Source organism: Microbacterium oryzae, assembly GCF_030406385.1.
GTDB lineage: Bacteria > Actinomycetota > Actinomycetes > Actinomycetales > Microbacteriaceae > Microbacterium > Microbacterium oryzae_A.
This window is the reverse complement of the sequence record NZ_JAUEPM010000006.1, coordinates 112,782-221,694: the sequence shown is the minus strand read 5'-3', so window position 1 is coordinate 221,694 and position 108,913 is coordinate 112,782. Positions and strand designations below refer to the sequence as shown.

Annotated in this window: 99 protein-coding genes and 1 tRNA gene (1 of these 100 running past the window's edge); 44 read left to right on the top strand and 56 right to left on the bottom strand. The window is 71.0% G+C overall.

Annotated elements, in window-relative coordinates; all coding sequences use genetic code 11:
• Both QWJ90_RS10970 and recQ read right to left on the bottom strand, forming a co-directional pair.
• The coding region (locus QWJ90_RS10970) for a choice-of-anchor G family protein (RefSeq protein WP_290107869.1) at window positions 1-1,824 on the bottom strand (1,824 nt) is incomplete at its 3' end.
• 133 nt (window positions 1,825-1,957) lie between these two features.
• Window positions 1,958-3,949: a DNA helicase RecQ gene (gene recQ / locus QWJ90_RS10965; protein WP_290107868.1), complete on the bottom strand. Its 1,992-nt coding sequence runs from the start codon at window positions 3,947-3,949 to the stop codon at window positions 1,958-1,960.
• An 83-nt stretch (window positions 3,950-4,032) separates the two neighbouring features.
• On the opposite strand from recQ, the gene QWJ90_RS10960 reads away from it, so the two are divergent.
• A complete protein-coding gene (locus tag QWJ90_RS10960) occupies window positions 4,033-4,371 on the top strand; it encodes a GNAT family N-acetyltransferase (RefSeq protein WP_290107867.1) in 339 nt (112 codons plus the stop codon).
• Window positions 4,368-5,354 (top strand): pirin family protein, encoded by a 987-nt coding sequence (locus QWJ90_RS10955; RefSeq protein WP_290107866.1) that lies wholly within the window; start codon window positions 4,368-4,370, stop codon window positions 5,352-5,354. Before QWJ90_RS10960 ends, QWJ90_RS10955 begins: the two co-directional genes overlap by 4 nt.
• A 30-nt stretch (window positions 5,355-5,384) precedes the next feature.
• Here QWJ90_RS10955 and QWJ90_RS10950 read toward each other — a convergent pair whose 3' ends face one another.
• Window positions 5,385-6,311, bottom strand: a complete 927-nt coding sequence (locus QWJ90_RS10950) for a M15 family metallopeptidase (RefSeq protein WP_290107865.1) — start codon at window positions 6,309-6,311, stop codon at window positions 5,385-5,387.
• A gap of 99 nt (window positions 6,312-6,410) precedes the next feature.
• On the opposite strand from QWJ90_RS10950, the gene QWJ90_RS10945 reads away from it, so the two are divergent.
• Entirely contained in the window at window positions 6,411-7,463 is a 1,053-nt protein-coding gene (locus QWJ90_RS10945) for an Rv2578c family radical SAM protein (RefSeq protein WP_290107864.1), read from the top strand.
• Window positions 7,464-7,472: 9 nt separating this feature from the next.
• On the opposite strand, the gene QWJ90_RS10940 is transcribed toward QWJ90_RS10945, so the two are convergent.
• Window positions 7,473-8,387, bottom strand: coding sequence for an aldose 1-epimerase family protein (locus QWJ90_RS10940; RefSeq protein ID WP_290107863.1), 915 nt, complete (start codon window positions 8,385-8,387; stop codon window positions 7,473-7,475).
• 118 nt (window positions 8,388-8,505) lie between these two features.
• Here QWJ90_RS10940 and QWJ90_RS10935 point away from each other — a divergent pair, with 118 nt between their 5' ends.
• Window positions 8,506-10,716, top strand: a complete 2,211-nt coding sequence (locus tag QWJ90_RS10935; RefSeq protein WP_290107862.1) for an MMPL family transporter — start codon at window positions 8,506-8,508, stop codon at window positions 10,714-10,716.
• 76 nt (window positions 10,717-10,792) lie between these two features.
• On the opposite strand, the gene QWJ90_RS10930 is transcribed toward QWJ90_RS10935, so the two are convergent.
• From QWJ90_RS10930 to QWJ90_RS10910, 5 genes are all read right to left on the bottom strand, one after another.
• Window positions 10,793-12,850, bottom strand: a complete 2,058-nt coding sequence (locus tag QWJ90_RS10930) for a DEAD/DEAH box helicase (protein ID WP_290107861.1) — start codon at window positions 12,848-12,850, stop codon at window positions 10,793-10,795.
• A 457-nt stretch (window positions 12,851-13,307) separates the two neighbouring features.
• Window positions 13,308-16,529, bottom strand: coding sequence for an efflux RND transporter permease subunit (locus QWJ90_RS10925; protein ID WP_290107860.1), 3,222 nt, complete (start codon window positions 16,527-16,529; stop codon window positions 13,308-13,310).
• Window positions 16,530-16,649: 120 nt separating this feature from the next.
• Window positions 16,650-17,012 (bottom strand): fluoride efflux transporter FluC, encoded by a 363-nt coding sequence (locus QWJ90_RS10920; protein WP_290107859.1) that lies wholly within the window; start codon window positions 17,010-17,012, stop codon window positions 16,650-16,652.
• On the bottom strand, window positions 17,009-17,404 hold the full coding sequence (locus QWJ90_RS10915; RefSeq protein ID WP_290107858.1) for a fluoride efflux transporter FluC: 396 nt from the start codon (window positions 17,402-17,404) through the stop codon (window positions 17,009-17,011). Before QWJ90_RS10915 ends, QWJ90_RS10920 begins: the two co-directional genes overlap by 4 nt.
• Window positions 17,405-17,481: 77 nt before the next feature.
• Window positions 17,482-17,670 (bottom strand): DUF3073 domain-containing protein, encoded by a 189-nt coding sequence (locus tag QWJ90_RS10910; RefSeq protein WP_156242374.1) that lies wholly within the window; start codon window positions 17,668-17,670, stop codon window positions 17,482-17,484.
• Between the two features lie 155 nt (window positions 17,671-17,825).
• Between QWJ90_RS10910 and QWJ90_RS10905 the strand changes: the two genes are divergently transcribed.
• On the top strand, window positions 17,826-18,377 hold the full coding sequence (locus QWJ90_RS10905) for a universal stress protein (protein ID WP_290107855.1): 552 nt from the start codon (window positions 17,826-17,828) through the stop codon (window positions 18,375-18,377).
• Between the two features lie 11 nt (window positions 18,378-18,388).
• Here the strand turns inward: QWJ90_RS10905 and QWJ90_RS10900 are convergent, their stop codons facing one another.
• On the bottom strand, window positions 18,389-18,997 hold the full coding sequence (locus tag QWJ90_RS10900) for a PadR family transcriptional regulator (protein ID WP_290107854.1): 609 nt from the start codon (window positions 18,995-18,997) through the stop codon (window positions 18,389-18,391).
• Window positions 18,997-19,899 (bottom strand): DUF4097 family beta strand repeat-containing protein, encoded by a 903-nt coding sequence (locus QWJ90_RS10895; protein WP_290107853.1) that lies wholly within the window; start codon window positions 19,897-19,899, stop codon window positions 18,997-18,999. The genes QWJ90_RS10900 and QWJ90_RS10895 overlap by 1 nt, the downstream gene beginning before the upstream one ends.
• 173 nt (window positions 19,900-20,072) lie before the next feature.
• Here QWJ90_RS10895 and QWJ90_RS10890 point away from each other — a divergent pair, with 173 nt between their 5' ends.
• A complete protein-coding gene (locus tag QWJ90_RS10890; protein ID WP_290107852.1) occupies window positions 20,073-20,831 on the top strand; it encodes a MerR family transcriptional regulator in 759 nt (252 codons plus the stop codon).
• 113 nt (window positions 20,832-20,944) lie between these two features.
• Entirely contained in the window at window positions 20,945-21,520 is a 576-nt protein-coding gene (locus QWJ90_RS10885) for an HdeD family acid-resistance protein (RefSeq protein ID WP_290107851.1), read from the top strand.
• Window positions 21,521-21,529: 9 nt separating this feature from the next.
• Here the strand turns inward: QWJ90_RS10885 and purF are convergent, their stop codons facing one another.
• The 4 genes from purF to QWJ90_RS10865 all read right to left on the bottom strand — a co-directional run bounded on the left by purF (window position 21,530) and on the right by QWJ90_RS10865 (window position 24,938).
• Complete coding sequence (purF, locus tag QWJ90_RS10880; protein WP_290107849.1) at window positions 21,530-23,002, bottom strand: amidophosphoribosyltransferase; 1,473 nt, start codon at window positions 23,000-23,002, stop codon at window positions 21,530-21,532.
• Window positions 23,003-23,008: 6 nt separating this feature from the next.
• Window positions 23,009-24,148: a phosphoribosylformylglycinamidine cyclo-ligase gene (purM, locus tag QWJ90_RS10875; RefSeq protein WP_290107847.1), complete on the bottom strand. Its 1,140-nt coding sequence runs from the start codon at window positions 24,146-24,148 to the stop codon at window positions 23,009-23,011.
• A 35-nt stretch (window positions 24,149-24,183) separates the two neighbouring features.
• Complete coding sequence (locus QWJ90_RS10870) at window positions 24,184-24,507, bottom strand: potassium transporter Trk (protein WP_290107845.1); 324 nt, start codon at window positions 24,505-24,507, stop codon at window positions 24,184-24,186.
• A gap of 62 nt (window positions 24,508-24,569) precedes the next feature.
• Window positions 24,570-24,938 carry a sterol carrier family protein gene (locus QWJ90_RS10865; RefSeq protein ID WP_290107844.1) on the bottom strand — a complete coding sequence of 123 codons (369 nt, stop codon included), beginning with the start codon at window positions 24,936-24,938 and terminating at the stop codon, window positions 24,570-24,572.
• 63 nt (window positions 24,939-25,001) lie between these two features.
• On the opposite strand from QWJ90_RS10865, the gene purD reads away from it, so the two are divergent.
• Window positions 25,002-26,270 (top strand): phosphoribosylamine--glycine ligase, encoded by a 1,269-nt coding sequence (gene purD, locus QWJ90_RS10860; protein ID WP_290107843.1) that lies wholly within the window; start codon window positions 25,002-25,004, stop codon window positions 26,268-26,270.
• On the opposite strand, the gene QWJ90_RS10855 is transcribed toward purD, so the two are convergent.
• The gene (locus tag QWJ90_RS10855) at window positions 26,255-27,337 is read right to left on the bottom strand and encodes a DUF998 domain-containing protein (RefSeq protein WP_290107842.1); all 1,083 of its coding nucleotides are present in this window, start codon (window positions 27,335-27,337) and stop codon (window positions 26,255-26,257) included. The two genes, purD and QWJ90_RS10855, sit on opposite strands and share 16 nt — an antisense overlap.
• Before the next feature lie 79 nt (window positions 27,338-27,416).
• The gene (locus tag QWJ90_RS10850; protein WP_290107841.1) at window positions 27,417-29,264 is read right to left on the bottom strand and encodes a DEAD/DEAH box helicase; all 1,848 of its coding nucleotides are present in this window, start codon (window positions 29,262-29,264) and stop codon (window positions 27,417-27,419) included.
• A gap of 131 nt (window positions 29,265-29,395) precedes the next feature.
• Here QWJ90_RS10850 and QWJ90_RS10845 point away from each other — a divergent pair, with 131 nt between their 5' ends.
• The 3 genes from QWJ90_RS10845 (at window position 29,396) to QWJ90_RS10835 (ending at window position 32,241) form a co-directional block, all read left to right on the top strand.
• On the top strand, window positions 29,396-30,289 hold the full coding sequence (locus QWJ90_RS10845; protein ID WP_290107840.1) for a phosphoribosylaminoimidazolesuccinocarboxamide synthase: 894 nt from the start codon (window positions 29,396-29,398) through the stop codon (window positions 30,287-30,289).
• 112 nt (window positions 30,290-30,401) lie between these two features.
• Window positions 30,402-31,757: a uracil-xanthine permease family protein gene (locus QWJ90_RS10840; protein WP_290107839.1), complete on the top strand. Its 1,356-nt coding sequence runs from the start codon at window positions 30,402-30,404 to the stop codon at window positions 31,755-31,757.
• 7 nt (window positions 31,758-31,764) lie between these two features.
• Window positions 31,765-32,241 carry a hemerythrin domain-containing protein gene (locus QWJ90_RS10835; protein ID WP_290107838.1) on the top strand — a complete coding sequence of 159 codons (477 nt, stop codon included), beginning with the start codon at window positions 31,765-31,767 and terminating at the stop codon, window positions 32,239-32,241.
• An 18-nt stretch (window positions 32,242-32,259) separates the two neighbouring features.
• On the opposite strand, the gene QWJ90_RS10830 is transcribed toward QWJ90_RS10835, so the two are convergent.
• The 6 genes from QWJ90_RS10830 to QWJ90_RS10805 all read right to left on the bottom strand — a co-directional run bounded on the left by QWJ90_RS10830 (window position 32,260) and on the right by QWJ90_RS10805 (window position 38,863).
• Window positions 32,260-32,835 (bottom strand): GNAT family N-acetyltransferase, encoded by a 576-nt coding sequence (locus tag QWJ90_RS10830; RefSeq protein WP_290107837.1) that lies wholly within the window; start codon window positions 32,833-32,835, stop codon window positions 32,260-32,262.
• A 6-nt stretch (window positions 32,836-32,841) separates the two neighbouring features.
• A complete protein-coding gene (locus QWJ90_RS10825) occupies window positions 32,842-33,873 on the bottom strand; it encodes a LacI family DNA-binding transcriptional regulator (protein ID WP_290107836.1) in 1,032 nt (343 codons plus the stop codon).
• 190 nt (window positions 33,874-34,063) lie between these two features.
• Window positions 34,064-35,542 (bottom strand): GH1 family beta-glucosidase, encoded by a 1,479-nt coding sequence (locus QWJ90_RS10820; RefSeq protein ID WP_290107835.1) that lies wholly within the window; start codon window positions 35,540-35,542, stop codon window positions 34,064-34,066.
• A 5-nt stretch (window positions 35,543-35,547) separates the two neighbouring features.
• On the bottom strand, window positions 35,548-36,414 hold the full coding sequence (locus QWJ90_RS10815; protein ID WP_290107876.1) for a carbohydrate ABC transporter permease: 867 nt from the start codon (window positions 36,412-36,414) through the stop codon (window positions 35,548-35,550).
• 20 nt (window positions 36,415-36,434) lie between these two features.
• On the bottom strand, window positions 36,435-37,469 hold the full coding sequence (locus QWJ90_RS10810) for a carbohydrate ABC transporter permease (RefSeq protein ID WP_290107834.1): 1,035 nt from the start codon (window positions 37,467-37,469) through the stop codon (window positions 36,435-36,437).
• 122 nt (window positions 37,470-37,591) lie between these two features.
• Window positions 37,592-38,863 carry an ABC transporter substrate-binding protein gene (locus tag QWJ90_RS10805; protein ID WP_290107833.1) on the bottom strand — a complete coding sequence of 424 codons (1,272 nt, stop codon included), beginning with the start codon at window positions 38,861-38,863 and terminating at the stop codon, window positions 37,592-37,594.
• 193 nt (window positions 38,864-39,056) lie between these two features.
• Here QWJ90_RS10805 and purS point away from each other — a divergent pair, with 193 nt between their 5' ends.
• From purS to QWJ90_RS10790, 3 genes are read left to right on the top strand one after another with little or no spacing between them, the layout of a single operon-like run.
• Complete coding sequence (gene purS, locus QWJ90_RS10800) at window positions 39,057-39,305, top strand: phosphoribosylformylglycinamidine synthase subunit PurS (protein WP_290107832.1); 249 nt, start codon at window positions 39,057-39,059, stop codon at window positions 39,303-39,305.
• Window positions 39,302-40,009, top strand: a complete 708-nt coding sequence (gene purQ / locus QWJ90_RS10795) for a phosphoribosylformylglycinamidine synthase subunit PurQ (RefSeq protein ID WP_290107831.1) — start codon at window positions 39,302-39,304, stop codon at window positions 40,007-40,009. Before purS ends, purQ begins: the two co-directional genes overlap by 4 nt.
• 22 nt (window positions 40,010-40,031) lie before the next feature.
• Entirely contained in the window at window positions 40,032-40,964 is a 933-nt protein-coding gene (locus QWJ90_RS10790) for a 2-hydroxyacid dehydrogenase (RefSeq protein WP_290107830.1), read from the top strand.
• Between the two features lie 21 nt (window positions 40,965-40,985).
• Here the strand turns inward: QWJ90_RS10790 and QWJ90_RS10785 are convergent, their stop codons facing one another.
• Window positions 40,986-41,375 carry a RidA family protein gene (locus QWJ90_RS10785; RefSeq protein WP_290107829.1) on the bottom strand — a complete coding sequence of 130 codons (390 nt, stop codon included), beginning with the start codon at window positions 41,373-41,375 and terminating at the stop codon, window positions 40,986-40,988.
• A gap of 109 nt (window positions 41,376-41,484) precedes the next feature.
• A complete protein-coding gene (locus tag QWJ90_RS10780) occupies window positions 41,485-42,240 on the bottom strand; it encodes an SDR family NAD(P)-dependent oxidoreductase (RefSeq protein ID WP_290107827.1) in 756 nt (251 codons plus the stop codon).
• Between the two features lie 166 nt (window positions 42,241-42,406).
• On the opposite strand from QWJ90_RS10780, the gene QWJ90_RS10775 reads away from it, so the two are divergent.
• Window positions 42,407-43,843, top strand: a complete 1,437-nt coding sequence (locus QWJ90_RS10775; protein ID WP_290107826.1) for an NCS2 family permease — start codon at window positions 42,407-42,409, stop codon at window positions 43,841-43,843.
• A 64-nt stretch (window positions 43,844-43,907) separates the two neighbouring features.
• Here QWJ90_RS10775 and QWJ90_RS10770 read toward each other — a convergent pair whose 3' ends face one another.
• Window positions 43,908-44,435, bottom strand: coding sequence for an adenine phosphoribosyltransferase (locus QWJ90_RS10770; RefSeq protein ID WP_290107825.1), 528 nt, complete (start codon window positions 44,433-44,435; stop codon window positions 43,908-43,910).
• Window positions 44,436-44,487: 52 nt separating this feature from the next.
• Between QWJ90_RS10770 and QWJ90_RS10765 the strand changes: the two genes are divergently transcribed.
• The 3 genes from QWJ90_RS10765 to QWJ90_RS10755 all read left to right on the top strand — a co-directional run bounded on the left by QWJ90_RS10765 (window position 44,488) and on the right by QWJ90_RS10755 (window position 46,316).
• Window positions 44,488-45,066 (top strand): hypothetical protein, encoded by a 579-nt coding sequence (locus QWJ90_RS10765; protein ID WP_290107824.1) that lies wholly within the window; start codon window positions 44,488-44,490, stop codon window positions 45,064-45,066.
• Window positions 45,066-45,929 carry an endo alpha-1,4 polygalactosaminidase gene (locus QWJ90_RS10760; protein ID WP_290107823.1) on the top strand — a complete coding sequence of 288 codons (864 nt, stop codon included), beginning with the start codon at window positions 45,066-45,068 and terminating at the stop codon, window positions 45,927-45,929. Before QWJ90_RS10765 ends, QWJ90_RS10760 begins: the two co-directional genes overlap by 1 nt.
• Window positions 45,930-46,046: 117 nt before the next feature.
• The gene (locus QWJ90_RS10755) at window positions 46,047-46,316 is read left to right on the top strand and encodes a GlsB/YeaQ/YmgE family stress response membrane protein (RefSeq protein WP_290107822.1); all 270 of its coding nucleotides are present in this window, start codon (window positions 46,047-46,049) and stop codon (window positions 46,314-46,316) included.
• Between the two features lie 68 nt (window positions 46,317-46,384).
• On the opposite strand, the gene QWJ90_RS10750 is transcribed toward QWJ90_RS10755, so the two are convergent.
• The gene (locus QWJ90_RS10750) at window positions 46,385-47,548 is read right to left on the bottom strand and encodes an ROK family protein (protein WP_290107821.1); all 1,164 of its coding nucleotides are present in this window, start codon (window positions 47,546-47,548) and stop codon (window positions 46,385-46,387) included.
• Between the two features lie 115 nt (window positions 47,549-47,663).
• On the opposite strand from QWJ90_RS10750, the gene QWJ90_RS10745 reads away from it, so the two are divergent.
• From QWJ90_RS10745 to QWJ90_RS10725, 5 genes are all read left to right on the top strand, one after another.
• Window positions 47,664-48,962: an ABC transporter substrate-binding protein gene (locus QWJ90_RS10745; RefSeq protein ID WP_290107820.1), complete on the top strand. Its 1,299-nt coding sequence runs from the start codon at window positions 47,664-47,666 to the stop codon at window positions 48,960-48,962.
• Complete coding sequence (locus tag QWJ90_RS10740; protein WP_290107819.1) at window positions 48,959-49,870, top strand: carbohydrate ABC transporter permease; 912 nt, start codon at window positions 48,959-48,961, stop codon at window positions 49,868-49,870. The genes QWJ90_RS10745 and QWJ90_RS10740 overlap by 4 nt, the downstream gene beginning before the upstream one ends.
• A gap of 83 nt (window positions 49,871-49,953) precedes the next feature.
• Window positions 49,954-50,775: a carbohydrate ABC transporter permease gene (locus tag QWJ90_RS10735; protein WP_290107875.1), complete on the top strand. Its 822-nt coding sequence runs from the start codon at window positions 49,954-49,956 to the stop codon at window positions 50,773-50,775.
• Window positions 50,776-50,809: 34 nt separating this feature from the next.
• Entirely contained in the window at window positions 50,810-52,486 is a 1,677-nt protein-coding gene (locus QWJ90_RS10730; RefSeq protein WP_290107818.1) for a glycoside hydrolase family 13 protein, read from the top strand.
• Between the two features lie 35 nt (window positions 52,487-52,521).
• Window positions 52,522-54,207 carry a glycoside hydrolase family 13 protein gene (locus QWJ90_RS10725; protein ID WP_290107816.1) on the top strand — a complete coding sequence of 562 codons (1,686 nt, stop codon included), beginning with the start codon at window positions 52,522-52,524 and terminating at the stop codon, window positions 54,205-54,207.
• A gap of 528 nt (window positions 54,208-54,735) precedes the next feature.
• Here QWJ90_RS10725 and glgB read toward each other — a convergent pair.
• The 15 genes from glgB to QWJ90_RS10650 all read right to left on the bottom strand — a co-directional run bounded on the left by glgB (window position 54,736) and on the right by QWJ90_RS10650 (window position 73,682).
• On the bottom strand, window positions 54,736-56,955 hold the full coding sequence (gene glgB, locus QWJ90_RS10720) for a 1,4-alpha-glucan branching protein GlgB (protein WP_436836699.1): 2,220 nt from the start codon (window positions 56,953-56,955) through the stop codon (window positions 54,736-54,738).
• The gene (locus QWJ90_RS10715; RefSeq protein WP_290107815.1) at window positions 56,952-58,952 is read right to left on the bottom strand and encodes an alpha-1,4-glucan--maltose-1-phosphate maltosyltransferase; all 2,001 of its coding nucleotides are present in this window, start codon (window positions 58,950-58,952) and stop codon (window positions 56,952-56,954) included. The genes glgB and QWJ90_RS10715 overlap by 4 nt, the downstream gene beginning before the upstream one ends.
• 67 nt (window positions 58,953-59,019) lie before the next feature.
• On the bottom strand, window positions 59,020-61,173 hold the full coding sequence (gene glgX / locus QWJ90_RS10710; protein ID WP_290107814.1) for a glycogen debranching protein GlgX: 2,154 nt from the start codon (window positions 61,171-61,173) through the stop codon (window positions 59,020-59,022).
• 68 nt (window positions 61,174-61,241) lie between these two features.
• Window positions 61,242-62,138, bottom strand: a complete 897-nt coding sequence (locus QWJ90_RS10705) for a ribokinase (protein ID WP_290107812.1) — start codon at window positions 62,136-62,138, stop codon at window positions 61,242-61,244.
• Between the two features lie 47 nt (window positions 62,139-62,185).
• Window positions 62,186-63,817 (bottom strand): fucose isomerase, encoded by a 1,632-nt coding sequence (locus tag QWJ90_RS10700; protein WP_290107811.1) that lies wholly within the window; start codon window positions 63,815-63,817, stop codon window positions 62,186-62,188.
• Between the two features lie 15 nt (window positions 63,818-63,832).
• Window positions 63,833-64,702, bottom strand: a complete 870-nt coding sequence (locus QWJ90_RS10695) for a dihydrodipicolinate synthase family protein (RefSeq protein WP_290107809.1) — start codon at window positions 64,700-64,702, stop codon at window positions 63,833-63,835.
• On the bottom strand, window positions 64,699-66,348 hold the full coding sequence (locus QWJ90_RS10690; protein ID WP_290107807.1) for a tripartite tricarboxylate transporter permease: 1,650 nt from the start codon (window positions 66,346-66,348) through the stop codon (window positions 64,699-64,701). Before QWJ90_RS10690 ends, QWJ90_RS10695 begins: the two co-directional genes overlap by 4 nt.
• Entirely contained in the window at window positions 66,345-66,863 is a 519-nt protein-coding gene (locus QWJ90_RS10685; protein ID WP_290107806.1) for a tripartite tricarboxylate transporter TctB family protein, read from the bottom strand. The genes QWJ90_RS10690 and QWJ90_RS10685 overlap by 4 nt, the downstream gene beginning before the upstream one ends.
• On the bottom strand, window positions 66,863-67,822 hold the full coding sequence (locus tag QWJ90_RS10680; protein ID WP_290107805.1) for a Bug family tripartite tricarboxylate transporter substrate binding protein: 960 nt from the start codon (window positions 67,820-67,822) through the stop codon (window positions 66,863-66,865). The genes QWJ90_RS10685 and QWJ90_RS10680 overlap by 1 nt, the downstream gene beginning before the upstream one ends.
• Window positions 67,823-67,917: 95 nt before the next feature.
• Window positions 67,918-68,580 carry a GntR family transcriptional regulator gene (locus tag QWJ90_RS10675; RefSeq protein ID WP_290107804.1) on the bottom strand — a complete coding sequence of 221 codons (663 nt, stop codon included), beginning with the start codon at window positions 68,578-68,580 and terminating at the stop codon, window positions 67,918-67,920.
• 74 nt (window positions 68,581-68,654) lie between these two features.
• Window positions 68,655-69,098 (bottom strand): heat shock protein transcriptional repressor HspR, encoded by a 444-nt coding sequence (locus QWJ90_RS10670; protein WP_290107803.1) that lies wholly within the window; start codon window positions 69,096-69,098, stop codon window positions 68,655-68,657.
• 19 nt (window positions 69,099-69,117) lie between these two features.
• Window positions 69,118-70,098: a DnaJ C-terminal domain-containing protein gene (locus QWJ90_RS10665; protein ID WP_290107802.1), complete on the bottom strand. Its 981-nt coding sequence runs from the start codon at window positions 70,096-70,098 to the stop codon at window positions 69,118-69,120.
• Between the two features lie 75 nt (window positions 70,099-70,173).
• Window positions 70,174-70,791, bottom strand: coding sequence for a nucleotide exchange factor GrpE (locus QWJ90_RS10660; RefSeq protein WP_290107801.1), 618 nt, complete (start codon window positions 70,789-70,791; stop codon window positions 70,174-70,176).
• Entirely contained in the window at window positions 70,791-72,650 is a 1,860-nt protein-coding gene (dnaK, locus tag QWJ90_RS10655; RefSeq protein WP_290107800.1) for a molecular chaperone DnaK, read from the bottom strand. Before dnaK ends, QWJ90_RS10660 begins: the two co-directional genes overlap by 1 nt.
• 120 nt (window positions 72,651-72,770) lie before the next feature.
• The gene (locus QWJ90_RS10650; RefSeq protein WP_290107798.1) at window positions 72,771-73,682 is read right to left on the bottom strand and encodes a LysR family transcriptional regulator; all 912 of its coding nucleotides are present in this window, start codon (window positions 73,680-73,682) and stop codon (window positions 72,771-72,773) included.
• A gap of 124 nt (window positions 73,683-73,806) precedes the next feature.
• Here QWJ90_RS10650 and QWJ90_RS10645 point away from each other — a divergent pair, with 124 nt between their 5' ends.
• Window positions 73,807-75,204: an MFS transporter gene (locus tag QWJ90_RS10645; RefSeq protein WP_290107797.1), complete on the top strand. Its 1,398-nt coding sequence runs from the start codon at window positions 73,807-73,809 to the stop codon at window positions 75,202-75,204.
• On the top strand, window positions 75,201-76,040 hold the full coding sequence (locus QWJ90_RS10640) for an HAD family hydrolase (protein ID WP_290107795.1): 840 nt from the start codon (window positions 75,201-75,203) through the stop codon (window positions 76,038-76,040). The genes QWJ90_RS10645 and QWJ90_RS10640 overlap by 4 nt, the downstream gene beginning before the upstream one ends.
• Before the next feature lie 43 nt (window positions 76,041-76,083).
• Here the strand turns inward: QWJ90_RS10640 and QWJ90_RS10635 are convergent, their stop codons facing one another.
• Window positions 76,084-76,665 (bottom strand): MarR family winged helix-turn-helix transcriptional regulator, encoded by a 582-nt coding sequence (locus tag QWJ90_RS10635; RefSeq protein WP_290107794.1) that lies wholly within the window; start codon window positions 76,663-76,665, stop codon window positions 76,084-76,086.
• Window positions 76,666-76,778: 113 nt separating this feature from the next.
• Here QWJ90_RS10635 and QWJ90_RS10630 point away from each other — a divergent pair, with 113 nt between their 5' ends.
• Together QWJ90_RS10630 and QWJ90_RS10625 are read left to right on the top strand one after the other, a co-directional pair.
• Window positions 76,779-77,339 (top strand): hypothetical protein, encoded by a 561-nt coding sequence (locus tag QWJ90_RS10630; RefSeq protein WP_290107793.1) that lies wholly within the window; start codon window positions 76,779-76,781, stop codon window positions 77,337-77,339.
• A complete protein-coding gene (locus tag QWJ90_RS10625) occupies window positions 77,336-77,701 on the top strand; it encodes a YchJ family protein (protein ID WP_290107791.1) in 366 nt (121 codons plus the stop codon). The genes QWJ90_RS10630 and QWJ90_RS10625 overlap by 4 nt, the downstream gene beginning before the upstream one ends.
• Window positions 77,702-77,704: 3 nt before the next feature.
• Here the strand turns inward: QWJ90_RS10625 and QWJ90_RS10620 are convergent, their stop codons facing one another.
• Window positions 77,705-78,430, bottom strand: coding sequence for a lytic murein transglycosylase (locus tag QWJ90_RS10620; protein WP_290107790.1), 726 nt, complete (start codon window positions 78,428-78,430; stop codon window positions 77,705-77,707).
• A gap of 74 nt (window positions 78,431-78,504) precedes the next feature.
• Here QWJ90_RS10620 and QWJ90_RS10615 point away from each other — a divergent pair, with 74 nt between their 5' ends.
• A complete protein-coding gene (locus tag QWJ90_RS10615; RefSeq protein WP_290107788.1) occupies window positions 78,505-79,044 on the top strand; it encodes an NUDIX domain-containing protein in 540 nt (179 codons plus the stop codon).
• 6 nt (window positions 79,045-79,050) lie between these two features.
• On the opposite strand, the gene dcd is transcribed toward QWJ90_RS10615, so the two are convergent.
• Complete coding sequence (gene dcd / locus QWJ90_RS10610; RefSeq protein WP_290107787.1) at window positions 79,051-79,656, bottom strand: dCTP deaminase; 606 nt, start codon at window positions 79,654-79,656, stop codon at window positions 79,051-79,053.
• A gap of 68 nt (window positions 79,657-79,724) precedes the next feature.
• Here dcd and QWJ90_RS10605 point away from each other — a divergent pair.
• The 3 genes from QWJ90_RS10605 to QWJ90_RS10595 all read left to right on the top strand — a co-directional run bounded on the left by QWJ90_RS10605 (window position 79,725) and on the right by QWJ90_RS10595 (window position 82,214).
• A tRNA-Gly gene (locus QWJ90_RS10605) sits at window positions 79,725-79,795 on the top strand.
• 141 nt (window positions 79,796-79,936) lie between these two features.
• A complete protein-coding gene (locus QWJ90_RS10600; protein ID WP_290107786.1) occupies window positions 79,937-80,830 on the top strand; it encodes an alpha/beta hydrolase in 894 nt (297 codons plus the stop codon).
• A complete protein-coding gene (locus tag QWJ90_RS10595; RefSeq protein WP_290107785.1) occupies window positions 80,823-82,214 on the top strand; it encodes a DUF2254 domain-containing protein in 1,392 nt (463 codons plus the stop codon). The genes QWJ90_RS10600 and QWJ90_RS10595 overlap by 8 nt, the downstream gene beginning before the upstream one ends.
• 7 nt (window positions 82,215-82,221) lie before the next feature.
• On the opposite strand, the gene QWJ90_RS10590 is transcribed toward QWJ90_RS10595, so the two are convergent.
• Window positions 82,222-84,273: a SpoIIE family protein phosphatase gene (locus QWJ90_RS10590; protein ID WP_290107784.1), complete on the bottom strand. Its 2,052-nt coding sequence runs from the start codon at window positions 84,271-84,273 to the stop codon at window positions 82,222-82,224.
• Window positions 84,274-84,508: 235 nt separating this feature from the next.
• On the opposite strand from QWJ90_RS10590, the gene QWJ90_RS10585 reads away from it, so the two are divergent.
• On the top strand, window positions 84,509-85,807 hold the full coding sequence (locus QWJ90_RS10585; protein WP_290107783.1) for a cation:proton antiporter: 1,299 nt from the start codon (window positions 84,509-84,511) through the stop codon (window positions 85,805-85,807).
• 95 nt (window positions 85,808-85,902) lie between these two features.
• Window positions 85,903-86,598, top strand: coding sequence for a hypothetical protein (locus QWJ90_RS10580; RefSeq protein WP_290107782.1), 696 nt, complete (start codon window positions 85,903-85,905; stop codon window positions 86,596-86,598).
• Window positions 86,599-86,600: 2 nt separating this feature from the next.
• Here the strand turns inward: QWJ90_RS10580 and QWJ90_RS10575 are convergent, their stop codons facing one another.
• The gene (locus tag QWJ90_RS10575) at window positions 86,601-87,359 is read right to left on the bottom strand and encodes an MBL fold metallo-hydrolase (RefSeq protein WP_290107781.1); all 759 of its coding nucleotides are present in this window, start codon (window positions 87,357-87,359) and stop codon (window positions 86,601-86,603) included.
• Window positions 87,360-87,550: 191 nt separating this feature from the next.
• On the opposite strand from QWJ90_RS10575, the gene QWJ90_RS10570 reads away from it, so the two are divergent.
• Together QWJ90_RS10570 and QWJ90_RS10565 are read left to right on the top strand one after the other, a co-directional pair.
• A complete protein-coding gene (locus QWJ90_RS10570; RefSeq protein ID WP_290107780.1) occupies window positions 87,551-88,480 on the top strand; it encodes an SDR family NAD(P)-dependent oxidoreductase in 930 nt (309 codons plus the stop codon).
• Between the two features lie 77 nt (window positions 88,481-88,557).
• A complete protein-coding gene (locus QWJ90_RS10565) occupies window positions 88,558-88,992 on the top strand; it encodes an SRPBCC family protein (RefSeq protein WP_290107779.1) in 435 nt (144 codons plus the stop codon).
• 29 nt (window positions 88,993-89,021) lie between these two features.
• Here QWJ90_RS10565 and QWJ90_RS10560 read toward each other — a convergent pair whose 3' ends face one another.
• On the bottom strand, window positions 89,022-89,813 hold the full coding sequence (locus QWJ90_RS10560; RefSeq protein ID WP_290107778.1) for a helix-turn-helix domain-containing protein: 792 nt from the start codon (window positions 89,811-89,813) through the stop codon (window positions 89,022-89,024).
• Window positions 89,814-89,886: 73 nt separating this feature from the next.
• Here QWJ90_RS10560 and ilvD point away from each other — a divergent pair, with 73 nt between their 5' ends.
• Window positions 89,887-91,743 carry a dihydroxy-acid dehydratase gene (gene ilvD / locus QWJ90_RS10555; RefSeq protein ID WP_290107777.1) on the top strand — a complete coding sequence of 619 codons (1,857 nt, stop codon included), beginning with the start codon at window positions 89,887-89,889 and terminating at the stop codon, window positions 91,741-91,743.
• A 16-nt stretch (window positions 91,744-91,759) separates the two neighbouring features.
• A complete protein-coding gene (locus tag QWJ90_RS10550) occupies window positions 91,760-92,314 on the top strand; it encodes a GNAT family N-acetyltransferase (protein ID WP_290107776.1) in 555 nt (184 codons plus the stop codon).
• 237 nt (window positions 92,315-92,551) lie between these two features.
• Here QWJ90_RS10550 and QWJ90_RS10545 read toward each other — a convergent pair whose 3' ends face one another.
• The 5 genes from QWJ90_RS10545 to QWJ90_RS10525 all read right to left on the bottom strand — a co-directional run bounded on the left by QWJ90_RS10545 (window position 92,552) and on the right by QWJ90_RS10525 (window position 96,609).
• The gene (locus QWJ90_RS10545; protein ID WP_290107775.1) at window positions 92,552-92,722 is read right to left on the bottom strand and encodes a CsbD family protein; all 171 of its coding nucleotides are present in this window, start codon (window positions 92,720-92,722) and stop codon (window positions 92,552-92,554) included.
• Window positions 92,723-92,823: 101 nt separating this feature from the next.
• Window positions 92,824-93,138, bottom strand: coding sequence for a DUF7882 family protein (locus QWJ90_RS10540; RefSeq protein WP_290107774.1), 315 nt, complete (start codon window positions 93,136-93,138; stop codon window positions 92,824-92,826).
• A gap of 16 nt (window positions 93,139-93,154) precedes the next feature.
• Window positions 93,155-93,604 carry an SRPBCC family protein gene (locus QWJ90_RS10535; RefSeq protein ID WP_290107772.1) on the bottom strand — a complete coding sequence of 150 codons (450 nt, stop codon included), beginning with the start codon at window positions 93,602-93,604 and terminating at the stop codon, window positions 93,155-93,157.
• A 108-nt stretch (window positions 93,605-93,712) separates the two neighbouring features.
• Window positions 93,713-95,356: a RecQ family ATP-dependent DNA helicase gene (locus QWJ90_RS10530; RefSeq protein WP_290107771.1), complete on the bottom strand. Its 1,644-nt coding sequence runs from the start codon at window positions 95,354-95,356 to the stop codon at window positions 93,713-93,715.
• Window positions 95,353-96,609, bottom strand: a complete 1,257-nt coding sequence (locus QWJ90_RS10525; RefSeq protein WP_290107770.1) for a cytochrome P450 — start codon at window positions 96,607-96,609, stop codon at window positions 95,353-95,355. Before QWJ90_RS10525 ends, QWJ90_RS10530 begins: the two co-directional genes overlap by 4 nt.
• Window positions 96,610-96,807: 198 nt before the next feature.
• Here QWJ90_RS10525 and QWJ90_RS10520 point away from each other — a divergent pair, with 198 nt between their 5' ends.
• The gene (locus QWJ90_RS10520) at window positions 96,808-97,065 is read left to right on the top strand and encodes a hypothetical protein (RefSeq protein WP_290107769.1); all 258 of its coding nucleotides are present in this window, start codon (window positions 96,808-96,810) and stop codon (window positions 97,063-97,065) included.
• Here the strand turns inward: QWJ90_RS10520 and QWJ90_RS10515 are convergent.
• Entirely contained in the window at window positions 97,062-98,159 is a 1,098-nt protein-coding gene (locus QWJ90_RS10515) for a carboxylate-amine ligase (RefSeq protein WP_290107767.1), read from the bottom strand. The genes QWJ90_RS10520 and QWJ90_RS10515 overlap by 4 nt on opposite strands.
• A gap of 124 nt (window positions 98,160-98,283) precedes the next feature.
• Between QWJ90_RS10515 and QWJ90_RS10510 the strand changes: the two genes are divergently transcribed.
• From QWJ90_RS10510 to QWJ90_RS10490, 5 genes are all read left to right on the top strand, one after another.
• On the top strand, window positions 98,284-98,994 hold the full coding sequence (locus QWJ90_RS10510) for a cupin domain-containing protein (RefSeq protein WP_290107766.1): 711 nt from the start codon (window positions 98,284-98,286) through the stop codon (window positions 98,992-98,994).
• A 105-nt stretch (window positions 98,995-99,099) separates the two neighbouring features.
• A complete protein-coding gene (locus QWJ90_RS10505; protein WP_290107765.1) occupies window positions 99,100-100,587 on the top strand; it encodes a DUF3375 domain-containing protein in 1,488 nt (495 codons plus the stop codon).
• Window positions 100,574-101,335, top strand: a complete 762-nt coding sequence (locus tag QWJ90_RS10500) for a DUF4194 domain-containing protein (protein WP_290107763.1) — start codon at window positions 100,574-100,576, stop codon at window positions 101,333-101,335. The genes QWJ90_RS10505 and QWJ90_RS10500 overlap by 14 nt, the downstream gene beginning before the upstream one ends.
• Window positions 101,332-104,652, top strand: a complete 3,321-nt coding sequence (locus tag QWJ90_RS10495; protein WP_290107762.1) for an ATP-binding protein — start codon at window positions 101,332-101,334, stop codon at window positions 104,650-104,652. The genes QWJ90_RS10500 and QWJ90_RS10495 overlap by 4 nt, the downstream gene beginning before the upstream one ends.
• Entirely contained in the window at window positions 104,652-105,716 is a 1,065-nt protein-coding gene (locus QWJ90_RS10490) for an FUSC family protein (RefSeq protein ID WP_290107761.1), read from the top strand. Before QWJ90_RS10495 ends, QWJ90_RS10490 begins: the two co-directional genes overlap by 1 nt.
• 6 nt (window positions 105,717-105,722) lie before the next feature.
• Here the strand turns inward: QWJ90_RS10490 and QWJ90_RS10485 are convergent, their stop codons facing one another.
• Together QWJ90_RS10485 and QWJ90_RS10480 are read right to left on the bottom strand one after the other, a co-directional pair.
• Window positions 105,723-106,988 carry a serine hydrolase domain-containing protein gene (locus tag QWJ90_RS10485; protein ID WP_290107760.1) on the bottom strand — a complete coding sequence of 422 codons (1,266 nt, stop codon included), beginning with the start codon at window positions 106,986-106,988 and terminating at the stop codon, window positions 105,723-105,725.
• Between the two features lie 186 nt (window positions 106,989-107,174).
• Window positions 107,175-108,551, bottom strand: a complete 1,377-nt coding sequence (locus tag QWJ90_RS10480; protein WP_290107759.1) for an ATP-dependent DNA helicase — start codon at window positions 108,549-108,551, stop codon at window positions 107,175-107,177.
• Between the two features lie 108 nt (window positions 108,552-108,659).
• Here QWJ90_RS10480 and QWJ90_RS10475 point away from each other — a divergent pair, with 108 nt between their 5' ends.
• Window positions 108,660-108,913: the 5' end (the start) of a hypothetical protein gene (locus QWJ90_RS10475; protein WP_290107758.1), read on the top strand. Its footprint extends 865 nt past the window's final position; 254 of the gene's 1,119 nt are visible here — the first part of the coding sequence; the start codon lies at window positions 108,660-108,662; the stop codon falls past the right edge of the window.

Sequence of the window (108,913 nt, the reverse complement as noted above, 5' to 3'; positions counted from 1 at the left end):
ACCAGCCATGACATTGCCCTCTTCGTCCTCGAGGGTCACCGTCACCGTCGAGCCGGCCGGCCAGCCGTCACCCGAGATCGGCAGGTCGAGCCCCGCGTAGGCAGGGTCCGTTCCGACGACCGACTGATCGAGTGCGCGAACGGTGGAAGAACCCAGCTCGACATCGACCGAGCCCTCACCCAGAAGCGGCAGCAGCTCGACGCTCAGGGCGCGGACGGTGAAGCTCCCGTCGCCGAGGTCACCCACCTCCGGCTGCTCGTTGATCGTGAGCGCTGCGACCTGCGTGAGGACGGGCTGGAGAGCCACGTTGAGCAGATTGGCAACGATCGGATCGAGTACGCCGTTCACCGTCGGTTGCAGGTTCGCGAGGACACCGTCCACCGCCGGGGACAGGAGATCGCCGAGCTGGCCCACGACCGGGTTCAGGATGTCCGTGACCGTCCCGAGCAATCCGCCGAGCAGGCCGGGGTCGTCGATCTCGAGCTCTGCGGGCAGGTAGCCATCGACGCCGAGGAGGCCGCCGAGGGTGGCCGCGGTGCCGTCGGTGGACTGAAGCGTGACAGAGGCGTCGGTGACGGGCAGACCCAGCAGCCCGACACCGAGATCGATGTCGAGGTCGACGGCGACGCCGTAGATTCCCTCGGTGATGAGGTCGACGGCCTTGGTCGTCAACGAGTTCGGCCCGGTGCCGGTGACAGCGCTCGTCACGCCGGCGGTGATGGCGTTGACGACGTCGCCGGTGAGCACGTCGGTGTTCGCCGGCAGGCTGTTCAGGTCGAGACCGGCGTATGCGGCGTCCGACTCGAGAAGCACCTGCGCCAGGTCGACCGTGATGGTGCCGTCGCTCAGATCGACCGAGACCGAGGCCGGCGCGTCGGCGGTCGAGTTGTCAATCGGCTCCTCGAGCAGTCCGTTGCGAACGGACTCGGTCAGCGTCGCCGTGTCGAGACCGAGGCCGTTCAGTGAGGCGTCCACGCCACCGACGATCGGGATGCTCACGGCATCGAGCGTCGTCACCAGAGCGCTGACAAGCTGGAAGATCGCTCCAGGTTCCGTCTCCGCGTCACCCGGTGCGAGCAGGCCCTCGACGGGAGCGAGCGCGCCGCCGACGATATCGTCGGTGACCGCGGTGGCGTCGCCGAGCGCCGGGCTCGTGAGGTCGGCCTGGAGGTCGGCCAGACGATAGGTCGAGGTGATCTCCGGACCGTCCTTCTCGATCTGCGAGCCGACGGCCCCGATCGTGATCGAGGCACCGGTCAGCAGCTCATCGGCTACCGCATCGCCGATGATCTGACGCACCAGCGCGCTGAGGTCAAGCTGTGCGGGGTCGCCGACACCGCCCTGGTAGGCGTCCGTGTTCAGCGCGCCCTCCTCAGTGAGAAGGCCGGTCGCCGCGAACGCGTTGTTCGCGGTGGGCGACGAGGCATAGCTCTCCGCCGCGCCGAGCGCGCCGAGATCCAGCAGGCCGGGCCCTTCCTCTCCCGCCGGCTTGATGAGCGGCAGGTCGAGGCCGTTCAGCCCGAGCTGCACGGCGTCGAGCAGCTCCAGGTTGAGAGCGGCGTTGTCGGATTCGTTCGGACCGGGCGGCGAGAACTCGGTGGTGGCGCGGCCTGCACCCGCGACGTCGAGTCCCACTCCGTCCACCCACAGGAGGTGAGCGTGAGCCGCGGAATCGGCTTCGGTCTCGACCTCGTCGGCATTCGCCGCAGTACCGATGCCGACAGCCCCGCTGACGACGAGGCTTGCAGTGGCAAGGCTCGCGAGAGGAGCGAGTCTGCCCTTTCTGGTGCGGGCGACCGGAACGCCCGCATCTGATTTCTTCATGGGTCTCCTGGTTCTGGGGACAGGGAGACACCTGCGCAAACGCCCCCGGCGCCACGCGCGGGCGTCGGATGCGAGCATTGCGGGATACTGGCGAGATTTCTAGGGCTTCTCACAGGAACCACGTTCGGTTAGGCTACCCGCCTGCCACCACGGCCAGCACCGCCTCCCCATAGGCGTCGCGCTTCTTCGCGCCGATCCCAGGGATGCCGTTCAGGTCGGCGAGACTCGCGGGTCGATGTTCCGCGAGCGCGCGCAGCGTCGCATCGCCGAACACGATGTACGCGGGGACCCCCTGTTCGCGCGCCTGCTCCGCGCGCCACGCGCGCAGCGCCTCGAAGAGCCCTCGGTCCTCCGGGGCGAGCGCGTCGGACGCACTGGCCTTGCGCTGCGGAACGCGCGCCACGCGCCCGATCACGTCCTTGCGGAGCGGCACCGGAGTCTCGCCCCGCAGCACGCCGCTGGAGGCGGGGCTCAGCGCGAGCGTGCCGTACTCCCCTTCCGCGGCGAGCAGCCCCTGCGCGAGGAGCTGCCGGATGACGCTGCGCCAGTCCTGCTCGGACAGGTCCTGCCCGATCCCATACGTCGCCAGCTGGTCGTGCTGGAACTTCCGCATGCGCTCGCTGGAGGCGCCCCGGAGGATGTCGATGAGGTGTCCCGCGCCGAAGGACTGATTCCGCTCCCGCTTCAGCCGCACGACCGTCGAGAGCAGCTTCTGCGCGGCGATCTGGCCATCCCACACCTCCGGCGGCTCGAGGCAGGTGTCGCAGTTGCCACACGGCCCGGACTCCTGCCCGAAGTACCCGAGGAGGTTCTGCCGGCGGCAGGAGACGGTCTCGCAGAGGGCGAGCATCGCGTCGAGGTGCTGCGACCGCCGCTGCTGGATGGCGCGGCCTCCGTCGCCCTGCTGGATCATGCGCCGCTGCTGGACGACGTCGCCGAGACCGTAGGCCATCCATGCGACGGACGGCTCGCCATCCCGGCCTGCGCGCCCGGTCTCCTGGTAGTAGCCCTCGACCGACTTCGGCAGGTCGACGTGCGCGACGAAGCGCACATCGGGCTTGTCGATGCCCATGCCGAACGCGATGGTCGCGACCACGACCACGCCGTCCTCGCGCAGGAAGCGAGACTGGTGCGCAGCCCGCACGCGCGCGTCGAGACCCGCGTGATACGGGATGGCGTCGATCCCCTGCTGCGCGAGGAACGCCGCGACCTGCTCCACCGACTTGCGGCTGAGCGCGTAGACGATGCCCGCCGACCCCTCCGGCTGCGAGCGGATGAACTGCAGCAGCTGCTTGCGCGCATCCGTCTTCGGCTCGATTCGATACCGGATGTTCGGTCGATCGAAGCTCGCGACGAAGTGCTCGGCATCCGGCAGACGCAGGCGCTCGCTGATCTCGCGGTGCGTCTCGCGCGTGGCCGTGGCGGTGAGCGCCATCCGCGGCACGCCGGGGAACCGCTCCGCCAGGGCGCCCAGGGCGAGGTAGTCCGGCCGGAAGTCATGGCCCCACTGGCTGACGCAGTGCGCCTCGTCGATCGCGATGACGCTGAGTGCGCCGCGTTCAAGCATCCGCAGCGTCTGCTCGCCGTTCAGCCGCTCGGGCGCGACGTAGAGCAGGTCGAGCTCACCCGCGACATACGCCCGCTCGACCGCACCACGCTCGTCGGGCGTCTGCGTGGAGTTGAGGTACGCCGCGCGCACGCCGTTGGCCCGCAGGGCGTCGACCTGGTCGTGCATGAGGGCGATGAGAGGCGAGACGACGAGCCCCGTCCCCTCGCGCACGAGCGCCGGGATCTGATAGCAGACGCTCTTGCCGCCACCGGTCGGCATGAGCACGACCGCGTCGCCGCCCCCGATGACCTGCTCGACGATCGCCTCCTGATCGCCGCGGAACGACTCGTACCCGTAGACGGTGCGGAGCGCGTCGCGCGCGGACGCGAAACGGGATGGCGCGGGCCGGGAGTGCAGGGAGCCGCCGCTCGACGACGTGACCGGCTCGACGGGCGCCCACCCTTCGGGCGGCCCCTCGTCGTACGGCTCCTCAGGCGGAACCCAGCTGTCGTCGTCGGGGATGCGCGCGACCATCCACGGATCGCCCTGGGGGTCGTTCTGCAGATGCGCGGGCATATTCCGAGTCTACGGAGCACGTCTGACACCGCCCTCGGTGCGTCGTATTGGCTTAGCGTGGGAGCCGACGAGAGGAGCCGATCATGAGCGACCACACGGTCACCAGGAACGACGAGCTGAGCCGCTACGAGCTGCACGACGCGGAGACGGACAAGGTCGCCGGCTACGCGGAGTTCGAGCAGGGAGAGGGGCGAGTGCGCTTCACGCACACCGTGGTCGACCCGGAGTTCCGCGGACGCGGGTACGGCAACGCGCTGGTCTCCGACGCGCTGGCGGACGTCGCCCGACGCGGCGACGTCATCATCCCCGAGTGCCCGTTCGTCGCCGACCACCTCAAGCAGAACGAGGTCGCAGGCGCGATCGTCGAGTGGCCCGAAGGCACGCCGATCGACGCGGCCACCCCGGGAGAGCAGTCGTCGTGACCCGGTACGACGCCGACGTCGAGACCGACGGCGGCGCGACCACCTGCGACGGGCCACGCGCCCTCCTCCTCCCTGCCCGCGAGGTGCCGCTCGGCGGCATCCGGGCGATGGACGTCCGGCGCTCCCTGCCCCAGCGAGAGCTCCCCACCGTCGGCGCGTGGTGCTTCCTCGACCGGTTCGGCCCGCAGGCGGCCGTGATGCGCGTCGACCCGCACCCGCACATCGGGCTGCAGACCGTCACCTGGCCGCTCGTCGGCGAGATCCGCCATCGCGACAGCCTCGGCAACGACGTCGTCGTGCGGCGCGGATCGCTCAACATCATGACCGCGGGCGCCGGCATCTCCCACTCCGAATACTCCATGGGAGACGACGCGATCGCCCTCGATGCGCTGCAGCTGTGGGTCGCCCTGCCCGAGGAGCGCCGGCACGGCGCGCCGGACTTCGAGCGACACGATGACCTCCCGCAGCTCTCGCTTCCGACGCTCGACGGCGATTGCGCGGTGGCCACGGTCGTCGTCGGCGAACTCGGCTCGGTCACGTCGCCGGCCACCATGCACACCCCGATCGTCGGCGCCGAGATCGCCCTCCCCGCCCGCTCCCGCGTGCGCGTGCCCCTTCGCTCGGACTGGGAGCACGCGATCGTGCGCGTGGAGGGCGACCTCCGCGTGGTCGCCGACGAGAACGACGGCATCGCGGTGCAGGGCCAGGACCTGCTCTACCTGGGCGTGCAGCGCGATGAGATCGAAGTCGCGTCAGACGAGGGCGCGCTCGTCTTCCTTCTGGGCGGGGAGCCGTTCCCCGACGACATCGTCATGTGGTGGAACTTCGTCGGACGCAGCCACGAGGAGGTCGTCGAAGCGCGCGAGGAGTGGGAGCGCGGAGACCCGCGATACGGAGCGGTCGCGGGGCACCCGACGGACCAGAGAGTCGCCAGCCCGCCGTTGCCCAGCGTGCGCCTCACGACGAGGCGCCGCCGGCTCTGAGCGCGGCCGCGCACCGGATGCGGTGCGGCATCATCGCTCCGCGTAGTCCGCGGCGGCCGGGAGCCCGAAGAACTCCTCGAGGGTGTGGAACCCGCCGTCGTGATAGCTCCGGGCCAATGCGACGCCGACGAAGCGCAGATGCCAGGGTTCGGGGTCGTACCCCGAGGTCGGCGTCTGCCCCTCCTCGTAGCGGACGATCCATCCCTGCCGCCAGGCGTTCTCGGCGAGCCAGTCGCCCTGCGGCGTGCCGGCGATCTCGTAGATCGTGCCGCACCTCCCGCTCGTGCAGGCGACGACGTCGGCCGCGAGGCCCAGCTGATGCTCGCTGAAGCCGGGCCGTGCGGAGATCGCCTCCGCGCCCTCCTCTCCCAACGCTCCGAGCTGGCCGGCGAACGTGCTCACCTGCGTCGCGTATGAGCGGTACCCGCTCTGCAGCGCGATCTCCCCCGCCCCCGCCTCGAGCGCGTCAGCAGCCAGCGCATCGAGCGCGGTAGCAGCATCAGGACGCAGGCCTCCGCCGACGAGGCTGCGCGTGGCCGATGGCGTCTGCACGTCGGGCGCATAGTCGATCGGCTCCAGAGGGCGCCGCTTGTTGACGACCGCCCAGGTCGTCGACGGATCGTCCAGTGCCACGCAGCCCGCGGCTGCCGCACGGCGGAACTCCTTCACGCCCGTCTGCGTGGACAGCAGCTCGGAGATCGCCTCGGCGTCGTCGAGGTCTTCGCCACGCTCGCAGGGCTCTTCCACGACGACTTCGAAGCTCGGAACCGGCAGTGCTTCGACGGATCCGGGCTGCGGGTCCGTCGGCTGCCTCGTGACCACCGTGGCGATCTCGGTCGGCCGGCCTTCGTGGGAAATCGCCCACGCGACACCGAGCGTGCACGCGGCCACGATCCCCGCCGCGCTCGCGAGCGCGATCACCGCGCGCGGAAGGGATGCCCTCGAGGTCCGAGCCATGTCCTCATTGTCGCCCCTTCTCGGCCACACACAACGGCCACCCGCACTTTTGTACGAGGTGATCTTGACTTCTTCTTCGTAGCTGTGTTCGATGGAGGGATGAGGTGGCAGGGGCAGCAGGTGGGAGCGGTGGACGAAGCAGCTCTTCCCGGCCTCGATCAGGTAGGCGCCGGCGTGCGCACGGTCACCACCCCCGAGTTCGCCGGGATCACCTTCCACGAGGTGGTCGCCAAGTCAGCCTTGAACCACGTGCCCGGCCCGAGCTCGATGCCCTTCGACTGGACCGTGAATCCCTATCGGGGATGCAGTCACGCCTGCACTTACTGCTTCGCTCGCGGCACGCACGAGTACCTCGACCTCGACGCCGGACGCGACTTCGACTCGCAGATCGTCGTCAAGGTCAATGTCGCCGACGTGCTGCGACGAGAGCTCGGACGATCGACCTGGCAGCGGGAGCAGGTCGCCCTCGGCACGAACACCGACCCGTACCAGCGTGCCGAGGGGCGATACCGCCTCATGCCGGGAATCATCGACGCGCTCGCCGACTCGGGCACGCCGTTCTCGATCCTGACCAAGGGCACGCTCCTGCGGCGCGATCTTCCGCAGCTCGCACGGCGACGAGCGGATGTCGACATCTCCCTCGCGATGTCGATCGCGGTCTACGACGACGCGCTGCAGCACGCCATCGAGCCGGGCACTCCCACCGCCCAGGCGCGGCTCGACACCGTCCGGGCCGCCGCGGACCTCGGCTTCCGCGTGCAGGTCTTCCTCATGCCGATCGTGCCGCACTTGAGCGACTCGGTCGAAGCACTCGATGCGGCGCTCGGGCGCATCAAGGCAGCCGGTGCGAGTCGCGTCATCTACGGCGCGATGCACCTGCGGCCCGGAGTGAAGCCCTGGTTCTTCCAGTGGCTGCAGCGCGAGCACCCGGATCTCGTCCCGGCGTACCGCGGGCTCTATCCCGGGGCCTCGGTCGAGGCGCCGAAGGGCTACCGCACCTGGCTCGCACAGCGGGTTCGTCCGCTGATCCGTGCACACGGCCTGAACGGGTACGCGGAGGACGACCAGCCCGCACGCTCCCGCCCGCGGACGCCGCGTGCGGCCCCGCGGATCATCGAGACCGGGCCGGAGGCCGCTCCCACGCTGTTCTGACCGTGCGGCTCAGCCCGAGTAGGAGACCCCCCAGCGCAGCACCCATTCCTCGTCGGGCGCCAGCCAGCGGAGGCCCCGACCGGAGTTGAAGGCGTCGGCCGGAGCGGTCATGGGCTCGACCGCCACGGCCAGGTCGCGACCCGGATACTGCGTGGTCGTGAAGACGACGCCGAACTCGAAGCTCTCGTCCTGCCAGACGGTGAGGGTCCTTCCATCGGGAGCGGCGAGAACGGTCCGCGCCAGCCCGTCGCCATCGCGGGCGAGCCCGCCGTACGCGCGGTCGAGGGAGACATCGCCCAGGCGCACCCCTGAGCGGAGATCGGTCGACGCATCCACCTCGTGCTCGGCGACGGGGAGCATGCGCTCGTCTGTCTCGAACCAGATGGCGCCGGGCGCGGTGATCGTGAGATCGGCGACATCGACATCGCCGATGCAGAAGAACGGATGGGCGCCCACGGCGACGGGGGCGTCCTCCGCGCCCGCATTGACGATGCGGTGGGTGACCTCGATGCCGTCCTCGACGAGCGCATAGGTCACGCTCGTCGAGAGAGTGAAGGGATAGCCCGTCTGCGGGTGGATCACTGCGGAGAGCGTCGCCTCCGCACCCGCCGCCTCGATGCCGTACGGCGCGTACCGGAGCAGGCCATGGCTGGCGTTGCCGTACTTCGGCTCGGAGATCGCCAGCTGCTCGGTGCGTCCGCGCTGCGTCCACCGGCCGTCGCGGATGCGATTGGGCCACGGAACGAGGACGATCCCGGACGCCGACGGCGTCCGGGATCCTTTCGGGTAGCGAGCGACGAGGTCTACTCCGCCCACCGTGAGCGCGCGCAGCGACGCGCCCACCTGCGCGATCTGGGCGGTCACCTCGCCACGGCCGCCCTCCGCTCGAAGAAGAACCTGCTCACCCGTGGGATCGATCCGCATCATCGCCCTCTCTGCCGCTTCGCTCGTCCGGTCTACGGCCTCAGTATCGCCCGCCGCGCACATGGAAGCCTTTCTATTTGCTAGCTTAGCTAGAGACATTGATCGACGAGGAGCAGGCATGGCGGAACGCCGCAGGACCGACGACCTTCCGGAGGCGCCCCGCGTGCAGACGGTGCGACCGGAGAGGCGAGTCGTCGCGCGAACGCCACGATGGCTGCGCATCCTGCTCCCCGCTCTCCTCATCCTCGTGTGGCTGACGGCGGCCTCCATCGGCGGGCCCTACTTCGGCAAGGTCGACGAGGTGTCGTCGAACGACCAGACGACCTACCTCCCGGAGAGCGCCGACGCGACGGCGGTTCAGAAGCGCTTGTCGGACTTCACGGATGGCGACGCTATCCCCGCCGTGGTCGTGTTCTCGTCGGCCGAGACGCTGTCGGACGATGACCGCGCCGCAGTCGACGAGCGGCTGGCGGCGGCAGCCGACCTCGCGGGGATCGACGAGATCTCCCCGGCCATCCCCTCGGAAGACGACCTGGCCATCCAAGCGTTCGTTCCGATCTCCTCCGATGCGGAGCTGGCCGACGCCGTTGCCGCACTGGGCGACACCCTGCGCGACGGGCTGCCGTCCGGACTCGACGTGCACATCACCGGGCCGGCTGGGTTCTCGAACGACCTGGTCGGCGCGTTCGCCGGCATCGACGGCGTCCTCCTGCTCGTCGCCCTGCTCGCCGTGCTCGTCATCCTCGTGATCGTCTACCGATCGCTGCTGCTGCCGGTGGCCGTGCTCTCGACGAGCCTGTTCGCGCTGTGCGTCGCGCTGCTCACGGTCTGGTGGCTGGCGAAGGCGGGCATCCTGCTGCTCAGCGGACAGACCCAGGGCATCCTCTTCATCCTCGTCATCGGCGCGGCCACCGACTACTCGCTGCTGTACGTCTCGCGCTATCGGGACGAGCTGATCCACCAGGAGAGCAAGTGGAACGCCGCGCTCACCGCCCTGCGGGGCTCGTTCGAGCCGATCCTCGCGTCGGGCGGCACCGTGATCGCCGGCCTCCTCTGCCTGCTCCTGAGCGACTTGAAGTCGAACAGCACCCTGGGCCCGGTCGCCGCGATCGGCATCGTCTTCGCGATGCTGTCGGCCCTGACGCTCCTCCCCGCACTTCTCTACGCCTTCGGCCGCGCGGCCTTCTGGCCACGGCGGCCCGCATTCGATCCGATGGCGGAGGCAGCGGGGGTGCCCTCTCGGGGCCTCTGGGCACGCGTGGCGGGGCTCGTGCACCGTCGCCCGCGCCTCATCTGGATCGTCACCACCCTGGTCCTCGCCGTCGGCTCGCTCGGCTTCACGCAGTTCCAGGCGTCGGGAGTCTCGCAGTCCGACCTCGTGCTCGGCGACTCCGAGGCGCGCGACGGGCAGGCCGTGCTCGGTGAGCACTTCGCCGGCGGATCGGGCAGCCCCGTGTATGTCGTCGTGCCTGAGGCCGATCTGCAGGAGGCAGCGGATGTGCTCCTCGCGAACGACGGCGTCGACGGCGTCGCGGTCTCGGCGGACACCGACAGCGGCAGCGCCGCGGTGACAGCGGACGGGATCACCGCCTTCGGCCCTCCGGGCACGCCGGCGCCCGAGCCGACGGTCGCGGATGGCGATGTGCTGGTGCAGGGAACGGTCGCGGATGCCGCGGACTCGGCGGCCGGCGAGGAGACCGTCCGCGACCTTCGCGAGGAACTGGCCGAGGCCATCCCCGACGCCCTCGTCGGCGGCGTGACGGCGACCGACGTGGACACGAACGACGCGTCGATCCACGACCGGAACCTCATCATCCCGGTGATCCTCGCGGTGATCCTCGTGATCCTCATGCTGCTGCTGCGGTCGATCCTCGCACCGGTGCTGCTCATCATCACGACCGTGCTGTCGTTCGGCACGGCGATGGGCGTCTCGGCTCTCGTCTTCAACGAGGTCCTCGGCTTCCCGGGCGCGGATCCCGCGGTACCGCTGTACGGGTTCGTGTTCCTCGTGGCCCTCGGGATCGACTACAACATCTTCCTCATGACGCGCGTGCGAGAGGAGTCGCTCGCACACGGCACGCGCGACGGGGTCCTCCGCGGTCTGGCCATCACGGGCGGCGTCATCACGTCGGCGGGGCTCGTGCTGGCGGCGACGTTCACGGCGCTGTCGGTGATCCCGGTGCTGTTCCTCGTGCAGCTCGCGTTCATCGTCGCCTTCGGCGTGCTGCTCGACACGTTCATCGTGAGGTCGCTGCTGGTTCCCGCTCTGTCGTACGACATCGGGCGTGCCATCTGGTGGCCGTCGCGGCTCGCTCGCGGCGAGCGCTGACCGGGGCTCAGAACGAGAACGGCCCCGTGCCATCCGCGATGGATGGCACGGGGCCGTTCTGTCGGGAGCGCTCTGCTTACGCGGTCAGCTCGGCCGCCGTCGGCGCGGAGCCGGCGAGCTCGGCGATCAGGTCGTCGCCGGGGCGCACCTGGTCGAACGGCGCGTCGATCTCGGCGCGCTCGAGGAGCTCTGCCATGCGACGCTGGCGCATGCGCGTGATGAGCGTGACGACGCGGCCAGAGCGGCCGGCGCGGCCGGTGCGACCGGAGCGGTGCAGGTACGTCTTGTACTCGGTGGGCGCGTCGGCCTGCACCACGAGGTCGACGTCGTCGACGTGGATGCCGCGCGCGGCGACGTCCGTGGCGACCAGCACCTGAGCGCGGCCCTTCGCGAACTTCTCGATGTTGCGCGTGCGCTTGGCCTGGTTCAGGTCGCCGTGGAGCGCGACGGCGGTGAAGCCGGCGTCCTCGAACTGCTCGGCCAGCTGCTCGGCGTAGGCGCGGGTGCGGGAGAAGACGAGCGTCTTGCCCTCGCGGTCGACGAGGGTGTCGAGCACCTCGCCCTTGCTGCGCTGGTCGATGACGAGCACGCGGTGATCGATGGTGCCGGAGTCCTGCGTCTCGTTCGCGACCTCGTAGACGGCCGGCTCGACGAGGAACTCGTCCACGAGCGCGGCGACCTCGCGGTCGAGCGTCGCGGAGAAGAGGAGCTTCTGGCCGCCCTTCGAGGTGTGGCGCAGGATGCGCTGCACGGGCTCGAGGAACCCGAGCTCGCACATGTGGTCGGCCTCGTCGAGGACCGACACGATGATCTGCGACAGATCGAGCTTGCCCTGGTCGACGAGGTCCTCGATGCGGCCGGGGGTGCCGATGATGATGTCGACGCCCTTCTTCAGCGCACCGACCTGGCGCCCCTGGGGAACGCCGCCGTAGATCTGCGTGGTGAACAGGCCGACGCTGCGCGCGATGGGCTGCACGGTGCGGTCGATCTGCAGAGCGAGCTCGCGCGTCGGCGCCATGATGAGGGCGACGGGGGCCCGACCGAACTCGCGCTTCTGACCGGCCTTGGACCGGAGCACGCGCTCGACGAGCGGGGCGCCGAAGGCGATGGTCTTGCCCGAGCCGGTGCGGCCGCGAGCGAGGACGTCACGACCCGCGATGATCGGGGCGATGGTGGCGGCCTGGATCGGGAACGGCTTCGCCGCACCGAGCTCGTCCAGCACGCGGACGATGTTCTCGCCCAGGCCCAGATCGGCGAACGTCACCTCGGAGTCGACCGCCTGCACGGCCTGCGCCTCGAGGCGCTCGTGCACGGTGTCGATCTGCTGCTCCTCGGCGACCGAGCGCGCGGGACGCTCGTCGCGCTGGAAGCGGGCCGGGCGCTCATCGCGCTCGAAGCGCGGACGCTGAGTGCTGCGCGCGTCGCGAGCGCCACCGGCCGAGGGCCGACGGTCGTCACGAGCCGAACGGTCGTTGTACGACGGGCGGCCGTTGTCACGGGCGCCGCGGTCACCGTACGAGGGGCGACGGTCGTCACGAGCCGGACGGTCGCCGTACGAGGGGCGGCCGTTGTCACGGGCGCCGCGGTCACCGTACGACGGACGGCCGCTGTCACGAGCCGGACGGTCGCCGTACGACGGGCGACGGTCGTCACGAGCCGGACGGTCGCCATACGAAGGACGGCCGTTGTCACGAGCGCCGCGGTCACCGTACGACGGGCGACGGTCGTCACGAGCCGGACGGTCGCCATACGACGGACGGCCGCTGTCGCGAGCGCCGCGGTCACCGTACGACGGGCGACGGTCGTCACGAGCCGGACGGTCGTCACGAGCGGGACGGTCGCCATACGAGGGACGACGGTCGTCACGAGCCGGACGGTCGCCATATGAGGGACGACGGTCGTCGCGCGGCGCGAAGCCGCCCTCGCGACGCGGGGCGTAGCCGCCGCCCCCGCCGCGCGGACCGGAGCTGCGCTCGAAGCGGTCTCCATCGCGCGCCGGGCGGGCATCGTCACGACGCGGGCCGCGGGGGCCGCCCTCGTTGCCGCGGAAGGGGCCGCCGGGCTTCTTCTTCGCGTAGCGGGGGTCGAAGTTCTGGGCGGGGCGCCCGCCGGCCGGCTTCTTGCTCTTGGGCATGGTGTTCCTTCGGGTTCTCTCACGAGAACAGCGCTCGAGCGCACACGCGCGAGCAGACCCGGACTGTCGGGAGCCGGGGGCCATTCATGTGATGGTTCATGCGCGTCGATCGACGCTCACCATCGGCCCCTGGACTCACACCTGCCAAAACGTCCGCGCTCTGCGCGGTGTCCGAAGCCGACCGATCAACGCTACTGGAGGCGTCTGGGAAAGCCCCGGGCAGGCCATCCCCGCCGGCTGGCCGTCGCCGCGCGCCGGATCTCGGAGGCCTGGTGCGGGAGTCGCCCCGCGTGACGGACACGCGCACACCGCCCCCGGCCATCCGAGACCCGAGACGTGCTCTCGACGTGCTTCCCCACCGCGAGGTTCCGGATCTCGGATCGCTGATGCGGGAGTCGCCCCGTGCGACTGACACGCGCACACCCACCCCGGCCATCCGAGATCCGGAACCGTCGACCTACCTCCGGCGACGCCGCCGCAGCGGCGCGGCCGCCGGAAGCGCGGCCGCCGGAAGCCCGCCCGCCGCGGACGCGGGCTCATCGCCATCCGAGCCGCCGTCGCTCGTGCCACGCACGTCCCGGTCGGCGCGCTTGGCAGCGCGACGCTCGCGGGCGCCCTCGACGAGGTTGTAGAGCGTGGGCAGCACGATGAGGGTCAGCAGCGTCGACGACACGAGACCGCCGATCACGACGATCGCGAGCGGCTGCGAGATGAAGCCGCCATGACCCGTGATGCCGAGCCCCATCGGAGTGAGCGCGAAGATCGTGGCGAGCGCGGTCATGAGGATCGGCCGCAGACGCATCGACGCTCCCGCGAGCGTGGCGTCGTGCGCGGAGAGCCCGCGCTCGCGGTACTGGTTCACGAGGTCCACGAGCACGATCGCGTTCGTGACGACGATGCCGATGAGCATGAGCACGCCGATCAGCGATGCGACGCCGAGCGGCACCCCGGTCACGATCTGCAGCAGGATGGCGCCGGTCGCCGCGAACGGCACGGACACCAGCAGCAGCAGCGGCTGGCGCAGCGACTTGAAGGTCGCGACCATCACGACGTACACGATGAGGATGGCCGCGAGCATCGCGAGGCCCAGCTGGCTGAACGAGTCCGCCTGCTGCTCGGCGACGCCGCCCACCGATGCGGTGGCGCCATCCGGGAGCTCGGCGGCATCGATCGCCGCGCTCACCGACGCGGTGGCGACGGCGAGGTTGTCGACCGTCGGCGGCACGGTGATCGTCGCGGTGCGGCGTCCGCCGACCGTGGTGATCGACGCCGGGCCCTCGCTCTCCTCGATCGTCGCGAGGTCGCTCAGCGGCACCGTACCGCCGGCCGTGGGGATGGCCAGGTCGCGCAGCTCGCTGACGGTCGCGGGCGGGTCGGACACGGCGATGTACACCGTGAGCGCGGTGTCGTCGAACTCGACGGTGCCGGCCTGCTGCGGCTGCATCGTGCCCGAGACGATCGAGCCGACCGCCGCCTCCGAGAGACCCGCCTCGGCCGCCGCGCCGCGGTCGACCTCCACGGCGATGTAGGGCAGCGACGCGGCGAGGTCGTCGGTCACGTCGCCGATGCCCTCGCGCCCGTCGAGCTCGGCGACCAGAGCCTTGGTGGCCTGGGTGAGCGCGTCGGAACTCGGCGCATCGACGGTGACCTCGATGTCGGACGACCCGAACCCGGCAGCCGCCGCCACGGTCAGCTCCCCCGCGTCATCGAGCTCACCGAGCGCGTCCTGCACCTCGGCTCGCAGAGCCTCCTGGTCGACGCCGTCCTCGGTGGTGATCGAGTAGGTGACACCGGCACCGCCCGAGAAGGCGTCGCCGAGGGCGGAGCCGCTCGAGCCGATGGACGCCTGCACGGTCTCGATGCCGTCGAGGTCGACGAGCACGTCCTCGACCTTCCGCGCGGCGTCGTCCTTCGCCTCGAGGCTCGCGGTGTTGCCCAGGTCCTGCGACACCGACATCGTGTTCTGCCCCGTGTCGCCGAGGAAGTTGACCTTCATCAGGGGGGCGAGGGCGATCGTGCCGACGAGGACGACGACCGCGAGGACGAGCGTCACGGCGGAGTGCCGCAGCGTCCATCCGAGGATCGGAAGGTAGGCCCCCTGCAGCCGCGTGGGCGGCGCGTCGGGGTGCTCGGGGTCGATCGGCTCGCCGTTCGCGTCGAGCAGGGGCTTGCCCGGGCGCATGAACCAGTAGGCCAGCACGGGCACGATCGTGAGCGCGACGAGCAGCGAGGCGGCCATCGCGATCGTGACGGTCAACGCGAACGGTCGGAACAGCTCACCGACCATGTCGCCCACGAAGACGATCGGGAGGAACACGGCGACGGTCGTGATGGTCGAGGCGGTGACCGCGCCGGCCACCTCGCGCACGGCCAGGCGGATGGCGTCGCCCTTGTCGGCGCCGCCGACGTAGTGCCGCTTGATGTTCTCGATCACGACGATCGAGTCGTCCACGACGCGGCCGATCGAGATCGTCAGCGCCCCGAGGGTCAGCAGATTGAGCGAGTAGCCCGACGCCTGCATCCCGATGAACGTGATGAGCACGCTGGTGGGGATGGAGATGGCGGTGACGATGGTCGAGCGGATGGACAGCAGGAACACGAGGATGACGAGCACGGCGAACACGAGGCCGAGCAGTCCCTCGGTCGCGAGCGTGTCGATGGACTCGACGATGAAGGGGGCCTGATCGAAGACGATCGTGAACTCGGCGTCAGGCAGCGTCTCGCGCAGGTCGTCGATGACGCTCTGCACGCCGTCGGAGACCTCGACCGTGTTGGCCGCCGGCAGCTTCGTGATCGAGAGGGAGACGGCGTCCTCGCCGTTGACGCGGGAGATCGACTCGGTCGGGTCGTCGGTCTGCTCGACGTCGGCGACGTCGTCGATCGTGAGCACGGGGCGCGGGACGGCCTGGCCCGTCGCCGGATCCAGCGCCGGGGCGGCGTCCGTGGCCAGCGGCAGCGCCCGCAGGGCGCCGATGTCGGCGATCTTCTCGCCCGTCTGCACGGTGAGGGTGCGGCCGTCCTCCGTGATGTCACCGCCCGGGAAGAGGTTGCCGTTCTGCTCGAGGGCGTCGGCGATCGCCTGCTGCGTGAGCCCGTTCTCGGCGAGCGCCTGCGCGTCAGGCGTGACGGTGATCCGCTGGCCCGTCCCGCCGACGATCTCGGCGGATCCGACTCCGTCGACGTCCTCGATCGCGGGCACCGCGATGTCCTCGAGCTGCGAGCGGCCGGTCTCGTCCTCGCCGAGGCCCGATACGGCGACCTGGATCACCGGCAGGTCGTCGATGCTCACCGACAGCACCTGCGGCTCGACCGACTCCGGCAGCTGCGACGCGATGCGGTTGATCGCCTGCTGCATCTTCTGCTCGGCGGTCGCGAGGTTCGACCCGTACTCGAACGTCGCCTGCACGATGGAGGCGTTCGTCGTCGAGGTCGCGGTCGTGGACTCGAGCCCCTCGACCCCCTGCACCGCCGTCTCGATCGGCGTCGACACGTCGGCCTCCACCACCGTCGGCGACGCGCCGGGGTACGTCGTCATGACGACGAGGGCGGGCAGCTCGATCGACGGGATGAGCTCCTGCTTGAGGCTCGTCAGCGAGAGGCCGCCGAAGACGGCCGCGCAGATGGTGATGAGGGCGATGAGCGCCCGGTTCTTCAGACTGAGGACGGCGAGCTTCGACACGGGGCTCTCTCGTTCGGTATGGCCAGGCGGAGCGGTCGGGACCGTTCGATACGGTCCTGTATCCGAGCTCTCATTGTTTCACCGCCGCGCATGGCTCGGTCTCCCCCCACGGGAGGATCCTCAGGCGGCCAGAGCGCCGAGACCGAGACCCGCGAGAGCGGCCAGCGCGCACAGCGCGAAGGTGCCGCCCACGTCGAGCAGCGCCTTCGTCACCTGGCCCTCGCGCCAGAAGGCGGCGGTGTCGAGGGAGACGGTGCTGAAGGTCGTGTAGCCGCCGAGGAGGCCCGTCCCGAGAACCGTGAGCCAGGGCCATCCGAGCGACGCCCCGGTCAGAGCGCCCAGCGCGAAGGACCCGGTCACGTTCACCGCGAGGATGGCCCAGGGGAAGCCCCGCGGGACGACCCGCGAGAGCAGCACGTCGGCGAGCCACCGGAGGCCCGCACCGACGCCGCCGCCCGCGGCGACGAGAGCGACGACGATCACCGGCGCGTCTCCCGCCCCGCGATGCGGAGCCCGATGGCCAGACCGACCGCTGCCGCGACGACCGCCACCGCCAGCAGCGCCAGCGCAGCGGCGACCGCCGCCAGTGGCTGCGGCCCGCGAAGGGCCTCGGCGACCTGCACGGCGAAAGCGCTGTAGGTGGTGAAGCCGCCCAGCATGCCGGTGCCGAGGAAGGCACGCCACCGCGCGTGCCGCGCGCCGCACGCGCCGGCGACCACGCCGAGCAGCAGCGACCCGGTGACGTTGATGAGAGCGATGACGGGCACCATTGCTCCCTCGCCCGCGAGCAGGGTCAGCAGGTGGCGGGCGGTGACCCCGACCGCGCCGCCCACGCAGACGAGCGGAAGGAGCCCCCATGGAATCGCCGGGCGCATGGCGTCAGCCTCCGCGCACAGCAAGTCGCCGCGGAGAGTGCTCCGCGGCGACTTCCGATATCCGTTGCCCGAGAGGGCTACGCCTTCTCGAGTTCGTCTTCGTCTTCGTCTTCGTCTTTGTAGTCATCCGCCCAGCGGTCGACGTACGGGTCATCGTCCGGGTGCGCCAGTTCACGCTCCAGCGCCCGATAGTCGACGCTCGGGCTGAACGACTTGAGTTCACGGGCGAGCTTTGTGTGCTTCGCCTTCTGACGGCCACGCCCCATGCGCGAGACCCCCTTATGTTGATCCGCACCGGGCTTCTGCGCCGGCCCGCGTGCGTAACTTCCGACAGCCGGCTGATGCCGGGAAAGAGTAGAGTCCAGGGTACCACGCGGCCCTCGCACGCCGGCCGGGCTGCGGTTCGAGAGAGGACGCGCCCATGAGCGACAACGAGGTCTTCCCCGTCGATGAGACCCGCGACACCGCGGCCGACGCTTCCCTGCACGGGGCGGTGATCGTCGCCGCCATCCCGGGACAGGCCCCGCGCGTCGTCAAGGAGGCCGCGCGGTACGCCGCGCTGCTGCGCGCGCCGCTCGTCGTGGTGCACGTCGACGTCACCCGCTTCGTGACGTACGAGGACCCGGACGGATTCGTGCAGACCGCCCCCGTGGACATCCATATCGACGCGGGCGCCGAGGAGCTCGAGGCCGTCACCCGTGCCGCCGAGGAGCACCTCACCGGCAAGGACGTGCAGTGGTCGGTGCGGCAGCTCGTCGGCGACCCCGCTCTCGCACTCAAGCACTTCGCCGACAAGATCGACGCCCGTCTCATCGTCGTCGGCACGCGCAAGCGCGGCATCGGCGACTCGATCCGCGAGTTCTTCACGGGATCGGTCGCCGCCCGCCTGTCGCACCGTCAGCACCGCAGCATCCTCGTGGTGCCCGTCGGCGAGCCGATCTCCGACGACGAGGACTGGCCCATCGAGGGGTAGCGCCCGCGGCCTCAGCGGCCGCCGAGCGCCCGCTCGACGGTCGCCGCCGCGTCCTCGAGAGCTCGCGCGAGGTCGTCGACGACGGATGGCGCGAGCTCGCCGCCGCGGGCGACGTGCGTGCGCAGATCGGCCCGCACCCGCCCGCGGAACTCACCCACGGCCACCTCGGCGCGTTGCAGCTGCTCTCGCGCGCGCACACGGGGGTCGTCGGCGCGATGAGGGCGCGCGGTCTCGGTCGTCGCATCGGCGGCGGCAGCGAGATCCGCACGAAGGCTCTTCATCGCCTCGCTCACGCTGCTGCGGACCCCGTCCGCGATGATCCGCACCGAGTCGGCGAGACCCTCCTGGATGCCGCCGAGCTCCTCCGCGCGCGAGCGCACCTCGGCGCGGCCGGCGTCGGTGATCGCGTAGACGGTCTTGCGGCCATCCGCGGTCTTCGTCACGAGGCCCTCCTCCTCCAGCTTCGCGAGGCGCGGGTAGACCGTGCCCGCACTCGGGGTGTAGGTGCCGCCGGTGCGCTCGGCGAACGCCTGCATGATGTCGTACCCGTGGCGCGGCGTCTCATCGAGCAGGCTCAGGAGGTAGAGCCGCAGGTCGCCGTGCGAGAAGACGGGAGGCATCAGAGCCCCTCCCCCTCGGTCGTCGCCTGTCCCGGCCACTGCGTCTGGCCATCCGCCGCATCGGCCTGCCCGTCGGCCGCGGGCGCGTTCTCATCGCTCTCGCGCCGCACCACGGTGATGTCGCCGGCGACGGTGTTCACACGCACGTCGACGAACCGGCTGGAGAGCTCGCCGACCGAGGCGGTGTAGGTCGCCGGACCGGACGAGGTGTAGGCGACGCCGTCGACGCGGATGCGTCCGCTGGCCGACCGCGCCACGTAGTTCGCGGGGTATCCGGCGTCGAGGCGCAGTGTCACCGTGCCGCTCACGCCCTTCGCGGAGATGCGTTCGACGGGGCCATGCGCGTCGACGAAGGTCGACCCCGAGACGGAGTCCACGTCGACCCGCGTGAGCGCGCCGGATACCGCCACGTCTCCCGACACCGTGTTGGCGGAGAAGGCGCCGGTCATCTCGCGCGCCTGCACGTCGCCGGAGACGGCGTTGACGCCGAGGTCGCCCCGCAGGCCGTCGACGAGGACGTCACCGGAGACGGTGTTGATGCGCGCAGTGCGCTCGAGCCCGGCCACGAGCGCTCCCGCGCTCACGACGCCGAGGGTCAGCGCGACCGCACGGGGCACCGCGACGCTGATCTCTGCGCGCGGTCCGCCGGCGCCGAAGTTGCGGAAGACCTCGAGGAAGTTGTCCCAGCGCAGCTGCGGGTGGTCGATCTCCAGCTCGTCGCCGTCGAGCTCCACCCGCAGGTCCTTGATGGTGACGCCGTGCACCTCGATGCGCGCGTGCGGCTCGTCGTGGCCGATGATGTCGACCTGTCCGCCGATCAGCCCCACCTTGAGGCGACGGACGCCGTCGACGTCGATCGTGCGGGTCTCACCCGGGTGGATGACCCATTTCTCGTCTGCCATGATCTGCTCCTGTTCGGCGACCAGCGCCATCCGAATCGAGATATATCTCGTTGCGAGAAGTAGAACACGATATATCTCGAGACGCAACAGGACTGAGTGCTAAGACGCCTTGACCTTGACGCTGCGTCAACCCGTAGCCTCGTCCGCATCCGGTCAGCAGAGGGGAGTCGGCGATGGAGTGGACGATCCAGGAGGTCGCGCGGCTGACGGGCACGACGAGCCGCGCCCTGCGTCACTACGGCGCGATCGGCCTGCTGCCACCATCCCGCATCGGGCACAACGGCTACCGGCGGTACGACGAGGAGGCGCTCGTGCGCCTGCAGCGCATCCTGCTGCTGCGCGAGCTCGGGCTCGGACTGCCGCAGATCGCCGAGGTGCTGGCGCGGGAGACCAGCCCGGTCGCCGCACTCGAGACGCATCTGGCATGGCTGGAGAAGGAGAGAGGTCGGCTGGAGCGGCAGATCCGCTCGGTGACGGCCACCATCAGAACCCTGAAGGAGGGTGGAGAGATCATGGCAGAGGACATGTTCGACGGATTCGACCACACGCAGCACCGCGAGGAGGTCGAGCGGCGCTGGGGTCAGGATGCCTACGCGATGGGCGACGCCTGGTGGCGCGGGATGAGCGCGGAGGAGCGGAAGGCCTGGCGGCAGCGGTCGGCGCAGCTCGGCGCCGACTGGATCGCCGCGGCGAGCGCCGAAGTCGATCCGGCGTCCGACGCCGCGCAGGAGCTGGCCGCGCGTCACGTGGCGTGGCTGCAGAGCATCCCGGGTACGCCCGCGGCCGACCCGGAGGGCGACCTGCGCGGCTACGTGGTGGGGCTCGGCGAGATGTACGTCTCCGACGAGCGCTTCGCGACGAACTACGGCGGGGTCGAGGGCGCGGCGTTCGTGCGCGACGCGCTGCGGGCGTACGCCGAGGCGCGCCTGTGACGCCCTCCCCGGTTCTCGGTTCGCCGGGTTCTCTCGGTGCGCCTCTCGGGGCCTTACGCGGGACGGCGGCGCTCCGCTAGCGTCGGGGGCACGCGCCCGACTCAGGAGGAACCGTGACGGACACCACGCACCGCCCCATCGGCATCGCTCGCACGCTGCGCACGATCGCGATCGTCACGGGCGTCGTCTCGCTCGTCGCGGGACTCGTCATCCTCGTGTGGCCCCTGAAGTCGGCCCTGGTGATCACCGTGCTCATCGCGATCTACGCGATGGTGGCCGGGGTGATCGACATCGCGCTGGCGACGGTCTCCCGAGGGCTGAGCGGATGGCTCCGCGCGGGTCTCGCGCTGCTGGGCGTCCTCTTCGTGGTCGCCTCGATCGTCGCGTTCGCGAACCTGCCGTCGACGACCGTGCTGCTGGCCGTGGTCGTGTCGACGTTCCTCGGCATCGCGTGGATCCTCGACGGGCTCCTGTCGCTGCTCGCCCTGGGTGGCCCGAAGGACCCCTTCACCCCGGTGCGGCGCTCGCGCGGCTGGACGATCGCATTCGCGATCGTGAGCATCCTCGCGGGCGTCGTCGTGCTGCTCTCGCCGCTGTTGACCGCGCTGTGGCTCTGGCTGTTCATCGGGGCGTCGCTGCTGGTGTTCGGCGTCATCCAGATCGTCCGCGCCGCGACGCTCGAGCGCTGACTCAGGCGATCAGGACCCCTGCGTCTGCTCCACCCACGCGAGGTACTCCTCGCTGACGGTTCCCGTGACGTAGCGGCCGTCGAAGCAGCTCATGTCGAGGTCGTCGAGCACCTGACCCTCGGTGCTGCCCTCGAGGATCGCGGCTTTGAGGTCGTCGACCTCCTGGAACACGAGGTGATCGCAGCCCAGCACCTCGGCGATCTCGGGGATCGTCCGATCGTGCGCGACGAGCTCCTTGCTCGAGGGCATGTTGATCCCGTAGACGTGCGGATAGCGCACGGGCGGGGCCGCCGACGCGAAGGTCACCGAACGGGCGCCGGCGTCGCGCGCCATCTGGATGATCTGCTTGCTCGTGGTGCCCCGGACGATGGAGTCGTCGATGAGGAGCACGTTCTTGCCGCGGAACTCGCTCGACATCGCGTTGAGCTTCTGGCGCACGCTCTTCCTGCGCACGGCCTGCCCGGGCATGATGAACGTCCGGCCGATGTAGTGGTTCTTGTAGAAGCCTTCGCGGTACTCGATGCCGAGCACCCGCGCGACCTCCATCGCGGCGGGCCGAGACGAGTCCGGGATGGGCATGACGACGTCGATCTCGTCCATCGGCACGTGCTGCGCGATCGTCGCCGCGAGCTTCGCACCCATGCGCAGCCGCGCCTCGTAGACGGAGATGCCGTTCATGATCGAGTCGGGGCGAGCGAGGTACACGTACTCGAACGAGCACGGCTTCAGCTGCGGGTCGTCCGCACACTGCTTGGAGAACAGCTCGCCCTCGGTGGTGATGAAGACCGCCTCGCCGGGCTCGACATCGCGGACGACCTCGTAGTCGGCGTTCTCGAGCACGAGCGACTCGCTCGCGACGACCCACTCGTCGCCGCCGTCCTCGGCCGTCCGGCGGCCGAGGATGAGGGGGCGGATGCCGAACGGGTCGCGGAACGCGAGGAGTCCGTAGCCGGCGATGACGGAGATGACCGAGTAGGCTCCCTCGATGCGACGGTGCGTGCGCGAGACCGCCTCGAAGATGCGCTCGGGCTCGAGGTCGACCGGCGAGGTCGTCGCCTGCAGCTCGTTCGCGAGGACGTTGAGGAGCAGCTCGGTGTCGCTGGAGGAGTTGAGGTGGCGACGATCACGCTGGGCCATGTCGGCGGTCAGCTCGCGCGTGTTCGTCAGATTGCCGTTGTGGATGAGGATGAGTCCGTATGGTGCGTTCACGTAGAACGGCTGGGCCTCCTCCTCGCTGGAGGCGGTGCCCTTCGTCGCGTAGCGCACGTGACCGAGCCCGACGTTGCCCAGCAGCGCGCGCATGTCGCGGGTGCGGAACCCCTCGCGGACCATCCCGCGCGCCTTGCTCACGTGCATGACGCCGTTCGGCTCGGCGGTCGCGATGCCCGTGGCGTCCTGGCCGCGGTGCTGCAGCAGGAGAAGCGCGTCGTAGATGTCCTGGTTGACCGGGCCGCGCCCGACCACTCCGACGATGCCGCACATAGGGGGTTACTTCGCTCCGTCCGCGTACGCGCCGACCAGTCGCACGGCGCCGCCGTCGACGCCCTTGGCGCCCTGTTCAAACTCGCCGTCGGGTCGAGCTCCCGTGTGCACGGACCCGACCTGCCAGGCGTGGATGCCGTCGGCGGCGAGCTCGGAGACCGCCGCGTCCAGCCGCTGCGGTGCGATGACCGCGAGGAAGCCGACGCCGAGGTTCCACGTGCCCTCGCTGGACTCGAGCCGCGTGCCGGCGATGTCGTTCAGCACCCGGAAGACCGGAGAGGGCGACCACGTCGCTCGGTCGACCTCCGACCACACGTTCCGCGGAAGCACGCGCGCCAGGTTGGCGGCGATGCCGCCGCCTGTCACGTGGCTGAGGGAGTGCACGTCGTCACCGAGCGCGTCGATGAGACGCAGCAGCGGCGAGGTGTACAGACGCGTCGGCTCGAGGAGCGCCTCGCCCCAGGTCGCGCCGAGATCGTCCGAGCGGTCGCCGTAGCCGATGCCGGCGCCGTTGAGGATGTGGCGCACGAGCGAGTACCCGTTGGAGTGCAGGCCGCTGGAGGCGAGCGCGAGGACGACGTCGCCGTCCTGCACGCGCTCGGCGCCCAGCACGCGGTCGGCCTCGACGATGCCCGTCGCGGCGCCCGCCACGTCGTAGTCGTCGACGCCGAGGAGCCCGGGGTGCTCGGCCGTCTCGCCGCCGACGAGGGCCGTGCCCGTCGCGGCGCAGGCGTCGGCGATGCCGCGCACGATGTCGGCGATGCGCTGTGGCACGACCTTGCCGCACGCGATGTAGTCGGTCATGAACAGCGGTCGGGCGCCGACCACGACGATGTCGTCGACGACCATGCCGACGAGGTCCTGCCCGATGGTGTCGTGCTTGTCGATCGCCTGCGCGATCGCGACCTTGGTGCCGACGCCGTCGGTGCTCGTCGCGAGCAGCGGACGGCGGAAGTCGCGCAGCGCGGTCGCGTCGAAGAGCCCGGCGAAGCCGCCGACGCCGCCGAGGACCTCGGGGCCGTGCGTCGCGCGCACCGACGACTTCATGAGCTCGACGGCGAGGTCGCCGGCAGCCGTGTCGACGCCGGCCTGGGCGTAAGTAGATGACGGGGATTCAGCCGCAGCTGCGGTGGGATCGAAGACCACCGGACAAGGATAGCGGCCGCTCCCTGTACCGGGATTCAGGCTTCGTCGACCTGCTCGTGCGCGACGCGCACCTCGCGCGTGCGGCGCCCGATCGTCCAGTCGAGGACGAGCGCGACGAGCATCCCGAGCAGGACGCCGGCGGGCACGCACCACAGCATGATGAAGCCGAACGCCTGCGAAGGCGAGTACATCACCTTGGTGAAGGGGCTGGCCTCGCCGCTGCCGTCGAAGACGGTCGAGAGGATGAGCGCGGCCAGGATGCCGACCGCCGCTCCGAGCCCCGCGAAGACGCTGTACTTCGGGGCGCGGCGCACGTTCGCCACATCGGCGTCACGGCGCGCTGCGGGGATCTCGGACATGCTGCTATTGTCCACCGCCATCCTGGGAACCGTCTCCCACCGGGAGGGCTCCGCCACCCTTCTCAGTAGAGGACGGGCAGCAGTGCGGAGATGTCGGCGCGGGTCCCCGACACGGAGATGCGCCCCGCCACGGCCTCATCCCGCCACACCCGCTCGCCGGTGGCCACCGCGATCCACGTGAGCGGATCGAGCTCGACGACGTTGGGTGGGGTGCCCCGCGTGTGCCGCGGCCCCTCGATCACCTGCACCGCCCCGAACGGCGGCACGCGCACCTCGACGCTGCCGCCGGGAGCGCGCTCCTCGAGGAGCTGCAGCAGGTATCGAACGGCCGTGGCGAGGTCCGTTCGGGCGGGTCTCGCCTCGCGACCGACAGCATCGGCGACCGCCCCGATGGCTGCCCGGCCGTCCCTCGTCTCGATCCTCCGCGCCATCCGCCCAGCCTACGAGCCGCAGGTCGTTTCCCCGCCCGGAGACCCGTCGGTAGGCTCTGACGCGTGAAGATCCTCGTTCTCGGCTCCGGCGCACGCGAGCACGCCATCATCCTCGCCCTGAAGTCGGAGGACGCGGGCCACGAGCTGCTGGCCGCTCCGGGCAACGCCGGCATCGCCCGCGACGCGCAGATCGTCGACGTCGACATGCTCGACGGCGCCGCCGTGACCTCGTTCGCGAACGAGAGCGGCGTGAACCTCGTCGTGGTGGGCCCCGAGGCGCCCCTCGTCGCAGGAGTCGCAGACGTGCTGCGAGAGCACGGCATCCCCGTCTTCGGGCCGGGGCGCGCCGCCGCCGCGCTGGAGGGCTCGAAGGCCTTCGCCAAGCGGATCATGGAGGACGCCGAAGTGCCGACCGGCCGCGCCGTGCACGCGCGCACCCTCGAGGAGGTGGCGGGCGCGCTCGACGCGTACGGCGCGCCGCACGTGGTGAAGGCGGACGGCCTCGCCGCGGGCAAGGGCGTCATCGTCACCTCCGATCGCCAGGCCGCCCTCGATCACGCCGCGCAGTACCTCCCGACCGGCCCCGTGCTGGTGGAGGAGTTCCTCTCCGGCCCCGAGGTCTCGCTCTTCTTCGTCAGCGACGGCGACACCGTCCGCGCTCTCAGCCCCGCGCAGGACTTCAAGCGGGCGCTCGACGGCGACGAGGGCCCGAATACCGGCGGCATGGGGGCGTACTCGCCGCTGCCATGGCTGACCGAGCGGTTCGGCGACGAGGCCTCGTTCGTGCAGCAGGTGACCGACGAGGTGGCGCTGCCCGTCATCCGCCGTCTCGACGAGGAAGGGACTCCCTTCATCGGCCTCCTGTACGCCGGCCTCATCCTCACGGACGCGGGCGTCCGGGTCATCGAGTTCAACGCGCGCTTCGGCGACCCGGAGACACAGGTCGTCCTCCCCCGGCTCATCACACCGCTGTCGCGCGTACTGCTCGCCGCCGCCACCGGAACTCTCGAGGACGAGCCCGCTCCGCAGTTCTCCGACGAGGTGGCCGTCACCGTGGTCGTGGCGAGCGAGGGCTACCCGGAGGCTCCCGTCACCGGGCGTCCCATCACCGGGATCGACGCGGCCGAGGCCATCGAGGGCGTCCACATCGTGCATGCGGCGACGAAGGCATCCGACGGGGCCCTCCTGGCCACCGGAGGGCGTGTGCTCAACGTCGTCGCACGCGGCTCTGACTTCCGCGAAGCACGCGAGCGCGCCTACCGCGGCATCGCGGAGATCTCTCTCGAGGGCGCACACCACCGCTCCGACATCGCCGCTCACGTCGCCGAGTAGCCCCCGACGGTTCGCGCGCGCAGCCGGAGGCGAGCGGATGGCCGTGGCTGGTCGGGCGCGAGGGCCGCGAGCGTGCGCATGAGCGTGGTGAGCCACACGAAGACGAGCCCCACCGCCACCGCCTCGAGGGCGGCAGCCGAGTAGACCGCCAGCGGCCGCCACAGCAGCACCGCGACGACGAGCCCGACCCCCACGCCGATCGTGGTGAGCATCAGCACCCGCGGCGGACCGGGGACGACGGCGGTCGTGTCGACCGCGAGCACGGCGAGGAGCGCCAGCAGCAGGAACGCCGCGACGTTGTGCGCGAGCGGGGCGCGGTGAAGCGGCATCAGGCCGACGGCGGCCAGAGCGGCGCCTGCCAGGGCGAAGATCGCGACGACGCGGCCGATGCGGTCGAGGGCCTCGTCCCCGAGGATCCGATGCAGGTCACGGCCGACGTACGAGCCGACGGTCGCGAGGAGGAGCCCGCCCACGACGAGGGTGCCGTTGAAGGCCCATGCGGTCGCGCCACCCGCGCCGAGCTGTGAGAAGTTCCGCTCCCACCAGCGCGGATCGGCGGCCGTGAGCATCGAGAACAGGGTTCCGGCGATGAGGAACGCGAACAGCAAGGTGACGAGCTCGCGCGTGCGCAGCCGCATCCCCAGTCCGTAGGCGAAGCCGCCCGCCGCGGCAGAGGCGACGCCGGCCAGCAGCCCGCCGCCCAGCGGCGAGACCTCCAGACCGTCGAGCCCCACGGCGAGCACCTCGCCCGCGCACAGCACCGCGAGCCCGCTCACCCCGGCGACGGCCAGCGCGACCGCCGCGTCCGAGACGCGGACGACGATCGCCTGCCAGACGGGCATCCCCGCGGTGTCGTCGCGCCGGTGACGCACAGAGCCGACTGCGAAGGACCCCGCGGCCACGATGCCGACGACGACGGCCGCCGGGATCCCGATGGATCCCTGACCGGCGAGCGGTCGCGCCACGCCCCACAGCACGAGCGTGCCGAGGGCCGTTCCGACGACGAAGCAGAGCCATCCCGCGGCGACCACCGCGCTCTCGCGCCGGAGGTCGTCATCGTCGTCCACGACACCATGGAAGCACGAGGGCACGACGTTGCCGCAGAGCGCGCCCATCGGGATGCGATGGACGCGCTCTGCGGGCCGCTCAGTGACGCGGCTTGCGCGGGCCCCGGTCGCCGCCGTCGCGCGATCCGCCGTAGCCGCCTCGGTCACCCCGGTCACCGCCGCGGTCGTCGCCCCGGAAGCCGCCGCGCGCCGGGCGGTCGTCACGGAAGCGCCCGCCGCCGCGGGGTCCGCCGGTGCTGCGGAAGGGACGGGGGTCCGGCTTCAGCTCGATGGCCTGGCCGGCGATGCGGGTGGCGGCGAGCCGGTCGAGCGTCTCGCGCGGCAGGTCGGCGGGAAGCTCGACGATCGAGAAGTCCGGGCGGATGTCGATGCGGCCGAAGTCATCCCGGCTCAGCCCGCCCTCGTTCGCGAGCGCGCCCACGATCTGGCGCGGCTCGACGCGCTGCCGGCGGCCGACCTCGATGCGGTACGGCGAGAGCTGGGCGCCGTTGCGGGGACGACGCTCGCCGCGATCGTCGTCGCGGCGCTCGCGGTCCTCACGCTGCGGACGCTCGCGGCGGGGCGGGTCCGGCGGCAGCAGGAGGGGCGTCTCACCCTGAGACACGATCGCGAGCGCGGCCGCGACGTCGGCTTCGACCACGTCGTGGTGCTCCACGTAGTGCGCGATGATCTCGCGGAACGCCGCCAGGCGCTCCTGATCGCCGAGCGCCGCGGTGATGGCGTCGTCGAAGCGCGTCAGACGGGTGGAGTTGACGTCCTCGACGGTCGGGATCCGCATCTCCGTGAGCGGTTGACGCGTCGCGCGCTCGATCGCGCCGAGCAGGCGGCGCTCACGCGGCGTGACGAAGCTGATGGCGTCGCCCGTGCGCCCGGCGCGGCCGGTGCGCCCGATGCGGTGCACGTACGACTCCGGGTCGATCGGGATGTCGTAGTTGACGACGTGCGTGATGCGGTCGACGTCGAGACCGCGCGCGGCGACATCCGTCGCCACGAGGATGTCGAGCTTGCCGGACTTCAGCTGCTCGACGGCGCGCTCGCGCTGAGCCTGGGCGATGTCGCCGCTGATGGCGGCCGCCGTGTAGCCGCGGGCACGCAGCTTCTCGGCGAGGGTCTCGGTCTCGCTCTTCGTGCGGACGAAGACGATCATCCCGTCGAAGTTCTCGACCTCGAGGATGCGCGTGAGGGCGTCGACCTTCTGCGGGTACGACACCATCAGGTAGCGCTGGCTGATGTTCGCCGATGTCGTCGTCTTGCTCTTGACCGTGATCTCTTCGGGGTCGTTCAGGTGCTGCTGCGAGATCCGGCGGATCTGCGCGGGCATGGTCGCCGAGAAGAGCGCGGTCTGCTTGTCCGACGGGGTGTCGGCGAGGATCGTCTCGACGTCCTCCGCGAAGCCCATCTTGAGCATCTCGTCGGCCTCGTCGAGCACGAGGAAGCGCAGCTCGGAGAGGTCGAGCGTGCCCTTGTCGAGGTGGTCCATGATCCGGCCCGGGGTGCCGACGACGATGTTCACACCGCGGCGCAGCGCGGAGAGCTGCGTGCCGTAGCCCTGACCGCCGTAGACCGGCAGCACGTGGACGCCGCGCATGCGAGCGGCGTACTTCTCGAACGCCTCGCACACCTGCAGCGCGAGTTCGCGAGTCGGCGCGAGCACGAGCGCCTGCGGAGCCTTCTGCGTCGTGTCGAGCTGGTCGAGGATCGGCAGCGCGAACGCGGCCGTCTTGCCGGTGCCCGTCTGCGCGACGCCGAGGACGTCGCGTCCGCCGAGAAGCAGCGGGATGGTCTGGGCCTGGATCGCGGACGGGGTCTCGTACCCGACGTCCTTGAGCGCCTTCAGGACGGCATCGCCGAGTCCGAGGTCGGCGAAGGTGGGAGTGGTCTCTCCCTCGGCCTCGATGGGCGCGTCGGACGTATCACTTGATGCCATACCTCCACGGTATGCCGCGCGAGCCGTTTCCACCGAGCCCTGAGGCGGATCAGCGGCGAACTGCCATGTCCGGCGCTCCCCCGCGGCAGATCACGACGGATGGCCGGGGCGTCACCTGCGATGATGGTGGCGTGAGCGACGCCCTCGAGATCCCCGGCTGGAAGCACGTCTACTCCGGGAAGGTCCGCGACCTGTACGTCCCGGCCGACACCGCGGAGGGCGCGCAGCCCGAGCGCATGCTCGTCGTGGCGAGCGACCGCGTGAGCGCGTTCGACTTCGTTCTCTCCCCCGGGATCCCCGGCAAGGGCGAGCTCCTCACCACCCTCAGCCTCTGGTGGTTCGACCAGCTCGCGGGAGCCGACGGCGCGGAGCCCGTTCCCAACCACCTGGCCTCCGAGCCGGTGCCGGACGCCGTCGCCGGACGCGCCATGGTGGTCCGCTCGCTGGACATGCTTCCCGTGGAATGCGTCGTGCGCGGCTACATCACGGGATCCGGATGGGCCGAGTACCAGGCGGAGGGGACCGTGTGCGGCATTCCGCTCCCCGAGGGCCTGCAGAACGGCGACCGCCTCCCCGAGCCCGTCTACACCCCCGCGTACAAGGCGCCGCTGGGCGAGCACGACGAGAACATCTCCTACGAGAAGACGGTCGAGCTCGTCGGCCCCGAGCGCGCCGCCCAGCTGCGCGACCGGTCGCTGGAGATCTACCGTCGTGCCGCAGCGGCGGCGGAGGCGAAGGGGCTGATCCTCGCCGACACCAAGTTCGAGTTCGGAGTGGACGACGCGGGTGTCCTCCGCCTCGCCGACGAGGTGCTCACGAGCGACTCGTCGCGCTACTGGGATGCCGCGGCGTGGCACGCCGGCTCCACGCCCGCCGAGCGCATGGCGAGCTTCGACAAGCAGATCGTGCGCGACTGGCTTGTGGCCCATTGGGACAAGCAGGGCGAGCCGCCCGCACTGCCGAGCGAGATCGTCGAGAAGACCGTGGCGCGCTACCGCGAGCTGCTCGAGCGCATGACCGTCTGACGCCCCTGACGCGCTACCGTTCTCCGGGGGCCGCATCCGGCCATCCGCTCTTCTGACGCGCACGCGGCCGCCCGAATCGGCCATCCTGCGCGGCCCTCTCGAAGGAGACCCCATGCCCCTCTGGACCGTGCACGGCGATGGCCGCACCGTCGCCCCCGGCGCCGTCGTCGCCCCGACCGAGCGACTCTCGTGGCCCGCGACGGTCGCGATGGGCGTTCAGCACGTCGTGGCGATGTTCGGTGCGACGTTCCTCGTCCCTTCGCTGACCGGGTTCCCCGTCTCGACCACGCTGCTGTTCAGCGGGCTCGGCACGATCCTGTTCCTCCTCGTCACGCGCAACCAGCTGCCCAGCTACCTCGGCTCGTCGTTCGCGTTCATCGCGCCCATCACTGCCGCCGTCGCGGCCGGCGGCCTCGGCTCCGCGCTCGCGGGAGTCGTGGCCGTGGGCGTGCTGCTGGCCCTCGTCGGCGTGGTCGTGCAGGTCGCGGGGCTCGCGTGGGTCGATGCGCTCATGCCGCCGGTGGTGGCCGGCGCGATCGTGGCGCTCATCGGCTTCAACCTCGCCCCCACCGCGTGGACGAACTTCCAGGCGGATGGCGCGACCGCGACCGTCACGCTGGCTGCGGTCGTGCTCTTCGCCGTGCTCTTCCGCGGCTTCCTCGGGCGCATCTCGATCTTCCTCGGCGTGGTCGTCGGCTTTGTCTTCGCGGCCTTCCGCGGATCGTTCAGCGTGCCGAACCCGCTCCGCGGCGGGAAGACGCCGGCCGAGCTCATCGCCGACGCCCCCTGGGTCGGGCTGCCGCAGTTCCACCTGCCGGACTTCGTCTCCCCCGGCACGTGGACGACGATCGCGATGTTCCTCCCCGTCGTGCTCGTGCTCGTCGCCGAGAACGTCGGGCACGTCCGCGGCGTCGCCACCATGACCGACACCTCGGTCAACCGTCACACCGGGCGCGCGCTCATCGCCGATGGCGCGGCGACCGCGCTCGCCGGCGGCTTCGGCGGCTCGGGCACGACGACGTACGGCGAGAACATCGGCGTGATGGCCGCCACCCGCGTCTACTCGACCGCGGTGTACTGGATCGCGGGCGGCTTCGCTGTGCTGCTGGCGTTCTCGCCCAAGGTCGGCGAGGTGTTCAACTCGATTCCCGCCGGCGTGCTCGGCGGGGCCACCACCGCCCTCTACGGACTCATCGGCATCATCGGCATCAAGATCTGGGTCGACAATCGTGTCGATTTCTCGCGCCCGGTCAACCAGTACACCGCCGCGGTCTCGCTCGTCATGGGCATCGCGGGCTTCAGCCTCAACCTCGGCGACTTCGCGTTCGGCGGCATCGTGCTCGGCACGGTGGCGGCGCTCGTGATCTACCACCTCGGCAACCTCATCGCCCGCGCTCGGCGCACCGGCGCCGACGACGGCGGGCCCATCCCCGCCGTCGGCCAGCTCGGCGGAGACCCGCTGGACTGAGCGCGCGATGGCGAGCGGGGGCGAGAAGGCGCGGTTCGTCGCGTGGGCCGGCGAGCTGCGTGCCGTGCACGAGCGCCTGCGCGACGCACTGCGCGTGACGCGCGAGGCGGTCGAGGCCGATGGGCGGACGGCCGAGGGTGCCACTCGAGAGCTGCTCCTGTTCTGCCACGGGTTCTGCGCCGCCCTCGCCGCTCACCACCGCGCCGAGGACCGCACGCTCTTCCCCGCGATCGCGAGCGAGCACCCCGAGCTGCGCGACACCATCCGCAAGCTCGAGCAGGACCACTCGATGATCGCTCACCTGCTCGGCGGCCTGCAGGAGGCAGTCGACCACGGCCAGTCGCCGTCCGAGTTGCTCCGCCACCTCGAGGGCGTCGCGGCGATCATGGAGTCGCACTTCGGCTATGAGGAGCGCCAGTTGCTCGCTGTTCTCCGGACCCTCGCCCTCGACGCGCCGGTCGAGGACGCGCTCGGCCCCTTCTGAAGCCCGGGCCCGACGCCGTCAGGCGCCGAGCTCGCGGCGCATGAGCACGCGCGGGATCCCGCCCGCGACGGCCTCGGTGTCGGAGGCCTTCACGAACCCGGCCTCCTCGAACAGCGACCGGAACCCCACGAACGCCATCGTGAGATCGACCTTCTGCCCGCCGTTGTCGACGGGGTACCCCTCGATCGCGGCCGCCCCGCGCTCCCGGGCGAACTCGACCGCGCCCTCCAGCAGCGGGTGCAGGATGCCGCGCCCCCGATACCCGGGACGCACCCGAAGGCACCAGATGCACCAGGGGTCGGGGCCGTCCACGTGCGGGATGCGCCGACTGCGCGCGAACTGCGTGTCCGCGCGCGGCGCGACCCCGGCCCATCCGACCGGCTCGCCGCCGTCGTAGGCGATCACGCCCGGCGGCAGGTCCGACCGGCACATCTCCGCCACGAAGGCACCGCGCTCCTGTCCGCGCAGCGCGTTGTTCTGCTTCGAGGGCAGTCGATGGCTGAGGCACCAGCACACGCTCGCATCGGGGCGCCTCGGCCCCACGAGCGTCTTGACGTCCTCGAACACCGTCGCGGGGCGCACCTCGATCGTCATGATCGACTACGCGCTCTGGCGCACCACGAGCTCGGCGGGCAGGATGGTCACCCGCGGCGGGTCGAGTCCGGCCAGTCTCGCAAGGAGGACGTCGGCCATCGCCTCGCCCTGCTCGAGCGACGGCTGGCGGATGGTCGTGAGCGCGGGAGTGACGCTGGTCGCGACCGGCGAGTCGTCGAACCCGATGATCGCGATGTCGCGCGGGACGCGCTTGCCCGCCCGTGCGAGCACCTCGAGAACACCGCGCGCCATGAGATCGCTCGCGACGAACAGAGCGTCCGGCAGGGGCTCGCCCGCGGCGGCCCGATCGAGGATCTCGCGCATGGCCGCCGCGCCGCCGCGCGCGGTGAAGTCGCCGTCTCCGACGGGTCCGGGCTCGATGCCCCCCTCGGCGAGCGCGTCGCGGAACCCGGTGAGGCGGTCGATGCCGGCCGGCATGTCGAGGGGACCGGTGATCATGCCGATGCGCCGGTGGCCGCGGCTGAGGAGATACTCGGTCGCGACACGGCCGCCCGCGACGTTGTCGACGTCGACGAAGTAGTCGTCCGGCCGCTCCCGGGCGGGGCGACCGCCGAAGACCACCGGCACGGACGCCGAGATGCGGTCGATGTACGTGTCGCTCGTGTGGTGCGAGACGACGAGGGCGCCGTCGACGTTGCCGCCGGCGAGGAACGTGGTCGCCTTGTCGCCCGGGTCGTCCGACGCGACGATGAGGTTGAGCATGTGCTCGGATCGGGAGAGCCGCTGGTTGATGCCGGAGACGATCGCCGCGAAGAACGGATCCCCGAAGAACCGCGTGGTGTCCTCCGGCACGACCAGCGCGATCGCCTGGGTCTGCCTGCTGGCCAGCGACCGCGCGGCCCGGTTCGGCACGTAGTTGAGCTCGGAGATCGCCCGCTTCACCGACTCGAGCGCCTCGGGGCTCACCCGGTCGCCGCCGTTCACCACCCGCGACACCGTGGAGCGCGATACTCCGGCGCGCGCGGCGACCTGCTCCAGCGTCGCTGGAACGCGTCCCACGCCGGCATCCACGCTCATCCGCAGGCTCCTTCTCTCGTCAGGACATCTTCTCGCGAGAAGGTGCCGGGCGCACCCGGTTCTCCGCCCGCTCTCGGTCATTGACCCGTGTCGGAGCCGCGTGCGGGCCTGGACGCGCGACTCAGGTGGATGCGGAACGCGGCGAGAGGGGCCCTGGGCCGGGTGGAGGAGGCCACCCGGCCCAGCCGCGTCAGCTCGGTGCGAGCAGCCCCTCCGGCTCGACGGCCGCCGGATCCGCCTCTGCAGGCTCCCCTCCGCCGTCCACGGCGCGGGCGGCGATGATCCGCGCGTACTCGCGGCCCGACTCCTTCACCGTGCGCTCCTGCGTGGCGTAGTCCACATGGACGATGCCGAAGCGGCGCGCGTAGCCCCACGCCCACTCGTAGTTGTCCAGCAGCGACCAGTAGAAGTAGCCGCGCACGTCGACACCCCGGTCGAGGGCGTCGCGCACCGCGACCACGTGGTCGCGCACGAAGGCGACCCGCTGCGCATCGTCGATGCGGCCATCCGCGAGGTGGTCGTCGCCGGCGGCGCCGTTCTCGGTCACGTACAGCGGCACGTCGTGCGCGTACTCCTCCGACACCCGCTCGAGCAGCCGGGTGAGCCCCGCCGGGTCGATCTCCCACCCCATGTTCGTGCGCTCGTAGCCGCGCTCGTGCCAGTGGATCGCCTCGTGCGAGGGGAAGGGAGATGCGACGTGGCGATCGGTCGGCGCGTCGCCGCCGGGCACCGGCGTGGGCGAGGGCCGACCCGAGACGTACTCGCCGTGATAGTAGTTCACGCCGAGGAAGTCGATCGGCGTGGAGATCGTCGCGAGATCGCCGTCGCGCACGGCGCAGCGCAGCTCCTCGACGGCGTTCGCGTCCGCATCCCGGATGTCCTCGACGATGTCGCCCGGATACGTCGCGTGGAAGATCGGGGCGAGGAACCAGCGGTTGAACTGGCCGTCGATCCGGCGCGCGGCGTCGAGGTCGGTAGCGTCCGAGGCGTCGACGGGCTCCGCGTTGGTGAGGTTCAGCGTGATCCCCACGTGCTCGGCGCCGCGGCCGCGCAGCTCCTGCACCGCACGACCGTGCGCGAGGAGGAGATGATGCGAGGCCAGGAGCCCGTCGCGCACGCTCTGCCGTCCCGGCGCGTGGGCGCCGGCGGTGTAGGACAGGAACGACGAGCACCACGGCTCGTTGAACGTGGTCCAGTGCGTGACGCGGTCGCCGAGCGCCTCGTGCATCGTCGCGGTGTACTCGACGAACCGCTCCACCGTGTCGCGCGAGGTCCAGCCCCCCTTCTCCTCGAGGGCCTGCGGCATGTCCCAGTGGTACAGCGTCAGCCACGGAAGGATGTCGGCCTCGAGCAGCTCGTCGACCAGGCGCGAGTAGAAGTCGACGCCCTTCGCGTTGACCGCGCCGCCGTCGGGGCGCACGCGCGACCACGACGTCGAGAACCGGTAGCTCTGCAGCCCCAGGCGCTTCATCAGCGCCACGTCCTCGCGGTAGCGGTGGTAGTGGTCGCACGCGAGGTCGCCGGTGTCGCCGCTGATCACCGCACCGGGCACCCGGGCGAAGGCGTCCCAGATGGACGCGGTGCGGCCATCCTCGAACGCCGCGCCCTCGATCTGGTAGGCGGCCGTGGCCGCACCGAAGAGGAAGTCCTCCGGAAATGAACGTGTCATGTGCATCATCCCTTCACCGCACCGGCCATGATGCCACTGACGAGCTGCTTTCCGGCGACCGCGAAGAGGAGAAGCAGGGGCAGCGTCGCGAGCACGACGCCCGCGAGCACGATCGAGTAGTCCACGAAGTGGTTCGACTGCAGCAGCGACAACGCCACCGGCAGGGTCGGGTTCTGACGGTCCAGGACGATGAACGGCCAGAAGAAGTTGTTCCAGGCGGTGACGAACGTGAAGAGGAAGAGCATCGCCGCCGCCGGCCGCGCTGCCGTCACGCCCACCGTCCAGAAGGTGCGGATCATCGACGCGCCGTCCATGCGCGCCGCCTCGATGAGCTCATCGGGCACCGCCTGCTGCAGGTACTGGGTCATCCAGAACACGCCGAATGCGCTGGTGAGCGCGGGGATGATGATCGCGCCGATCTCGCCCGTCCAGCCGACCTCACTGAAGAGGATGTACATCGGCACGACACCGAGCTGCTGCGGCACCGCCATCGTCGCGACGACGAACGCCAGCAGGCCCCTGCCGCCGGGGAAGCGCAGCTTCGCGAAGGCCCAGCCCGCGAGCGTGGAGAAGACGACGACGCTCACGGCGATGAGGGTCGAGCTCCACACCGAGTTCCACAGCGCGCGCCAGAAGTTCACGGCCGGGTCGTTCACGACCGACAGGGCGTTGGCGATGAAGTTGCCGCCCGGGATCCACGACTTGTTCGGGTCGCGGAGGGTCGAGGAGTCGCCGGATCCGATGAGGAACGAGAAGTACAGCGGGAAGACGCTCGCGATGAGCACCACCGCGAGGCCTGCGTAGACCCAGAAGCCCGGGCGCGCACCGCGGATGCGCACCGTGCGCTGCTTGGACGCGGGTGCGTCCTTCATGACGAGGGTCGAGGTGGCGGTCATCGGCGGGCCTCCGCTCGCTTGAGTGCTCGTCGTCCGCGTCGCGACAGCTGCGCGCCGCGTCGTCCCTCGTCGCGCACGAGCGAGCGCGTGACGAGCAGGTTGATGAGTCCGATCGCGAGGATGATGATGAACAGGATCCAGGCCATCGCGGCGGCGCGGCCGAAGTTCCACTCGCCCCAGCCGATGTCGTAGAGGTAGAGCGTGATCGTCAGCCACTGCTGAGCGGATCCGCCGCGGCCGAACTGGTCGAACATCCGCGGCTCGTCGAAGATCTGCAGGCCGCCGATGGTCGAGGTGATGACCACGAAGATGAGCGTGGGCTTGAGCGAGGGCAGCGTGATGCTCATGAATTGGCGGAACGCGCCGGCGCCGTCGACGGTCGCTGCCTCGTAGTAGTCGCGCGGGATGGCCTGCATCGCCGCGAGCAGGATCAGCGCGTTGTAGCCGGTCCAGCGATAGTTCACCATCGTCGCGATGGCGATGTGGCTCCAGAACGGCTCCACGTGCCAGGGGATGGCGCCGATGCCGATCCACTCGAAGAAGCCGTTGATCGTGCCGGACTTGTCCGCGAACAGCGCGTTGAAGATGAGGCCGACGGCGACGGGAGCCACGACGTACGGCAGCAGCGCGCTCATGCGCCAGAACGTCCTGGCGCGGATGTGACGGTCGAGCATGGCGGCGATGAACAGCGCGAGGATGAGCTGCGGCACGCTCGAGAGCAGGAAGATGCTGAAGGTGTTGCCGAGCGCTGTCCAGAACTTCGGCTGCGTGAGGATCCAGACGTACTGGTCGAACCCCACGAACTCGCCGGACCGGCGGACCTGGTCCCAGTCCATGAACGAGATGACACCCGTGTACGCGATCGGGAAGAGGCCGACGATCGCGAACAGCACGAAGAACGGCGAGATGTAGAGGTACGGGGAGAGCTTCATGTCCCAGCGGCTGAGCCGCTGCGAGAACGAGAGCACTCGGATGGGCCGTTCCGGCGGCGGCGTCTCCGCGCTCGCCGGACGGGTGGCGGTGATGGTCACGGCGTCCCCTCGGGGTGTTCGGATGGTCGGTGCGCGGCGGGCGGGGGGCCTGCGCGGTGGGTGGGAGGAGTGCGGCGGGCGGATGGCCGGAGCGGCTCCACCGCCCGCCGCACGTCACCGGGTCAGAACCCGGAGACCTCGTCGACCCAGGTCTGCCAGCTCGTCTCCTGGTCCTCGATGCCGTCGAAAACGCGGGTCACGGCGCTCTGCAGCGCGTCGTGGAACTGGAAGTACTTCGCACCCTTCACGGGCGACACCGTCACGGCCTCAGCACGGTTGACGCCGATCTGACCGGTCGGCGCGTCATTGAAGAACTCGTTCGTGAAGCCGGTGAGGTCGTCGCTCTCGTAGGCCTCGGTCTGGCTCGGGAACGTGCCCGCATTGCCGAAGGCCTTCACCTGCGTCTCGGGGGAGGACAGCCACTCGGCGAGCTCCTGCGCGGCCTCGACGTGCGCGCCGTTCGCAGGGACCGTCAGGTACGAGCCGCCCCAGTTGCCGCCGCCGCCCGGGAAGACATCGGCGATGTCCCATCCCTCCACTTCCGGCCCCTCGCCCGAGATGATGCCGTGCATCCAGCCGGGGCAGAGCATCACCGGGAACTCGCCGTTGGCGAGGGAGGCGTACCAGTCGTCGCCCCACTGGGCGGGGTAGGCCGAAATCGGTACCGCGCGCTCGACGACCGTGTCGTAGACCTCGCGGACGTCGGGGTTCTCCGTGGCGACGACGGTGCCGTCGGCCTCCTCGTAGCTCACCTCGACCTGGTTCATGAGGCCCTGCAGCACGGTGTTCGCCGAGTCGATGAACGGCTTGCCCGTCTTGTCGACGTACTCCTGGCCGACGGTGAAGAAGTCATCCCAGGTCGTGAAGAGCCCCGCGACCTCTTCACGGTCGGTGGGCAGGCCGGCCGCCTCGAACAGGTCGGAGCGGTAGCAGACGGCCTGCGGGCCGATGTCGGTGCCGTATGCGACGAGGTTGCCCTCGGCGTCGGTCGCCGCGGCCTCCTTCCAGTCCAGCCAGCGCCCCTTGAGGTCGTCCGGAACCGGCTGCAGCAGATCCGAGTACTCCATCATCTCGGCGAGCCAGTCGACCTCGATCGCCTCGATGTCCGCGAGGCCCGAGTTGCCGAGCTTCTGGAAGAAGTTCGCACGGGCGTCGTTCGACGTCGCGGCCTTGTTGTGGACGATGGTCACGTTCGGGTGCTCGTCCATGTACTCCTGGAGGAGATCGTCCGTGTAGCCGAAGTCGTTGAAGGTGGCGATCGAGAGCTCGATGGGGGCGTTCGGATCGTCCGAGGCGGATTCCTCCGCGGAGCCGGCGCAGCCGGCCAGGACGACACCGCCGATCGCGAGAGCGCTGACCGCGGCGGCGCCGCGGCGGATGGCACGAGAGTTCACAGTCACTCCTTTGTGGGTGGGACCGCCGTGAGAGCGCTCCCACGGCGTTGACGAGGACTCTATGGGAGCGCTCTCACGGCGTCAAGTCCGCTCTGTGACGTCGCCCCCTGCACCTCGGGGGCGGGCTCTCGCTCAGCCATGCGCGGACTAGACTGGAGTCGATCCCCCGCCCGCGACATCCGGAGCTCATCTCATGCCCACCATCGTCGTCGACGTCATGCCCAAGGCCGAGCTGCTGGATCCGCAGGGGAAGGCCGTGACCGGCTCCCTGGCGCGCCTCGGCCACGGCGCGTTTCAGAACGTCCGCATCGGCAAGCGCATCGAACTGACCGTCGAGGGCGAGGTCACCGATGAGGTGCTCGCCGAGGCGAAGAGCATCGCCGACGAGATCCTCTCCAACGGCGTGATCGAGGACGTCGTGAACATCGGAGTGGTGGAGTGACTGCCCGCATCGGGGTCATCACCTTCCCCGGCTCCCTCGACGACCGCGACGCGCAGCGCGCCGTCCGCGTCGCCGGCGGGGAGCCCGTCGCCCTCTGGCACGGCTCGCACGACCTCGAAGGCGTCGACGCGGTGATCCTGCCCGGCGGCTTCTCGTACGGCGACTACCTGCGCGCCGGTGCCATCGCCGCACACGCGCCGATCATGGCCGAGGTCGCCGCCGCGAGCGCGAAGGGCATGCCCGTCCTCGGCATCTGCAACGGCTTCCAGATGCTCGTCGAGGCGCACCTGCTGCCGGGCGGCCTCATCCGCAACGCGCACCAGCAGTTCATCCGCCGCGACCAGAAGCTGCGCGTCGAGAACGCGTCGACCGCGTGGACGAACGCGTTCGCGGCGGGCGAGGAGATCGTCATCCCGCTGAAGAACGCCGACGGCGGGTACATCGCCGACGACGAGACGCTGCGCCGCATCGAGGGCGAGGGCCTCGTCGCCTTCCGCTACCTCGGCGTGAACCCGAACGGGTCGCTCAACGACATCGCGGGCGTCACGAACGAGCACGGCAACGTCCTGGGTCTCATGCCCCATCCCGAGCACGCCGTGGAGCCCGGCTTCGGCCCAGCCACGCCCGCCGCCATGCGGTCGGGCGTCGACGGCCTGCGCTTCTTCCAGTCCGCCGTGTCGGCGCTGGTGGGACAGGCCGCCTGACGCGCGCCGGTAGCCTCGAGGCATGAGCGGCATCACGGTCTCCGTCCCCACCGAAGAGCTCGCCGGCGACGTCTCGGCGCTGCTCGACCCCGAGCTCGGCATCGAGGTCGTGCTGTGGGATGGGCAGGGGCAGGCCCCGCGGGATCGGATCGACATCGTCGTCCCGCCGTACATGCGCCAGGGGCGGCTGCTCGGGCGTCTCCATGACATCGAGTGCACGCTGATCCAGGGGCAGGCGATCGGCTACGAGGGCGTCGAGGAGCGGCTTCCCGCCGGCTCGAGGTACGCCAACGCGTCGAGCGTGCACGAGACGGCGACGGCCGAGCTGACGATCGGGCTGCTGCTCGTCGCGCAGCGCGACCTCGACCGCTTCGTGCGCAACCAGGACCGCGGCGTGTGGGACAACGCGGGCATGCCGCCCGGTCTCGCCGACCGGCGCATCGTCATGCTGGGCTACGGCGGCGTCGGAAAGGCCATCGCGCGGCGCCTGGAGGCGTTCGAGGTGGATCTCGCGCCGGTCGCCTCCCGCGCGCGCGACGAGGACGGCCGCCGTGTGCACGCCCTGTCGGAGCTGGAGGAGCTGCTGCCCGGGGCCGAGATCCTCATCAACGTGCTGCCAGGGGGCGCCGAGACCCACCACCTCATCGACGACGCGGTCCTGTCGCAGCTGCCCGACGGCGCGCTCGTGGTGAACGTCGGCCGCGGACCCACCGTCGACACCGAGGCGCTCGTCGAGCATGTCCGACGCGGGCGCATCCGCGTCGCGAGCGACGTCTTCGACCCCGAGCCGCTGCCGGAGAACCACCCGCTGTGGTCGCTGGAGGGCGTCTTCATCACGCCCCACATCGGCGGGCGCAGCGCCGCGATGCGTCCGCGCATCGCGCGACTCATCGCCGAGCAGGCCGAGCGCCTCGCTCGCGGCGAGGAGCCCGTGAACGTGGTCATCCACACCTGACGCGAGCCGCTGGCGCGCCGCTCAGCCGGGCAGCGCCGCGACCGCCTCGACCTCCACGAGGGCGCCGGGCCGCGCGGGTGTCACCGAGAGCACCGTCACCGCCGTGCGCCGCGTGCCCCAGACCGCCTGCGAGGCCGCGTACGCCGCAGTGGGATCCACCCCGGCGGCGAGATGGATGGTCATCTTGACGACGTGCTCCGGCCCCGCCCCCGCCGCGGCGAGAACGGCGAGGAGGTTCCGCAGCGCCTGCTCGGTCTGCGGCCCGAGACCATCGAGCAGGGCGCCATCCGCATCGGCGCCGTTCTGGCCGCCGACGAACAGCAGACGACCAGGCGGCGCGATCATCCCCTGTGCGAAGGCGGGGCTCCGCAGCACCTCGGGTGCGTCCACGGGTTCGGGCAGGGCGGCCATGGCGGCTCCTCTCGTCGATGCGGTCGATTATGACGCGGGCCGCCGACATCCGCGCCGGGTACGCCGGACGGGCCGGCTCCCGGAGGAGCCGGCCCGACGAAGAGGCGGATCAGACCGTGGTGTAGCCGCCGTCGATCAGCCAGTAGGCGCCGGTGACGAACGACGCGTCGCCGGAGAGCAGGAAGCGCACGACGGTCGCGATCTCCTCGGGACGACCCAGGCGACCGAGCGAGTGCTTGCCCTTGAGCGCCTCGAGCACCTCCTCCGGAAGCGATGCGCTCACCAGCGGGGTGTCGATGTAGCCCGGGCCGACGGCGTTGATGCGGAGTCCCTGGGCGCCGTACTCGGCGGCGGCGTTCTTGGTGAGGCCGACGACCGCGTGCTTCGAGGCGGTGTAGGCGCCGTTGCCGAGCGCGGCGACGGTGCCGTGGATCGAGGCCATGTTCACGATCGCGCTGTCTTCCGCGCCCGCCTCGAGCATTGCGGGGATCTGGTGCCGCATGCCGTAGAGCACGCCGTTGAGGTTGATGTCGATGACGCGCTTCCAGTCATCGAGGTCGACCTCGCCCGCCGGCGCCTGCTTGCCGCCGATGCCGGCGTTGTTCACTGCGTAGTTGAGCTTGCCGTAGGTGTCCTTCGCGAATGCGACGGCCTTCTCGCTGTCCTCGGGCACCGCGGTGTTGCCCTGGAACGCGCTGGCCTCGCCGCCCGCCGCTGCGATCTCGTCCACAACACGCTGCGCGCCCTCGAGGTTGATGTCGCTGACGACGACCTTGGCTCCGAGGCTCGCGAGCTCCTTGGCGATAGCCTCGCCGATACCCGATCCGCCGCCCGTGACGAGGGCGACCTTCCCGTCGAATGTCATAATGTTCCCTTCGGTCTGTTGCGCGAAGGTCCATACGCACGCATGGATCTTGGTCCTTCAGTCTACGCCTGTCGAAGACCGAGGGATCCGTCGCGCTCCGGCACGACCATCCTGAGCCCGTCCCGATTGCCGGCTCCACTCCTCACCCCGACGGAACGATCACCCTATGACGAGCACTACCGCGCCGCGCGGCGCCCTCGACCGCTACTTCCGCATCTCAGAGCGCGGCTCGACCGTCGGCACGGAGATCCGCGGCGGCCTGGTCACCTTCTTCGCGATGTCGTACATCGTCGTCCTCAACCCGCTGATCATCGGCACCTCAGCGGATGGCACGGGTCAGTTCCTCGGCGGAGGCGACGCTCCGAATCTGGGCATGATCGCGTCGGCGACGGCTCTCATCGCCGGCGTCATGTCGATCCTCATGGGCGTCGTCGCGAACTTCCCCCTCGCGATGGCAGCCGGCCTCGGTCTCAACGCCGTCGTCACCTACTCCATCGCGGGCCTCCCCGGCGTGACCTGGGCCGACGCCATGGGCGTCATCGTCATCGAGGGTCTCCTCATCCTCGTGCTCGTCCTCACCGGCTTCCGCGAGGCGGTGTTCCGCGCCGTCCCGACGCCGTTGAAGACCGCGATCGGCGCGGGCATCGGCCTCTTCATCACCCTCATCGGCCTCGCCAACGCGGGCTTCGTGACCGGCGACGGCGCGACCATCCTGGCCCTGGGCAACCTCGGCACGTGGCCGATCCTCGTCTTCGTCGTCGGCCTCGTGCTCGCGATCGTGCTGCACGCGCGCCACGTGAAGGGCGCCATCCTCATCTCGATCCTCGTTGCGACCGCGCTCGCGATCATCCTCGAGAACACGATGCACATCGGCGGCCGCGCGGAGGACAACCCCGGCGGATTCAACTCGCCGCCGACGTTCTCCGGTGTCGTCGCGGTTCCCGACTTCTCGCTGATCGGGCAGTTCGACCTCCTCGGCTCGGTGCAGAACATCGGCATCGTGACGCTGGTGCTGCTCGTCTTCACGCTGCTGCTCGCGGACTTCTTCGACACGATGGGCACCATGGTCGCCATCGGCGGCGAGGCCGGCCTCCTCGACAAGCAGGGCAACCCGCCGCGCACGAAGCAGATCCTCGTCGTCGACTCCCTCGGCGCGGTCGCCGGCGGCGTCGGCTCCGTCTCCTCGAACACCGCGTTCGTCGAGTCCACGGCGGGCGTCGGCGACGGCGCGCGCACCGGGCTCGCCTCGGTCGTGACCGGCATCGCGTTCCTGCTGTCGACGCTCTTCGCGCCGCTCGTCGCGCTGGTGCCCTACGAGGCGGCGGCCCCCGCGCTCGTGCTCGTCGGCTTCCTCATGCTCACGCAGGTGGCGGGCATCGACTGGAAGGACGTCGAGGTCGCGCTGCCGGCGTTCCTCACGATCGTCATCATGCCGTTCACGTACTCCATCGCCGATGGCATCGGCGCCGGCTTCATCGCGTTCATCGTCGTGAAGCTGGCCCGCGGCAAGGCCCGCGACATCCACTGGCTCATGTGGCTCGTGGGTGCGCTGTTCGTCCTCTACTTCACCATTGAGCCCATCCGCGCCCTGATCGGCGCCTGAGGCCACGACGACGGAAGGCGCGTTCCCTCCCGGGGACGCGCCTTCCGTCGTCGTGCGAGGCGGCTCAGGCGGATTCGCGCGCCGTGAAGAGGGCGTGGACGTCGCCGACGTGCGCGCGACCGCCGAGGTCGGACAGCTCGAGCACGACAGCGGAGCCGGCGACCTCCGCACCGAGGTCGCGGATGAGCTGCTGCGCGGCGGCGAGCGTGCCGCCGGTGGCGAGGACGTCGTCGAGGAGCAGGACGCGCTCCCCCGGCTGCAGGACGCCCGGGGCCTCGATCGCCGCGGCGCCGTACTCGAGCTCGTACGAGACCGCCGCGGCGGGCTTCGGCAGCTTCCCGGCCTTGCGGATGGGCAGGACGCCCACTCCGGCGACCGCCGCGACGTAGCCGGCGAGGAGGAAGCCGCGCGCCTCGATGCCTCCGACGACGTCGAAGCGGCCGCGGAAGGGCTCCGCGAGCGCTGCGCACACGTCACGCAGGGCGCGGGCGTCGGCGAGGAGCGGGGAGATGTCGCGGAACAGCACGCCCGGCTCCGGATAATCCGGAGTGAGGTCGATGAGCGATTCGGCACGGGCGAGGGCATCGTTCACTCGCCCCAGGGTACCGGCGGCGTCTGTGCGGACGACGCCCTAACCTGGACTCATGACGCGACTGCTCGCCGACGCCGATCCCGCTCGCTGGGTTCCCGTGACCGGCCGCGGTTTCCGCGGCGGCCGCCATCGCAAAGCCGCCATCCGCATGCTGCTGAGCGGCGCCGGCATGTCGCAGGGGACACCCGGGTCCGGCTTCGTCTCGTGGGTGGCGAACCGCGCGGCCACGGCGATGATGAGGCGATCGGATGGCCGCCTGCTCGCGTGGGTCTGGAAGGACGACCCCGATCGGCTCGCCGCCCTCGCTCAGGTGCAGGAGCTGACCCCGCAGCTGCGCACGGCGCGGGCCATGATGCCGATGCAGTACGACGACACCGAGGACTTCCGCTCGCCCTACCTCGGCACCGGCGAGAAGCTCGTGATGGACATGCCGCAGAGTGAGCGCGCGCTGCTCACCGCCACGTACACGTGGGACACGGGCACGCAGCTGGTGACGCTGCAGGCGGCGTCCTCCGACCGCGAGCGCTTCCGCACGATGCTGCCGGCGATCGAGGGTCTCGCGCGCACCCTGCGCCTCTCCGATGACCTCGAGGTCGGCGAGTCCAACATCCTGCGCCTTCCGCCCGCCTGATGCTGCGCCTCGCAGGCGTCGGCGCCCTCGCGCTCGCCGCACTGCACTGCGTCGGATGCACCGCGCCCGCGCCGGGCGACGGCGGCGTGCTCCTGCCGCCGGAAGGCGGAGCGTTCGACTACCAGCTCGGCGGCGCGTATCCGCCACCTCCGGGCGTCGACATCGTCGCTCGCGACCGCTTGGAGGCTCCCCCGGACGGCGTCTACGCGATCTGCTACGTGAACCTCTTCCAGACGCAGCCCGACGCGGGTGGGGCGGCCGACGCCCGCGTCGAGGGCACGACGGCATGGTGGGAGCAGGAGCACCCCGACCTCCTCCTCCGCGACGAAGGCGGCGCGCCGGTGATGGATCTCGAGTGGAACGAGGCGCTGTTCGACATCCGCACGGCGGCGAGCCGGGAAGCGCTGTCGGAGATCCAGAGCGCCTGGATCGAGGGCTGCGCGGACGCGGGCTACGACGCCATGGAAGCCGACAATCTCGACCAGCACGAGCGCTCCCAAGGCCTGCAGACCCTCGACGATGCGCTGGCGTACATGCGAGTGATCATCCCGCTCGCTCACGGTCGCGGGCTCGCCGTCGCGCAGAAGAACACGGCAGAGCTCGGCGAAGCGGGACCGGAGCTCGGGTTCGACTTGGCGGTGGCGGAGGAATGCGAGGTGTACGACGAGTGCGACTCCTACCGATATCCGAGCCGAGTTCTCGAGGTCGAATACACCGACACCGAGGATGTCACCCGCGACGGGGTCACGCGGGCCGCGTTCGAGTGGGCCTGCGAGCGCCGCTCCGGCGACCATCCGATCACCCTGCGCGATCGCGATCTCGTCCCGAGCGGGGAGGACGGCTACGTCTTCCAGCGCTGCTGACGCGCGGATACCGTCGCGGCGATGGCGGTGTCAACCCCGTTCATAGCAATCACCCAGGCACGTAGGTTGGCTTCAGCGGCGCACATCCGCGCACCGCTCTTAGAAGGGAGCAGTCACATGGGCTTCATCGCATTCCTCATCCTCGGCCTCATCGCCGGAGCCATCGCGAAGGCCATCCTGCCCGGACGGCAGGGCGGCGGCTGGATCGCCACGCTCATCCTCGGCGTGATCGGCGCCTTGCTCGGCGGATGGATCGGCTCGGCCATCTTCGGCGTCGGTGTCGACGAGTTCTGGGACCTCGGCAGCTGGCTCCTCGCGATCGGCGGGGCGATCATCGTCCTGCTCATCTGGGGCCTCATCACGGGACGCAACAAGTCGCGCAACTGAGAATGTCCGGCACCCGCGTGCCGGTAGTCAAGGATGGCCGGCGCATCGGGGGGATGCGCCGGCCATCGTCATGTCCGAGCGGGCCGCGGGGAGAACGCCGACGGCTCCGCACGCACGCGCCCGAGCGCGAACTCCACCGCGCCGAGCACGACGACCCGCCCGCCGAGCGCGCTGGCGACGAGGCGCGGCACCGGCTCGGAGAATCCCGCATCCAGCGCCTCCCGGGCGCGGATGAGCACGGGCTCGACCGCATCGGCGATCCCTCCGGCGACGACGACCTGCTCGACGCCGAGCAGGCTCGAGAGGATGACCGCAACGCGCGCCACCCGTTCGCCGAGGCGCCGGATGATGTCGAGAGCGGTGCCGTCACCGCTCGCAGCCGCCCGGAAGACCGATTCCGCATCGATCTGCTCGCCGCCCTCGCCCAGCTCTGCCCTACCCCACTGCCGAGCGAGGGCGCCGATCCCCTCGGCCGACCCCACGCCCTCGACGATCTCCAGGAAGTGCATCTCCCCTGCTCCGCCGAGGGCTCCACGCAGCAGGTGCCCGTCGAGGATGACCCCCGTCCCGAGCCGCTCCCCTGACAGCACGGTGGCGACGTCCCCGGGGCCGAGGCCGTTCGCCTGCTCGGCGACCGCGGCCAGGTTCGCATCGTTCTCCACGAGAACGGTCGCGGGCACGATGCCGGAGAAGCCCGGGTTCATGCGCGTCCAGAAGTCGTTCCGCCCTCGCGGCGAGCGCCCCTCGGTGTTCACCGGAGCGGGAATCCCCACCACCGCGAGCAGGACGTCGTCGGGCTCCACGCCGGCTCCCGCGGCGACCCTCCCCGCGAGCGACGCCGCGACCGCGCGGCGCTCGACGCCATCGGCCTCCGGCCGGACGTCCACGCTCTCCTCTGCGAGGACCACGCCGCGCAGATCGGCGACCACGGCCGTGAGGCGGTGTTCGCCTGCATCCATCCCGAGCACGACACCGGCGGCGTCGCGTAACCGGTAGCGCCGCGCCGGCCGCCCTCTGCTCGTGAGTCCGGCCGCCCTGCTGTCCTCGATCTCCTCGAGCCATCCGACCTCGACGAGCTCGTCGCACACGCCGAGCACCGTGGCCCGCGCGAGTCTGGTCTCCGCCATGACCTCGGCCGCCGTGAACTCGGCGACCCGCAGCGCGAAGCGCACCACGGCGTCGGAGTTCATCCGACGCAGCATCTGCGCCGAGTTCGCCGTACCTTCGACCATCCTTCGACCTTACTGACCCACTTGACCGGAGGCTCTCTCGGTGAGATGGTTGCCTCATTAGATTCGGTGTTTAGATTTATTCATCGAATCAATCTCCGCGCAAGAGAGGACGAGGATGTCTGGGAAACGGAGAAGGACGGCTCGCGCCGCCGCGGGCGGCGCCGGTCTGGTGCTGACGGCCGCGCTCATGGTCGGCTGCTCGGGCAGCGGCGCCGAGACGGTGCATTTCGCCTTCAGCAAGCGCGAGGCCATCGGATTCATGACGGAGGTCGTAGACGAGTTCAACGCCGCGCAGGACGAGTTCGAGGTCGAGCTGGATACGTCGGGCATCGATGTCGTGGCGGCGAGCTTCGTCCGCGGCAACCCGCCCGACCTGCTGCTGGCGAACTACAACCACGAGGTCTCCCGGTTCGTGCAGCGCTGTGCGCTCGTGGATCTCTCGGAGACCCAGGCGGCCAGCACCATCCGCGAGGACATCGACGACCTGCTTAGCCAGTACGGCGAGTGCGAGGGACGCACCACCGCGCTCCCCTTCTCCGCGATGGCCGCCTCGGTCATCTACAACAAGGAGATCTTCGCCGAGCACGACCTCGAGGTGCCGGAGACGTGGAGCGAGCTCATCGAGGTCGCCGACACTCTCAAGGCGGCCGGCGTCGCGCCGTTCTACGCCACCTTCGCCGACGCCTGGACCGTCAACCAGGGGTGGTTCGACTACGCGATCGGCGGGTCGATCGACGTCTTCGACTTCTACGACCGGATGGCCGAGCAGGGTGCAGACGTCGGTCCGGACTCCGCGGTGTCGTTCCAGAAGGACTTCCTCGAGCCCATCGAGAAGATGCAGCTCCTGGCGCGCGAGTACACGCAGCCCGACGCCGCCAGCCGCACCTACGACTTCGGCAACGTCGCCTTCGCGAACGGCGAGGGCGCGATGTACCTCCAGGGGCCCTGGGCGTTCAGCGAGATCGCGAAGACCGCCCCCGACCTCGACCTGGGCACCTTCCCCCTCCCCATGACCGACGACCCCGCTGACCTCAAGGTGCGCGTCAACATGGACCTCGTCACGATGATCCCCCAGGAGGCGCAGAACAAGGAGGGCGCCTTCACGTTCCTCGAGTACCTCTTCCAGCCGCAGATCATCCAGGCGTACAACGAATCGCAGCTCGGCTTCGTCCCCACCACCACGGGCGAGGACCCGCGTGACCCGCGCATCGAGGGGATGATCGGCTTCTACAACGAGGGGGCGGTCTACCAGGGTCCCGGGGTCCTCAACCCCCGGGCCATCCCCACCGAGAACTACGCGCAGTCGCTGGCTCTCGGAGAAGACGCGACCGCGGTCCTCAGCCGGATGGACGCGGACTGGGCTCGGCTGGCGTTCCGCCAGCCGGTCATCTCGAGCGAGGAGACGGCGAAGTGAGCACCACCACGACCATCCTGACCGGCGGCGACCGCCGCGTGCGACGCAGCAGCAAGCGGGTGGAGCCGATCTACTACCTCTTCCTGCTGCCCGCGCTCGCCCTGTTCACCCTGGCGATCACGCTCCCCGCCGTCATCGGCGTCTTCTTCAGCCTGACCGACTCCATCGGCATCGGCGACTGGAGGTTCATCGGCTTCACGAACTACGTCGCCGCCTTCAGCGACCCTGCCATCCTGTCGAGCTTCCTGTTCACATTCGGGTTCTCGCTCGTCACGGTCCTGCTCGTGAACGTCGCCGCGTTCCTGCTCGCGGTCGGCCTCACCTCGCGCATCCGCTTCAAGACCGGGCTGCGGGCGATCTTCGTGATCCCCATGGTGGTCTCGGGCATCATCATCGCCTACGTCTTCCAGTTCCTCTTCCAGAACTCGCTGCCCGCCGTCGGCTCGACCCTGGGCATCCCGTTCCTCGAGACGAGCATCCTCGCCAATCCCGACCTCGCCTGGATCGGCATCGTGATCGTCACAGCCTGGCAGGCGATCCCCGGCACCCTCCTCATCTACATCGCGGGGCTCCTGTCGATCCCCGGCGAGGTGTACGAGGCCGCCGACATCGACGGCGCGTCGAAGTCGCAGCAGCTGCTGCGGATCACGCTCCCGCTGGTGGCCGGCTACGTCGTCATCAACGTCATCCTCGGCTTCAAGAACTTCCTCAACGCGTACGACATCATCGTCGGCCTCACGGGCGGCGGACCGGGCACCGCCACCCGCAGCATCGCGATGACGATCATCCGCGGGTTCCAGACGGGCGATTACGCCTACCAGATGGCGACGGCCACGCTGTTCTTCATCATCAGCGTCATCATCGCGATCGTGCAGCTCTCCCTGACGCGCGGAAGGAGCGCTCTCTGATGTCCACCACCACCGCCCGAACGGGCAGCACCAGGGCGATCGTCACCGGCTCCCGCAGCAACCGCTCCTCCTCCAGGGTCGGGATGGAGCGGGTGAGCTGGTCGGGAACGATCCTGCTCCTCCTCTGCGCGGTCACCGTGCTCCTGCCGCTCTACGTCACGATCTCGATGTCGCTGAAGACCGGCCAGCAGGCCGTCAGCGGCAACGCGTTCTCGCTGCCGGCACCCTTCAGCATCCAGGGCTTCATCGACGCCTGGCAGCTGACGCGGTTCCCGGTCGGCTTCGCGATGTCGCTGTTCGTCACCGGCGGCACCGTCATCGCCACGATCATCCTCGCCGCGTTCGCCTCGTTCGCGATCGTGCGCAACTGGGATCGTCGGCTCTTCCGCTGGTCGTTCTTCTACCTGCTCGGCGCGATGTTCATCCCGTTCCCCGTCGTGGCCCTGCCGCAGATCCAGCTCACGGGACGCGTCGGGCTCGACAACCCGCTGGGCGTCGTCCTGCTCGCGACGATGTTCCAGCTGAGCTTCAGCGTGCTGCTGTTCACCGCATTCCTCCGCTCGATCCCCATCGAGCTCGAGGAGAGCGCCCGCATCGACGGGGCATCGACCTGGCAGACCTTCTGGAAGCTCATCTTCCCGCTGCTGGCCCCGATGAGCGCCACGGTCGGCATCTTCGCCTTCCTGTACGCGTGGAACGACTTCATGATGCCGTCGCTCATCATCTCCGATGCGAACCTGCAGACGCTGCCCGTGCGGCAGAACCTGTTCCAGACGCAGTTCAGCAGCAACTACAACGTCGCGTTCGCGTCGTACCTGATGGCCATGGCCCCGGCCATCATCGCCTACCTGTTCGCGCAGCGCTGGGTGATGGAGGGCGTGACCCAGGGCGCCGTCAAGGGCTGACCCCGATCCCCTATCCCGAGGAGAATCAGAACCGATGACAGACGCACCCGCGATCGCCGACGCCGACTGGTGGCGCCAGGCCGCCGTGTACCAGATCTACCCCCGCTCGTTCGCGGACGCGAACGGCGACGGGATCGGCGACCTGCGCGGCATCACCTCTCGCGTTCCGTACCTGCGATCGCTCGGCGTCGACGCGGTCTGGCTGAGCCCGTTCTACCCCTCAGCACTCGCCGACGGCGGGTACGACGTGGCGGACTACCGGAACGTCGATCCGCGCATCGGGACGCTGGAGGAGTTCGACGCGATGGTGGCCGCGCTGCACGGTGCGGCCATCCGGGTCGTCGTCGACATCGTGCCGAACCACTCCTCGAACGAGCATCCGTGGTTCCTGGCTGCGCTGCGGTCACCCCGCGGCTCGGCCGAGCGCGAGCGCTACATCTTCCGGGATGGCCGGGGCGAGCACGGCGAGCTGCCCCCGGCCGACTGGCCGGCGGCGTTCGGCGGTCTCGCCTGGGAGCCGGTGGGCGACGGGCAGTGGTACCTGCACAGCTTCGCGAAGGAGCAGCCGGACTTCAACTGGGACAACCGCGAGGTGCGCGACGACTTCCTGAAGACCCTGCGCTTCTGGTCCGATCGCGGTGTCGACGGTTTCCGGGTCGACGTGGCGAGCCTGCTCGTCAAGGACCTCGCCGACCCGCTCCCGTCGCAGGCCGAGCTCGACGCGATCGACCGCGACTCCGGCATCCACCCGCTCCTGGACCGCGACGAGGTGCATGAGGTCTACGCCGAGTGGCGGTCCGTGTTCAACGAGTACGATCCGCCGCGGACGGCCGTCGCTGAGGCCTGGGTGGACTCCCCGGCTCGACGCGCCAAGTACGCATCGCCCGCCGGCCTCGGCCAGGCGTTCAACTTCGACCTCCTCACCGCCGACTTCGCGGCCGAGCCGTTCCGTCGCATCGTCGCCGACAACCTCGCGCAGTCCGCGGCGAGCGGCGCCTCCTCGACGTGGGTGCTCTCCAACCACGACGTCACCCGCCATGCCTCCCGCTACGGCCTGCCCCCGCTGAACGGGCGCACCGGCGTTAAGCAGGGGGTGGAGTGGATGCTCGCGGGGGCGCCTGTCGATGGCATCCAGCTCGAGCAGGGGCTGCGTCGCGCGCGCGCCGCCACGATGTTCCTCCTCGCTCTCCCCGGCAGCGCGTACCTCTACCAGGGCGAGGAGCTCGGCCTGCACGAGGTCGGCGATCTCGCGCCCGAGGATCGCCAGGACCCCGCCTACCACCGTTCCGTGGGCCAGCCGGAGTGGACCTACGACGGTCTCGGCCGCGACGGGTGCCGCGTGCCGCTCCCCTGGACGGCGAGCGGCTCGTCGTTCGGCTTCGGCTCCGACGGCGCGCACCTGCCGCAGCCGGCCTGGTTCGCCGACGTGGCGGTGGAGGTGCAGGAGGACGATCCCGCATCCACGCTCGGCCTGTACCGCGAGGCCCTTCGGCTGCGCCGCGAGCTGCAGACGGAGGAGACGCTCGCCTGGGACGACGCGCTCTCCCACGACGACGTGCTCGTCTTCAGTCGCCCGGGCGGCTGGACGAACGTCACCAACTTCGGCGAGGAGCCCGTGCCCCTGCCCGAGGGCGATCTGCTCCTCGCGAGCAGGCCCATCCAGGACGGCCGCCTGCCCGGCGACGCGACCGCCTGGCTCCGACGCCCCTGACCACCGCCATCCGCCCCTCTTCTGAGAGAGACACCATGACGACACTGACCGAGACCACCGACCCGCTCCTCATCCCCGCCGCCGACTGGTGGCGTCAGGCCGCCGTCTACCAGATCTACCCCCGTTCGTTCGCGGATGCGAACGGCGACGGGATCGGGGACCTGCGCGGCATCATGTCGCGGATCCCGTACCTGCAGACGCTCGGCATCGACGCGGTCTGGCTGAGCCCGTTCTATCCGTCCGCGCTCGCCGACGGTGGGTACGACGTCGACGACTACCGCGACGTGGACCCGCGCATCGGCACCCTCGACGAGTTCGACGAGATGGTCGCCGCGCTCCACGCTGCAGGCATCCGCCTCATCGTCGACCTCGTCCCGAACCACTCGTCCGACCGGCATGAGTGGTTCCAGGAGGCGCTCGCCTCGCCCGCCGGGTCGCCCGCGCGGGAGCGCTACATCTTCCGCGATGGCCGCGGCGAGAACGGCGAGCTCCCGCCGGCCGACTGGGAGAGCATCTTCGGCGGCCCCGCGTGGACACGCGTCGCGGACGGCCAGTGGTACCTGCACCTCTTCGCCACGGAGCAGCCGGACCTCAACTGGGACAACGAGGAGGTCCGCGCCGACTTCCGGACGACCCTGCGCTTCTGGGCGGACCGCGGAGTGGACGGCTTCCGCGTGGACGTCGCACACGGCCTCGCCAAGGACCTCCCCGAGCAGCTGCCGTCGTCGGCGGAGATGAAGGCCATGACCGAGCCCGGGCAGCACCCGCTCTGGGACCGCGATGAGGTGCACGACATCTACGCTGACTGGCGTCGCGTCTTCGACGAGTACGACCCGCCGAAGATCGCCGTGGCCGAGGCTTGGGTCGAGTCGACGCGCCGACCCCGCTACGCGAGCGCGGAGGGGCTCGGCCAGGCGTTCAACTTCGACCTGCTCGAGGCCGAGTACGACGCCGCCGCCTTCCGCACGATCATCGCCGACAACCTCGCGATGTCGGCGGAGTCCGGGTCGTCCACGACCTGGGTGTTCTCGAACCACGACGTGGTGCGCCACGCCACGCGCTACGGCCTCCCGCAGCCCGAGCACGAGGTGGACGCGACGCAGATCATGGCCGGCGCGAGCAAGGAGTGGCTCGTCCGCGGCGCCCCCGAGGCCGAGCTCGACCGTGACCTCGGTCTGCGGCGCGCACGGGCGGCGACCCTGCTGGAGCTCGCCCTGCCCGGCTCCGCGTATCTGTACCAGGGCGAGGAGCTCGGCCTCCATGAGGTGGGCGACATCCCGGCCGGCGCCCGACAGGACCCGTCGTTCTTCCGCAGCGCGGGGGCGGAGATCGGGCGCGACGGATGCCGCGTGCCGCTGCCGTGGACGAGCGAGGGCCCGTCGTTCGGCTTCGGCGCGAACGGCGCCCACCTGCCGCAGCCGGCCTGGTTCGCCGACGTCTCCGTCGAGGCGCAGGAGGAGGATCCGACCTCGACGCTCAACCTCTATCGCGAGGCCCTGCGCCTGCGGCACGAGCTGCAGACCGAGGAGACGCTCGCCTGGGACGAGGAGCTCACGCACGGCGACGTGCTCGCCTTCACTCGCCCGGGTGGGTGGGTATGCGTGATGAACTTCGGCGACGCCGCGGGGCCGCTGCCCGAGGGCGAGGTGCTCCTCGCGAGCGGCCCGCTTGCAGACGGCAAGCTGCCGGGTGCGACGACCGTCTGGCTGCGCCGGGGCTGAGTCGCGGGTGGGGCGCGTGCTCAGGGCACCCATGTCTCACTCGCCGCGGCCATGCGCCAGCCATGACCGCGCGCAGTGAGACACGGCGACCCGACCAGGGCACCCGTGTCTCACTTGCGGCGGCCATCCGCCCGGCATAACCACCCGCAGTGAGACACGGCAACCCCACCAGGACACCCATGTCTCACTCGCCGCGGCCATCCGCCCGCCATAACCGCGCGCAGTGAGACACGGCAACCCCACCAGGGCACCCATGTCTCACTCGCCGCGGCCATCCGCCCGGCATAACCACCCGCAGTGAGACACGGCAACCCCACCAGGGCACCCATGTCTCACTCGCCGCGGCCATCCGCCCGCCATAACCACCCGCAGTGAGACACGGCAACCCCACCAGAGCACCCATGTCTCACTCGCCGCGGCCTATCCGGACGGATGGCCGCAGGAAGTGAGACATGCCGCGCGCGTTCCCGCAGCGACGCAGACGCGCCGCCTCCCCGAAGGGAGGCGGCGCGTCCGTGTCTGCGTCGATCAGCTCTGGCGGCGGAACCACACCGTCGCGAGCGGCGGCAGCGTCACGTCGGCGTAGGCCGGCCAGCCGTGATGCTCGCCAGCCACTGCCGTCACGCCGCCCATGTTCCCGACGCCCGACCCGCCGTACGCCTCGGCGTCGGTGTTCAGGCACTCCTCCCACTCACCCGGGGCGGGGAAGCCGAGACGGTAGCCGTGGTGGGGCGCGGCGGCGAAGTTCGTCGCCGACAGCAGCTCCTCACCGTCGCTGCGCCGCACCCACGCGAACACGTTGCCGGCGGCGTCGTCGCCCTGCACCCACTGGAACGATGCCGGGTCGCCGTCCGAGCGCCAGATGGCGGGCGACTCCCGGTACCGGGTGTTGATGTCGCGGACGGCGGAGCGCAGCCCCTCGTGCTCGGGGTGATCGAGCAGCCACCAGTCCAGCTCGCGCGACTCCGCCCACTCGGCGTCCTGGCCGAACTCCGAGCCCATGAAGATCATCTGCTTGCCCGGATGCGCCCACATGAACCCGTAGTACGCGCGCAGCGTGGCCAGCTGCCGCCAGCGATCGCCTGGCATCTTCCGCAGCAGCGAGCCCTTCCCGTGCACGACCTCGTCGTGCGACAGCGGCAGCACGTAGTTCTCACTCCAGGCGTACACGAGCGAGAAGGTCATCTCGCCGTGGTGATAGCCGCGGTGCACGGGATCGCGCTGCAGGTACTGCAGGGTGTCGTGCATCCAGCCCATGTTCCACTTGAACCCGAAGCCGAGCCCGCCGTCGCTCGTCGGACCGGTCACGCCCGGCCACGCCGTGGACTCCTCCGCGATCATCGCGATGCCGGGCACCCGCTTGTACGCGGTCGCGTTGAGCTCCTGCAGGAACTGCACGGCCTCGAGGTTCTCATGACCGCCGTGGATGTTCGGGGTCCACTCCCCGTCCTTCCTCGCGTAGTCGAGGTACAGCATCGACGCGACGCCGTCCACGCGGAGGCCGTCGGCGTGGAACTCCTCGAGCCAGTACAGCGCGTTGCCGTACAGGAAGTTGCGCACCTCGGGACGACCGAAGTCGAAGATGTGCGACCCCCACTCCTTGTGCCAGCCGCGCTGCGGGTTCGGGTCCTCGTACAGCGGAGCGCCGTCGAAGCGTACGAGCGCCCACTCGTCGGTCGCGAAGTGCCCGGGCACCCAGTCCAGGATGACGCCGATGCCCGCCTGGTGCAGTCGGTCGATGAGCAGGCGCAGGCCGTCGGGGTCGCCGAAGCGGCTGTCCGCGGCGTAGTAGCCCGTGACGTGATAGCCCCACGACCCTCCGAACGGATGCTGCATGACGGGCATCAGCTCCACGTGCGTGAAGCCGAGGTCTGCGAGGTACGGCACGAGCTCGTCCGCCAGCTGCTCGTACGAGCGGTCCCGACGCCACGAGGCGAGGTGCATCTCGTAGATCGACATCGGGGAGTCGACACTTCCGCCCGTCGCACGCGCGGCCATCCACTCGTCGTCCCCCCAGGCGTACTCCGAGGAGAAGACGCGCGACGCGGTGCGCGGCGGCACCTCCGCCCACTCCGCCAAGGGGTCGGCCTTCTCGCGCCACACGCCGTCGGCACCGAGGATCTCGTACTTGTACGTGGTGCCGTTGCCGACGTCGGGGACGAACAGCTCCCACACGCCGCCGTCGAGACGCCGCATGGGGTGCTCGCGTCCACTCCAGCCGTTGAAGTCGGCCTTCACGCGCACCGCGCGGGCGCGGGGCGCCCAGACGGCGAACGCGGTTCCGGTGACGTCGGGAGCGACGCCGAGGCCGTCGTAGCGGTGCACGTGCGCGCCGAGCACCTGCCACAGCTGCTCGTGGCGCCCCTCGCCGATGAGGTGCAGGTCGACCTCGCCGAGCGTCGGCAGAAACCGGTACGGATCGTCGCGCTCGATGGGCTCGCTGCCCTCGTACGCGATCTCGAGCCGGTAGACGGGGACCTCGGCGATCGGGAGCACCCCCGCCCACACGCCCTCGTGCTCGTGCTCGAGGGCGACCACGGCCCATCCGTCCGGGTTCTTCCGCGTCGGAGCGGGGAGTCGGTAGCGAACCGTCACGGACTGCGCGAGCGGCTTCAGCACGCGGACGGTGACGGCGCCGTCGTGCGGATGCGGACCGAGAATCGTGTGCGGATTGCCGTGCTCGCCGCGCGCGATCTGCGCGAGCACCGTGTGGTCGGCGGGGCGAGCGGATGGCGATGCGGCGGTCACGAGATGTCCTCTCGGATGGTCGTGGCCGATTCCTCGGCGAGCGGGCGCACCGTGAGGATGTGCGCGACCTCGTACCCGGGGTCGAGCCGCACGTAGTCGTGGGCGCCCCACGTCCACTCCGCTCCGGTGAGCTCGTCGCGGACGACGAACTGCTCGGGCAACCCTGCGGCCTCGAGGTCGAGATGCACGATGGTCTCCCGTGTGCCGTGCGGGTCGAGGTTGATCACGACGATCACCGTGTCGCCCGCCCCGTCGGACTTGGAGAAGCAGAGGATATGGTCGTCGTCGGTGTCGTGCACGACGATGTTGCGCAGCAGCTGCAGCGCGGGATGCGCGCGGCGCAGCTGGTTGAGCTGCGTCACGTACGGCGCGAGCGTGCGCCCCTCCTGCTCGGCGCCCTCCCAGTCGCGGATGCGGATCTGGTACTTCTCGCTGTCGAGGTACTCCTCGCTGCCGGTCTTCACGGCCACGTGCTCGTAGAGCTCGTATCCGGCGTACATGCCCCAGGAGGGCGAGCTGAGCGCCGCCAGCGTCGCGCGCATGCGGAACGCGGCCGGCCCGCCGTACTGGAGGGACGCGTGCAGGATGTCGGGGGTGTTGACGAAGAAGTTCGGCCGCAGCACGTGGTCGGTCTCGTGCGACACCTCGCGCAGGTAGTCCTCGATCTCCTCCTTCTCGGTGCGCCACGTGAAGTACGTGTACGACTGGTGGAAGCCGACCGCGCCGAGCGTTCGCATCATCGCCGGCCGCGTGAACGCCTCGGAGAGGAACAGCACGTCGGGGTCGGTGCGACGGATCTCGCCGAGGAGCTTCTCCCAGAAGGCGACGGTCTTCGTGTGCGGGTTGTCGACGCGGAAGATCCGCACACCGTGGTCCATCCACACACGCAGCACGCGCAGCACCTCGTTGTAGATGCCGTCGAAGTCGTTGTCGAAGTTGACCGGATAGATGTCCTGGTACTTCTTCGGCGGGTTCTCCGCGTAGGCGATGGTGCCGTCGGCGCGCGTGGTGAAGAACTCGGGGTTCGTCTGCGCCCAGGGATGGTCGGGGGCGGCCTGCAAGGCGAGGTCGAGGGCGACTTCGATGCCGAGCCGGCGAGCCCGCCGCACGAACGCGTCGAAGTCGTCGAACGTGCCGAGGTCGGGGTGGATGGCGTCGTGTCCGCCGAGGCGGGAGCCGATCGCCCACGGCGACCCGGGGTCATCCGGCCCCGGCGTGAGGGTGTTGTTGGGGCCCTTGCGGTTCACCTCGCCGATCGGGTGGATCGGCGGGAGGTACAGCACGTCGAAGCCCATCGCCGCGACCGCCGGCAGCCGCTTGGCCGCGGTCTTGAAGGTGCCGCTGCGCACCTTGCCCGTGCGCCGGTCGACTCGCGCGCCCTCCGAGCGCGGGAAGAACTCGTACCAGCTGCCGAACAGCGCACGCGGTCGGTCGGCGAACAGCGGGTAGGGGCCCACCGTGGTGAGGAGGTCCCGCAGCGGGTGCGCACGGAACAGCGCCACCAGCTCGTCGCCCGCGAGGTCGGCCATCCGCTCTTCGGCCGGGCGGGAGTCGTCGGTCGTGACGGCGAGGGCGGCGTCGAGGACCGCCGTCTCGTCCGCCGAGAGCGCCGCGCGATCGATCCGCTCCAGCAGCAGGCGCCCCTCGAGGAACATGAGGTCGACGTCCACTCCCGCGGCGATCTTCACGCTCGCGTTGTGCTCCCACGTGCCGAGGGAGTCCGACCAGGCCTGCACCTCGAAAGTCCAGGGCCCCTCCGCGTCGGGCGTGACCCACGCCTCATAGCGGTCGGTCCCCTTCACCAGCTCGCGCATCCGCACGGGCGGCCGGCGAACGCCGTCCGGACCGGTGAGCACGACCTCCGCGCCCAGCAGGTCATGGCCCTCCCGGAACACCGTCGCGCGGACGGGGAGGGGCTCGCCGCGCGTCGCCTTCGCCGGCAGGGCGCCGCCCTCGATGAGCGGATGGACTTCGATCACGGGGATGCGGCCGATCATGGCTCAAACCTAGCCATCTCCGGCCCCGGGAGAACAGGCTGGACAGACGCGTGTCGAAGTGAGACGCTCAGCGCGGCGCGCCGAGCGACTGCACGACCACCATGCTCTGCGGCCCGAGGACGAGCGGCTCCTCGATGGACACGCCCGTGCCGACCGGCACCGCCTCGTCGGTGGAGAGCACCACGCGCCCGGTGCGGATCCAGTCGTTCTCGGGATGGCGGATGGTCGTCTCGCCGGTTCCCGCGTTGAACCAGAGCAGGAACGAGTTGTCCACGAGCTGCTCGCCGTGCGGGCCCGGCTCGCGCAGCGGGCCGCCCGAGAGGAACATCCCGATCGCCTTGAGGCCCTGATCCGCCCAGTCCCCGTGCCGCATCCGGTGGCCCTCCGGATGCAGCCACAGCAGGTCGGCGGGGCCGCCCTCGACCGTGGGCCGGCCCTCGAACCATCGACGCTGACGCAGGGCGAGGTGCTCGCGCCGCAGGCGCAGCGCGGCCTTCGTCAGCTCGTACACGTCGAGCCACGCGTCGTCCGCCCGCCAGTCCACCCAGGAGATCTCGTTGTCCTGGCAGTAGGCGTTGTTGTTGCCGCGCTGCGTGCGGCCGCGCTCGTCGCCCGCCGTGATCATCGGCACGCCGTTCGACAGGCACAGCGAGGCCATGAGGTTCATCGCCTGCCGGCGGCGCCGCGCGAGGATGTCGGCGTCGTCCGTCTCGCCCTCGACCCCGTGGTTCCAGGAGCGGTTCGCGTCGGTGCCGTCGCGGTTCTGCTCGCCGTTGGCCTCATTGTGCTTGCCGTTGTAGCTGACGAGATCGCGCAGCGTGAAGCCGTCGTGCGCGGTGATGAAGTTGATCGAGTTGTAGGGCGTGCGCTGGCGACCGTAGAGGTCGCTCGACCCGGCCAGCCGCGTCGCGACATCGGTGACCGCGGCCTCCCCGCGCCAGAAGTCGCGGAGGGTGTCGCGGTACTGGTCGTTCCACTCCACCCACGGCTGCGGCATCCGGCCGACGAGGTACCCCTCGGCGGAGACGTCCCACGGCTCTGCGATGAGCTTCACGTGCCGCAGCACCGGGTCCTGGTCAATCGCCATGAGGAACGCGCACGCGAAGTCGACGTCGTAGCCGGTGCGAGTGAGCGCCGACGTGAGATCGAAGCGGAAGCCGTCGACGTGCATCTCCGTCACCCAGTACCGCAACGAGTCGAGGATGAGCCGCAGCGTCATCGGGTCGGTCGTGTTCACCGTGTTGCCGCAGCCCGTGACGTCCCAGTACGTGTCGTCGAAGCGGCCGTCCTTCGCCTTCACCCGCTTGTAGACCCCGCGGTCGTCGAGTCCGCGGAACGACAGCACGGGTCCCCGCGGACCCGCCTCGGCGGTGTGGTTGTAGACGACGTCGAGGATGACCTCGATGCCGGAGCCATGCAGCGCCTTCACCATGCGCTTGAACTCGTGCACCTGCCCGCCGCGGTCGCCGGAGGCCGAGTACGAGGCATCCGGCGCGAAGTACGACTGGGTGTTGTATCCCCAGTAGTTCGTGAGGCCGCGATCGAGGAGCGCGGGCTCCGAGAAGAACTGCTGCACGGGCAGCAGCTCCACCGCCGTCACGCCGAGGTCGTGCAGGTAGTCCACGACCGCGGGCTCCGTGAGACCGGCATACGTTCCGCGCAGGTGCTCGGGGATGCGGTCGTGCAGCCTCGTGAACCCCTTCACGTGCAGCTCGTAGATCACGGTGTCGCGCCACCGCCGCTTGATCGGCTCCTCGCCCTGCCAGTCGAACGACGGGTCCACCACCACGCTGCGCGCCGTGTACGCGGCGGAGTCGGTGTCGTCGCGCACGGCGGGGTTGTCCCATTTCACGCCGTAGAGCGGCTGCTCGGCGACGATCGTGCCGCTCGTGGCGAGCGAGTACGGGTCGAGCAGCAGCTTCTGCGGGTTGTGCCGGAACCCCTGGGACGGGTCCCACGGCCCATCCACCCGATAGCCGTAGCGCTGCCCGGGGACGATTCCGGGGATGGCGCCGTGCCAGATCCCCTGGGAGTGCTCGGTCAGCTCGTGGCGCGTCTCGGAATCCGCCTCATCGAACAGGCACAGCCATGCTCGAGTGGCGCGAGGGGCGTGCACGGCGAAGTTCGTCGCCTCGGCGGTCCAGGTCGCGCCGAGGGGCCAGTTGCGACCCGGCCAGATCGCTCTGCTCTCTCCCGTGCGGGACCATGTTTCGGCGCTCACTCCCACATTGTCCACGACGCGAGGGGGCTCCGGGCGCCGTCTGCCGTGACACGGGGCGAACGAGCTCCTCAGCTCAGGGCGGCCATGATCTCGGCCCGCTGCGGCATCGCGGCGGCGGCGCCGGGCCTCGTCACCGCGATGGCCGCCGCGACGCTCGCCGCGTGAACCGCGCGCTCGATCGGCTCGCCGCGGATGAGCCACGCCACGAGCACGCCGACGAAGGTGTCGCCCGCCCCGGTGGTGTCGACCGCGTCCACCGCAGGTGCGGGCACCGTCGCCACGATCTCGCCGCGCTTCGCGACGATTGCGCCCCGGGCGCCGCGGGTGACGATGGCCGTGCCGCCCGCGCCGCTGAGGCTCCGTGCTGCGCTCTCCGCGTCCGCGGACCCTGACAGCGCGAGCGCCTCGGCCTCGTTGGGGACGAGGATGTCGGCCAGCGGCACCAGCCGCGCGGCGTCGGCGTGCACCGGCGCGGGGGTGAGCACCGTGAGGGCGCCCGCCGCGCGAGCCGCGGCGAGCGCCTGCTCGACGAGCGCGAGCGGGCGCTCGAGCTGCACCACGACCGCGGCAGCACCGGCGATGGATGCGCGATCGCCATCCGTCAGGTCGTCGGCTGCGTTCGCACCCGCGACGATGACGATGCTGTTCTCGCCGCCGTCCAGCACGCTGACCTGCGCGATGCCGGTCGCCGTCGGCGCGGTGCGGAGCCCCGAGACGTCGACGCCCTCGCCGGCGAGGAACCCCCGCAGCTCGCCGCCGAACCCGTCGTCGCCGACCGCACCGAGGAACATCACCTCGGCGCCGGCGCGCCGGGCGGCGACGGCCTGGTTGAGGCCCTTGCCACCGGGGCCGGTCGTGAAGTCGGTGCCTGCCATGGTCTCGCCCGGTGCGGGCAGCCGCGGCTGACGCGTGACGAGATCCATGTTGGCGCTGCCCAGCACGACGACGTGTCGTGGTTCGCTCACGCGAGTGCCCTCCTCGAGACGGTGTTCCCCGCCACGCTACCGGCGCGTCAGACCCGCACGTCGCCGGCGAGGTTCACGCGGATGCCCATCCGGTCGAGCATCGCGGCCTTCGCGACCAGCGCGCGGTCGGCGGTCTCCGCGTCGGGTGCGTAGACGACCTGCGCGTGGTTGGCCCGGTGCCGCGCCATGAACTGGTCACGGTCGATGCCGTGCAGCACGACGTGCGCGATGGGCCACTCCGGGTTCGTCGCCTGCTTGCGGCGCTCGGTCTCCTCGGCCGGCAGCTCCACCGCCGTGCCGCGGAAGATGTCGGCCTGCAGCACGCCCTCGGCGATGAAGACGCGGGAGATGACGAGCTCGCCGGGCTTCGAGACCCCGTTGACGGTGGCGCCGCCGGCGGGGAAGAAGACCGGGTCCTGCCGCCAGCCCTCGGCCTGGTCCCATCCGCCCAGGTGCGAGCCGGGGACCGAGCCGGAGATCTCGTAGACCCACACGAACCGGCCGTCGTACTCCTCGCCCCAGCGCACGTCGTGCAGGGTGTTGTCGGGCACGAGGCCCATCGCGGTCCAGACGCGATCGGTGACCAGCGCGTCGACCGCGACGCCCTCGTCGGCTTCGTTGAAGTGCGGCAGCGCGCGCCCCGCGTAGAGCTCGCGGGCGCCGTCGCGGGAGCGGACCGGCGGGCGCTCGGTCGAGTTCAGCAGCCCCTCGGCGAGGTCGGAGGCGGGCACGAGGTCCTTCAGGCCCTGCTGGTACTGGATGCCCACGGCGTCGAGCCCGAAGTCGTCGGCCATGCGCAGCGCGGCGATGTACATCTTGAACTGCCAGCGCAGCTGCGTCTCGGTGAGCTCAGTCTTGTCATCGCTTCCGAGACGGAAGGTCATGCCGCGATCGCGCAGCCATGCGCCGACTGCGTCCGCCTCCTCGTCCGGGACGGTGAGCATCTCGGCGTAGAGGGCGGACTGCGACAGCCGCTCCTTGTAGATGCCGGTGGGGTTCAGCAGCTCGTCGTCGAAGATCGCGTTGTACATGCCCATGCAGCCCTCGTCGAAGACGCCGATGAGCGCCTTGTCCGCCAGCAGCTGGTCGCCGAGCGCGCGGCCGAGCTCCCGCTCCGCGCTCGCGGGCAGCTCCGGCAGCGGCCGCACGTGCGAGATGTCGTGTGCGATGCTCCCCGTCTCGATCCACTCGCGGATGCCATCGCGGAACCAGTCGTCGGTGAAGTCGACCGACCAGATCGTGGCATAGTCGCGGCCCATCTTCGCCAGACCCGCGTTGAGCCCGAGCAACCCGACGAGCCCGGGCCAGTCGCCCGCGAAGTTCGCCACCGTGAGCACCGGGCCCCGATGGGTGCGGAGGCCGGCGAGCACGTGATGGGAGTACTGCCACACCGCCTCCGCGACGATGAGCGGAGCGTCCTCGGGGATGGTCTTGAACACCTCCAGCCCCATCCGCTGACTCGAGATGAAGCCGTGTCCGGTCTCCGGGTCGACCTCGTTGGCGCGGACGACCTGCCAGCCCAGGCCCTCCACCACGCGCGTGACGGCGGCCTCCAGCTCGACCTGCGTCGGCCATCCGGCCGTGTTGGCCGACTCGCGCAGATCGCCGCTGGCGATCAGGTACGCCGTCTTCGCGGCGAGCTCGGGGCGGATGGCCGGAGCGGGGAGGGTGTAGGACATGTCGGCTCCTCTCGGTCAGCGGTGGGCCGCGATGACGCGGTCGATCTCGGACAGTGCGTCGGCGGATGGCTCGTCGAGCGCCATGCGGCAGTAGCCGTCGGCGACGCCCATCGCGCGGTAGGCCGCCTTCATGCGCGGCATGTCGCCGCCGATCACCGACACGATGTCGTCGACGTCGGCCTGCGCGGCGGCCACCCGATCGGGGTCGCCGGAATCCGCTGCGGCGGCGAGCGCACGGAAGGGCTTGGGCAGCACCGACGACACCCCGGAGACCACCCCCTGCGCGCCCACCTCGCCCGCCGCGACGAGGTCGCGGTCGGCGCCGGTGTAGATGACGAACTCCTCGGGCACCGCGGCGCGGTACGCGGCGATCTCATCGAGCGAGAGCTCGCTGGCCTTCACACCCACGATGTTCGACCGCTCGGCGATGCGTCCGAGGAGCTCGGGCGAGACCGGGTTGCCGGTGCGGGCCGGGAAGACGTAGACGTAGAGGCTGCCGTCGCCGACCGCCTCGGAGAGGGCGTCGTAATAACGCAGCAGCGCGGCGTCGGAGGTCGGCAGGTAGTACGGCGTGACGGCGGCGAACTCGGTCGCGCCGAGCTCGCGCGCCGCGCGCACGCGCCGCACCGCCTCGAACGCGCTGGGTGCGCCGACGTGCACGACCACGCGCATGGCGTCGCCGAGGTCGGCGAGCGCGGCCTCGACGAGCTGCGCGAACTCCGCGTCGTCGATCGCCGGGAACTCCCCTGTCGTGCCGAGCACGAAGGCGCCCTCGTTGCCCGACTGCGCGACGTAGCGGAAGATCGACCGGCTGCCCTCGAGATCGAGGCTGCCGTCGGCGTGGAAGGACGTCGGCACGGCGGTGAGGATGTCGCGGCGGGTCATGAGCGGGGCTCCTTGCGGTTCTTGCGGCGGCGAGGCGGTTGCGGTGCCCCGTCGCTGCGGATGGTCGAGGTGAGCAGATCGGGGCGGCCCCGCAGCTCGTCATGGGCCTGCTCGATCTCGGCGACGGTCTCGTCGCTGAGCACGGAGTCGGCCAGGGAGGAGCGCTTCTCCGGAGGGCGCCGCGCGTTGCGGATCACCGGCACGACGACGGAGGCCACCGCCAGCGCGAGGAGCACGAGCGCGATCGGGCTCACCACCGAGAAGAAGGGCTGGGTGGGCAGGATGGCCAGGGTGCGAGCGAGGTTCTGCTCCGCCAGCGGGCCGAGGAGGAGCCCCAGGACCACGGGCCCCGCGGGGATGGCCAGGCGCTTGAAGACGAGGCCGACCACTCCGAAGACCAGCATCTGCACGACAGCGGAGATGCTGTTCGACGTCGCGTAGGTGCCGATGATGCAGAAGACGAGGATGCCGCTCCACAGGTAGGGGCGGGGGATGTCCAGCAGCTTGACCATCCCGCGCATGCGGATGAGGCTGAGGCCCAGCGAGAGCAGGGTGGCCACCGTCATGATCGCGGTGATCGAGACGACGAGCTCGGGGCGATCCGCGAAGAGGGTGGGACCGGGCGTGATCCCCCAGATGATCATCGATCCGATCATCACCGCCATCACCGAGTCGCCCGGGATGCCGAGCGCCATGGTCGTGGTGAGCGACCCGCCGAGGGTGGCGCTCGAGGCGGTGTCGGATGCCGCGACCCCCTCGATCGAGCCCTTGCCGAACAGCTCGGGCTGCTTCGACGCGGCTCGCGCGCGCTCCCAGCCGATGAGGCCGGCGATGTCGCCGCCCGCGGCGGGGATGAGTCCGACGCCGAGGCCCACCGCGCCACTGACGGCGACCGCACGCCCGGTCTGCTTGAGCTCGCCGCGGTTCGGCAGCCATCGCCCGAGAGACGAGATGGGGCGCACCTTCGACTCGTGGTGGGTGATGAGCTGATCGAGCAGCTCGGCGATGCCGAACAGGCCGATGATCACGGCGATGAAGTTGAGGCCCTCGGCCAGCTCGAGCACGCCGAACGTGAAGCGCTGGTCGGCGGTGGCCGCGTACGTGCCCACGCTGCCGAGCATGAGCCCGATGAGGCCGGCCAGCACGCCCTTCAGCATGGACTTCGATGAGATGCCGATCATGATGGCGATGCCGAAGAGCACGAGGGCGAAGAGCTCCGGCGAGCGGAAGTAGTTGCGCGCGAGCGTCGCGATCGGCACGGCGAGCGCCGCGAACAGGACGACCGAGGCGAGGATGCCGACCGCGCTGACGATGGCGGAGATGGTCAGGGCGAGCCCCGCGCGCCCCTGCTTCGCCATGGGATAGCCGTCGAGTGTCGTCGCGACCGAGGCGGGAGTCCCCGGGGTGTTCACGAGGATGGCCGGCACGCGGTCGCCGAAGTTCGCGGCGACGTAGATGGTCAGCAGCACCGCGAGGCCCTGCACGGGTTCGAGCGTCATGGTGAACCCGGCGGCGAGCGCGACCGCCATGGTGGCGGTGATGCCGGGGAAGGCGCCGACGAGGAAGCCGAGCAGGAGCCCGACGAGCATGTAGAGGGCGACGGAGATGTCCAGGAGGGAGCCGAGTCCCTCGGCGAGCGCGTTCACAGGGGGATCCTCAGGAGCATGCCGAACACGACGTAGATGAAGGCCGTGATGGCGAGGGGATAGACGATGAGCCCGAGCCGGCGACGCTGACCGAAGACCAGCATGAGCACGAAGAGATACAGGGCGGCGACGATCGGGAAGAGCTCGATGCGGTAGCCGAAGGCGATGACGTCGCCCACCGACCACAGCGCGATGAAGGCGGCCGAGACGACGAGGGCGAGCGCCGCCCGCAGCCAGCCGCCCGGCGAGACGCTCTCGAGGTCGTCGCGCGTGGCCGGCGGGCGGGTGAGCGCGATCGCGAGGAGGGCGATGGCGACGGCCACCGCCGCCACCCCCAGCACGATCGGCCAGCTGCGTGCGTCCATGCCGCCCGCGGACTCGCGGCGCAGCTCGATCTGCGTCGCCAGCACGAGGTAGGCGGCGGAGCCCGCCAGCGCGAGCACGGCGAAGGCGATCTCGAGCGCCCGAGACGGGCGCGGAGGCGCGCCCGTCTCGATGTCGACGGACGAGCTCATCAGCCCAGCAGCTCCTGGAACTGCGTGAACTGGTCCTCGACGAACGTCGTGAACTCGGCGGAGTCGCGGTAGACGACCAGGTTGCCTGCGTTCTTCTGGAAGTCCTGGTAGGTGTCGCTCTGGACCGCCTCGGCGATCGCGGCCTCGAGAGTGTCGTGCACGTCGCCGGGAAGGCCGGCGGGGGCGTAGATGCCGCCCCAGCCGCCGAACTCGACGTCCTCGCCGACGGCCTCGGAGACGGTCGGGACGTCGGGCAGGTCGGGGTGGCGCTCGCCGTGCATGATCGCGAGGACGCGCACGGAGTCCTCCTGCGCGAGGGCCTCGCCGACGCCGGAGACGGCAGCGACGACCTCTCCCGACGCGGCGGCGCTGACTGCGGTCGCGCCGCCGTCGTACGGCACCGGCTGGAACTCGGCGCCTGTCGCCTCACCGAGGCCGAGGGTGGCTGCCTCCCAGATGGAGCCGGCGCCCGAGTTCGACACCGTGACCGCGCCCGACTCCGCCTGCGCGACGAGGTCCTCCAGCGACTGGATGTCGCTGTCGGCGCTCACCGAGATGACACCGGGGGCGAGCATGATCTGGCCGAGGAGGTCGTAGTTCTCCGGCAGCACGTCAGCGTTCTGCGTGGTGTTCAGCATGGAGATCTCGACGGGGCCGAAGCCGATGACGTAGCCGTCCGGCTCCTGCTCGGCCACGTACTCCATCGCGAGCGCTCCCGAGGCCCCCGGCATGTTCTCCGGGATGACGCTCACATCGAGGATGCCCTCGAGCTCGGTTGCGAGCGCGCGGGACGAGAGGTCGGAGCCGCCGCCGGCGTCGGCCTGGATGATGAGTCGGATGTCCTTCTCCGGGTAGGAGGAGGCTTCCCCCTCTTCGGCGACGGGGGTGCAGGCGGCGAGCGCCACGGCGGTGAGGCCAGCGCCGGCGATTGCTGCGGCGAAACGGATGGGGCGGGGCATCGTTGCTCCTCTCGGTGCGATCCCGAACGACGATGTCGGGCGAGACGAGCATGACACGTTTACTGTTAACAGTCAACGCAGGCCCGGCCGGGAGGTCAGGAGCGGCTCAGCAGCTCCAGGCGCATGCGATCCTCCGCGCGCTTCAGGTGGTCGACGAGCTCTCGCTCGAGTGCGACGCGGTCCTCCCCCCGCACGAGGTCGTACAGCCGGCGGTGCGCCTCGGCCGATTCATGCAGGTCGTCGTCGTGATTGATCGTGACGTCGAGGAGGGCGGCGAACGTCGGCTCGTACTGACGCCAGGTCGCGAGCAGTCGCGGATGTCGGGCCATCTCGTAGAAGAGGGAGTGGAATCGGACGTCGGCCCGCTGGAACGCGGGGTGGTCGCCCCCATCCGCCGCCGCGGCCATCCGCTCGACGCAGTCGCGCATCGGCTGCCACGCCTCGTCGTCGCGCACCTCTGCGGCCCGGTTCACGGCGAGCCGCTCCAGAGCAGCGCGCAGACTGTACAGCTGCTCGACGTCGTCAGCGGTGAGCCCGATGATGTAGATCCCGCGGGGGCGACGAACCTCGACGAGCCCCTCGTAGCTCAGCTGAGATACGGCGTCGCGCACCGGGCCGCGGCTCACCTGGAACTCCTCTGCGACGCCCTCCTCCGTCAGGCGGTCCCCGGCCCTCAGCTCGCCGCGCACGATGCGCTGGCGGATGATGTCGGCGACCTGCGCGCCGAGCGAGACCCCCCTGTCGACCTTGTCGCGCATGGCACACTCCCTCGGCGTCCGTTGACTGTCAACAGAATACCGCGGGGTGGGCGCGTGTCGCGGCCGGTCTGCGTTCAGGATCCGGGACGAGGGCGCCACAGCACGACGTCGGTCTGACGACGCACGCGGGTTCCCGCGCGGAGCGTCACGACGGCGCCGTTCGCGCTGGTGGCGAAGACGCGCGCACCCGGGCGCTGCTCGCGCTCCTCCCGGAGCTCCTGCTCGAGCTCCCGCACGCGCCCGCGCAGCTCCTGCACCTCGTTCTCCATGTGCAGGATGCGCTCGATCACGGCGAGGCGGACGCCCTCCGTCGACAGCCGGGCCACCTCGCGCAGCTGCTCGATGTCGCGCACGGAGTAGCGGCGCGAGCCGCCGCGGGTGCGACCGGGCACCACGAGCCCGATGCGGTCGTACTGGCGCAGGGTCTGCGGATGCATCGCGGCGAGCTCGGCCGCCGCCGCGATGGGGAAGATCGGGGCCTCGGGGTCGATCTCGGTGGGGTCGATCGGGACCGGCATCCTGCTCACCTCCTGAGAGCTACTGCTGGGCCTTGGCCATCATGCCCGCGCGCGGGTTCTCGCGGGGCTCCGCCTCGCGGTAGGCCTGCAGCGCCTCGCGCGCGCGCTCGTCGAGATGTCCGGGGACGGCCACCTGCACCTCCGCGAGGAGATCGCCGGTGCCCTTGGCCGTGGCGATGCCGCGCCCCTTGACGCGCAGCACGCGCCCGGACGGGGTGCCGGGGGCGACTCGCAGCTTGACGGTCTCGCCGCCCAGCGTCGGCACCTCGATGGTCGCACCGAACACGGCCTCGGTGAAGGTGATGGGCACCGTCACGCGCACGTTCAGGCCCTCGCGCGTGAAGACGGGGTGCGGGCGGACGGCGACCTCGACGACGATGTCGCCGTTCTCGCCGCCGTCGGGCGAGGGGCGACCGCGGCCGCGCAGACGGATCTTCTGACCGTCGGCGACGCCGGCGGGCACCTTCACCTTGAAGGGCTTGCCATCCTCGCCCTGGAGCGTGATGGTCTCACCGCGCGCGGCCGTGGTGAAGTCGAGGGTCGTCCTGGCGCGCACGTCGGCGCCGCGTGACGGGCCGCCGAAGCCGCGGTACCCGCCGGTCGACTGGCCGAATCGCCCCGAGCCGAAGCCCGGGCCGCCGCCGGAGAACATGGAGAAGATGTCGTCGAAGTCGCCCGGCGTGGAGGTGCGCTGCTGCGTGAACCGGCTGAAGACGTCGTCGAAGCCGCCGCCCGCGCCACCGGGAGCCGTGAAGCGCGCACCGGATCCCATGGCGCGCAGCTCGTCGTACTCCTTGCGCTGCTCGGCGTCGGAGAGCACCGAGTACGCCTCGCTGATCTCCTTGAACTTCGCCTCGGCCGCCGCGTCCCCCGGGTTGGAGTCGGGGTGGTACGTGCGGGCGAGCTTGCGGTACGTCTTCTTGAGCTCGGCCTCGCTCACGCCCTTGTCGACACCGAGGACCTTGTAGAAGTCCTTGTCGAACCAGTCCTGACTGGCCATCTGCACCTTCTTCGCGGGTTGGTTCTGCGAGGTGGGGGAGGGAGGATGGCCGGCCCCGCGGGACCGGCCATCGACTCACTCCGCCGGGACGGCGACGACGACCTTGGCCGGGCGCAGCTCCACGTCACCCAGTCGGTAGCCGACCTCGACGACCTCGAGGATCGTGCTCTCGGTCGTGCCGGGGACGGGCTGCTGGAAGATCGCCTCGTGACGCTGCGGGTCGAACGCCTCGCCGGCCGCGCCGTACGCGACGATGCCGAGCCGCTCGGCCACCGTGCGGAGCTTCGCCCCGACGGCGGAGAACGGGCTGCCCTCGCCGAGGTCGCCGTGCTTCTCGGCGCGGTCGAGATCGTCGAGCACCGGCAGGAGGCCCTTCACGGCCTCCCCGCGCGCCCGGGCGATCTCGACCTCGCGCTGCTCCTCGGTGCGCCGGCGGTAGTTGGCGTACTCCGCCTGCAGGCGCTTGAGGTCGTGCAGCAGCTGCGTCTCGTAGTCGCTCTTCTCGGCCTCGGCGGCCTCGTCGGTCTGCTCGGCGCCCAGGATGTCGTCGACCGTCAGGCCGTCGCCATCCACGGCCTCAGCCGGCTGCGCCGCGGGGTCGGCGGCGGTGGCCTCCGACCCCTCGGCGTCCGGCTGGACCTCGGCGCCGTCGGGCTGCTCGCCCTGGGGCTCCTCGAAGTCCTTGTCCGTCATCAGCTCTTCTTCTCGTCCTCGTCATCCACGACCTCGGCGTCGATGACGTCCTCATCCGCCGAGCCCTGCTCGCCGGCCGGGGCGTCCTGCGGCGCCTGCTCCTGCGCCGCCTGACCCTGCTGGTAGATCGCCTCGCCGAGCTTGGTCTGGCTCTCGTTCAGCTTGTCGAACGCGGTCTTCACGGCGTCGTCGTCCTCGCCCGCAAGTGCGGTCTTCAGAGCGTCGACGTCGGCCTTGACCGAGTCCTTCACGTCGGCGGGGAGCTTGTCGTCGTTGTCGGCGATCAGCTTCTCGATCGAGTAGGCGAGCGTCTCGGCCTGGTTGCGGACGTCGGCGGCCTCACGGCGCTTCTTGTCCTCGGCCGCGTGCTCCTCGGCGTCGCGGACCATCCGGTCGATGTCGTCCTTCGAGAGCGACGAGCCGCCCGTGATGGTCATCGACTGCTCCTTGCCCGTGCCCTTGTCCTTGGCGGACACGTGCACGATGCCGTTCGCGTCGATGTCGAAGGTGACCTCGACCTGCGGCACGCCGCGGGGAGCCGGCGCGATGCCGGTGAGCTCGAAGGTGCCCAGCGGCTTGTTGTCGCGGGTGAACTCGCGCTCGCCCTGGAAGACCTGGATGGCCACGGACGGCTGGTTGTCGTCTGCGGTCGTGAAGGTCTCGCTGCGCTTGGTCGGGATGGCCGTGTTGCGCTCGATGAGCTTGGTCATCACGCCGCCCTTGGTCTCGATGCCGAGGCTCAGCGGGGTGACGTCGATGAGGAGGACGTCCTTGCGCTCGCCCTTCAGCACGCCGGCCTGGATGGCGGCGCCGACGGCGACGACCTCGTCCGGGTTGACGCCCTTGTTGGGCTCCTGACCGGTCTCGCTCTTGACGAGCTCGCTGACGGCCGGCATGCGGGTCGAGCCGCCGACGAGGACGACGTGCGCGATGTCGGACACCTTGATGCCGGCCTCGCGGATGACGTCCTGGAAGGGCTTCTTGGTCCGCTCGAGGAGGTCCTTCGTGAGCTCCTCGAACTTCGCGCGCGAGATGTTCTCCGACAGCGACACCGGGCCGCTCTCGGTGAGGGACAGGTAGGGCAGGTTCACGCTGGTCGAGGTGGAGCTGGAGAGCTCCTTCTTCGCCTGCTCGGCGGCTTCCTTGAGGCGCTGCAGGGCGATCTTGTCGCCCGAGACGTCGACGCCGGTCGTCGCCTTGAACTGCTTGATGAGGTAGTCGACCACGCGCTGGTCCCAGTCGTCGCCGCCGAGGCGGTTGTCGCCGGCGGTCGCGCGCACCTGGATGGTCGAGAAGTCCTCGTCCTTGCCCACCTCGAGGAGCGAGACGTCGAACGTGCCGCCGCCGAGGTCGAAGACGAGGATGAGCTCGTCCTCCTTGCCCTTGTCCAGGCCGTACGCGAGGGCGGCGGCCGTGGGCTCGTTGATGATGCGCAGCACGTTGAGGCCCGCGATCTCGCCGGCCTCCTTCGTGGCCTGGCGCTCGGCGTCGTTGAAGTACGCGGGAACCGTGATCACCGCGTCGGTGACGGTGTCGCCGAGGTACTGCTCCGCGTCGCGCTTCAGCTTCTGGAGGATGCGCGCCGAGATCTCCTGCGGCGTGTAGTTCTTGCCGTCGACGCCGAAGGACCAGTCGGTTCCCATGTGGCGCTTGACGGACGCGAGCGTGCGGTCGACGTTGGTGACGGCCTGGCGCTTGGCGGTCTCGCCGACGAGCACCTCGCCGTCCTTCGTGAACGCGACGACCGACGGGGTCGTGCGGAAGCCCTCGGCGTTGGCGATGACCTTCGGCTCGCCGCCTTCGAGGACGGAGACGACCGAGTTCGTCGTCCCGAGGTCGATACCCACAGCACGTGCCATGTTGCTTCTCCTTCTGTCGCTGCCTGAAGTCCACGCACGATGTTGAGTCGCGCTGACTCAAGCGTACGAGCCGGAAGCGGAGAAGTCAACGAAGTTGATAGAGATGGGCTCAAGTTCTGGTCAGAACACCGCGCGGTTGAGCTCCCCGGCCAGCCGCAGGAGCGCGTCCGTCAGCGGGGTGCGCCGCTGCTCGCTCCACCCGACGTGCAGGCGCACGGGCTGGAGCGGGTCGGGGCGCTCGCCTTCCCCAAGGCGCCGCAGCGCGACCCCGGGCGGTGCGATGGCGCCGGCGGACTCCGGCACGAGGGCGACGCCCAGGTCCGCGCTCACGAGCGCGAGGAGCGCGGGGACCTGCCCGGCGTACTGCACGATGCGCGGCTGCACGCCAGCCCCGACGAACATCGTGACGAGGAGGTCGTGGAAGTAGCGGGCGACGCCGGGCGAGTACATGAGAAGGGGCTCGTCGTCGAGATCGGCGAGGCGGACGGGATGCTGCCCCTGCGCGAGCCGAGACCCCTCGGGCGCGGCGAGCACGAGGCGCTCCTCGTGCACGACCCGGGTGCGCACTGCACCCCGGTCGAGCACGGGACGCATGAACCCGACGTCGACGGTGCCCCTTTCGATCTCCTCGATCTGGTCGAGGGTCACCATCTCGCGCAGCATCAGCGTGACCCGGGGCATCTCGTGCGAGGCACGGCGCAGCAGCTCGGGGATGACGCTCTGCCCGGCCATCGCGGTGTAGGCGATGGTGAGCGAGCCCGCCTCGCCGGCCGCCACCGCGCGCACGTCGGCCGAGGTCCTGAGGGAGAGGTCGAGGAGTCGCCGGGCGTTCGGCAGCAGAGCGCGCCCGGCCGCCGTGAGCGCCACGCGGCGACTGGTGCGCTCGAAGAGCACGGCGCCGAGCTCGCGTTCGAGCTGCTGGATCTGCCTGCTGAGCGGTGGCTGCGTCATGCGCAGACGCGTGGCCGCCGCACCGAAGTGGAGCTCCTCCGCGACCGCGATGAAGCACTCGATCTGGGCGAGTGTGAACATCTCGAGCGCTCCTGACATCAGCGACCGCACCACCGAGCGGCGGACGCATCGCAATCCTAGGGATACTGGGCTCAGGCGCGAGCGCGCCACCGCGCGTTCACCGAGGAGGCCTAGCGTGACCGACATGCCCGAACCGTCTCCCGTTCCCGTCCCTCCCGCCGCCGCGGACAGCGCCGCGGTGCCGGTGATGGGCCTGACCCTCGCGGAGGAGCGGCCCGCAGCGAAGGGCGTCGTGTTCGCGTGGGCGCTGTGGGACTGGGCCACGCAGCCGTTCAACACGGTCATCCTCACGTTCATCTTCACGGCGCTGTACCTCACGACCGACGCGTTCCTCCCGCCCGAGATCCAGGCGCTCTCGGAGGACGCCCCGGAGAAGGTCGCCGCACTGGCCGACCTCTCCGCGGGCCTCGGCTGGGGGACCACGGTCGCGGGCCTCCTCATCCTCCTGCTCGCGCCGGTGCTGGGTCAGCAGGCCGACGCCGCTGGACGGCAGAAGCTGTGGCTCGGGATCGGCACCGGCTCCCTGATCGTGGCCATGCTGGGACTGTGGTTCGTCGAACCCACCCCATCGCTCTTCTGGATCGGAGTGGCGCTCATCGCGGCCGGCACGGTCTGCGCCGAGATCGCCGCTGTGAACTCCAACGCGATGCTCGTCGGCATCGCGACTCCGAAGACGATCGGCCGGGTGTCGGGTCTCGGGTGGGGATTCGGCTATCTCGGCGGCATCGTCGCACTCGTCATCGTCATCGTGTTCTACGCGAGCGGATGGTTCGGGCTGCCCGACGAGGACGGCCTTCCCTTCCGGATCATCGCGATCGGGTGCGCGCTGTGGGCGGTCGTCTTCGCCATCCCGATCTTCCTGAAGGTTCCCGAGCCGTCCCTCGGTCGTCCCGAGCGCCGCGTGGGATTCCTGCGCTCGTATGCGCTGCTCGTGAGGGACGTCACCGGGCTCTACCGCTCCCCCGCGACCCGGCCGACGTTCTGGTTCCTGCTCTCCAGCGCGGTGTTCCGTGACGGGCTCGCCGGCGTCTTCACCTTCGGCGCGGTCATCGCCGCCAACGTGTTCGGCTTCGAGTTCCTCGAGGTGGTCGTCTTCGGCGTCGCCGCCAACCTCATCGCCGGTGTATCCACGATCATCGCCGGACGCGTGGACGACCGCGTCGGCCCCAAGCGGGTCATCCTCTTCTCGCTCGGCGCGATGACCGTGGCGGGGCTGGCGGTCTTCCTGCTCGTGGACGCCGGCCGCGTCGTGTTCTGGGTCGGCGGCCTCACCCTGTGCGTCTTCGTCGGGCCGGCCCAGGCGGCGTCGCGCTCCTTCCTCGCGCGCGTGACGCCGGCCGGGCGGGAGGGTGAGATCTTCGGTCTCTACGCCACGACGGGGCGCGCGGCCAGCTGGATGTCATCGGCGATGTGGTCGGTCCTCATCGTCGTGGGCGGTGCCACCTCGTTCGGCATCCTGGGCATCGTCGCCGTCCTCCTCGCGGGCTTCCTCCTCCTGCTCCCCGTGCGGGTCGCACCATGACCGCGCCGTTGCGACGACGGATCGTGTTCCTCGACATCGACGGCACGATCCTGCGGCACGACGGCACCATCCCCGCAGCGACGACCACGGCCATCCGCCGCGCGCGCGCCAACGGACATCTGGTCTTCCTCGCGACGGGCCGCACACCGCTGGAGATCGACGAGCAGGTGACAGACATCGGCTTCGACGGTGTCGTCGCGGGCGCCGGAGCGTTCGTCGAGCACGAGGGCGAGTGGATCATCGAACGACTCATGCCTGAAGCGGCATGCCGTCGCCTCCGCGAGCAGTTCGACGTGCTCGGACTCGACTACGTGCTGCAGGGGCGGGAGTATGCGCATGCCACGCCCGGCATGCAGCAGCGCCTGCGCACGCAGCTCGGGCTCCCGGCGGACTACGGCGGGGGCGGCGCCGCCGAGCGCGGCCTCGGGCGATACCTGGGACCGATCACGCCGCTGCGCCACGACCTCACCGCGAAGGCCGTGTTCTCGGGCGAGGACCTCGACGCGTACGACGAGGTCGTGCGCGCGGTGGGGGCAGAGTTCACCGTCATCACCGGGACGATCCCCGGCATGGGGACCGCGAGCGGAGAGGTGTCGATGCCCGGGGTGACCAAGGGCAGCGCGATCCTCGAGCTGCTCGACCGGATCGGCATGGACCGCGCGGACGCGATCGCGATCGGCGACAACAACAACGACCTGGAGATGCTGGAGGCCGTGGGACTCGGCATCGCGATGGGCAACGGGACCGTGCAGGCCAAGCAGGCGGCGGACGAGGTCACCGAGTCCATCGACGAGGACGGTCTCGCCCGCGCCTTCGCCCGCCACCGGCTGCTCTAGAGTCGCGCCGAGACCGCCCGATCTCCTGCGCTGTGCACCGGCTTCAGGGTGCGGGGCGGCGGCGCGGGTCGGGCCAGGCATCGGCCAGCCGTCCGAGGAGGTCGGCGAGCTGCGTGCGCTCCTCGGCGGTGAATCCGGCGAGCGCCTGGTCCACCGCCTCGGCGCGCGCATCGTGCGAGCGGGCGGCGAGCGCGCGGCCCTCCTCGGTCACGGCGATGAGCGTGCGTCGGGCATCGGCGGGGTCGGCCTCGCGGCGCGCGTGCGCGCTCTCCACGACCGCCTGCACGAGCCGGCTTGCGCGCGGCTGGTCCACGCCGAGGCGCTCGGCGATCGCGCCGACCGAAAGCGGACCCTCGGCGGCCGCGAGCAGCTCGAGCAGGCGCAACCGGGCCATCGAGCGCCCGAAGGGGCCGCGCCCGCCGTGGGCGTGCTCGCCGTGATGCTGGCCGTGACCGTGCGCTCCGCGCTCCGCGTGCGCGCCACGCGGATGGTGCGGACGGCCCTGCTCCCCGGGCGCCGTCGGCTCCGCAGGCGAGTCGCCCGCAGGGACCGGCCCCGGTCGCCCCAGGCGCAGTCGGGAGAGGGCCGTCGCGATGCGCGCGGTGGGATCCGCCGTCTCTGCCATGCCTCAAAAATACATGACACTTGACATGCACGCACTCCCATGTCATTCTGCATATACATGACAGATGACATTCAAATGCGGCCCACTCTCGGATCGCCAGGAAAGAGGACCCCATGACCACCACCGACGACTCCATGCCCCCGCTCCGCTTCTGGTTGCAGGCCGCCGCCGGCCGCTACGCCGAAGAGAGCGACGCCGCGCTGCGAAGCGAAGCCCTCGACCGCCGCGAGTGGCGCCTGCTGAAGGGCCTCGCGCGCCCCGATTCCGCCGCCGTCCAGGAACGGCTCTCCCGCCACCCTCACCGTCTCGAGCGGCTGACCCGTCGCGGATGGGTCGCCAGCGCCGACGACGGATGGCACCTCACCGACGACGGACGCTCGGGGCTCGAGCGCATCCGCACCCGCTTCACCGCCCTCCGCGAGCGCGTCAGCGCGGCTGCCTCCTCCGATGACCTCGCCGTCACGGCAGCCTCACTCGAGGCCATCGCACGCGAACTCGGCTGGGAGGAGGGCCAGCGCCACCACCGCGGCCGCCACCGCGAGGGCCACCGTCCGCGCGGTCAGCATCACCCGCATGAGCACGGCCGTCCGCACCCGCACGGGCACGGCCGTCCGCACGAGCACCGCCGCGAGCACCACTGCGCGCCCCACGGCGGTCGTACCCTCGAGGGATGAGCTTCGCCGAGACCTGTCCCTGCGGCACCGGGCGGCCCTACCCGGCGTGCTGCGGCGCGCTGCACGCCGGGGCCCGCATCGCGGAGACACCCGAGGAGCTCATGCGCTCCCGGTACAGCGCCTTCGCGAAGGGCGACGGCGCCTACGTCGCCCTCACCTGGCACCCCCGCACGCGTCCCGCGGATCTCGCACTCGACGCCGACACCAGGTGGACGGGGCTCCAGATCGTCGAGGCCGCGGGTGCCGAGGTGTCGTTCGTCGCCCACTTCACCGGGCCGGATGGCCCAGGCCGGCTCGCCGAGACGTCTCGCTTCGCGCGCCGCGGCGGCCGCTGGTTCTACGTCGACGGCGACGTGTCGTAGCGGTCACCCGGTTTCGCCGTAGCGCGCCGCCGCCGCGGCGACCTGCCGCTGGTAGTCGTCGGTGTCGTTGTACGAGCGGATGGCCTCGATCCAGCTCGCCGCGCCGGTGAGGGTCGCGTGCTGCCGGCAGAGGTAGCGAGCGGCGGTGAGCGCCGCGTCGTCGACGTCGTGCGGATCCACCGCGCCGTCGCCATCGCCATCCACGCCCCAGGTCATCCAGGTCTCGGGGATGAACTGCAGCGGCCCCACCGCCCGGTCGCCCTCGGTGTCGCCGTCGAGCGCGCCACCGTCGGTGTCGGCGATGTCCATGGTCTGGTTCGTGCCGTCGAGCGCGATGCCGATGATCTCCGGGCGGGCTACGCCGTCGTCTTCGACGGCGCCGCCCTGCAGGGTGCCGTGCCGGCTCTCGACGTAGCCGATCCCGGCCAGGGTGTTCCAGCCGACCGTGCAGCCGTAGGTGGAGCGGGCGTCGAGGTCGGCGCGGGCGTACGCGACGAGCGCGCGCTCGGGGATTTCGGTCTCGGCGGAGACGCGCTCGAGCCAGTCCGCATCGACAGCCGAGCCGTCCGCGGCCGGTGCCGCGGGAGCCGGGGATGCGGACAGCGGAGCGTCGGCCGCACTCGGTCGCGTTGCCATCGCGATCAGTCCGGCGATGACGGCGATGACCGCCACGGCGCACACCGCCGCGACCACCCCGCGCGCTCGCGCCCGCGCGCGTCTTCTCGTCACCATCTCAGTGTGCCGCACTCGTCCGACAGCCCGCCCCGGCCATCCGGGTCGTCGACCGTCTCTACGATGGCGACATGGGCTGGCAGACGAGAAGCACGCGCGTGACGTACGAGAACCCGTGGATCCGCGTGCGGGAGGACGAGGTGGTGCGGCCCGACGGCGGGCACGGCATCTACGGCGTCGTGGAGCTGCGGCACCCGGCGGTCTTCGTCGTCGCCCTGGACGAGGACGAGCGCGTGCTGCTCGTCGAGGTCGACCGGTACACGGTCGGCGCCTCGTGGGAGGTCGTCGCGGGCGGCAGCGACGGCGAGCCCGCCGAGGTCGCCGCGCGCCGGGAACTGCTCGAGGAGACCGGCCTGGAAGCCGACGAGTGGATCGCGGTGGGGCGGATGGATGCCCTCAACGGGATCTGCGTCGCGCCGGAGACGGTGTTCCTCGCGCGTGGGCTGAGGCACGTGGCGGATGCTGACGCGCACCGCGCCGAGGAGGGCATCACACGCTCGCGCTGGGTGGCCATCCGCGACGCCCTCCGCATGACGGCGACCGGCAAGCTGACGGACGGCGAGTCCATCGCGGCCCTCGCGATGGCGGCGGTGCACCTGGGCAAGCTCTGACGCCGGTCAGGCCCCGGCGGAGCCCGCCCTGCTCACCGAGACGTCCGTGCGGTGGAAGCCCTGGGACGAGCGGGACGCGGTCGGTCCGCGCTGACCCTGGTAGCGGTTGCCGTAGGGGCCGGAGCCGTACGCGTTCTCGGCGGCCGAGCTGAGCTGGAAGAAGCACAGCTGGCCGATCTTCATCCCCGGCCACAGCTTGATGGGCAGCGTGGCGACGTTCGAGAGCTCGAGCGTGACGTGCCCGGAGAACCCGGGGTCGATGAAGCCCGCTGTGGAGTGCGTGAGGAGTCCGAGACGCCCGAGGGACGACTTGCCTTCGAGGCGCGCAGCGACGTCATCCGGAAGCGTCACCCGCTCGAACGTCGATCCGAGCACGAACTCCCCGGGATGGAGGATGAACGCCTCGTCGGGGTCGACCTCGACGAGATGCGTGAGGTCGGGCTGATCCTGCGCGGGGTCGATGAAGGGGTACTTGTGGTTGTCGAAGAGACGGAAGTACCGGTCGAGCCGCACGTCGACGCTCGACGGCTGCACCATCTGCAGATCGAGCGGGTCGAGGCCGATCCGCTCGGCGTCGAGCTGGGCCTTGATGTCGCGATCGGAGAGCAGCACGGTGCCAGCGTAGTCGGCGGCCCGTGCCCTCCTGTTATGCTGGCGTAGTCGCGTGCAACGCGCGATGCGGGGCTGTAGTTCAATGGCAGAACTTCTGCTTCCCAAGCAGATAGCGCGGGTTCGATTCCCGTCAGCCCCTCCGATCAGGTAGTTCCTGCCAAGGAAGCTCCGCGGGCTCGCACATCCGCCGGCCCTTCAGGGGCGAGATGATGAGCGCGTCCGTCTGGCCGGTTCGCGCAAGCCCCTCCCGTTGGCGCCCGCCTCCGCGGTGAACTGGATCATGCGCTCGACTCGACTTGACTCCTTCCGGCGCGGAGACCTCGTCTTCGACGTCTCCGACACCGGCGCGATCGACGGTCCGATCGTCGTCCTCCTGCACGGCTTCCCCGGCTCCCGTCGCACGTGGGACGCCGTCGCGCCCGTGCTCGAGGCCGGCGGCGCGCGCGTCGTCGCCTTCGACCAGCGCGGCTACTCCCCGAAAGCACGACCGCGTCGACGCCATGACTACCGCGTGATCGACGTCGTGGACGACGTCCTCGCCCTGCTCGACGCCCTCGACATCGAGCGGGTCCACCTGGTCGGGCACGACTGGGGCGGCTTCGTCGCGTGGCGGATGGCCGCGGTCGCGCCCGAGCGCCTGACCGGGATGACCGTGCTGTCGACGCCGCACCCGAAGGCCCTCGTCCGCTCGCTGCGCTCCTCGGCCCAGGCGCTGCGGTCGATGTACATCGGCTTCTTCCAGCTGCCCGCGATCCCGGAGGCGGTGCTGCGACGACGACTGGCCCGCCTGCTCGTCGTGATGGGCCTGCCCGCCCCGATCGCGGAGGAGTACCAGCGCTTCCTCGCCGGCCCCGGTGCCCTGCGGTGCGCCCTGCACTGGTACCGCGGCATGTGGCTGCCCGACCGCCGAGCCCGCCGGCGCCCTCCGGGACCTCGGACGCGAGTACCCACGACGTACATCTGGGGCAACGGAGATCAGGCGCTCGGACGCCGGGCCGCCGAGCTCACGCGGCAGCACGCCGGGCCCCGGTACCGCTTCGTCGAGCTCGACGAGAACCACTGGCTGCCCGAGCGCGCGCCCTCCCGAGTGGCGTCCGAGGTGCTCGCGGACCTCGATCCCGGCGGCGCCTCCGCTGCCGAGGGGCGTGCGGCGGCGGAGCCGGGCGATGCCTGACGCTCACCGCCCCTCCTCGTTGCGCAGGTGGTGGGCAGCCGTCGCGGAGTCCCTGGACTCGCGACTGTGGCCCGTGCCCGTCACGGCTGTCGTCGCGGCCGTGGCGCTCGGGATCGTCCTCCCTCGCATCGACATCCTCATCGACTCCCGGCTCCCGACCGAGGTGGACTCCGCGGTCTTCAACGGCGGCGCGGACACCGCGCGCTCCGTCCTGTCATCGATCGCCGGGTCGCTGATCACCGCCACGTCGCTGACCTTCTCGCTGACGGTGGTGGCGCTCCAGCTGGCCAGCAGCCAGGCGTCCCCACGGGTGCTGCGCCTCTTCGCACGAGACCGCCAGGTGCACTGGACCCTCGCGGCCTTCCTCGGCACGTTCGCGTACTCCATCGCCGTCCTCCGTGCAGTGCGCTCCGCCACCGAGTCGGACCCGGAGCTCGTGCCCCGCGTCGCCGTCACCGTCGCCTTCGTGCTGACGCTCGTCAGCGTGGTCATGCTCGTCTTCTTCCTGGCTCATCTCGCCGCCCAGCTGCGGGTGGAGACGATGCTGAAGGACATCCACGCGGATACCGACCGCACGATCGACCTCGTCGGCGCGCGCGACTCCAGCGCGGCCGCGTTCCCGGGTCCGGTCGAGGTGCCGGGCCGCAGGCGAGCGGTGGCGGCGGACACGAGCGGCTTCATCACCGGCCGCGACCTCGCCCTCCTCGCCGATGTCGCCGTCGATCGGGGCCTCGTCGTGGCAGAGGCGAAGGCCGTCGGCGACAACGTCGTCGCCGGGATGCCGCTCGCGTTCTGGTGGAGCGACGGTCGAGACGATGCGGAAGCGGACGCCGAGGCGACCGCGCAAGCGCTCCGGCGCGCTTTCACCATCGGATACGAGCGGAACGCCGTCGAAGACGTCGGATACGGGGTCCAGCAGATCGTCGACATCGCCCTGCGCGCGCTCTCGCCCGGGGTCAACGACCCCGTCACCGCAGTCCATGCTCTCGGGCACCTGACGGCGGTGACGGCGCGGCGCATCGAGATGGCGCGCCCTCCCGCGGGGGTCAGCGGGCCGGACGGAAGCCTCCGCGTCGTCACGCTGCCGCGCACGGTGAAGCAGGATATCGACGCCGCCCTGACACCGCTGCGGCACTACGGCGCCGGCGACCCGTCACTCGTGGCTCGATTCCTGCAGTCGTGCCTCGAGTTGTCCTGCCTCTGCGACGACCCGTCGGCACGCTCCGCGCTCCTGGGCCAGCTCACCGCGCTCGAGGGCCAGCTGCGGGCGAGCACCGCCGACCCCGTCCAGGCGGCCGACCTGCTGGCGCTGACGGCCGAGACCCGTCGGCAGATGCGGGAAGAGGCCGGCACCCTCGATCGAGGAGACCCACGCTCTCACTGATCCGCGGTCACGCGTCCCGACGCAGTGCCAGCACGGTGAGGTCGTCGTCGATGTCCCCGGTCTCGGCCATCCGCACGACCGCCGCGACCGCCTCCACGGCCGACCGCGCGCCGGCGGCGGCTCGCCACGCTTCGGCGAGGTCGGCAAGTGAGCCGCCGAGGGCGTCGAGCACGCCGTCACTGACCACCACGAGCGTCTCCCCTGCCCCGAGCCGGTCGGTCTCGATCTCGCGGGGTTCGTCAGGCGCGATCCCGAGCGGCAGCCCGTTCGCCCTCAGCCGCCGCACCGAGCCGTCCGGCCCGACGACAGCGGCGAGACCGTGCCCCGCGTCGGAGTAGGTGACGGTGCCGGACGGTCCGTGCACGTGCGCATGGAACAGGGTGATGAACGCCCCCGTGTTCTCGAGGTCTCCGGCCATGTTGCGCTCGGTCTCGACGAGCGGTCGCACGATCTCGTCGTCTCGTCCGTGCGCGCGCAACAGCGAGCGGGCCGTCGCGGCGAGGATCGCCGCTCCGGCGCCCTTGCCCATGACGTCGGCGAGCGTCAGCACCACACCGTGATCGAGGCCGTACCAGTCGTAGAAGTCGCCGCCCACCGACCCGGCCGGCACGACTCGCGCCGCGAGGTCGTAACCGGACAGGCGGGGCACGTCGGCGGGAAGCAGACCGGCCTGCACCTGCGCTGCGCGCCGCAGCTCGGCGCGCTCCACCGTCACGTCGCGCATAACCGTGACGACGCCGCCGCCTGCCGACGCCGGAAGTCGCGCGGTGGTGAAGGCCACCACGCGCTCGTCGTCCGGACGCGCGCGAACCACCAGCGCGAGGTCCCGCACGTCGCGCCCCGCCAGCGACAGCGCGAACGGCAGCTCCCCCGTATCCAGGCCCGTGCCATCCAGGTTGCGGATCCCCTGCAGGTCGGCGTGCTCTCCCGGCCCGGACCTCTCCTCGCCTGCCGGGTCGGATCCCAGCAGCAGCCGGGTGGCCGCCGTGTTCCGCAGCAGAACCCGGCCGTCGCGATCCACCACCCGCACCCCCTCCGCCATGTTGTCGACGATCGTCTCGAGGAGCTTCGCCTGCGCCTCGGCGTCGTCGCGCGCGCGCGTGAGAGCGATGGCCAGATCCGCGCGATCGTCGCGCTCGAAGGCGAGGGCCAGCCCGAGCGCACAGAACAGCACGGCGTACAGCTGGGCGGCCGCGATCTGGGTGGTCGCGTTGCCCGCCTCGAGGAACGGGCCGGCGCCTTGCGCGGTCAGCCCGATCGTGAGGACGGCGACGACGCAGCCGTGCAGGGCGACGAGCTCGGCCGGCAGACGACTGCCGCCCCAGCAGGCGAGGGTGAGCAGCGGGAAGACGATGGTGAGGTGCCCCGGGGAGAGGAACCAGGCGAGGTGCAGGAGCGGGGACACCACGAGCAGCACGATCCACTCGACCGGCCGCGACCGCACCCGCGCGCCGAGCTGACCAAGAAGAGCACGGCGATCGGCCGTGCGCCGCCGCTGCAGGTGCTCCGCGGTGGCGAACACCAGCGGCACGAGGACCACGATGCTGCCCAGGTTGCGCGCGAGCCACAGCAGGCTGACGTCCCATCGCCATCCGGACCCGGCGAGCAGCGACTCGGCTTCGATCAGCGGCACCGACAGCACGGAGCCGGCGAGCGCCGCGAAGAAGAACCACCACAGCTCGGCGCGGTCCATCACCCGCGCCCCCGAGTGCGAGCGGAGGCCCGGACGCCGCCTCCTGAGGAGCACAGCGGGAATCACGGCCTGCACGACGGCAGCGGCGGCGCCGAAGAGACTGCCGAGCCACGACCCGCCGGTCGACACGACGATCGCGCAGGTGATGACCGCCAGCAGGGCGATGTCGGCGACGACGCTGCGGCCGCCGAGTCGCGCGACCATCCAGAGCACCGACACGGCGGCCGCGGGCCAGATCAAGCCGAGGTTGCTCTCGGGGAGGACGGTAGCGCGCCCCACGGCCACCGCGAACGCGTAGGCGACGGCCGCGCCGAGCACGGTCGCGAACACCCTCGTGCGCCGGGCCAGGGTCGACGCATCTGTCATGGCGCCGCCCCCGTTCGTCGATGCCCCTCGCTCCTGCCGCGCGGGCCCAGACACGAGCCTAGGAGAACCGCCGGGCTGCGAAGGCCTGAGCCCGGGAAGGCGTGCTGTCAAGCACCGTCGTCGCGGGCCCGGAAGCGGCTACGTTGTGCGAGCGGCATGTGCCGAGTCCTCGGCGCGACGGGCGTCCGGCCCAGGCCGGCCGCGCCCGGCGCCGGCCGCCTTCAGGAAGGGCCTCATGTCGCTGGATCCCGTCGGGCTGCTCTATCTCGCGGCCAGCATCGCCACGCTGGTCGCCGCGCTCCTGCCGCGCCTGCTGGGTCGCGTGCCGGTGTCGATGCCGATCGTGTTCGTGGCGGCCGGCATGGGCGCGTTCGCACTCTTCCCCGATCTGCCGGACCCGAACCCGCTGCAGCACCCCGATCTCGCCCTGCATCTCACCGAGCTCTGCGTGATCGTCTCGCTGATGGGTGCGGGGCTCGCGATCAACCGCCGCTTCAGCTGGCGCACCTGGTCGACGACCTGGCGGCTGCTGGGGATCACCATGCCGCTGTCGATCGCGGCCGTCGCCTTTCTCGGATGGTGGGGGCTGGGCCTGGGAGCAGCCAGCGCCGTCCTCCTGGCGGCGGCGCTCGCGCCCACCGACCCGGTGCTGGCGAGCGAGGTTCAGGTCAGCGAGCCGCTCACCGAAGACGAGGGCGGTGACGACGACGAGGCGCGGTTCGCCGTGACGTCGGAGGCGGGGCTCAACGACGGGCTGGCCTTCCCGTTCACGTACGCGGCGATCGCCATCAGCCTGGCCGGGATCGCGCCATCCGGCTGGCTCGGGGAATGGCTTCTGCTCGACGTGCTCTGGCGTCTCGGCGTCGGCGTGCTCGTCGGGCTGGGGGCCGGATGGCTGCTGCGACGGATGTTCTTCTCCTCCGTCTCGCAGCGCCTGGGATTCGCCGACCGCGCCGACGGCTTCATCGCGCTCGGCGCGACCTTCCTCGCCTACGGCGCGGCGGAGGTCGCGGAGGGCTATGGGTTCGTCGCCGTCTTCGTGTGCGCCTGCACCATCCGGGCCGGCGAGCGCGCGCACGGACTGCACTCCGTGCTTCACACCTTCGTGGAGCAGGTCGAGCGGCTGCTCACGGTCGTCGTGCTCATCCTCCTCGGCGGCGCCGTGGCACGCGGTCTGCTCGAGACCGTCGTGATCGAGGACGTGCTGTTCGCGGCCGCGCTGATCCTGCTCATCCGGCCACTGCTGGGCTGGCTGGGGATGACGCCCGGGAAGACCGGGCCGCGCGAGCGCGGCGTGATCGCCTTCTTCGGCGTGCGGGGCGTCGGCTCGCTCTTCTACATCGCGTACGCCCTCGAGCACGGCGACTTCCCGGGGGCGGAGCGGCTGTGGGCTGTCGTCTCGCTCGTCGTGCTCGGCTCTGTGCTCATCCACGGTGTGGCGGCCACGCCCACGATGGCGCTGCTGGATCGCGCACGGCGCCGCCGGGCCCAGCAGCGCGGCGAGCAGACCGGAGAGGTGGACATCCCGGTCTGAGTGGCGGCACCCTTCGGCCCGGGTGCTGTCGAGGCCTTCGGCCCGGGTGCTGTCAAGGCCTTCGGCCGGGTCGCGGGCCCTGGTCGGATGGACGCATGCCTTCTCTCGCCTCTGCCGCCGGCTCGCTTCTCGCGCAGTTCTTCGTGGCGCTGACCCGCGTCCGGCACCCGCGCCCCATCCATCCGCACGGCGTCGCTCTCGTCGGAGAGATGCGCTGGCTCGGCGCGAGCGCATCTGGCATCTCGTGGATCGACGAGCCGCCCGCCGGCCCGGTGGCCGTGCACGCACGTCTCTCGCGCTCGATCGGGGTGCCGGCGCCGTTGCCCGACATCATCGGCCTCGCGCTGCGAGCCGAGGGGTCAGCGGGGCCGGTCGATCTCACCTTCGCGTCCACCGGCAGGGCGCGGTTCTCCCGCTTCGCTCTCCTCCCGCGCCGCTCGCCCTCCGCCGCGTGGTCGAGCACGATCCTCCCGTATCGCGGCAGCCACGGACCGGTCCTGCTCGCGGTGCGCCCGCTCGGTCCCGACGATCTGCCGTCGGACCCCCACGGCGTCGCCCGGAGGCTGCGGACGACGCCGTGGCGCCTGCGGGTCTACGCGGCGCGACCGAGCGGGCGGTGGCATCCGTTCGCCGACCTCACGCTGCACGCCGAGGAGGGCTCGCTCGACACCGGCCGACGCATGGACGTCGGGCGCCACACGCCGCCCGGCGCGACCATCGCGCCGTGGATCTCCGCCCTCCGGGACCCGTCCTACCGCTCTGTGCAGCGACACTCGGGCGCCCGGGGCTGACGTCAGCGGGCTCCGCCCGCGCGGGCGGCGGCGACGGCCGCCCGCACCCCGCCCGTCCACGGTTCGCCGTGGCCGGGCAGCATGACGCCCGCCTCGGTCTCCGCCAGCGCATCGAGCGACGACAGCGCGGTGCGGCTGTCGGCGGTCGCGGCGTTCGCGACGACGTGCGGTCCGGTCTCGCCCGTGTACGGGTCGAGCGTCACGATCGCGTCGCCCGAGAACAGCACGCCGAGCTCGTCGAAGAGCAGCCCGCAGTGACCGTCGGTGTGGCCGGGCGTCCAGAGGGGCACGGGAGCGCCCGGCGCGTCCAGCGGCTTCCCATGCACGAACGACCCGTCGGCATCCACGCCCTTCACGTTCAATGCGCCGTTGCGCACCATGTTCGCGAGCACGGGCAGCGCCTGCGGGTAGCGCACGAGATACGGGGGCCGAGCGGCCTCGTGACGGTACCGATACGGATGGCGGGCGAGGCGGCCATCCCGCGGGTGGACCTTCACCGGCACCCGGTGCTGATCGTGCAGCCGGCGGGCCATGCCGACGTGGTCGAAGTGCGCGTGCGTGAGGAGGAGCGCGTCGATATCGCCGACCCGCGCGCCGAGGTGCCGCAACAGCTCCTGGAGCGGCCCCCATGTGCGCGGCAGCCCCGCGTCGACGAGGGTCATCCCCTCGGGACGGACGACGAGATAGCAGTTGACCTCCGCCACGTTCAGACGGAAGACGCCGTGGGCCGGCTCGCTCCACGGGGGTGTGCTCGTGCTCATGACAGCACCCTGCGGCACCGGTCGCGCGGCTCACAGAGGCTTGCCGCCGCGCGCTCCCGGTGTTAGGAGGCATGGTGCCACGCGTCTGGCGATATCGGAACCCCCTGCCCTTCCGGAGGACGAAGCCCTTTCATATGCAGGAGACGCCATCCTCAGGAGGAGCGAATGCCGAGACCAGAATCGAGCGCGATGTGAAGCGCACCCTCGACTCCGACACGGTGGTCGTGATCCTCGGCGCCTCGAGCGGCATCGGGCGCGCGGCCGCGCGACGGTTCGCGAAGCGCGGCACGCGACTCGTGCTGTGCGCGCGCTCGACGGAGAGCCTCGCCGCGGTCGCCGCGGAGTGCCGGAAGCGCGGCGCGAACGACGTCCTCCCCATCACGCTCGACATCACGGAGCCGGCGGCGGTCACCGAGATGCTCGCGGCGGTCGACGCCCGCTACGGGCGGATCGACGTGTGGGTGGGTTCGAGTTCGGTCTACAGCTTCGGGCCGTACGAGACCCTGCCGCCCGAGGTGGTCCGACGGGTGATCGAGGTCAACCTCATCGGCCAGATGCAGGCGGCTCAGGCGGCCATCCCGCTGCTCGAACGAGGCAGGGGCGTGCTGATCCTCATCGGCTCGGTGCTGTCGGAGCTCGCCGCGCCCTACATCGCCCCGTACGTCGCCAGCAAGCACGGCATCGCGGGCTTCGCCAAGGTCCTGCGGCTCGAGCTGCGTGGTCGGGTCGACGTCTCGCTGATCCTCCCCGCGACCATCGACACTCCGATCTACCAGCACGCGGCGAGCAGCACCGGCCGGCGGCAGCGTGCGCTGCCGCCCGCCGTCTCGCCCTGGCGGGTGGCGCGGGCGATCGTGAAGACCGCGCGGCGTCCGCGCCGGCGGATGGTCGTGGGCCGCGCACAGGGAGCGGCGCTGTATCTCCGTCCCTTCAGCCCCGCACTCGTCGACGGATTCATGTCGGCGTATATGCGCGTCGTCGGCGTGCGCACCCGCTCGGCGGCCCCCACCGACGGCAACCTCTTCCGGCCCGAGCCCGGTGTCAACGCGGTCGACGGCGGGTGGCGCTGGTGGCGGACGTGGGAGACGAAGCAGAAGGAGCGCTCTCGTCAACCCCGTTAAGGGGCGCGGCGAGCAGTGCATACGGTCGACAGACGACATACCGAGAGAACGCATTCGACGAGATTCCGAGGCAGATCATGGCGACAGTGCTGGCAGGAGAGATCGACGTGGCCGCCCCTCCGAGGCGGGTGTACGAGTGCTGGATCGACGTGGCGACGTTCCCGGACTTCCTGGAGATGGTCCAGGAGGTCCGCGTCGTGGACGAGGTGCGGTCGTTCTGGCGGGTGCGGATCGGGCGCAGCGTGCAGGACTTCTACGCCGACATCGTGGACGCCGAGCCGGCCCGGCGCGTCGGGTGGCAGAGCACCGACGGCGTCCTCCACTCCGGCCACGTCGAGATCGAGGAGCAGGGCGACAGCACGCACATATCGCTCCGGATGATCTGGGATCAGCAGGATCCCTTCGCCGGCATCGGCCTCCCGGTCGCCATCGACCAGGACATCGCGCAGCGCGACCTGCAGCGCTTCAAGCGGATGGTCGAGGCGCGCGCACGCAGCGACATCTCGCGCTGAGCCGCGGGCAGCGGGTCTTCTGACCCGCCTCAGTCGGCGGCCGGCACATACATCACGACGTGCAGGTCGACCGCGTCGGATGGCACGAGACGGTGATGATCGAAGGCGAGCAGACCCTCCTTGCGGTGCCGGAACATCCGCCGTCGTGAGGCGAAGCGCGACACCTCCAGCTCCGACCACTGCTCCCGGAAGTCGGGACTGGACGCCAACAGCCTGTCGACGAGCGCGCGATGCCGGGGCGCCCCGAGACGCACGCCCGCCTCCGCGCGGAACTCCGCGAGGAACCGACGGCTGTCGCGCGCCCAGTCCGGCAGCATGTCGCGCAGCTCCGGATCGGTGTAGATGAGCCAGAGGAGATTGCGATCGGCGACGTCGAGCTCGGCGATCCGCGGATACAGCCAGGCGTACGGGGCGTTCCAGCCGGCGATCGCCCAGTCGGTGGCGACGACGAACGCGGGGAAGCCGAGCGCATCGACGAGCCGCTGCAGATGCGCCGGCACGGTGTCTCGATCGGGGGCGGATGGCCGCGTCTCCTGCTCCGCGAGGGCGAGCACGTACTCGGTCTCGTCGGCGGTGAGCCCGAGCACGCGTGAGACCGCGACGAGCACCTGCCGCGAGACGTTGATGTCGCGCCCCTGCTCGAGCCACGTGTACCAGGAGCCGCTCACCCCGGCGAGCGCCGCGACCTCCTCGCGGCTCAGGCCGGTGTCGCTGCGGCGGGCGGAGAGCGGGAGGCCGAGCGCGGTCCGGCTTGCCGACCGCCGCCGCGCCCCGAGGAACTCCCCGAGCTGCTCGCGGCGGGGAGTGCGGGGGCGGATCACTCCCCGATGGTACTCCGGGTACCAGTACCAGCCGTGACTCCCTGCGACGCGTCGAGCGTGCGTGACTGGGAGCATGCCCGCACTCCGCTCCCGCACGATCACCCACGGCCGCAACATGGCCGGCGCCCGCGCACTGCTGCGCGCCGCCGGCGTTCCCGGAGCGGACATCGGGCGGAAGCCGATCATCGCCGTCGCGAACTCGTTCACCGAGTTCGTCCCCGGCCACACGCACCTCGCACCCGTCGGCCGCATCGTCTCCGAAGCCATCACCGCCGCCGGCGGCGTGCCCCGCGAGTTCAACACCATCGCGGTCGACGACGGCATCGCCATGGGCCATGGCGGCATGCTCTACTCGCTGCCCTCGCGCGACCTCATCGCCGACTCGGTGGAGTACATGGTGAACGCGCACTGCGCCGACGCCCTCGTCTGCATCTCGAACTGCGACAAGATCACCCCCGGCATGCTCCTCGCCGCACTGCGGCTCAACATCCCGACGGTCTTCGTCTCCGGCGGCCCGATGGAGTCGGGGCGCGCGACGCTCGTCGACGGCACGGTCCGCACGCTCGACCTCGTCGACGCGATCTCCGAGGCGGTCAACGAGAACGTCTCCGACGCCGACATCCAGCGCATCGAGGAGTCCGCGTGCCCGACGTGCGGCTCGTGCTCCGGCATGTTCACCGCCAACTCGATGAACTGCCTCACCGAGGCCATCGGCCTCTCGCTCCCCGGCAACGGCTCGGTGCTCGCCACCCACACGGCTCGCCGCGCCCTCTACGAGAAGGCGGGCTCGCTCGTCGTCGACATCACGCGCCGCTACTACGACGAAGACGACGCCTCGGTGCTCCCTCTCAACATCGCGACGCCCGCCGCCTTCGGCAACGCCATGGCGCTCGACATCGCGATGGGCGGGTCGACGAACACGATCCTCCACCTCCTCGCCGCTGCGCACGAGGCGGGCGTCGCCTTCGGCCTCGACGAGATCGACGAGGTCTCCCGCCGGGTGCCGTGCCTGGCGAAGGTCGCCCCGAACGTCGCGAACGACCGCACCTACTACATGGAGGACGTGCATCGCGCTGGCGGCATCCCCGCCCTCCTCGGCGAACTGCGCCGCGGCGGGCTGCTCGACGAGGACGTCCACACGGTCCACGCGCAGACGCTCGGCGCCTGGCTCGACGAGTGGGATGTCCGCGGGGGATCCGCGAGCGACGAGGCGCGCGAGCTGTGGCACGCGGCGCCGGGCGGTCGGCGCTCGTCGAGCGCGTTCTCGCAGTCGGAGCGCTGGCTGGAGCTCGACGTCGACGCAGCCGGCGGCTGCATCCGCGACGTCGAGCACGCGTACTCGAAGGACGGCGGCCTGGCGGTGCTGCGCGGCAACATCGCCGTGGACGGCGCGGTCGTGAAGACCGCGGGCGTCGACCCCTCGATCTGGACCTTCACCGGTCCCGCGGTCGTCTGCGAGTCGCAGGACGAGGCCGTGCAGAAGATCCTCGCCAAGGAGGTCGCGGAGGGCGACGTCGTCGTCATCCGCTACGAGGGCCCGAAGGGCGGCCCCGGCATGCAGGAGATGCTCTACCCCACGTCGTTCCTCAAGGGCCGCGGCCTCGGCAAGAAGTGCGCCCTCATCACCGACGGCCGCTTCTCGGGTGGCACCTCGGGTCTGTCCATCGGCCACGTCTCGCCCGAGGCGGCGGCGGGCGGGCTCATCGCGCTCGTGGAGGACGGCGACATCGTCTCGATCGACATCCCCACCCGCGCGATCTCGCTCGACGTCCCGGATGCGGAGCTGGAGCGGCGCCGGGCAGAGCTCGAGGCGAACGGCGGCTACCGCCCGAAGGACCGCGTGCGTCCGGTCTCAGCGGCCCTCCGCGCGTACGCCGCCTTCGCCCAGTCGGCCGACAAGGGCGCGGTGCGGGTCGTTCCGGAGATCTGAGAGAGAGGATGGTCGGGTGCTGCGCCCCGCCCTCATCGCCGACGCCCCGGCCATCCTCGACCTGCGCGATGCGCTGGCCGACTGGCATGCCTCGCGCGGAATCAGCCAGTGGCGCCGCGCTCAGATCCCACTCAGCGAGATCGAGGCGCAGATCGCGGATGGCCAGTGGCACGTCCTCGACGGAGCCGGCGGCATCGACGCGGCCTGCCGGGTGCTCGACGAGGATCCGACCTTCTGGGAGGACTCCGATTCGGCCGACGCGGGGTACATCCACGGCCTGATGGTGGCGCGCTCACGCTCTGGGGAGGGCTTGGGCGCGCGCGTGCTGGACTTCGCCGAGGGCGTGATCGCCGATCGCGGCTGGTCATCGGCACGGCTGGACTGCATGGCGGCGAACCCCGGCCTCCGCTCGTACTACGAGGGCCGGGGCTACGCCCTGCAGGGTATCCGGGCGTTCCCGCCGGACTCGGGTCGCTATCCCGCCGCGCTCTTCGAGAAGAGCCTGCGGCGGGAGCAGCGAACGCGGGGAATCGCGGTCACCGCCCCTTGCGACGGTGATATCCGTCGGTGAGGGGCGGGAAGTGCGGGATCGGCACGGGCCTCTGAGAGGGGTGCCTCCCCGCTGCAGACGATGCACCCTGGGGTGAGTTGCGTCTGTGCGGGTCTGCGTTCGGCAGTGGTTCGATCATGATCCTGCGTCCTCGTCCGTCGTCCGTGGATCGTCTTCGATCACGTGATGTCGCACCTGCCCGGCACGACGGCAGCGGGGGCTGCGCACGTGGTGCGCCGCCCCCGCTGAGGATGCCGTTTACTTGAAGGCGTCCTTGACGTTCTCGCCGGCCTTCTTGAACTTGGCGCCCGCCTGGTCGCCTTCGCCCTCGGCCTCGAGCTTCTCGTTGTCGCTCGCGTTGCCGGCGGCTTCCTTCGCCTTGCCCGCGAGATCCTGACCTGCGTTCTCGATCTTGTCACCGAGTCCCATATGGGCCCCCTCTCGTCGTCCTGCGGTCGAGATCCCATATCACCACGCGCATGGCCTGCAGGGAACGGGGTTGACAGCGTCGCGGTGCGGGGGCAGGAGCCCTACGCGGATGCGCCCGCGATGTGCTCCTCGACGAGGGTCACGCCGCCCAGCACGTTCGCGGAGACGGCGAGTTCCTCCAGCCAGGCACGGTTGAGCTCGGGTGCGACCGGCTCATCGAATTCGAACCGCAGCGGCACCGCGGGGTGGACCCAGATGGTGCTTCGCCCTACCGGCTCGCCCTCGGGGTGGCGCCACGACACAGCGAACCCCTCGTGGCGGCGCAGCTTCGTGACGATCACGACCTTCAGGTGCGCGAGGGTGCGGTCGTCGATGTGAATCGGAGCCGCTTCGGAGCCGTAGTACAGAACACCCACGGATCGACCCTACCCCTCAGGAGGCCAGGGAGCGGTCCTCCGCGACAGCGTCGCCGGCCGCGAGCGCGTGCGCCTCCAGAAGGCTCTTGAAGCGCTCGAGCGCGCGCTGCAGGTGCGCGTCGGCCATCTCGCTGCCGTCGGCCACCCCCTCGATGTCCCACGCCATGCGCAGCGTCACCCGCGTGCCCGTGCCCTCGGACGCGAGCTCCACGCGTCCGTCGTGCACGACGCCGTCGGTGCTCTGCCACACCAGCCGATCCGGCGCGACCTGCTCGACGACATCCACGTAGATGTCGTCGACGAAGCCGCCCACGGAGATCGTCCATCGCGACCGCACGTCGTCGATGCGCCGTACAGCTGTCACCGTGTCGACGAATCGCGGAAATGCCTCGACCTGCGCCCACTGCCGGTAGGCCTCGTCGATCGGCGCGGCGACATGGATCCGCGCCATCAGGGTCCTGGTCATGATCCCTCCCCAGGGTGCATCGGGCGTCGGGTCGCCCTCGGTGTCCAGATCCTAGACCCGGCTCGGGCGGCGGCGCACGTGTTGGGCAGATGGACGAGCGGTCGACGCTCAGCCGACGTGCTCCACGAGTCCCTCGTCCTCGACGAGCTCCAGCGCGAGCACCCGATAGCCGGCGCTCTCGAAGAAGACCGTCATGCGGTCGTCCTCGACGTCCATCACGGTGCCCTCGCCCCACTCGCGGTGACGCACTCGATCGTCCACGCGGTAGGCGCTCTCCTGGCCCGGCGCTTCCGCATCCTGCGTCTCTGCTGCATGGCCTTCCAGGCAGGTGTCGCAGTTGCCGCACGGGTCGGCGAGCTCCTGCCCGAAGTACCCCAGCAGCACCTGCCGGCGGCATCTCCGTGTCTCGGCGTAGCCGCGCAGCATCTCGATGCGCGACTGCTCGACGCGCTGCCTGTCCTCGACGTGCGCGGAGGCCGCGGCCACGGCCTCCGCATCGTCGACGTGGGCGCGGATGGAGGCGCCGCGCCGGTTCAGGCGCACCGATCCCGTGTCGGACAGCAGCGCGAGGAGCGCCACGGTGCGGCGCAGCGGCATTCCCGCGGCGTCGGCCACCGCCTGCCGCGCGTGGTGCCCGTCGCGCAGCGCGCCGAGCACCGATCGGATGTCGTCGGCGTCCGTTCCGCGCGAGGCGAAGAAGCGGCGGATCCCCAGATCCTCCGGCCGGTAGTGCAGCGTGGCGCGTGCGGCGCCGCCGTCACGCCCGGCTCGGCCGAGCTCCTGGTAGTACGCGTCGATCGACTCGGGTGCGTCCGCGTGTACGACGAAGCGCACGTCCTCCTTGTCGATGCCCATGCCGAACGCCGACGTCGCCACCACCACATCGAGGTCGCCGTCGCGGAACTCCTCGTGCACGCGATTGCGCTCGCCCACGCGCAGGCCCGCGTGGTACGCGGCCGCGCGCAGCCCACGCTCGGCGAGCTCCTCCGCGTACCGCTCGGTGTCGCGTCGGGTGGAGGTGTAGACGAGGCCGGGCGAGGTGAGCCCGACCACCTCCTCGACCACTGCCTGGCGCTTGCCGGCGTCGTCGACGTGACGACGGACATCCAGCGCGATGTTGACGCGGTCCATGTCGCCCACGAGCACCAGCGGATCGCGCATGCCGAGGCGCTGCATGATCTCCTCGCGGACGGGTGTGGACGCGGTGGCGGTCAGCGCGACGACGGGCGGGCGTCCGAGGCGCTCGGCGAGCGATCCGATGAGCAGGTAGTCCGGGCGGAAGTCGTGCCCCCAGGAGGTGATGCAGTGCGCCTCGTCGATGACGAGCAGCGAGATCTCGTGCTTCGCCAGCGCGCCGATCACGTCCTCCTTCGCGAGCTGCTCGGGAGCGAGGAGCACGTACTCCGCCTCGCCCTCCTCCAGCTGCCGCCACGCCTCGCGGCGAGCGCGTGCGCCGCGCGCGGAGTTCAGCGCCACGGCATGCGGAGCCGCGGGAGCGTCATCGAGGCCGATGAGCTGATCCTCCTGCAGGGCGATGAGCGGCGAGATCACCACGGTGATGCCGGGGAGCAGCGCCCCCGTCACCTGGTACACCGCCGACTTGCCGAAGCCCGTCGCCCACACCGCCAGGACGTCGCGTCCCTGCGATGCCGCGTCGATCGCCTCGATCTGCTCCGGGCGCAGCTGCTCGAGGCCGAAGCGCTCGCGTGCGGTCTCCTCGATCTCCGCGGTGCGCGGCACGGCGAGGCTCATGCGAAGATCACCGCCATCCCGCTCTCGGGCCGCGCGGGGGTCCGCCGCAGGCTGATCCGCAGGTCCTGGATCGGCACCTCGTAGGGGCGCCCGCTCACGAGCAGCGACAGTGCAGCAGCGATGAGATCCGACGTGGCGAGCTCACCGGGGCACCGGTGGGCTCCGAGCCCCTCCCCCGCTCCCTGCGCGACGATCGCCTTCGGTGAGGCGTCTGCGAACCGGAACGGGTCGAAGGCGTCCGGCTGCCGCCACAGATGGGGCGAGTGGTCCGTGCCGTACAGGTCCAGGAGCATCCACTGTCCGGTCGGGAAGTCCACGCCGTGCAGGCGGAACGGGTCGGTGGCCACGCCGCCGATCACAGGGAAGAACGGGTAGAACCGACGCACCTCGTCGGCCATCCAGCGCGTGCTCGATTCGGCCCCCTCGCCCACGCGCGCCTTCCAGTCGGGATGGTGGTGCAGCGCGTGCGCGGCGAACGCGACGAAGCGGGCGACGGCGACGACCGGGCGCAGCAGGTTCAGCAGCTCCACGGCGGCCACGGCGGTGTCCAGCCGGCGACCACCCTCTTCGTGGTGCGCGAGCCGCCCCACGATCGTGATGTTCTCTCCGCGAGCCCTCGCATCGTCGATGAGCCCGCCCGCCCAGTCCTCCATCCGCCGCCGCCGGGCGCGCGCGGCCCAGTTCGGCGGGCCGACACTCGCGGCGCGGTCGATCATCGAGCGGAGGTCCGCGGCGATCTCCTTCTCCTCGGCCGCGGGGAGCGCGAGGCCCACCCAGCGCAGTGCGGCGCGGGCGAGCGCGACGCTCGCGAGGTCGAGGAGCTGCACCCGCACGCCGACGGACTTCTCCACCTCGGCCTCCCACTCGGAGCGGAAGAGCGAGACGAGCGTTCCGCGACCGCCCTCGGCGAACTCCGACATCAGGGCGCGCCGCTCGCGATGCTGCTCGCCCTCCAGCGTCTGGACGCTCCCCTCGTCCTGGAGGAGGTGCATCGTCGAGCGGGGGATGGCGCCGCTGCGGCGGAAGCCGCCCGCGCCGAAGACGTGGGCTGCCTCCGCTCCGCGCGCGACGACGACCGAGCGCCCCATCAGGCGCGTGCGGAAGGCGTCTGCGCCGACCTCACGGTAGCCGCGGATGCCGAAGGCGTACCCGTCGCGCACGAACCGCAGGGTTGCGTCAGCGGCGAGGGTCGGCACACCCGCCTCTGCCGGGCGGTCGGACGGTCGCGGAACGGCGGAGGCAGAGGCGGTCATGTGTCGAGGGAACCAGGACGCGGTGGCGTCCGCACGGGCTTGACAGCGGATCGCGCGCGGCGCATCGTGGGGTCACCTGTCGGCGGCACATCGCCGACAGGTGTGTCAAGCCCGCTTCCCGCGCGTGGGAGGCGGGCCGACACTGTCTCTCACGCTTCACATGCGTTCGACGTCGTCGTCGAGATCGGAGGCACGAACATGAGTCTGTTGGCCGAACCTGCCCGCGACGGAGCTTCGAGCAGCGGTCGCAGCGCGCCGCCCGGTCGCGTGCTGGGGGCGAAGGTCATCCCCGTCACGCTGACCTGCTATCAGGTGGCCGTCGGCGACGAGGTACGGGGATACCTCTGCTGCGCGAGCGAAGGCTGGGAGTGCTATGCGGGGCGCGCGTTCGCCACCGCGGAGCCCATCGGGTTGCGCAAGACGCTGCGCGACGCGGTTCGCGCGGTGGTCGGCTAACCGCGCCGCTCGTCGTCGACCGCGCCGGTGCCGAGCGCAGCGCCGGCGAGCGACCCCGAGAGCTCGCGACGGGCTCGCTGCCGTTCTGCTCCCGTGCCGCGCAGCAGGATCTCGCGCACGCCGGTCTCCGCCGTGTCGGTGTCGCCGTTCGCGGCGAGCGCGGGCCGGACATGCGCGAGCAGCGCCTCGACGACCTCGGCCGCGGGCGCCGCGCGGCCGGTCCGGGGGTCGACGAGGTCGCCGCGCACCCCCCAGCGTGCGGCCATCCACGCCGCCAGTCGGATGGCCTGCGCGGGCAGCGGGTTCGGCTCCTCGCCGCGCCGCCACTCGGCCACGGCCGTGTCGACGAGCGCGCGGATCAGGACGGCGAGCGTGATGGTGTCCTCGGGATCGAGGCAGACGTCGGCCACCCGCACCTCCACCGTGGGGTGCCGGCGGGAGAGCCGCGCGTCGAAGTAGATCTGCCCGTCGTCCAGGATGCCGCCGGTCGCGAGGAGCGACTGCACGAGCTGTTCGTACCGCTCCGGAGAGCCGAGGACCTCGAGGGGCCCCGCGGTCGGCCAGAGGTGCCACACCACATGCCGATAGCTCGCGAAGCCGGTGTCGGAGCCGTCGCGGAAGGGCGAGTTCGCGCTCAGGGCGAGGATGACGGGAAGCCAGACGCGGATGCGGTCGAGCACCGCGACCCCTTCCCCGGCGTCGTCGATCGAGACGTGCACGTGCAGGCCGCACTCGAGGGTTCCCTGCGCCATCCCCCGGAAGCGCTCCAGCACCGCCGCGTACCGCGGGCCCACGCTCAGGTGCGTGCGCTGCGGGACGGGAGACGTCGCCAGCGCGACCGCGCGGGCGTCGAGTTCGCGCGCCAGGCCATCCGCCGTCTCGCGGCCGGCGCGCACGGAGCCGCGCAGCTCGTCCGCGGTGCGGCAGGGCTCGACGACGACCTCGACCATCTCCTGCGCGACCTCGGAGGTCAGGGCGAATCCGCGCAGCTCGCGCTCACCGGACTGCGCCAGGATCTCCGGCGCGAGCGGCCGCGGTCGCCCTGTGTTCGCGTCGACGAGCAGCAGCTCTTCCTCCACACCGAACGTCCTCATGCTCCGAGTATCGGGTCGCACGGACCCCGGACGCACGCGCTTGCCAGGGGCGAGCCGCATCGGGTAACGCCGATGCGCCTCGCCCGGTGCGATGCTTCTCGAAGCCACAACCCAGGAGGAGCGCATGCCCCGATCCAGCTTCCCCGGCGGGACCTCCGTCAGCCTGCTCGACATCTATGCGGATGCCGCGCCGGACGGCATCTGCGGCGGCAGCCCGCATCTGCACCTCGTGTCCACCGAGGCGTACATCGTCGTGGCGGGGCGGGGCGCGCTCCAGACCATCGACTCGTCGGGCTTCCAGGAGACTCCGCTGACGGAGGGCGTCGCGGTCTGGTTCACGCCCGGGACGATCCACCGCGCCGTGAATCACGACGGCCTCCGCGTGGCCGTGCTCATGAGCAACGCCGGTCTGCCGGAAGCGGGCGACGCGGTCCTCACCTTCCCTGCCGACGTCCTCGCCGACCCCGAGGCGTATGCGCAGGCGGCCGATCTCGGCGCCCACGAGAACCGAGCAGAGCGCGCCGCCCGACGCCGCGACCTGGCCGTGACCGGCTTCACCGACCTGCGGATGGCCGTGGAGGCGGGAGACGGATCCGCGCTGGCGGCCTTCCACGAGCAGGCGGGCCGGCTGGTGCAGGAGCGGTCGACGGCGTGGAGCGAGCTCGTCGCCGAGGGTCCGCTCGCTCTGGCGCAGCAGAGCCTCGATCTCGTCACCGCGATCGAGGACGGCGACACCCGCCACCTGTCGGAGGCGCGCGTGCGATCCGCATCGACGTTCTCCGAGCCCGGCTACGGAATGTGCGGGCGGCTGCGCCCGTTCGACGTCTCCGGCTGAACCCGCTCTCAGGGGTGTCGCGGGCACCGTGAGAGAATCGAGGGTTGCCGCATCCGCGGCGAGCGCCCGGGAGCGGGCGCGGGCGAGAGGATCGGAGCGGCCGACGTGAGCGGAGTCTCCCGGGATGCCGCACGCCTCACGGAGGCGCGCGAGGGTGCCGCGCTCGGCCTCGTCCGCAGCCGCTGGGCGCCGCTCATCATCGCCGTGTTCCACGCCTCCTTCTCGCAGGAGGTGAAGCGGGTCCGCGCGGAGCGCCTGCACGTCCAGGTCGACACCTACCTGCACGAGCTGCGCGACGCGGGGTTCGAGGTGCCGGCGCAGGAGGAGGGCCGCGCGCTCTGCCTCTCGTGGATGCGCAGCCAGTGGCTCCGTCGGGTTCCTCTCGACGACGGCGGCGAGGCGTACGAGCTCACCTCGCACGCGCTGGCCGCGATGCGGATGCACAGCGAGCTCTCCCGCGAGCGGGCCCTCCTCAGCGAGTCGCGGCTCACGACCATCCTCGACGCGGTGCGCCGCTGGGCGACGGAGGCGAACCCCGACGAGACCGCCCGCGTCGCAGCTCTCGACGCCGAGATCGCGCGCCTCTCGGCCGAACGGGATCGACTGGTCTCAGGCGGCGAGGTGGCCGTCGCCGACGACGAGCGCATGCTCGGCGGCTACGCCGACCTCGTCGACCTCCTCGACCAGCTTCCCGGCGACTTCCGCCGCGTCGAGGAAGCGCTCGACGCCATCCACGATCAGATGGTGCGCGACTTCCGCGCCGAGGAGCGCCCCAAGGGCGAGGTGCTCGGGGACTACCTCGCGGCCAGCACCCGGCTGGCCTCGCAGACGCGCGAGGGAAGAGCCTTCCAGGGCGCCCTCACGGTTCTCGGCGACGAGGAGCTCCTCGCGACGTTCCGCGAGGACCTCCGCGCGATCATGACTCACCCGTTCGCGCGCGACCTGTCCCCGGAGGACCGCGTCGCCTTCGTGAACGCCGACGCCGTGCTGCGGCGGGGTCTCCGCGACGTGCAGACCCGCCAGCAGCGCGCCTCGCAGTCGCTCGCGGAGTATCTGGCCGCCTATGACTCCATGCAGGAGCGCGAGCTCACCCGCACGCTGCGGCGCGTGGAGCAGGAGCTCGCGGTGTGGATGGAGACCGCCCGCGCGCGCGACACCGTCCCGCTGCCGTGGATGCCCGCGCGTCTGGAGATGGAGCACCTGCGCACGCGCTTCCACGACCCGAGCCGGGAGCGGCCGGCCCCGCCGCTCGAGGACGTCTCGGACCAGGCGCCCCCGCCGCCGTTGCTCGACGACGTGCGCCGACAGGGCGGTCCGCTCCTCGGCGAGGTGCGCGCCGCGCTCGCATCGGCGGCCGCTGGTGGCGCGGAGACGCTGTCGGAGGCGTTCAACGCGCTCCCCGCCGACCTGCGCCGTCCCGTCGAGGTCTTCGGCGTCGCGCACCTCGCCGCCGAGCACGGCCTCCCCGCCGGGCTGGCGGACGACGGCGGAGTCGTCCGGACGGTCCGCCCCGACGGCACGGTGCGCGCCTTCGCACTCCCCGCCCTGCAGCCCCCGACCGAGACACCAGGAGACGGCCATGACGACGCCTGACCACGGCTCAGCGGAGAACGCCTTCGCGGACGACGCCTTCACGGTCGCCGACCCGATCGAGGACGCTCCCGACGACACCCGGCTGTCGCTCTTCGAGGGCGACGAGGGGATGCTCACACTCGAGCAGCGCCGGTGCCTCGTCGTCGTGCTGAAGCACCAGATCGTCACCGACGACCGCGACGAGTGGCCGGTGCTCGTCCGCGACGCGCGGCTCATCCGCAGCCGCCTCAACGACCTCTTCCTCGACCTCGTGATCGACCGCGACCGCGGCGTCGCCTACAAGGTGCAGATCCGCGCCGACGCGTCGGGCCACGTGCCCCCGCTCCTGCGCGACACCGCCTACACGCGCGAGGAGACGGTCCTCCTCGCGCACCTGCGGCAGCGCCATCTCGCCGAGCGCGGCAGCGGCCATCCGCACGCGCACATCGACCGCGACGACTGCCTCGCCGCGGTGGCCCAGTTCCGCCCCGCGACCGCGACCGACCGCTCGGGCGACGAGAAGAAGGCCGGCGCCGCGGTCGATGCCCTCGTGAAGGCCGGCATCCTCGTGAAGGCCGACGGCGACGACCGCTTCCTCATCTCCCCCGTCATCGAGACGCTGCTGCCGATCGACCGGCTGCGGGTCATCCAGGAGTGGCTGGCCGAGCAGAACCGACCCGAGAACGCGCTGCGACGACGCGACGAGACGCTGCCGGATGAGCCGGAGGATGCCCTGCAGGACGACGAGGACGAGGAGGACGCCGCGTGAGCGACCTGCTGATCGCCGGCTACGACGACGAGACCGCTCAGTGGCGCGCGAGCCACCTGCAGGTGCTCAACTGGGGCGGGTTCCACGGCCACCACCGCGTCGACTTCGACCGCGAAGCCACCCTCATCTCCGGCGGCTCCGGCACGGGCAAGAGCACGCTGCTCGACGCGTACATCGCGCTCATGATGCCGGCGACGGTGCCGTTCAACGGCGCCTCGAACGACGCGACGATCGGCCGGGCCCGCGGCGCGGATCAGCGCAACGTGCTGACGTACCTGCGCGGCAAGCGCGACAGCGTCCGCGACGTCGAGCGCGTGCTGCGCGGCGACGGCGCCAGCGTGTGGGGCATCATCTCGATGACGTTCGTCGACGGCTCCGGCCGTCGGTACACCGCGCTGCGCACGTACTTCGCCCCGGCGGGAGCGCAGCGGAGCACCGAGGTGCGCTCGCGACACCTCACCCTCGAGGGCGACGTGCACCTCCCCGAGCTGGCCGAGTTCGCGGATGGCCGCTTCGACCCGCGCGCGATGCGGGCGCGGTTCTCGACGCTGCGGTACCACGAGACCACCCAGGACTTCCTCGCCGCGGTCGCCGCGCGCCTGGGGATCGGCGAGGGCGGCAACAGCGACAACGCGCTGCGCCTCCTCTCCCGCATCCAGGCGGGGCACCAGGTGCGCACGGTCGACCGTCTCTACAAGGAGATGGTGCTGGAGGAGCCGACCACGTACGCCGCGGCGGACGCGGTGCTCGCGCAGTTCCAGGCCCTGAAGCAGAGCCACGAGAGCCTCGCCGCCGACGAGGCCAAGGAGCGCATGCTCGCCGACATCGGGCAGCTGCACGACGAGTACGAGAGCGCCCGCGGCCGCGTCGCTCGCCTCGACCGCTACGACCTCATGCACTCCGACGAGGCATCGCCGTTCCGTCGCTGGGCGGCGGAGACCGAGTACCGCCTGCTGCTCGAAGCCGAGGAGGCGAACAAGGCCGCGCGGGAGACGCAGAAGGAGTCGCTCGCCGTCGCGCGTGCGGCGGAGACCGCCCTCGCCGTCGAGGTCGAGGACCTCAAGGAGCAGCGCGCGCAGAACGGCGGCGACCTGCTCGCGCGCCTCGACGCGCGCATCGCGGATGGCCGTGCTCGCGTCGCGCGGGTCGCGGACGCCCGGCGCACCCTCGAGGAGCGGGTCGCCGGGCTCGCCGCGGACCTCACATCCGCGGAGTCGCTGCGCGCAGCGCGAGAGGGCGCGGCGTCGTTCCTCGCGGAGGTCGACGACCGGCTCGGGGAGCTGAAGCGCCGGCGCGACGAGGACGTGCTCGCGGTGGGCGACCTCACCCGCAAGCGCCGTGCAGACCTCGCCGAGCTGGAGTCGCTGCGCGGCCGCGACAGCCTCGTGCCCGACGCCTACGACCGCATCCGGCGCGACATCGCCGAGGCCTGCGGCATCGATGCGGCCGACCTGCCGTTCGCCGCCGAGCTCATCGACGTCCACCCGGATCACGAGGCCTGGCGCCACGCGGCGGAGGTCACGCTGTCGGGCATCGGGATGACCCTCCTCATGGACGCGCGCCGGCAGCCGCAGATCCGCGAGGCGATCGAGTCGCTGCGGATCAGCCGGCGCATCCGCTTCGACGGCGTCGACCTCGCCGAGCGCGCGGAGACCCCGACCGACGCGCGCTGGATGTCCGGCCGCCTCGTCTTCAAGGACTCCCCCTTCACCGACTGGGTGAAGCGCCGGGTCGTGGCGGGCGACCACCTCTGCGTCGACGGCCCGAGCGAGCTGGGCGGCGACGAGCCGAAGGTCACCGTGAACGGCCAGACCTCGCACGGTCGCCGCGGCGCTCATGGCCGCGACCCGCGCGAGCGCTCGATCCTCGGCTTCTCGAACGAGGCGCGCCGCAGCGAGATCGAGGGCGAGATCGCGACCGCCACCGCGCGGATCGCCGAGCACGAGGAGTCGCGGGCCCAGCACGAGCGCGAAGCAGACGAGGTGCAGCGTCTCGCCGAGGCCTACCGCCGCGTGCAGGACGTCGAGTGGGAGTCGATCGACGTCGCGACCGTCGAGCGGGAGGTGAGCGACCTCGAGGCGCAGCGCGGGGCCATCCTCGACCGATCGGATCTGCTGGGCGAGCTCGACGCGCGCCTCGTCGACGCGGCGGAGCGGCTCGAGGCCGCCCGCAGCGAGCGCTACCGGCGCGCGGCCGACCTCGAGGACCTGGAGCGGGTGTGGGGCGGCATCGTCGATCGTCAGGACGCGGTCGCCGCCGAGCGCGACCGCCTCGACGTCGTCCTGACCGACGAGGACGCCGCGCACCTGGACGCGGAGCTGCGGCGCATCGAGCCCGACGTCACGGCCGAGCGGTTCGCGAAGACCCTGCCGCGCCTCATCGACGAGCTGCAGCTCGACGTGCGCCGTGCGCACGCCACGCTGGACGCCGCCGCCGCATCGCTCGAGCGCATCTTCGCCGCGTACAGCGAGAAGTGGCCGGACCCGAACCGCGGGACGACCGTTGAGGCGTACGACGAGTTCGCGGCCATCCACGAGGAGATCGCCCACCACGGCCTCTCGCAGCACCGGCTGGACTTCCGCCGTCACCTGCAGGAGGTGAGCACCATGGACCTCAAGATGCTGAGCGACTCGTTCGGGCACGCGCTGCTGAGCATCGAGGAGCGCCTCGAGCCGGTGAACGACATCCTCCGCGACCTCCCGTTCGCCTCCGATGACGACCGGCTCCGCATCGAGATGCGGCACCTGCACCCGGAGCGCATCGAGGCCATCCGCACGCAGCTGAAGGAGCTGTCGGCGGAGGTCACCGGCGAGTGGACGGCCGAGGAGGCCGACCGGCGGTTCGCCCGGCTGCAGGAGTTCATCGACCTCATCGACAGCTCGACGGGCAACCCGCGCCGCGACGAGGTGCTCGACGTGCGACGCCATATCGAGATCACCGCGAGCCGCATCGACGCCGAGGGGCGCGAGGTCAGCACCTATTCCACGCTCGGCGACAAGTCCGGCGGCGAGTCGCAGGAGCTCGTGGCGTTCATCGTCGGGGCCGCGCTGCGCTATCAGCTGGGCGATCAGACCCGCTCCTGGCCGCGCTTCGCGCCGGTCTTCCTCGACGAGGGATTCGTGAAGGCCGACAGCGCGTTCACGGGGCGCGCCATCCGGGCCTGGCTGGGGCTCGGCTTCCAGATCGTCGTCGTCGCGCCCCTCGACAAGGTCAACACCCTCGAGCCGCATATGGGCCTCAATCTCTCGGTGACGAAGAACGAGGCGGGCTACTCCTTCGTCACGGCCTTCCGCGACGCCGCGGAGGAGGTCGCCTGATGTCCGGCTCCTCCTTCCTGCGCGACTTCCTCCACGTCCAGCCCGCGCGCGGAGAGTGGACCGTGGCCGCGAAGGCCGCCCTGTCGGCGCTGCTGCCGCTGCTCGCGCTCTGGGCGACGGGCCGGCTGGACTGGGCGATGTACGCGTCCTTCGGCGCCATGGCGTGTCTCTTCGGGCGCACGCTGCCGCTGCCGCAGCGCCTGCGCGCGCAGGGCGAGGCCGGCCTCACGCTCGTCGTGGCCATCCTGCTCGGCGTGACGGTCGGGCTGTCCCCCGTCCGCGAACTGGTGCTGATCCCCGTAGCCGCCGTCTTCGCCACCGGGATGGCCGTGGTCGCGCACCGACGCAACTGGCACCCGCCGGGGGTGCTCTTCCAGGTCTTCGCGCTCGGAGCGACCGCCTCGACCCCGCATGTCGTCGCGGATCTCCTCCCCGGGGCCCTGGTCTCCCTCGCCGCGGTCGCGCTGTCCCTCACGCTGACGTATCTGACCTCCCTCGCTCGCCACCTGTGGCGCCGCCGCGGGGGCCGCACCACGCCGGCGTGGCCCCGACGGACTCCGACTCCGGGAACCCTGCCGGGCGACGGTCCGGAGTGGCCGCTGCGCCACTATGTCATCCGGTACGCGGCCGGCATCGCGCTCGCGGGCGCCCTCGCGACGGCCGTCGGCGTCGGCCACCCGTACTGGGCGATCGTGTCGGTCGTCGTGCCGATGGCCGCCCCTTCCGCCGGCGCCCGCACCCTCCGCGGCGTGCAGCGCGTCGTGGGAACGCTCGCCGGAGTGCTCGTCACCTGGGTGCTGCTGTCGTTCTCGCCATCGCCGCTCGCGCTCATCCTCATCGTCACGGCGATGCAGGTCGGCGCCGAGCTGTTCGTCGCGCGCAACTACACCATCGCCCTGCTGTTCATCACGCCGCTGGCGCTCTGCATGGTGCAGCTCGGGCATCCGCTGCCTGTCGCGCAACTCGTCTCGGACCGTGCGATCGAGACGGTGCTGGGCGTCGCGGTCGCGCTGGTGCTCACGCTCGTCACGCGCGAGCGGCGCCAGCGCGGCGACGCCGACTGAGGGCGCTCAGTCGACGGGGCAGACGGCCTTGTCGGCGACGACCTCGTGGAGCTGCTTCGCGGTCCACGGCAGGCCGAACTCCGGCTGCTTCTCGCCATCCGCTGCCGGGGTCTTCGATGCGATCGCCGCCAGCTCCTTGGCGAGCGCGTCGACGAGGTCGGCGCCGGCAGCGGAGTTGTTGAGCGTGACGGCGACGGTCATGCCCGTCTCCGGGTCGGCGTAGACGCTCGTCAGGTACCCGAGCGAGGCGCCCTTCTGGCCGACGAGGCTGCCCGCGATGTACGCGCCGCTCACGTAGGAGTCATCGCCGGCGGGAAGCGCGTTCTGCCACCGCGAGGTCAGCTCGCCGTCGTCATCCACCGCGTTCAGCGCCAGGTACTGCCCGAAGCGCGCCAGATCGCCGATCGTGCTCGTCGCACCGGAGTCGGTGAAGCCCATGCTCGAGGACGCCTCGGTGACGTCCTTCGGCGCCGAGCACGCGGCCTCGCGGTCGTCACCCGAGGAGAGCCATCCGGGCAGGGCGGGGTCGCCAGGCGACACGTCGCGAGGCGCCGGGAGCGATGTGCCGCCGAGGTTCAGCTCGTCGACGAGCTGCTCCTCGAACAGGTCGTCGGCGCTCTCGCCGCTCGCGGACTCCAGCGCCATGCCGAGGAGGAGGTAGGCCGCGTCGGAGTCGCGCACCTCCACGCCGGGACGCTCGCGGTCGGCCATCCCACTGGCGGCGAGCTCGCGCGGGTTCCAGACGCGCAGGGGCGTGGCGGCGAACTGGGCGGCGAGCCGGTCGCGCCCGTCGCCGAGGCCCGACGTGCCGTCGCACAGCTGCTCGAGGGTGACGTCGGAGAGACTCCCGACGCTGGTGACCCACTTCGTCAGCGGGTCGTCGAGCTCGACGGTGCCGTCATCGGCCATCCGGTGCAGCACGTCGCACGTCATGGCACGGGTGACCTCGCCGATCCGGAAGCGCATGTCGGTGGTGACCGGCTCGTCGGAGTCGGGACCGGTCGTGCCGATGCCCTCGACCCAGGCGCCCGCCCACGGGATCCACACCGCGGCCAGCGCGCCGGGAGCGCCGGCCGCCTTCATCGCGTGATCGACGGCGGACTCGAGCTGCTCGACGGTCTTCTCCGGCAGGTCGGACGACGCGATCGGAACCTCGGAGCCGGCGACGGCGGCGCTCGCCGTGCACCCCGTGGCCATGAGCGCGATCGCGACGGCTCCCGCGAGAGCGGCGCCCGCTCGCCGCAGTCTCGTGCGCACCGTGGATGTCTGCATTCCACAACCCCCCAGTTGCTCTGCGTCCGAGTCTAGGCGGCGGGTGCGCACCTTCCCGGGAGGGTTGCAGAACCGTGACGTTGCGTATACCGGTGCGCCCCTGCCCTGCCCGGCATGTCCCACTTATGCACCCCATCCGCCACGTTTGACGTGCACAAGTGGGACATGCCGGGCAGGCGGAGGGCGTCAGTAGCGGGCGGCGGATCGCATGCCGGCCGCGTCGCGCTCCCACGCCGCGCGCATGAAGCGGCGCACGTCCTCATCCACCCGGATGTCGGATGGCCGCAGCGGCCGGGTGAGGTAGAGCCCGTCGAGCGAGGTGAGACGGCTGAGCGCGACGTAGGTCTGCCCAGGGGCGAACGCGCCGGAGCCGAGGTCGATGACCGCCCGGTCGTACGTCTTGCCCTGCGACTTGTGGATGGTCACCGCCCACGCCAGCCGCAGCGGGAACTGCGTGAACTCCGCCACGACGTCGCGGCTGAGCTTCTTCGTCGCCGCATCGTAGGAGTAGCGGTGCTTCTCCCACACGGTCGGCTCCACGTCGAACTCCTCGCCGTCGACGTCCACCCGCACGGAGTCGCCGAGGATGCGCGTGACCGTGCCGATCGTGCCGTTCACCCAGCGCGGGCCATCCGGACCGGCGATGTCGTTGCGCAGGAACATCACCTGCGCCCCCACCTTCAGCTTCAGCTCGTCGTCGGCGGGGTACACGTCGCCGCGGCCGAAGTCGCCGCTGATGTCTGCCTTCGCCGTCTGCTCCCGCCCCTTCAGGGCCGCGAGGTGGGTGGCGTTGATCGCGTTCACGCGGTCGTTGCGGGTCGCGAGGGTGATGACGGGGTCGGATGGGTCGGACGGCGGCGTCCGCGCGCCCGCCCGGTTCAGCTTCTCGGCGACGTCGGCCGTCACGCGGCCGTAGCGCACGGCGTTCAGCATGGCCTTGAAGCCGTCGTCGGACTGGCGATGGATGTGCGTCAGCTCGCGGATGTGCAGCTCCGCCCCGTGCCGGCCGAGGTCGATGAGGCCATCGCCGCCGGGCTCGACGCCCGCCCACACGTGCGCGTCGAAGAACCAGAAGGAGCGGTAGTGGTCCTGGATGTACCGTGCTTCGTCGCCCCGCGGCGGCACCGGCGCCAGCTGATACGGGTCGCCGAACATCACGACCTGCACGCCGCCGAACGGCTCGCGGCGGCGCCCGCGTGCCTGCCGCAGCGACCGGTCGATCCCATCCATGAGGTCGGCGTTCACCATGGAGATCTCGTCGATGACGAGCGTGTCGATGGCGTTCAGCAGCTTGCGCGTGGCGTCGCTCTGCTCGAGGTCCTGATCGGCGATGAGGCCGATGGGGAGCTTGAACAGCGAGTGGATGGTCTGGCCCTCGACGTTGAGGGCGGCCACGCCGGTGGGCGCGCAGATCGCGATCTGCTTGCTCGTGTGCCAGGTCAGGTGCCGCAGCAGCGTGGACTTGCCGGTGCCGGCGCGCCCCGTGATGAAGACATGCTCGCGCGTGTCCTCGATGAGGCGGAACAGGGCTTCCTGCTCCGCCGACAGAGCAGGTTCGGTCACCCTCCCATGGTACGAAACGCACCGGGGCGCGGCCTGCGCCCTCCACATGCCGCGACCGGCGTGCGCCCATGCAGGATGTGCGCGGGTGCGCGTTCTTAGACTGGCGGCATGGAGCAGGCGACCCCGGACAGCGCCGTCGCGGCGCCCGCGGTCGAGAGCGCCGCGCTTCCGGCGCGCCGGGAGCGGGCGCGCAGGCGCGGACCGCGGACGGCTGAGGCCGTCGGCTTCGTCGTCATCGGACTGCTGCTGATCGCCGCCATCGCGGCCGGTTTCGGGTCGCTCTACCGCGCGTTCTGGGGGCCGGAGGCGTTCGTCGAGCGCTACGTGGCACTTCTCGCGGATGGCCGGGCCGCCGATGCGCT

Coding starts and splice junctions, on each gene's coding strand:
- QWJ90_RS10780 (WP_290107827.1), bottom strand. CDS start 42,240: ATGACATTCGACGGGAAGGTCGCCCTCGTCACGGGCGGCGGATCGGGT.
- QWJ90_RS10785 (WP_290107829.1), bottom strand. CDS start 41,375: ATGGCCGCCCTGCCCGAACCCGTGGACGCACCCGAGGTGCTGCGGAGC.
- QWJ90_RS10765 (WP_290107824.1), top strand. CDS start 44,488: ATGACGCGACTGCTCGCCGACGCCGATCCCGCTCGCTGGGTTCCCGTG.
- recQ (WP_290107868.1), bottom strand. CDS start 3,949: ATGCCCGCGCATCTGCAGAACGACCCCCAGGGCGATCCGTGGATGGTC.
- QWJ90_RS10905 (WP_290107855.1), top strand. CDS start 17,826: ATGAGCGACAACGAGGTCTTCCCCGTCGATGAGACCCGCGACACCGCG.
- QWJ90_RS10530 (WP_290107771.1), bottom strand. CDS start 95,356: ATGAGCCTCGCCGTGCCGCGCACCGCGGAGATCGAGGAGACCGCACGC.
- QWJ90_RS10635 (WP_290107794.1), bottom strand. CDS start 76,665: ATGGCAGAGACGGCGGATCCCACCGCGCGCATCGCGACGGCCCTCTCC.
- QWJ90_RS10645 (WP_290107797.1), top strand. CDS start 73,807: ATGCCCGAACCGTCTCCCGTTCCCGTCCCTCCCGCCGCCGCGGACAGC.
- QWJ90_RS10730 (WP_290107818.1), top strand. CDS start 50,810: ATGACAGACGCACCCGCGATCGCCGACGCCGACTGGTGGCGCCAGGCC.
- QWJ90_RS10830 (WP_290107837.1), bottom strand. CDS start 32,835: ATGACGATCGAGGTGCGCCCCGCGACGGTGTTCGAGGACGTCAAGACG.
- QWJ90_RS10640 (WP_290107795.1), top strand. CDS start 75,201: ATGACCGCGCCGTTGCGACGACGGATCGTGTTCCTCGACATCGACGGC.
- QWJ90_RS10850 (WP_290107841.1), bottom strand. CDS start 29,264: ATGGCATCAAGTGATACGTCCGACGCGCCCATCGAGGCCGAGGGAGAG.
- QWJ90_RS10670 (WP_290107803.1), bottom strand. CDS start 69,098: ATGCCGGTCCCGATCGACCCCACCGAGATCGACCCCGAGGCCCCGATC.
- QWJ90_RS10900 (WP_290107854.1), bottom strand. CDS start 18,997: ATGCCTCCCGTCTTCTCGCACGGCGACCTGCGGCTCTACCTCCTGAGC.
- purF (WP_290107849.1), bottom strand. CDS start 23,002: ATGTGCGGCATCGTCGGAGTGGTCGGGCGCGGCCCGGTCAACCAGGAC.
- QWJ90_RS10520 (WP_290107769.1), top strand. CDS start 96,808: ATGAGTCTGTTGGCCGAACCTGCCCGCGACGGAGCTTCGAGCAGCGGT.
- QWJ90_RS10865 (WP_290107844.1), bottom strand. CDS start 24,938: ATGGCGCGGAGGATCGAGACGAGGGACGGCCGGGCAGCCATCGGGGCG.
- QWJ90_RS10935 (WP_290107862.1), top strand. CDS start 8,506: ATGGCGGAACGCCGCAGGACCGACGACCTTCCGGAGGCGCCCCGCGTG.
- QWJ90_RS10750 (WP_290107821.1), bottom strand. CDS start 47,548: ATGGTCGAAGGTACGGCGAACTCGGCGCAGATGCTGCGTCGGATGAAC.
- QWJ90_RS10745 (WP_290107820.1), top strand. CDS start 47,664: ATGTCTGGGAAACGGAGAAGGACGGCTCGCGCCGCCGCGGGCGGCGCC.
- QWJ90_RS10790 (WP_290107830.1), top strand. CDS start 40,032: ATGAGCGGCATCACGGTCTCCGTCCCCACCGAAGAGCTCGCCGGCGAC.
- QWJ90_RS10840 (WP_290107839.1), top strand. CDS start 30,402: ATGCCCCTCTGGACCGTGCACGGCGATGGCCGCACCGTCGCCCCCGGC.
- QWJ90_RS10755 (WP_290107822.1), top strand. CDS start 46,047: ATGGGCTTCATCGCATTCCTCATCCTCGGCCTCATCGCCGGAGCCATC.
- QWJ90_RS10680 (WP_290107805.1), bottom strand. CDS start 67,822: ATGCCCCGCCCCATCCGTTTCGCCGCAGCAATCGCCGGCGCTGGCCTC.
- QWJ90_RS10585 (WP_290107783.1), top strand. CDS start 84,509: ATGTCGCTGGATCCCGTCGGGCTGCTCTATCTCGCGGCCAGCATCGCC.
- QWJ90_RS10890 (WP_290107852.1), top strand. CDS start 20,073: ATGGAGTGGACGATCCAGGAGGTCGCGCGGCTGACGGGCACGACGAGC.
- QWJ90_RS10630 (WP_290107793.1), top strand. CDS start 76,779: ATGACCACCACCGACGACTCCATGCCCCCGCTCCGCTTCTGGTTGCAG.
- QWJ90_RS10545 (WP_290107775.1), bottom strand. CDS start 92,722: ATGGGACTCGGTGACAAGATCGAGAACGCAGGTCAGGATCTCGCGGGC.
- dnaK (WP_290107800.1), bottom strand. CDS start 72,650: ATGGCACGTGCTGTGGGTATCGACCTCGGGACGACGAACTCGGTCGTC.
- QWJ90_RS10820 (WP_290107835.1), bottom strand. CDS start 35,542: ATGACACGTTCATTTCCGGAGGACTTCCTCTTCGGTGCGGCCACGGCC.
- QWJ90_RS10600 (WP_290107786.1), top strand. CDS start 79,937: ATGCGCTCGACTCGACTTGACTCCTTCCGGCGCGGAGACCTCGTCTTC.
- QWJ90_RS10700 (WP_290107811.1), bottom strand. CDS start 63,817: ATGTCCTACACCCTCCCCGCTCCGGCCATCCGCCCCGAGCTCGCCGCG.
- ilvD (WP_290107777.1), top strand. CDS start 89,887: ATGCCCGCACTCCGCTCCCGCACGATCACCCACGGCCGCAACATGGCC.
- QWJ90_RS10515 (WP_290107767.1), bottom strand. CDS start 98,159: ATGAGGACGTTCGGTGTGGAGGAAGAGCTGCTGCTCGTCGACGCGAAC.
- QWJ90_RS10695 (WP_290107809.1), bottom strand. CDS start 64,702: ATGACCCGCCGCGACATCCTCACCGCCGTGCCGACGTCCTTCCACGCC.
- QWJ90_RS10675 (WP_290107804.1), bottom strand. CDS start 68,580: ATGCGCGACAAGGTCGACAGGGGGGTCTCGCTCGGCGCGCAGGTCGCC.
- QWJ90_RS10590 (WP_290107784.1), bottom strand. CDS start 84,273: ATGACAGATGCGTCGACCCTGGCCCGGCGCACGAGGGTGTTCGCGACC.
- QWJ90_RS10775 (WP_290107826.1), top strand. CDS start 42,407: ATGACGAGCACTACCGCGCCGCGCGGCGCCCTCGACCGCTACTTCCGC.
- QWJ90_RS10535 (WP_290107772.1), bottom strand. CDS start 93,604: ATGACCAGGACCCTGATGGCGCGGATCCATGTCGCCGCGCCGATCGAC.
- QWJ90_RS10815 (WP_290107876.1), bottom strand. CDS start 36,414: ATGAAGGACGCACCCGCGTCCAAGCAGCGCACGGTGCGCATCCGCGGT.
- QWJ90_RS10685 (WP_290107806.1), bottom strand. CDS start 66,863: ATGAGCTCGTCCGTCGACATCGAGACGGGCGCGCCTCCGCGCCCGTCT.
- purS (WP_290107832.1), top strand. CDS start 39,057: ATGCCCACCATCGTCGTCGACGTCATGCCCAAGGCCGAGCTGCTGGAT.
- QWJ90_RS10960 (WP_290107867.1), top strand. CDS start 4,033: ATGAGCGACCACACGGTCACCAGGAACGACGAGCTGAGCCGCTACGAG.
- QWJ90_RS10565 (WP_290107779.1), top strand. CDS start 88,558: ATGGCGACAGTGCTGGCAGGAGAGATCGACGTGGCCGCCCCTCCGAGG.
- QWJ90_RS10490 (WP_290107761.1), top strand. CDS start 104,652: ATGTCCGGCTCCTCCTTCCTGCGCGACTTCCTCCACGTCCAGCCCGCG.
- QWJ90_RS10940 (WP_290107863.1), bottom strand. CDS start 8,387: ATGCGGATCGATCCCACGGGTGAGCAGGTTCTTCTTCGAGCGGAGGGC.
- QWJ90_RS10735 (WP_290107875.1), top strand. CDS start 49,954: ATGGAGCGGGTGAGCTGGTCGGGAACGATCCTGCTCCTCCTCTGCGCG.
- QWJ90_RS10895 (WP_290107853.1), bottom strand. CDS start 19,899: ATGGCAGACGAGAAATGGGTCATCCACCCGGGTGAGACCCGCACGATC.
- QWJ90_RS10725 (WP_290107816.1), top strand. CDS start 52,522: ATGACGACACTGACCGAGACCACCGACCCGCTCCTCATCCCCGCCGCC.
- QWJ90_RS10625 (WP_290107791.1), top strand. CDS start 77,336: ATGAGCTTCGCCGAGACCTGTCCCTGCGGCACCGGGCGGCCCTACCCG.
- QWJ90_RS10870 (WP_290107845.1), bottom strand. CDS start 24,507: ATGTCCGAGATCCCCGCAGCGCGCCGTGACGCCGATGTGGCGAACGTG.
- QWJ90_RS10485 (WP_290107760.1), bottom strand. CDS start 106,988: ATGCAGACATCCACGGTGCGCACGAGACTGCGGCGAGCGGGCGCCGCT.
- QWJ90_RS10500 (WP_290107763.1), top strand. CDS start 100,574: ATGACGACGCCTGACCACGGCTCAGCGGAGAACGCCTTCGCGGACGAC.
- QWJ90_RS10525 (WP_290107770.1), bottom strand. CDS start 96,609: ATGACCGCCTCTGCCTCCGCCGTTCCGCGACCGTCCGACCGCCCGGCA.
- QWJ90_RS10575 (WP_290107781.1), bottom strand. CDS start 87,359: ATGAGCACGAGCACACCCCCGTGGAGCGAGCCGGCCCACGGCGTCTTC.
- QWJ90_RS10835 (WP_290107838.1), top strand. CDS start 31,765: ATGGCGAGCGGGGGCGAGAAGGCGCGGTTCGTCGCGTGGGCCGGCGAG.
- QWJ90_RS10665 (WP_290107802.1), bottom strand. CDS start 70,098: ATGGCCAGTCAGGACTGGTTCGACAAGGACTTCTACAAGGTCCTCGGT.
- QWJ90_RS10945 (WP_290107864.1), top strand. CDS start 6,411: ATGAGGTGGCAGGGGCAGCAGGTGGGAGCGGTGGACGAAGCAGCTCTT.
- QWJ90_RS10595 (WP_290107785.1), top strand. CDS start 80,823: ATGCCTGACGCTCACCGCCCCTCCTCGTTGCGCAGGTGGTGGGCAGCC.
- QWJ90_RS10510 (WP_290107766.1), top strand. CDS start 98,284: ATGCCCCGATCCAGCTTCCCCGGCGGGACCTCCGTCAGCCTGCTCGAC.
- QWJ90_RS10825 (WP_290107836.1), bottom strand. CDS start 33,873: ATGAGCGTGGATGCCGGCGTGGGACGCGTTCCAGCGACGCTGGAGCAG.
- QWJ90_RS10950 (WP_290107865.1), bottom strand. CDS start 6,311: ATGGCTCGGACCTCGAGGGCATCCCTTCCGCGCGCGGTGATCGCGCTC.
- QWJ90_RS10650 (WP_290107798.1), bottom strand. CDS start 73,682: ATGTTCACACTCGCCCAGATCGAGTGCTTCATCGCGGTCGCGGAGGAG.
- QWJ90_RS10915 (WP_290107858.1), bottom strand. CDS start 17,404: ATGCGCCCGGCGATTCCATGGGGGCTCCTTCCGCTCGTCTGCGTGGGC.
- QWJ90_RS10715 (WP_290107815.1), bottom strand. CDS start 58,952: ATGATCGGCCGCATCCCCGTGATCGAAGTCCATCCGCTCATCGAGGGC.
- QWJ90_RS10580 (WP_290107782.1), top strand. CDS start 85,903: ATGCCTTCTCTCGCCTCTGCCGCCGGCTCGCTTCTCGCGCAGTTCTTC.
- QWJ90_RS10760 (WP_290107823.1), top strand. CDS start 45,066: ATGCTGCGCCTCGCAGGCGTCGGCGCCCTCGCGCTCGCCGCACTGCAC.
- QWJ90_RS10660 (WP_290107801.1), bottom strand. CDS start 70,791: ATGACGGACAAGGACTTCGAGGAGCCCCAGGGCGAGCAGCCCGACGGC.
- QWJ90_RS10910 (WP_156242374.1), bottom strand. CDS start 17,670: ATGGGGCGTGGCCGTCAGAAGGCGAAGCACACAAAGCTCGCCCGTGAA.
- QWJ90_RS10615 (WP_290107788.1), top strand. CDS start 78,505: ATGGGCTGGCAGACGAGAAGCACGCGCGTGACGTACGAGAACCCGTGG.
- QWJ90_RS10930 (WP_290107861.1), bottom strand. CDS start 12,850: ATGCCCAAGAGCAAGAAGCCGGCCGGCGGGCGCCCCGCCCAGAACTTC.